The following is a 115343-nucleotide window of genomic DNA, read 5'->3' on the forward strand; positions in this document are numbered from 1 at the left end:
GGGGGCCGTGCCGGGCATTTGCGACAAGGTGGCCACCAAGCAGGTCGTTCCCATCCGGAGCAACATTTCCCGCAACGACAGATCCAACCGCTCCATTTGCGGCCTGCGGAAGGAAGCGCCCGATGATTTCGTGCGCAGCGGCGTGGGCAGCAGCTTCAGCCGGGGAATCGAGGTGAAGCAGGGGGACCTGTTCTACCTGGTGGTCGATTACCAGGACCGTCCGCTGGCGGGCTATACCATCCGCTTCCACTACGACCCGCCCCCGCCGTCCCCCGAGCCAGAGCCGGAAGAGGCGAAGAAGCAGAAGCAGCAACTCGTGATCGAGGTCACGGATGCCAGGAGCGGCAAACCCGTGGATGCCACCCTGACCATCGATGGCATGCGCTTCAACGAGGTGGTGGAGGCGAAGGGCAGGAGCGGCTACCAGTTCGAGATGGACATGTACCGGAACATCCGGATCGGCTGCGTGCGGCAGGGCTACATGTTCCAGACCGTGCGGGTGAAGGGCAACACGGAGCCGGTCGTCAGGGTGGAGGTGAAGATGACGCCAATCGGCGCCGGGGAGCGCGTGGTGCTCGATGACATCCGCTTCGTGGGGAACGAGGACAAGGTGATGCGCCAGAGCGAGGCCAGCCTGCTGCTGCTCCTGCGCTTCATGCAGATGAACCCCAAGGTGCGCATCGAGATCGAGGGCCATGTGAACGGCCCCACCTTCAAGAACAAGAAGGAATTCATCGACCTGAGCACTGCGCGGGCGAAGGCGGTGTACGACTTCCTGCTGGTGAACGAGGTGGAGCCCGAGCGCATGAGCTACGTCGGCATCGGCAACGCCCAGATGCTCTATCCCAGCCCGAAGAACAAGGAGGAGAGCGAGGCCAACCGCCGGGTGGAGATCAAGGTGCTGGGAACCTGACCGGGCACGCCGCCCGCTCACGGATACCACCGCTCATCAAATCCGTTCCGCCCTCACCGGCCATCCCGGTACTTTTGGTCCGCGTCCGCATTCATCGCGGATCAGGACCATGCGCACATCCGCCCTTGCCTTCGGACTGATCGCCGGCGGCACCCTCTTCGCCCAGCAGCCGTGGACGCTTGAGCAATGCGTGAGGCGCGCTGAGGAGCGGAGCCTTGCGGTGATGAACGCCAGCCTCGATGCCGACCTCGCCGACAAGACCAGGGACCAGGGCTACTGGGCATTGGCGCCCGACCTCAATGGAGGCGCCACCCACGGGTACAACTATGGCCGGGTGATCGACCGCTTCACCAACCAGTTCGCCACCGATCGCGTCCGTACGAACAACTTCTACCTCAGCAGCACGCTCAGCCTCTTCGAGGGCTTCCGCAAGCAGTCGGTGATCAGGCGCAATGAGATCGATGCCAAGGCCGCGCGGCTGGGCATCGATGCGGCCCGCAACCAGGCGCGGCTCGAAACGGTGCAGGCCTTCCTCGATGTGCTGGCGCTCCGCGAGCGCAAGGCGGCTGCAGAGTCCCAGGCGGCGAGCACCCGCGAACAGGTGTCGCGCACGCGAGCAATGGTGGAGGCGGGACGGGTGGCGCGCGCCGACCTCCTCGCCATCGAGTCGCAGCTGGCGCAGGAGGAGTTCACCATCGTTGATTTGGGCAACTAGGCCGATCAGCGGATGCTCGCCTTGGGCCGGGCGCTGCAATTGGAGCCGGAGGAGATGCTCAGCTTCAGCATCCAGGCGCCCGCCATCGGTGCGCTGCGGGTCACGGAGCCCACGGCTGACCCAAGCGATGTGCTCGCCAATGTGCTCCGCAGCAACCCCAGCTTCGCGCAAGCCGAGGAGCAGGTGGCGAGCGCGGAGAAGGGAATCGGCATCGCACGCGCCGGGGCCATGCCCACGCTCGGTGTGAGCGGTTCCCTCGGCACGGGCTACAGCGGCCGCAACCTCCAGCAGGTGGGCGACCCCATCCTTGGCGACCCCGTGGTCATCGGAAGCACCCTCGGCGGCGACCTGGTATACGCCCCCACCTACCGGTTCAACACCGAGCTCACGCCTTTCGGCAAGCAGCTCGACCAGAACTTCAACCAGAGCCTGCTCTTCCAGCTCAACGTGCCGCTCTTCAACCAGATGCAGAACCGGCTGGCCATCGACCGCGCGCGGGTGCAGCACGAGCGCGCGCGCAACAGCCTCACCGCCGTGCGCAACGACCTCCAGCGCAACGTGCTTGATGCCATCGTGGCGCAGCGTTCGGCGTACAAGCAGTTCATGGCGGCGGAGAGGGCCGTTGAGGCGGCTGCGCTCAACGAGGCAATGGCCCAGGAGCGCTATGCGCAGGGCGCCAGCACCGCGTTCGAGGTGGCCACGGTGAAGGCCGCGCTCAACCGCACACAAGCCGACCTCATCGCGGCCAAGTACCAGTACCTGATGGCGCAGAAGTACCTCGATATCCTGCAGGGCCAGCCCGTTTCTTTGTAGGCGTGGGGGCGATCCTGTGCATCGAGACGGCTACGCCGCTCTGCTCCGTGGCCGTGGGCCGAGGCCCCCTGCTGCTGGCGGAGCGGGAATCCACAGGGGAGCGGCTGGCGCATGCCGAGCTCCTCAACATGTTCGTCGATGCGGTGATGCGCGAGGCCGGGCTGCGGATGCGTGACCTGGAAGCGGTTGCCGTCGGCATCGGGCCGGGTAGCTACACCGGGCTTCGCATCGGCGTAAGCGCGGCCAAGGGGTTCTGCCATGCGCTGGGCATCCCCATCATCGGCTTGGGTACGCTGGAGACGCTGGTGGCTGCCGCAGGGCGCTCAGGAAAGTCCATGTGGCCCATGGTGGATGCGCGACGGATGGAGGTCTTCACGCAGGAGCACGATGGCAACGCGCGACCGGTCGGAGCCATGGCACCGCTGATCCTCGATGCGCCCTGGGCCAAGGGCGCCGGCAAGTGCTTCGTGCTCGGCGATGGCGCGGACAAGGCCGCAGCGCTGTGGGCGGACCACCCCGAGGTAGAGCACGTGCCGGGCGTGAAGCCGCATGCCCGGGCCATGCTGGCGCTGGCCGCGGATCGCCTGCGATCGGGGCGCGTGGACGACCTCGCCTACCTGGCGCCGCTGTACGGCAAGGAGGCGAACGTGACGCAGCCCCGGAAGCGGTCGGCCTCGGCTTGATGGCCGGCGGATGAAGGGCCGCCTGCGGAGCGGAAGGCCTTCAGCGCGGGCAAGGCCTGCCGCTAGCGGTTCACGATGAACTTCGTGACATGGATGGTGCCGGTGGCGAGGTCCTTCCGCAGCCGGGCCTTCAGCAGCATGGTGCCTTCCTCATAGAGGTATTCCTCGCGCCACACCTGCTGTTCCTGTTTCCAGAGCTCGCTTTCCAGGACATTGCCCACGGCATCGTACCGCCAGGCATGCCGCGTGAGCCCGGCCTGCGCCAGGTCAGGCTGCTCGGTGCGCGTGGCGAGCCAGCCATGGTCGTCGTAGGTGAAGGTGATGCGGCCGCGTCGCTGGCTCACCAGGTAGTGGTCCTCGATGCTGAGGACGTAGCCGCGGCTGTCGGAGATGTAGGTCTGCTCCCGGTAGGGGAGGCCAAGGTTGTTGAGGAAGACCTTGCGCAGCGCCGTATCGCTCAGCTGCACGTATCGGTACTGCTCATCGCTGATCTCGGTGGCGGTGCCGGGGACGAGGTGGTAGCGGTCCGGCCCCAGGTTCTCGATGCGCTGATAGGTCTCTCGGATCACCCGGCCTTGGGCATCGTGCACCAGCACATGGGCGAAGTGGCCGCTGAGGTCGTTACGGAGCCTCCGGGTCACCCATCCGCTGGAGTCGCGCTCGAAGGTGACGGAGGCCGTGTCACGTCCCGATCCCGGCTGTCCGAAGGAGTTGTTGCTGTAGACGAGGCGGCCAGCGGGGTCGAAACGGAAAAGCAGCCGCTCGCGCTCGGGGCGCATGGGCTCACGGTCGCGCTTCACCAAGCGCTCGCCCACGATGGACCGGATGCCGTTTCGCGCGATGAAGCGCTCGTTGAACCGCAATTGATCCGGTTCCTCCGCGGTGGGCAGGATGAGCAGCGCCTGTCCGCTGACCGTCCGGGCGAGCAGGAGCAGTGCCGCGAGGAGGAGCGGGATCCTCATCGGAGCTGGGCGAGTGCTTCGTTCACCGTATGCACCGGTAGCCGGCAGGTCTTCTGCACGCACGCAAAGATCATGGTTCCGGGGAGGGACTTGTCCTGCAGCAACGGCAGTTGCGAACGGCCTGTTGTGCCCAGGAAGATCCCGTTGGGGATGTGATGCGGGCCGAATTGCAGCCTGAGCCGGAGGGCATCGGGCCCGGTGATGGCGATCTCGTGCAGCGGCCAGGCCATCGCCTGCGCCAGCTGCCCCCAGTTGCTGTGGGCCATGGGTGCGGCGGCCAGCCGGGTGAGCATCCCTTCGAGCATGCGGCGTGCCCTGCCCAGGAGCCGCTCATCGTCGTGCAGCGTGCCGAGCACGAAGAGCCCCCGGGCCATGGCGGAGTTCGAGGCGGGCATCACATTGTCCTCCACCTCCAAGGGGCGGGCGATCAACGGAGCGTCCAGGTCGCTCGTGAAGTGGAAGTAGCCGGAGGCCTCGTCGCCGAAGTGGCGGATGGCATGCTCGGCCAGCGCCAGGGCTTCGTCGAGCCAGCGCTCCTCGAAGGTGACGCCGTAGAGTGCGAGCAGGGATTCTATCGTGAACGCATGGTCCTCGAGGAAGCCGTTGATGGAGGCGCGGCCGTCCTTCCAGCTGTGCCAAAGGCCGCCATCGGCCCTATGGCACCGGGTGAGGAGATGCTCCATGCAGCGCCGTGCGCCCGCCAGCCATTCCTCGCGGCCGAAGACCTCGTAGGCGGAGCAGAGGCCAGTGACCATGAGGGCGTTCCAGCTGGTGAGGCATTTGTCATCGACTCCGGGCCTTGGCCGCCTCCCCCGCGATTCCAGGAGCCTTGCGCGTATGCTCGTGATGCGGGCCCGCAGGTCGGGCTCGCTGATGCCGAACGCCGCCGCGAATTCGGCATCGTGCATGCCGCGCCGGAGGATATTGCGTCCGTGCTCCCAGAGCGCCTGTCCCCCGATGTCGTAGTAAGCCTTCGCCAGGTCGTATTCCGCGCCGAGCGCCTCCTGCAGCTCGGCATCCGTCCACACATAGTAGCGCCCTTCCTCGCCTTCGCTGTCGGCGTCGATCGCGCTGAAGAAGGCGCCGTCGCCGGCGCTCAGCTCCCGTGCAACGAATCCGATCGTCTGTTCCACCACATCCCGGTAGAGCGGCTTCTTCAATGCCTGGTAGGCCTGGCTGTACAGCGAGACGAGCTGTGCATTGTCGTACAGCATCTTCTCGAAGTGCGGCACTTTCCACAGCGCATCGGTGCTGTAGCGGGCGAATCCGCCGCCGGCTTGATCGAATATCCCGCCGAGGGCCATGCGGTCCAGGGTGAGTTCCACGTGTTGCAGCGCGGATCGGTCGCCGGTGAGCGCCGCATGCCGCAGGAGGAACTGGTAGTTGTTGGGCATGGGGAACTTGGGCACCTTGTCCGGGCCGCCATGCACATGGTCGAAGCGCTTCGACCACTGCTCCGCCATGCCCAGCACCGCGCGCTTCGCCTCCGCCAGCGGCGTCTGCTCCTCCGGTGCCAGCATGGTGCTCGCTACGCCGCGCTGAAGCTGCGTGGCCTGCCGCATCACCCGCTCGCGGTCCTCGATCCAGGTCCGATGCAGGTCGGTGAGCACGCGGCTCCATTGCGCGGGCGGGAAGTAGGTTCCGCCGTACACCGGCCGCCCATCGGGCAGAGCGAAGCAGTTCAGCGGCCAGCCGCCTCGGCCGGTCATCAACTGCACGGCGGTCATGTACACGTGGTCCACGTCAGGCCTTTCCTCGCGGTCAACCTTGATGCACACGTACCGGTCGTTCATCAGCTTCGCGATTCCTGCATCCATGAAGCTCTCGCGCTCCATCACGTGGCACCAATGGCAGCTGCTGTAGCCGATGCTCACGAGCAGCAGCTTCTGCTCCGCGCGCGCTTTGGCGAAGGCTTCATCGCCCCACGGATGCCAATCCACCGGGTTATGCGCGTGCTGCAGCAGGTAGGGGCTGCTCTCCAGCGCGAGACGGTTGGTACGTTTATCTTGCTCGTGCGCCATGGAGGATCAAATGAAGCGAAGCGGGCGGCCCGTCACCGATGAGCGGGTCCGCCGGCTTCAACAAGCGTCCGTGAAGTCCTCACCGGCCAGGCACGCCGACCCCCGGGTGCGCGACCGCTACTGGCCTGGGACGCTCATGGGCATCGGCGTATTCGTCGCGCTCATCAGCGCGCTCACGGTGCTGCCCTGGACCCTGATGGACACCGGGCTGCTGGTGCGCTTCTTCGTCGGTCTGTGCTTCGCGGGCAACCTGGTGCCCTACGCGCACAGCGGCCTCCGGTTGGGCATGGAGCGGCTGGAATGGTTCCTGTTCAACCTGCTGGCAATCGGGCCGCTGGTGACCAGCGCGCTGCTGTGGGTCAACTTCCTCTTCCATGGACCGGTAACCGCCTCCGACCACCTGGTGAAGGAGGTCCAGGTGGAAGGCACGGTGATCACCTATGTGTTCCGGGATGGCTTCCTAGCGGACCATTGGATGGCGCGGAGCGCATGGCGCGACTGGTACCCGATCGTCGGCAATGCGGTGGAGGTTGATGTCGCGCGCGGCGCGCTGGGCGTCGAAGTGGTGGTCAGCAAGCAGCCTCATGTGGTGGGGCGGCCTTGAGCCGGACCGACGCCCTTACTCACGGAGCCGCACCACCTGCTGCCACTCGAAGGGGAAGCGCTTGCGGAGGGCGCCGGACCGGCCGGCCACGGTGCCCTTGGCCCCCAGCCTCATCTCTCCCTGCAAGGCACCGGTGAGGAGCACTGCGAAGAGCGATCCTTCCTGAAGGTCCGCATGCAGGTAGACGGGGTAGACCGCGGTGCGCCGACGGTCGAGCACCAACGCGGAGTCGAGAACAGCCTTGCCCACGAAGCGGTCGTTAAGGTAGAGATCCACTTCCGGCTCCTCCACGTGGATGCGGAAGCCGTTGGGATTCTCCACCCGCGCGTCGAGCCGCAGGGCAAGATGCTGGTTGCTCAGGCCGAGCACCTCCACCCGGGTCACCTCATGCAGCTCGACTTCCTGGTACGGGGAACAGGAAGCCAGCACGGCGCCCACGAGGAACAGCGCGGAAGCCCTGGATGCTGGCGTGGTCATCATCGTGCTCCGATCACCCCCGGGCCTTGGCAGGGAGTGTGCCGTGTTCGCTGATGATCGGCATGGCCACCCCTACGCATGGCCATTCATCAGCGTCGCGTAGTGGTGGAAGAACCGCGGAATCGTGCGGATGCCCTGGAAGTAGTTGAATACGCCATACTTCTCATTGGGGCTGTGGATGTTATCGCTGTCCAGGCCGAATCCGAAGAGCACGGTCTTGAGACCGAGTTCCTGCTCGAAGAGCGCCACAATGGGGATGCTGCCCCCGCCCCGTGTGGGGATGGGCTTCTTGCCGAAGGTCTCCTCCATGGCCTTGCTGGCGGCCAGGTAGGCCGGGCTGTCGATCGGGGTCACCGCCGCCTCCCCGCCGTGGTGGGGCTTCACAACCACCTGGATGCCCGGGGGCGCGATGGATTCGAAGTGGTCCTTGAAGAGCTTGGTGATGGCATCGCTTTTCTGGTTGGGCACCAGCCGCATGCTGATCTTGGCGTAGGCCTTCGAGGGAAGCACCGTTTTGGCCCCCTCGCCGATGTAGCCGCCCCAGATGCCATTGACATCGAGGGTGGGGCGGATGCTGCTGCGCTCCTCGCTGGTGTAGCCCTTCTCGCCGCGCAAGCCGCTCACGCCCAGGTCCTTCTTGTACTCTTCCTCGTCGAAAGGGGCTTCGGCCAAGGCATCGCGCTCGGCCTTGCTCAGCTCCTTCACGGCATCGTAGAAGCCCGGGATGGTGATTCGCCGGTCGGCGTCGTGCAGGCTGGCAATCATCTCGCACAGCGCATTGATGGGGTTGGCCACGGCGCCACCGTAAACACCGCTGTGCAGGTCGCGGTTGGGGCCGGTCACTTCCACCTCCACGTAGCTGAGGCCGCGGAGACCGGTGTTGATGCTCGGGACGTCATTGGCGATCATGGCCGTGTCGCTGATCAGCACCACATCGGCTTTCAAGCGGTCCTTGTTGGCCTTCACGAACACGCCGAGGTTGTCAGAGCCCACCTCTTCCTCTCCCTCGATCATCACCTTCACGTTACAGGGCAGGCCGCCGCTCTTCATCATGGCTTCAATGGCCTTAACGTGCATGTAGAACTGGCCTTTGTCATCGGCGCTGCCGCGAGCGTATATCATCCCTTCCTTGATGACCGGGTCGAAGGGGCCGCTATGCCAAAGGTCCAGGGGGTCAGGGGGTTGAACATCGTAGTGGCCGTATACGAGCACGGTCGGCCTGGCAGGGTCGACGATCTTCTCGCCGTACACGATGGGGTGGCCCGCCGTGGGGCAGACCTCCACCTTTTCTAGGCCGGCATCCACCATGCGCTGCCTCACCGCCTCGGCGCATCGGGCTACATCGGCTTTGTACTTGGGGTCGGCGCTCACGCTGGGAATCCGGAGCAGGTCGAGCAGCTCGTTCAGGAAGCGGTCCTTCTGGGACTCGATGTACGCGTCGATGGGATGCACGTGGACTGGCTTTATGGGCGTCGAAAGTAAGAACCTGAGGCGCGGGGCAACCTTTATGGGGTTGGGGGGGTCTAGGATTCAGCCCAAAGACCTATTTTTCAACGCTCATCCCCACTCGATCCCTGTCATGAAGGCCCGAATCCTGCTCCTGACCTCCGCCCTGCTGGGCCTGGAGGCTTCGGCCCAGTTGGTGGTGAACACCGCGCAGACCCCTGCCCAGCTCGTGCAGGATGTGCTTCTCGGGAACGGGGTGCAGGCGTTCAATATTCGCTACAACGGGGTGCTCAGCCCCGGCACGAACCAAGTGGGCAGCGGCTCGTTCACGGCCACCGGCACCAACCTGGGCATCGCCTCGGGCCTGATCCTGTCCAGCGGAGAGGTCTCGAACGCGGCAGGCCCGGCTTCCGATTTCTCGGGCGACTTCAATGGGACCGGCAGCGATCCTGACCTCGTGTCGATCTCCGGAGGCGTTATCAATGACCGCGCCGTCCTCGAGTTCGATTTCATCCCCACGGGTGACTCCTTGAAGTTCCGGTACGTGTTCGCCTCCGAGGAGTATCCGGAGTTCGTCTGCTCCTACAACGATGCCTTCGGCTTCTTCCTCAGTGGCCCCGGCATCAGTGGTCCGTACAGCGGAGGGGCCATCAACATCGCCTTGGTACCCGGCACCACCGTTCCCGTGACCATCGACAACGTGAACAATGGCTACAACAACGACCCCGCGGACCCGGCCTGCCCTGCATCCAACCCCGCCTACTATGTGAACAACAGCGCGGGCACCACCATCGCCTATGATGGGATGACCGTGGTGCTGCAGGCCTTCGCCTTGGTGCAGTGCGGTCAGCAGTACCACATCAAGCTGGCCTTGGGCGATGCGCTGGACAGCAGCTATGATAGCGCTGTGTTCCTGGAGGCGGGCTCCTTCACCAGCACCGGTCAGGTGGTGCCCACGCTGTCGAGCGGAGTGGGCATCATCGGCAATACGATGCTGGAGGGATGCAATCCCATCGAGCTCGTCTTCACCCGGTTGGGCGACACCACCGTGGTGGATACGGTTGACCTGACCATCTCGGGGACTGCGACCCCCGGCGTGGATTACACCCCCGCCTTCCCTGCCCAGCTCATCTTCCCCATCGGATCGGAGACGGTCAGCCTGGTACTCGACGTCCCCATCGATGCCGACGGTCCGGAGACCATCGTCATCACCATCGACCAGCTCGTCGAATGCTCGGGAACCCAGTTGCAGACGCAGTTCGTGTTCAACATCGATAGCCCGCCGCCCCTGACGGTCACCGGTGCCGACATCAACAGCGTATGCGGGCAGAACAACACCTTGGCGCCGGTGGTGACCGGCGGCATGGGCCAGTACGGCTTTTCCTGGAGCACCGGGGAGACCACGGCCACCATCGATGCATCACCCGTGGTGACGACCACCTATACGGTCACGGTCTCCGATGTCTGCGGAATCGCGCCCGTCTCGGCCGATTTCACGGTGACACTGCCCATCTACCCGCCGCTGGCCATCACCGTTTCGCCCGATACCCTTATTGATTGCCTCGGTACCGGTCCGATCAGCGTAACGGGTGCAACCGGCGGGAACAACGCCTTCTCGTACAGCTGGAGCCTTGCGGGCGTACCCATCGGCAATACCGCCACCATTACCGTGCCGGCTGGTCCGCCGCTCTACTACGTGGTAACGGTCACCGAGGGCTGCGGCACGTCGGTTCAGGACAGCGTCCTCGTGGGCACCGTGCCCCTGCCCCCCATCGCCATCGAAACCGCCGGCGACCAGACCCCCATTTGCGCAGGCGACACGGTGACCTTGACGATCCTGGGCATCACCGGGGGCAACAGCGTCTACACGTGGAGCTGGACCGATGCTGACGGACAGGTGCTTGGGAACTCCTGGACCATCGATGTGCCGGTGCTCGGGAACCAGGCCTACACCATCAGTGTGGACGACCAATGCGGCTACACTGGCGCCGCCACCGTCTCCGCGCTGCTGCCCATCTATGACCCCTTCGTGCTGGAGCTCCCTGAAGACAAGGTGCTGTGCGCCGGTGATAGCGCCACCATCCATGCCATGGTCACGGGCGGCTCCGGCTACTACCACATCCTCTGGGCCGGCCCTGATAGCCTCACGGACCCGCTTTACTGGGTGAAGCCGGAGGAGGAGACCACGTACGGCGTGACCGTCCGCGACCAGTGCGGCGAGGAGCGCTCAGATGCGATGACCATCGAGGTGGAGCACGTCTCCACCGATATCGTGGTCACCAACCAGGGCCAGGACGATTGGTACCTGCAGGCGGCCACCCTGCCCTATGCACGCACATGGGTGTGGGACATGGGCGATGGCACACGGTACCGGAATGATGAGGTCTACCATAGCTACTTGGACCTGGAGGACCATTGGGTCAGCTTGAAGATCGTGACGCCGAACGGTTGCCTCGGTGAGGACTCCGTGCTTCTGCGCGCGCCGGCCCACATCCATTTCCCCAACGCGTTCACGCCCGATGGGGATGGCCGGAATGAGCTGTTCGGGCCCATCGGACACTACATCGAGGAGTTCGAGATGATGATCTTCGACCGCTGGGGCGAGCTGATCTTCACCACCCAGGACGTGAACGTCATGTGGGACGGCACCGTGAATGGCCGTGGTGAGGCGACCACCGGTGTCTACGTCTACAAATACCGCGCGGCGGGCCATTACTTCGAGCCCGTAGAGGGCATGGGTCATGTGACCCTGATCCGCGGAAGCCAGAACTGATAAAACCGGAATACCGTGGCAGTGAAGCACCTAACATTCGGACTCGCCTTGCTGGCGGGAGGCACCCTGCAGGCGCAGCTTACCGTGACCAATACGCTCACACCCCAGCAGCTTGTGCAGGATGTGCTGCTGGGCACAGGAGTCACCGTGAGCAACGTGTCCTACAACGGCGTGCTCAACCCGGCCGCGGCCCAGGTGGGCAGCGGCTCCTTCACCGAAACGGGCACCAACCTCGGGCTTCCGGCAGGCGTGATCCTCTCCAGCGGCTTGGTGGATGATGCCGCCGGTCCGGCCTCTGACTTCGCCAGCGCGGCCAATGGGACCGGTGCGGACCCCGACCTGGCCCTGCTCGCCAACCAGACCATCAATGACCGGGCGGTGCTCGAGTTCGACTTCGTGCCCGTGGGCGATACCGTGAAGTTCCGGTACGTCTTCGCTTCGGAGGAGTATCCCGAGTACGTATGCACCACCTTCAATGATGCGTTCGGCTTCTTCCTCAGCGGCCCGGGCATCAACGGCCCCTACCAGAATAATGCGATCAATATCGCGCTCGTTCCCGGAACGTCCATCCCCATCGCCATCAACACGGTGAACCCCGGAGTGCCCGGCACCTCCGGTGGCCAGGCGGCCACCTGTGCTGCGGCAGACCCCAACTGGCAGAGCAACAGCATCTACTATGTGAACAACGGTGCCGGCGCTACCATCGCCTACGATGGCTTCACGGTGGTCCTCACGGCTCGCTGGCCAGTCCAGTGCGGCGAGACCTACCACATCAAGATGGCCATCGGCGACGGTTCTGACAGCTCCTTCGACAGCGCCGTGTTCCTCGAGGCCGGAAGCTTCACCAGTACGCCGTTCGTTCCCTCACTGACGCCGGGTCCCGGCATCGTGGGCAACAACACCATTCTTGAGAGCTGCTATCCCGTGACGATCAACTTCGCGCAGACCGGTGCTGCCGACGATACCAGCGTGGTGTACATCCAAGTTGGCGGCACCGCCACCCCAGGCGTGGATTATGTGCCGCCCTTCCCGGATTCCCTGGTCTTCCTGCCGGGCGATACCGCCCAGTCCTTCACGTTCAACTGCCCGATCGATGCGGACGGTACGGAGACCATCGTGCTGACACTCATCTCCGAGAGCCCTTGCGCAGGGGTCACCATCACGAATGAGTTCACCTTCTTCATCGAGTCATCGGCACCGCTGACGATCGTTGGCGGGGTGGCGAACATACCCTGCCAAGGCAGCGCAGCGCTGACGCCGGCGGTCGCTGGGGGCTACCCGCCGTATGCGATCAGCTGGTCGAACGGCCAGACGGGAAGCAGCATCACCGTGTCGCCGACCGACAATGCGGTCTACACCGCCACGGCCACGGACGATTGCGGGTCCACGGCCATCGCCCAGTTCTTCGTGGAGCTGGACCCGCTGCCCCCGCTCAACATGAGCATCGTCGGCTCGGGAACCGTCATGGAGGCCTGCGAGAGCACCGGAATCAACTTCATCCGTCCGGTGGGCGTTCCCGGCGATGTGCCGATCGTGGTCACATTCAGCGGCGCCGCGGCCAACGGTACCGATTTCGTCTTCCAGGACCTGGTCACCATCGCGGACGGGGTGCTCAATACAATCGTGCCCTTCCAGCCCTTGGAGGATGAGACGGCCGATGACGGCGAAACGGTCACCATCACCGGTACCTACACCGATGCCTGCGGCCGTACCACATCGGCGAGCGTCACCATCACGATCATCGATGCTCCGCCCATCTCGGTCACGGCAGAGGATTACACCGTGGAATGCCGGCCGGACAGCCTGCTGCTCACGGCTGTGGGCTTCGGGGGCGTCGGGTCGCTCTCCTATTCCTGGTCCACCGGCGATGAAGGGCCCTCAACCTATGTGAGCATGCTGGAGTTCGGCTCCTATACGGTCACGGTCACCGATCAGTGCAACCGCACCGCCCAGGATGTCGCCACCGTATCGCTCATCTGTGATGTGATCATCCCCAACGTGTTCACGCCGAATAACGATGGCCACAATGACAAGTTCGTCATCGATGGCATCACCTACGTGAGCAATACGGTGCGCATCTTCAACCGCTGGGGCCAGCTGGTTTACGAGGCGAACAACTACCAGAACCAGTGGGCGGGCGATGACCTGCCTGACGGGACCTACTTCTATGAGGTGATCGTGGCGCGCAAGGAGGAGCCCTATACCGGGCACGTGACCATTCTCCGCAACGGCTGGCGCTGAGCCTTAGCGAACGAGCAGGGAGGAGCCCGTCATCTCGGCGGGCTTCTCCATTTCCAGAAGGTCGATAAGGGTTGGAGCCACATCGGCGAGCACGCCATCCCGCACTGCCTTGCAGCCATCCGCGAGGATGATGATGGGCACCGGGTTCGTGGTGTGCGCCGTGTTCGGTGAACCGTCCGCATTGCGTGCCTTGTCAGCGTTGCCGTGGTCGGCGATGATCACCACGGAATAGCCGTTGGCACGGGCTGCATCGGCCACCGCCTGGGTGCACCGATCGGTGGTCTCCACGGCCTTCACGATGGCTTCGAAGACACCCGTGTGGCCGACCATGTCCGGATTGGCGAAGTTGAGCACAACGAGATCCGTCGCGCCCGACCTCAGTTCGGGAACGATGGCCTCCACGATGCCGTGGGCGCTCATCTCCGGCTGCAGGTCGTAGGTGGCCACCTTGGGCGAGGGGAGCAGGATGCGCCGTTCGCCCGTGAAGGGCTGTTCCCTCCCGCCGCTGAAGAAGAACGTGACGTGCGGATATTTCTCGGTCTCAGCGATGCGGATCTGGGTGCGACCCGCTCGGGAGACCGCCTCGCCCAAGGTCATGGGCAGATCGTCCTTGCGGAAGAGCACGTGCACATCCCTGTAGGTGGGGTCGTACTCCGTCATGGTGACATAGTGCAGCTTCAGCGGCTGCATGCCGAACTCGGGGAAGGAGGACTGGGTGAGCGCCTGGGTGATCTCCCGGCAGCGGTCGGTTCGGAAGTTGAAGCAGACCACTACGTCACCATCGGCGATGGTGGCTATCGGCGCACCGGTTTCATCCGCCACCGAATGGGGCCTGATGAATTCATCCGTAATGCCTTCCGAATAGCTTCGGTCGAAGGCCTGCAGCGCGTCTCCAACCGTGGTGCCGCGCCCATGGACCAGCAGGTCATAGGCCAGCTTCACGCGCTCCCACCGCTTGTCCCGGTCCATGGCATAGTACCGGCCGACCACGCTGGCTACCCGGGCCGGCTGCCCCTTCATCGCTGCGAGGAGGCGCTCCATGTAGCCCCGGCCGCTGCGTGGGTCGGTGTCCCTCCCATCGGTGAAGGCGTGCACGAAGACCTCCGTCAAGCCGCTCCGGGCCGCCATGCCGCAGAGGGCCTCCAAGTGGGTGCGCATGGAATGGACGCCCCCATCGGAAACCAGGCCGATCAAGTGGAGCCGCCGGCCACGCGCGCGGAGGAGGGCTTCCTGCAGGACAGGCGAACGCTCCAGGCTGCCGTCCGCAATGGCCTTGTCGATGCGCACCAGGTCCTGGTACACCACGCGGCCGGCCCCGATGTTGAGGTGCCCTACCTCGCTGTTGCCCATCTGCCCCGCCGGCAGCCCGACATGCTCTCCGTCGGTAAGCAGGGTGGCGTGCGGGGCTTCAGCCATCAAGCGGTCGATGAACGGGGTATGGGCGGAGGCAATGGCATCGCTGGCATCGCGCGCACCCAGCCCCCAGCCATCCATGATGATGAGGACTGCCTTCTTCTTGGCCATCAATCAGCGATTGGGAATGACGCGGTGAAGATAGCCCCATGGGGCTGAGCGTCCCGGATCTCGATGCGCCCGCCCAGCCTCCGAACGAGGCGGTGAACGATGAAGAGTCCCAAGCCGGTTCCCGGGTGCTGCCGGGTCTCCTCATTGCCGCTGCGGTAGAACCGCTCGAAGACCCGGCCGCGCTCCGCAGGAGGGATGCCCGGCCCCTGATCCTCCACCTCGATGCGCCACTGCCGCGCTTCCTGCATGGCGCGCACGGTGATCGCCGTGCCAGATGGAGCGTACTTCGCTGCGTTCTCCAGCAGGTTGTCTACGATACTGCGCATCACATCGCGGTCGAGGGATACGGGCAGCCGGTCGGGAGCATCCAACTCGAATCTATGCGCCTCCTGGTCGCGCAGCTGCGCGCGCATGATTGCTTCCTGAAGGACGTCGATCAGGTCCAGGCGCATGCGGTTCACGGGTATCTCCCTTGTTCCGTCCGAAGCGGCCAGGAGCACCTTGTCCGTGAGGGTCGCCAAGCGCTCGGCCTCCAGGATGGTAGCCTCACGAAGGCCCTGGGCCGCTCCTTCCGGCAGATCGCGGCGGTTCAGCGTCTGCAATTGCAGTTTGATGGCTGCCACCGGTGTCCTGAGTTCGTGCGTCACGGCCAGAAGGAAGTTCCGTTGCAGTGCCGCAAGGCGGAGGTCACGGCGGATGGCGTGGAGCGCCATCCCCAGGACCACGGCGAGCAGCAGCAGGAAGACGCCTGCCTCGCCGAGCACCATGAGCGCATGGCCGGTCGGTGCGGAATCGGCTGTCGCTCCCGACAGGCGGCTCACTTCCGCGCTGAGCCGTGCGATCTCCTCATCGCGCCTGAGCAGGAGCAGCGCCCACCATACGCTCTGCGCCACGATGTAGAGCATGGCGGCCACCAGCAGCCACAGCGCCCTCCGGCCGTATGCTTCCATTGATGCAGCGAAGGTAGCGGGCAGGGTGGCGGCGAGCGTGCTATCTTGGCTGCCATCCCATGGATGCGAACGGCGCTCGTGCGTACATCCTGCACCGCCTCCGGCATGAGCTGCCGGCAGGTCGCACGTACCACTCCCTTGAGCATACGCTGGATGTATATGCCAGTGTCATCAGTATCGCTGAGCAGGAGGGGATCACCGGTGAGGGCCTAGTGCTGCTGAAGATCGCCGCGCTCTATCACGACGCTGGATTCACGGTACAGGACACGGACCATGAGGAGGCCGGTTGCGCCATCGTGCGGAGCGTGCTGCCGGGTTACGGCTTCGCGGAGGCTCAGGTAGAGGCCATCTGCGCCATGATCATGGCCACGCGCATCCCCCAGCAGCCCTCCAATGAACTGGCCAAGGTGCTTTGCGATGCGGACCTGGATTATCTCGGACGCCCGGATTTCGACCGGATAGGGTCGACGCTCTTCGAGGAGATGCGGACCTACGGCGCGCTGACCACCGAGCGGGAGTGGAACGAGCTGCAGGTCCGTTTCCTGGAGCGCCACGCCTATTTCACGCCCACCAACAAGCGTCTGCGAGAACCTTTGAAGCAGAAGCACTTGGCCTCGGTGCGGGCATGGCTGGAGAGCCATCCCTGACCCCGGAATGACAAGGACCCCGCAGCGCGGGGTCCTCATCGCAGTGGTGCCTCCCAGAATCGAACTGGGGACACACGGATTTTCAATCCGTTGCTCTACCAGCTGAGCTAAGGCACCATTTCCTTTGCGTCGACAGGTCGTTGCCGTCCTGAACCGACGAAGGCGCGCAAAGATAGACAAGCGTCGCAACCAACCACCAGGCATGGAACTGATCCTCGATGCAGGCAATACGCGCGTGAAGGCCGGCCTCTTCCGCGAAGGCAGGCTGGTGCGGGTCATCGCGCTGGCCCCGGATGATCTCGAAGGGCTCCGGGGCTTCGTCGGCGATGCGGATGTGCTGGAGGTCGTGATCGGCTCGGTGGCCTCCTCCGAAGGGGCTGTACTGGCCGGCGCCGCGGAATTCGCCCCAGTGCACTCCATCACCGGTGCATCCGCATCGCCTGTGCGCTCATCGTACCGCACCCCGTCCACGCTCGGGGTGGATCGCTTGGCGAATGCCGTGGCGGCAGCCGCATTCTTCCCCGGCCGCGCCGCGCTGGCCATCGACCTGGGGACCTGCATCACCTACGACTTGGTGGACCCCCAGGGCAACTACCTCGGCGGCGCCATCTCGCCCGGCATGCGGATGCGGGCGAAGGCCATGCATGCCTATAGCGCCCGCCTGCCGCTGGTGGAGCCGGCAATGGAGTCCATTCCGTTCGGCGATAGCACCGAATCCGCACTCCAATCGGGCCTGTATCACGGTATTGCAGGTGAGGTCGAGCGCTTCATGCACCTGGCCCGTTCGAGTTTCACCGATGCCTGTGTTGTCCTTACCGGTGGTGACGCCCTGGGGTTCGCCCGCGGCCTGAAAAGCGGCATCTTTGCCCACCCGTTCCTGACCCTTGAAGGTTTACGCCTCATACACCGGCACTTACATGCTGGCACTGGCCCTCCCGGTGCTGGCCTCGGCACAGGGGCAGCAGGGTAGTGGGTCTCCCTATTCCTCCCATGGCCTTGGTGACCTGACCGGGACTTCGCAGGTGGTGCAGGCAGGCATGGGGGGCTTGGGCGTGGTGGTGGCCGACCCCTATGGCGTGGCCCGCGCCAACCCGGCCACCTACCCCTATCTCTCGCATGCCGTGTACGAAATGGGGCTCGCCGTGCGCTCCATGGACATGACCATTGCCGAGAGCACGAGCCGCGGCCGAAGCGCCCGTATCCTGGGTTTGTCCTTGGGCGTGCCGTTCGCCCGTGGCAAGTGGGGCATGGCCTTGGGCTTGCAGCCGTATTCCACCGTGGCCTACCAGATTGAGGAGACAGGCACCGTCGATGGCGGGACCGTCCGCTACCAGTATTCCGGCTCGGGGGGCATCAATCGGGCCTATCTCGGATTCGGCCGTGTGCTATGGCAGCGCTCGGATAGCGGCCGCACCTTCGGGCGCTTGAGCGTCGGAGCCAATCTGGAATACCTCTTCGGAAGCGTCGAGGCGGCCCGCAAGGCCTATTATCCGCTGGGTACCGGGCATTACAACAGCAGCATCACCTCCACCTTGGCGCTTAAAGCGCCTACGGCGACGGTAGGCCTGCTCTACTCCGGCGACATCCGGTCCCAGCGCCGGGCCGAGGAGCGGATGGGGCGCCGCAAGGAGGCCCTGCGGGCCGCTGACCGGCGCGAGGAGATGGAATGGCTCAATGCCGGCCGTGACCCCAAGGACAGGAAGCCCCTGAAGCTGCCCAAGGGCGAAGGGGAGGCCTTGCGGTTCCGCGTCGGCATCGGAATCGATGCACCCGTGGCGCTCAACGCGCGTCATACCAGCCTCGCCACATCCTTCCTTCTCAGCAGCGCTGGGGTCGAGTTCCCGCGCGATACGGCCGCCCAGGTCAATGGCGCCCGTGGCAGCTTGGACCTGCCTGTCGGGGTCAGCGCAGGGCTCTCGATCTATAATGCACGGTGGACCTTTGCCGCAGAGGTGCAACAGCGTGATTGGTCGGCGCTCCGGGCCGATGTGGAAGGGTATGAGCTGCGCACCGATCTGCGCACGGCCACCACCTATGCCGCAGGCGCCAGCTACCGGCCGGCCGGCGAGATGGGCGGAAGCTTCCTGCGGCGCGCCATCTACCGCACCGGATTCCGATACACGGAGGAGCCCATTGCGCTGCGCGGGACCTCCATCCGGCAGCTTGGCATGTCATTTGGCCTATCCCTCCCGCTCATGGGGTCGAACACCCGCAGCCGCCTCAACCTCGCCACGGAAATCGGCGAGCGGGGCACCACTGCGAACGGTCTGCTCCGCGAGCGCTTCGCCAACATCTACATCGGCGTGTCCATCACGCCAGACCTCAGGGAACAATGGTTCAAGAAACGACGGATCGACTGATGAAGACCTTCCTCCATAGCCTCTTTCTCCTGATTGCCTTGGGCTCGGCCTTGGGTACCGCTGCCCAGAGCAAGTACGGCGCTACGCCTGCGGACAGCGTGGAATGCGTGAAGAACCTCTCGCTCTACCAGGAGTACATGAAGCAGAACGCCACGGCCGATGCCTATGCACCGTACCGCGAGCTGCTCCGCATCTGCCCGGCCTGTAGCAAGGGCGTCTACCAGAATGGGGTGAAGATGTTCAATGCCTTCATCGCCAAGGAGAAGGATGCCGCGCGCAAGGAGCGGTTGATCGACTCCCTGATGCTGAATTACGACTTGCGCATCACGCATTTCGGGGAGAAGGCCTTCGTCCTCGGCCGCAAGGGGGTGGATCTGCAGTACCACCGCCCCGCGAAGTGCCAGGAAGCCTACGACGTGCTGAAGGAGAGCGTGGACCTCGGCGGGTCGCGGAGCGAGCCCGGCACGCTGAGCGCCTACTATCAATCCCTGAACTGCCTTTATGCCGCGGGAGCAGCCACCAAGGAGCAGATGCTCTCCGAGTACGTGAAGGTGATCGGCACCATCGAACAAGCGCTGGCCGATCCTGCCACCAAGGAAGTGGACATGGAGTACTGGGTGAAGGCGCGCGACAATGTCAACAGTGTCTTCTTCAGGGTGGCGGAGTGCAAGGAAATCGGCGATATCGCGGCCAAGCTGGTGCAAGAGCGCCCGGACGACTTGGAGCTCAAGGGCCGCCTCTTGAAGGTGCTGAACGGCAAGGATTGCACCGAGGAGAAGGTGTACCTGGTGCTGGCCGAGGATGTGCACCGCGCCAACCCCACCAGCGAGAGCGCCTACAGCCTGGGCCAGTCCCTGGTGAAGAAGGGCGATATGAGCGGAGCGCTCAAGTACATGAAGGAGGCCGTTGATCTCTGCACCGGCTGCAGCGACCGCGTGAAGTACCTGCTCAAGGCCGGCCAGGTTTCCAGTGCCGCCGGCAACCATGCCCAGGCCCGCAGCTTCGCCAACCAGGTGCTCCAGCTCGAACCGAAGAACGGCGAGGCGCTCATCCTCATCGGGAATGCCGTGGTATCCTCGGCCGGCAACTGCGAAGTGCCGGAGAAATGGGGCGTGTACTGGCTTGCCTACGACTACTACCAGAAGGCCCGCTCCCTGGATCCCTCCGTGGCGGAAAAGGCATCTGAGCGCATGGGTTCATGCAATGCGCGCTTCCCCACCAAGGAGGAGCTCTTCTTCCACCAGCTCGCCGACGGCGCCTCCTACCAGGCAGCCTGCGGCGGGCTCAGCGAGACGACCACGGTGCGTGCCCGCAAATAGTCCGTGCTGAGCGCATTGCGCATCCCTTCTGCCGGCAGCCTGCCCGCCCTTCTGATGGCGGGCATGCTGGTTTCATGCAAGAACGACCTGGAGCGCGTGGCGGCGGTTGAGTTGCCCGAGGCGGTTCCGGAGAGGGTGACCGAGCAGGCCGAATACCTCTACACCGATTCGGGCATCGTGCGCAACCGGCTGCGCGCGGGGCGCATCAGCGAGTGGGGCGGAGAAGCCAAGCGCACCGAGCTCTCCGATGGACTGGAGCTGGTGTTCTTCGATCCGCTCGGTCGCCAGACCAGCACCCTCACGGCCCGACGGGGCGCCATTTGGCCTGCGCAGAAGCGCATGGAGGTGCATGAGCAGGTGGTCTTCGTGAATGCCAAGGGTGAGCGGCTGGAGACGGAATCGCTCACCTGGCACCAGGATAGCGCCCGTGTCCGCACCGACAAGGCCGTGCGCATCCAGCGCGGGCGCGATGTGATCCATGGCCTCGGCCTGGACGCGGCGGAGGACTTCAGCAGCTATGTCATCAGGCGGGTAACGGGCACCCTGCACCTCGATGGCGATACCTTGGCCCCCGAACACCCCTAGAAGATGGGCACCATCCGCAAGCTCGGCCGATTCATGGAGCACTTCTGGCTGGCCGTGGCCATCGGCACCTTGGTGGCCTCCATCTGGGTTATAGCGGCGGATGGCTTCGCACAGGGGCGGCAATGGCTGCTCTTCCCGGCAATCGCCATGGCCATGTTCTTCTTCCGGCGCTTCACGCGCAGGAAGCTGGAGGCGATGGAGGACCGCCGGTCTGCACGCTGAAGGCAACGCCAAGCGCCCGCTATCTTCGCCCGACGCCGTTCCGGAGCACTTTGGAGCCGACCGATCTTTTCCTCATCGCCGCCTCGGTGGTCATTTCGGCGCTTTGCTCGGGCTTGGAGATCGCCTTCGTGTCGAGCAACAAGCTCTACATCGAGCTCGAGCGCAAGCGCGGTGCCGTATGGGCCCGACTGGTGGGCGTCTTGCAGCGCAACCCGGGGCGGGTCATCGGGGCGTTGCTGGTGGGCAACAACATCGCGCTGGTCGTGTACGGTGTGCTCATGGCCAAGGTCATCGAGCCGTGGCTGGCCGGATTCGGATGGGGGCCGGTCCTGGTCCTCATCGGGCAGACCGTGCTCAGCACCCTGCTCATCCTGGTGGTTGCGGAGTTCCTGCCCAAGGCGCTCTTCCGGCTCGACGCGAACCGTTCGCTGGCCCTGTTCACTGTGCCGCTCCTGTTGCTGTATGTGCTCTTGTGGGTGCCCATGATGCTCATCACCGGTCTCAGTGAACTGGTCCTCAGGGTGTTCCGCATCCAAACCAAGCCCGGTCAGATTGCATTCGGCCGCATCGACCTGGATGAATTCCTGCGGGAGATGGCCTCCGGCAGCGAGCAGCAGCAGCACCTGGATGCCGAGGTGGAGTATTTCCGCAACACGCTGGAACTGAGCAGTATCAAGGCGCGGGAGATCATGGTGCCGCGGGCGCGTATCGAGGCCGTGGATGCCGAGGAGGGCTTGGACCTGCTGCATCGCCGCTTCGTGGATACCGGCATGAGCAAGCTGCTGGTCTACAAGGACAGCATCGACAACGTCATCGGGTACGTCCACGGGTACGAGCTTTTCCGACACCCGCGCTCGGTGCGGTCCATCCTCCGGCCGGTGAACTTCATCCCGGGCACCATGCCTGCGGATGAGGTGCTGCAGCTCTTCATCAAGCAGCGCACGCACGTGGCGGTGGTGGTGGATGAGTTCGGCGGAACAGCGGGTATGCTCACCATGGAGGATGTGGTGGAGACCATCGTGGGGGACATCGAGGACGAGCACGATACGCCGGAGGATGTCATGGAGCGCGTGGGGGAGCATGAATTCCTGCTCAGCGGCCGCCTTGAGGTGGATACACTGCGACGTGAGCTCGGGCTCGCCATTCCTGAGGGCGAGGAATACGACACCCTGGCCGGATTCATCCTCCATCGCACGGGCGACCTGCCCGAGCAGGGCCAGGAGATCGACCTGCACCCCTTCAGGATGGTGGTGGCCCAGGTGGCCCATGGCCGCATCGACCTGGTACGTCTGCTTGTGACCGACCCGGGCCCCGGCTATCTGACCTGAGGCGCAAGGGCCTTGCGCTCAAAGCGTTGCGGTGCTTCCCGCCGATCGGGGCCGTCCCCTATATTCGCAGCCCCAAATTCAGCAGGCAATGGCAGTTATCGGCAAGATCCGCGAGCGCAGCGGCCTCCTCGTAGTGCTCGTGGGCGGTGCGTTGGCCCTATTCATCCTTGATGCGCTGCTTTCCAACCGTACGGGCCTGGGCCGCAACGATCAGGCCGTCGGCGAGGTGGCTGGGGAGGAGATCGGACTCGCCGAATTCGACCGGCGCGTGAGCGACGAGGTGGAGAGTTATCGCAACGAGTTCGGCCAGGCGGCCAATGCCCAAGTGACCGAGCAGGTGCGCAACACCGTGTGGAATGAGCTGGTGAAGGGCAAGGTGCTGCTCGGCCAGGTGAAGGCCGCCGGATTCACCATCACCAAGCCGGAGTATGACGATGTCCGCTTCGGCGACAATGTGATGCCCGAGTTCCAGGGCCAGTTCAATGGCGCGGATGGCAAGCCCGATAAAGCCCGCCTGCGGGAGTACTTCAGCTCCATTCAGCTGAATGCACCCGTCTACCATGAGATCCAATCGCGCCGGATCCAGGAGAACCGCCTCTACGCCAAGTACAATGCGCTGGTGAAGAAGAGCGTCTTCGTGAACAGCGCCCAGGCCCGCGACGAATTCAACGCCAAGAATACACGGGCCACCTTCAATTTCGTGGCCAAGCGCTACGATAGCGAGCCCGACAGCCTCTACGCGGTGAGCGACCGTGACCTGCGCCGCTACTACGACAAGCACAAGAATGACCCGAAGCACAAGCAGAAAGCCTCACGGTCCTTCGATTACGTGCTCTTCCCGGTGCTGCCAAGCGATGCTGACCGTGCGGCGATCCAGGATGACCTGGCGCGGCTGAAGGGCGAATTCGAAGCGGCCACGGACGATTCCGCCTTCGTGCTCGGCAACGCGGCCTCCCGTGCGTACACCAAGGTCCCGTACGTGGCCGGAACGGCGGACAAGCTGAATGATTCCCTGATCGTGAACGGCGCAGTGGGCGCCGTGATCGGTCCCTTCCAGGAGGGTGAGACGGTGAAGCTGGTGAAGGTGAAGGAGCTGGCCGATGTGCCGGAGGCGCGCGTGCGCCACATCCTGCTGAGCACCCAGAAGGGTGTGGGCGAGGATGACCAGAAGAAGCGGGCCGACAGCCTTCTCACGGTGGTGAAGAAGGACCGGAGCAAGTTCGCCGACCTCGTGACCAAGTTCAGCGACGACCCCGGCAGCGTGAGCAACGGAGGCGTGTACGAGTGGTTCGACAAGCAGCAGATGGTACCGGAGTTCACAGCAGCCAGCTTCGATCAGAAGGTGGGCGCCATCACTATCTGCAAGACGAGCTACGGTTTCCATATCGTCGAGGTGCTCGGCCAGCGCACCCGCCAGGAGCGTCGCATCATCACCGTCGACCGTCCGGTGAAGCCGTCGGGCGCCACCTTCAAGGAGGTGTACAAACGCGCCAATGAGTTCAGCCTGCGCAATAAGTCGGCGGAGGCGATCAAGGCAGCCGCTGAGGAGCAGGGCCTGCAGGTGACCAATGTGGCCGACCTGCGGAGCGACCAGCGGTTCGTTCAGGGCCTTCAGCAGCCTGCGTCGGTCATCGGCTGGGTGAACCGGGCCAAAGTGGGAGAGGTGAGCGATCCAAAGGAGGCCGGTGACAACTATGTGGTTGCGGTGCTGCTGGGCGCCAAGGAAGAGGGCGTGCCTGCGCTGGAGGATGTGCGCGAGGCCTTCATGAAGGAGGCCGCCAAGGAGAAGAAGGCAGAGACCTACCTGGAGAGGATGAAGGGCAAGACCGATGTCAGTGCGTTGGCCACCGAGATGGGCGTGAGCGTGCAGACCGCCACGGACATGCTGTTCAATGCATTCAGCATCCCCGGAGGCTACAGCGAGTTCGAGGTGGTGGGCCAGATATTCGCGCTACAGGCGGGCCAGACCAGCGTGCCGCTGAAGGGCGACAATGCGGTGTACGTGGTGAGCATGACCTCGCGCGCCGACGCCCCCGCCGACGGCGACACGGCCGGGGACAAGGGCAGCCTGCTCGGCCGCCTGCAGAGCCGCGCGGAGAGCGCGCTGTTCAACGCCCTTCGCGAATCGGCCGGGGTGAAGGACAATCGCCACCTGTTCTACTGAGGGCTTCGGTCCTACGGAAGAACGCCGGCCCTTTGGCCGGCGTTCTTCTTTATGGTCCGGCCGATAAGCGGGCGGCGGCCGCCTCCGTGGCCGTCGTGGCTCACCGCAGCAGGCTCAGCCGTTCCGCATCCAGCCGCACCAAGGTTCCGAGCAGCAGGGTGAAGCCGATCATGCTGCTGCCCCCGTAGCTGAAGAAGGGAAGGGGGATGCCGATCACAGGGGCCAGGCCGATGGTCATGCCCACGTTGATCATCAAGTGCAGGAAGAAGATGCTCGCCACGCAGTAGGCATAGATCCGGGTGAATTTCGACCGCTGCCGATCGCTGATCTGGATGATGCGCAGGATGAGCACGGTGAATAGGATGACGACGAAGCTGGTGCCCAGGAATCCCCATTCCTCGCCCACGGTGCAGAAGATGAAGTCGGTGCTCTGCATGGGCACGTACTTGAACTTCGTGAGGGTGCCCTCCAGATAGCCCTTGCCGCTGAAACCGCCGCTACCGATGGCGGTCTGGCTCTGCTTCACGTTGTAGCCCAGCCCCTGGGGGTCCTCCATCTGCCCCAGCATCACCAGGATGCGATCGCGCTGGTGCTGGGCGAGCACCTTCTCGAATGCGTAATCCAAGCTGCCGATGAAGGCTGCGGAAGCCAGCACGCCGATGACGATGTAGGCGTAGAGCCGCCGCCGCGCCCGCTTCACCACCATGTTGCGCACCACCAGCCAAGCGAGCGCCCCGATGATGATGATGACGAGCAGCAGGAACATCGGTCCGCTGAGCGCGCGGTCCGTGAATGGAAGGTCGAAGGAGCTCTCCTTGAGGATGAGGGAGAGGATGGAGAGGAAGGCCGCCAGGATGGCCAGCAGCAGCACGTTGCCGGAGAGGCCCTCGCGGTAGAGCACGAGGATGAAGGCGCCGGAGACCAAGGCCGTCCCTGTATCGGGCTGGAGCATGATGAGGCCCACCGGGGCGAGGATGAGCAGCGCGCTGACCGCCCTGGACCGGAGGTCGATGAGCGCCTTGAGGCCGCTGAGGTAGCGGGCAAGCGCGAGCGAGGTGGCGTACTTGGCGAACTCCGCTGGCTGTATGCCGAAGCTGCCCACGCCGAACCAGGCCTTGGCGCCGTTCACCTCCTTGCCCACCACCAGCACCAGCGCGAGCAGCAGCATCACGAATGCGTAGATCAGGAAGGCGGAGTCGCGGATGAACTGGCCGCGCACCAGCAGGATGCCCGCACCCAGCGTAAGGCTGATGCCCATCCACACGGCTTGCTTGCCGTATTCCTTGTCGAGGTCGAAGATGCTCGCCTGGTCGGGGTCATAGGCGGCCGAGTAGATGTTGGCCCACCCCATGAACATCAGGGCCAGGTAGATCAGCAGCAGCGGCCGGTCGAAATTGGCGGCGACATTCTCCCTGGCGCTCATCGGCGGCGTGGCTTCTTGGGCTTCTTCACGAAATCCTTCTCGGCAGCGATGAGGTCGGCGTCCAGCATGCGCTGCATCAGTTCGGGGCGCTTGATGGTATCGGTGAGGTATTGCTCCATGAGCAGGCTGGCGATCGGGGCGGCCCAGGTGCCGCCGAAGCCCGAGTTCTCCACATAGACGGCCATGGCCACCTTGGGGTCCTCCATCGGGGCGAAGCAGATGAAGACGGCATGGTCCTGTCCGTGCGGGTTCTCGGCCGTTCCCGTCTTCCCGCAGACGGTGATGCCTTCGATCCGGGCGCTGCGGGCCGTGCCACCGGGCTCATGGACCACGCGCCGCATCCCTTCCTGGATGTGGTCGAACCAATGGGGGGCCGCCTCCACCACATGCCTCTCGCGGTAGCGGGCCTGCACGCTGTCGGGGTCGCCGATGGCGCGCACCACGTGCGGGTCGTAGTACCAGCCCTTGTTGGCAAAGATCGCAGCGAGGTTCGCCATCTGGATGGGGACGGTGAGCACCTCGCCCTGACCGATGCTCACGCTGTAGATGGTGCTGAAGGCCCAGCGCTCCTTGCCGTATTTCCGGTCGTAGTAGGCCGGGCCGGGGATGTTGCCGCCCTTCAGCGAGGGAAGGTCCATGCGCGGCTTTTCGCCCAGACCGAAGCTGTGCATGCGCCGCTCCCATTCGGCGAGGCCCAGCGCCGCGTCGCGGAACCGGCTCTTCTTGTCGAGCTTCCGTTCCACCACCCGGTCGAAGACCTGGTAGTAGTACGGGTTGCAGGAATACTGGATGGCCTGCTCGATGGTGCCCGCGTAGGGGTGGTTGTGGCAGCCCACCAGGCTCTTATTGCAGGGGAAGCCGGTGGTGGGCGTGATGACGCCCTCGTCGAGCGCGATGAGCGACTGCACGATCTTGAAGATGGAACCGGGCGGATACTGGGCCTGGAGCGCCCGGTCGAAGAGCGGCTTGATGGGGTCGCGCTGCAGGATGCCATAATTGGTGTTGCGCACACGGCCCACCAGCAGCTCGGGGTCATAGGAGGGGCTGCTCACGAGGCAGAGCACCTCGCCGGTGCGGGGGTCAAGGGCCACGATGCTGCCTTTCTTGTTGCGCAAGAGCCGTTCTCCCAGCAGCTGCATATCAAGGTCGATGCCGGTGAAGAGGTCCTTCCCCTCCACGGCTAGTGTGTCGTAAATGCCGTCCTTGTATGGGCCCTTGATGTTGTTGTGCACATCGACGAGCACATAGCGCACGCCGCGGCGCCCGCGGAGCGCCTCCTCGTACTGCTGCTCCAGGCCGCCTACGCCGATCACGTCGCCCGGTTTGTAGTAGGGGTCCTGTTCCACCTTGCGCGCATCCACCTCGCTGAGGTATCCGAGCAGGTGGGCCGCGGTGCGCGGGGGGTAGGTGCGCAGCGTGCGGCTCTGACCGTAGAAACCCGGGTATTTGTGCAGGTGCACGCTGATGGCCGAGAACTGGCCTGCGGGGATCTGCTTCTCGATGACGCTCGGCTTGTAGAGCGAATAGCGCCGGGCATCGCCCATGCGCTGCCGGAGCTCCTCCAGGGGCACGCTGATGAGGTCGGCGAAGGCGGCCGTGTCGAATGCCTTCACCTCCTTCGGCACCATCATGAGGTCGTACACCGGCGTGTTGGCCACCATCAGGCGGCCCTTGCGATCATAGATGAAGCCCCGAGCCGGATAGTCGGTGATCTTGCGCTCGGCCATGTTCGCTGCGCTGGCCTTCCACTTGTCGTCCACCACCTGGATCCAGAGGAGCCGGAGGATGAAGATGACCGCGATGGCGCCCACGGCGGCGATGAGCACGTATTTCCGCGATTCGAAGTTCATGCGCGGCTGCGCTCCTGCGCGGCGGAGGTGAGGAATTGCGCGAGCAGGCAGAGCGCGAGCGTGAAGGCGGCGCTCATCAAGGCGCGCAGCAGGGTGGCGCCGAGTGCGTCGAAGCGGTGGATCTCCACGATGAAGAGCCAGAGGTGGTGGAGCACGATGAGAACGCCGGCGTAGGTGGCGAACCAGGGGAGCCCCATGCGGGGCACGGTGGGCCTCATGCCGAACTCATAGCCCTCGCGCGGCGCCATGAGGCGCAGCAGGTGCTTCCGAGCGAAGGCCATGGCCACGCAGGCGCTCATGTGCATGCCCGGCGTGCTGCTGAAGAGGTCCATGGCCATGCCGATGGTCGCACCGAGCAGGAGCACGCCCCAGGCGGGCACCTCGAAGGGCAGCATGAGGAGGAAGAGCACGTACAGGTAGGGCACCATCCAGCCGTTGGCCACGTCGAGGTGGTCGAGCACCAGCACCTGGAGCAGCAGGAGCAGGATGAATCGGCCGATGTTCGCTGCGAGCGTGCCGATCATGGTGCGGAATGGGCTTGCTGGAGCGTGTCCCGCTCTGGCCGCTGCAGGTCGGTCACCACATACACGAAGCCGCTGCGCGTCATGTCCTCGAAGAGCCGTACAAGGATGGCCTGGTCGGGCCGGCCTGGCGGGCTCTCCACGGAGATCACAAGGCCCACAGGGACGTCGGCGGGGAATATGCCGTCGCCGCCCATGGTGACCACCGTGTCGCCCGCCTGCACGCGCGCATGCTTGGGGATGTCCACCACGGAGGCGGCGATGGGATTGTTCGTGTCCCAATAGAGCAGCCCGAAGTGCCCAGTGCGCCTGACCCTGACGCTGGTGCGGATGTCCGGGTTCAGAACGCTGATGACGGAGGCGAAGTGGGGGCTGGCGTCGCGCACCACGCCCACGATTCCATCGGGCCCGATCACGCCCATGTCAGGACGGACACCGGCGGTGAGCCCCTTATCGAGCGTGAGGTAGTTGCGGGGCTTGTGCCAGGTGGCGTTCACCACCTTGGCGGGTGTGTAGCGGAAGAGCTGCCGGTGGATGGTGTCATTGATGCGGACGAAGGGGTCCTCCACCGGCGTATAGGCGCTGCTGTGGCGATTGCGCCAGTCGATGTTCTCTGCCACGAGCCGTTCGTTCACCTCGCGGAGGCTGGCGTAGTCGGTGATCTCCCTGCGCCAGCTGTAGAGCGTTCCGGCCACCGCGCTGCTGCTGTTGATGGCCAATGCCCGGTGGTGCGCATTGCCGTTGTAGAGCAGCAGGAAGGACAGGAGCAGGAGTGCGATGAACAGGAGGGTGTCCCGGATGCGGAAGAGGAAGCGGAAGAGGTCGCGCATGGATCGTTGTGCCGTTCACCTGCCCACGCCTTGGATGCCGGGCCACGGCATGGCCTGTCACACTGCCGCGGTCATTCGCGCATCAGGAACTGGAAGCGGTCGATGTTCTTGAGCGCGATGCCCGTGCCACGCGCCACGGCGCGCAGGGGGTCGTCGGCCACGTGCACCGGCAGCTTGGTCTTGATGCTGATGCGCTTGTCCAACCCGCGCAGCAGTGCACCGCCACCGGCCAGGTAGATGCCCGTCTTGTAGATGTCGGCGCTCAGTTCGGGCGGGGTGGCCTCCAGGGCGCTGAGGATGGCCTCCTCGATCTTGCTGATGCTCTTGTCCAGAGCCTGGGCGATCTCGCTGTAGGTGACGGTGATTTCCTTGGGGATGCCCGTCATCAGGTCCCGGCCGCGCACGGCGTAATCCGGCGGAGGGCTGTCGAGCTCGGTGAGCGCCGCGCCCACCTCGATCTTGATGGTCTCGGCCGTACGCTCCCCCACCAGGATGTTGTGCTGGCGCCGCATGTACTCCTCGATGTCCTGCGTGAATTCATCACCGGCAACGCGGATGTTCTTGTCGCACACGATCCCGCCCAGGGCGATCACGGCGATTTCGCTGGTGCCGCCGCCGATGTCGATGATCATGTTGCCCATGGGCTCCTCCACATCGATGCCGATGCCGATCGCCGCCGCCATGGGCTCATGGATCAGGTAAACCTCCTTGGCCCCGGCGTGCTCGCTGCTGTCCTTCACGGCCCGCTTCTCCACTTCGGTGATGCCGCTGGGGATGCAGATCACCATGCGCAGGTTGGGGGTGAAGAGTCGCCGGCCGGGGTTGATCATGCGGATCATGCCCTTGATCATGTCCTCGGCGGCCTTGAAGTCGGCGATCACCCCGTCCTTCAGCGGGCGGATGGTCTTGATGTTCTCGTGGGTCTTGCCGTGCATCTGCTGCGCCTGCCGCCCCACCGCGATCACCTTGCCGGTGGTGCGGTCCACCGCCACGATGCTGGGCTCGTCCACCACCACCTTGTCGTTGTGGATGATGAGCGTGTTGGCGGTGCCGAGGTCGATCGCGATCTCCTGGGTGAAGAAGTTGAACCAGCTCATCGGTCCGTGCGGGTCAGTGTTTGAAGTGGCGGATGCCGGTGATGCACATGGCCATGCCGTGTGCGTTGCAGTAGTCGATGCTGTCCTGGTCGCGGATGCTTCCCCCGGGGTGCACCACCGCCGTGATGCCCGCCTTGTGCGCGATCTCCACGCAGTCAGGGAAAGGGAAGAAAGCATCGCTGGCCATCACGGCGCCGTGCAGGTCGAAGTTGAATTTGGCAGCCTTTGCGATGGCCTGCTCCAAGGCATCCACGCGGCTGGTCTGGCCGGTTCCGCTGGCCAGCAGCTGGTTATCCCTGGCCAGCACGATGGCGTTGCTCTTGGTGTGCTTCACCAGGATCGCGGCGAAGGCCATGTCGGACGCCTCCAACGCACTCGGGGCCTTGGTGGTGGCGGGCTTCATGGCGGCGGCGTCCGCCACCACGGTGTCCGCATCCTCGGTGAGCACGCCGTTCAGCGCGGTGCGCACCTTCACGGAGGCGCGGGTCGCCGGCTTCCGCCTCAGGATCATCCGGTTCTTCTTACGCATCAGCACCTCCAGCGCATCGGCATCATAGTCGGGCGCGGCGATGATCTCGAAGAAGATCGTGTCGATGGCCTCCGCCGTGGCCTTGTCGATGCGGGCGGTGGTGATCAGCACCCCGCCGAAGGCGCTCACGGGGTCGCCGGCCAGTGCGGCATCCCAAGCCTCCTTCACGGTGGGTCGAACGGCCGCGCCGCAGGCATTGTTGTGCTTCAGGATGGCGAACGCCTCCCCTGGACCCGACGTGACGCCCTTCAGCGTGGCCAGGTCGTCGATCAACTCCACGGCCGCGTCCAGGTCCAGCAGGTTGTTGTAGCTGAGCTCCTTGCCGTTGAGCTGCTCGAACATACCCCCCAGGTCGCCGTGGAAGGCCCCCTTCTGGTGGGGGTTCTCACCATAGCGCAGCACCGTGGTGGGGCCGGCGCTCAGCCGCAGGTCGCCCTGGCCGCTGCTGAACCAGTTGTAGATGGCGCTGTCGTAGCGGCTGCTCACGGCGAAGGCGGCCGCCGCGAAGACCTTGCGCTGCACCAGCGTGGTTTGGCCGTCCTGCTCCTTCAACAGGCGCAGCAGCTCGCCGTATTGGGCCATGCCGGGCACGATTGCCACGTCGGCGTGGTTCTTGGCTCCGGCACGGATGAGGCTGATACCGCCGATGTCGATCTTCTCGATGATCTCCGCCTCTGTTCCCCCCCTGGCCACAGTGGCCTCGAAGGGGTAGAGGTCCACGATCACCAGGTCGATCGGCGGAATGGCGAATTCCTCTAGCTGAGCGACATCGCTCTCCAGGTCGCGGCGCCCGAGGATTCCGCCGAAGACCTTCGGGTGCAGGGTCTTCACCCTGCCGCCGAGGATGCTGGGGTAGCTGGTGAGGTCCTCTACCGGCGTCACGGCCGCGCCCAAAGACTCGATGAACTCCTGGGTGCCCCCGGTGCTGTAGATGCGCACGCCGAGCCGGACCAGTTCACGGATAATGGGCTCCAGCCCATCCTTGTGGAACACGGAGATGAGCGCGCTCTGGATGCGTTTGTACCCGTCCAATGTGGTCGTTCAAGGGGGGCTGGGCCCCGCTTCGGGCGCAAGTTTACGCCACGGTTCCAGCCGGTTGCGAGCGCGGGCCGCAGCCGTTATCCGAAGGTTACCAACAGGCGCATGATCGCCTGAGGTCAGAACCTGAAGCCCGCGCCGAAGGTGAGGTTCACCATGCGGCTTCCGCTGGAAAGCGTCCCATAGGTGACCTCCCCGGCCGGGGTGATCTCGATGGACCGCGGGTCGACATAGGTGACGCGTCCGCCGGAGAGCCGCTCGAACCGGGCCTCGAGCACGAAATGCCGCGTGACCTCGTAGTACGCGCCGATCGCGAAGCCCGCGCTGCCCACGAAGGCGCTCTCGTTGCGCTCCTCGAGGATCGGCTGATCCAGCCCTTTCACGTTCACCTCGGTGGTGGTGAGGAAGTGACGCAACCCCAGCATCCCGTCCAGGTAGGGGCTCACTTTGCCCCTGTAGGGTTGGAAGCGCAGCATGCCATGGTAGCCATAGAGGTTGCTGCGCACCTTCATTTCGCCCTCGCGGCTGGTCACGATGGGGTCGTCCACCGTCACCTTGCGAGTCCCCCCTCCCATCCGCTGCCAAGCGAAGTCGAACCCATAGCTGAAGGGCAGCCGACGCATCGGCAGGGTCATGTTCGCGCTGATTCCGGCCATCTGCCTGCCCCAAGAGGCATCGAATTCTCCGGTGGGTATGCCGATCTCCAGCCCGCCGGTGATGGTGGCCGTGCGCTGCTGGGTGCGCTCCTGCTGGGCTGCTGCCGGGGCAGCCAAGGCCAGGGTCATGGCGGTCGCGAAGGCGGTTCTCATGGCTTCAGGGATTGCTGCATTCACCTGCCAAAGGTTATGCCGAACGGAGCCCGGTACCTTGCGCCCGCATGGAACTCGGCCCCGAATGGACGGCCCTCGGCCCATGGGGCTTGTTCCTGGCCTGCTTTCTGGCGGCCACGGTGCTGCCCTTCAGCTCGGAGGCGGTGCTGGCCGCCATGGCGGTTGGGCCATGGTCGGGGGCGCTGCTATGGTCGGTGGCCACCGCTGGCAATTGGCTCGGCGGCATGTCCACCTATGGATTGGGCCGCTTGGGCGACCCTAGGGCCGTTACCCGCTGGCTGAGGGTCGACCAGCGCCGCGCGGAGGCTTGGCGTCACCGCATCCGCCACTGGGGCCCTTGGGCCGCGCTGGCCTGCTGGGTGCCGGTGATCGGGGACCCCATCGCCCTGGCCCTGGGGCTGGGCCGTGCACGGTTCTGGCCCACAGCGCTGCTGATGCTGCTGGGGAAGGCCGCCCGGTACGCGGTGATCCTCGCGTTGATGCGCTGACGGGCGGCAAGAGCGAAGGCCCCGCCGGAGCGGGGCCTTCTGACCGAGCGGGTGTTTGCGATGTACCGTGCTCAGTAGGGGGTGTTCTGGGGGTCGAAATTGGCCCAGCCGGCGGTCCAATCCGTGGAACCGAACGCACCGCGGTGGCTGACCGGGGTGAAGAAGCCATCGGCCAGGGGGCTCCAGGAGAAATCGGCGCCGCTCAGGAGGGGGCTGCCTGCATTGGGCAGGAAGTCGGGTGCGGTGAGGGCGAAGGGGTTGGCCACCTGCAGCTCGCTGTTGTTGACGAGGATGGTGTTGTTCCAGCCGGCCGTGTTGAACCAGCCGGTGAGGGCGGCCTGGTCCCAGTTCTGGCCGCTGGGCACGTTGAAGGCGGTGCCCATGCCGGCGAGCACGTTGTTGCGGAACATCAGGTCGTTGTTCGTGGCGTTGGCCTGGGTGCTGTTGCCGTCGATGTAGAGCCCCGTGGGGTATCCGGCGAAGACGCTGTTGAACACGCGCGTCTGGGTGTTGCGGCGCAGGTGAAGGGCGCGGGCGTACTGGGCGTTGATGCTCGTGCTGGCATCGGCCTTGGGACCGAAGATGCTCACGTTGCTCCAGGTGCCTTGACTGTAGGGAGCCACCGCATTGCCGGCGGCATCGTTGTCGCATTCGAAGCCGTTGCTGCTGCTCTGGTCGGCCACATTGGGGTCGCGCAGGCTCACGGCGAACTGCACCTTGCCCTGCCAGCCGAAGTCCTGGTCGAAGTCGTCGTCCCAGCCGCGCAGCGCGATCAGGTATTTGGCGTTCACCGTGCCGCCGAACCACTCGTAGCTGTCATCGCCGCAGTAGCTCACCTGGATGTGCTCCAGGGTGGTGCCCCTGCCTACGCCGCCCATGGTGAGGCCGTTGATCTCCTGGTTGGGCTGGAAGGGGATGCCACTGAACTCGATGCGGACGTAGCGGAGGATGCCGCTGTTGTCATTGGGGTCCGTGCCACCGTATTGGGCGTCCACGCCGCCCTCGATGATGGGGTCACTGGGCTGGTTGTGGGGGGCGCGGCCGCAGAGGATGATGCCGCCCCAGTCGCCGTAATCGCGGCTGCCGGCGGGCTGGTTGCTGGTGAAGATGATCGGCTGGCTGGCCGTGCCGTCGGCAATCAGGCGACCGCCGCGCTTCACGATCAGCGTTCCCTTGGTGGGCTTGTCACCCTTGATGATGGTTCCGGGCTGGATGGTGAGCGTGGCGCCGTCCTCCACGTAGATGAAGCCTTTCAGCAGGTACTTGTTGTTGCTCGTCCAGGTGGTGTTCGTGGTGATGTTGGCCGTCACCTCCACGGTGCCGCCGGTGCTGGCCTGCGGATATTCGCAACAGCAGTCCTTGTCGGCATCCGCATCGTAGTTCAGGGCGAGCGGGTCGGTGCAGCCTTCCTTCTTCTTGCAGGCCGGCAGGGCCACGGCGATGGCGCCGAGGGCGAGCAGCCCGATCGCATGATTCTTCCAGTGGTTCATGGGTTGTTTACCGTTTCGTTGGCGCTGCAAAGCGACAGCATGCGCGTTAGGCCGCTGTCATCCGGATCTTACGGTATCGCTAAGCGACCTTAAGCTTTCGTTAAGCCCGGACCGGGCTCAGAACCGCACGCCCAGGCCCAAGGAGAGGTAGGCCCCGCGGCGGAAGCTCATGATCTCCTCGTCGCGTGCGTCGATGCCCCCGCTTTCGTTGCTGTCCTGGATGAGCAGCACGCGCTGGTTCAGGATGTCCTGTGCGCTCAGCTTGAGCTCGAAGCGCTTGCCCAGGCCCTTGGTCAGGGTCATGTCCACCACGTTGCGCGGCATCTCATAGATATCCGGCGTGCCGAAGGTGCCCACGGCGAAGAGCCGGGGTCCGATGACGTTGTAGAGGATGTTGTACTGGAGCCGGCGCTCGGTGTCCTGGTAGTAGAGGCCGGCATTCACGATATAGGGGCTCTGGCCCATGAGCGGGCGGCGCTGCGCCTGGCCCCGTGCGCCCTCGCCCAGCTCGACCTCGGTGACGATGTAGGCAGCGTTCAGCATGACGCCCACCTTGCTCAGGTAGCCCTCGGGGAAGAGGCCGCTGAGCTGGCGCCGCACTTCCAATTCGGCGCCCACGCTGGTGGCGCGCTGTGCGTTGCCGAATGTGAAGTTGCGCGTGCCGCCGCTGCCGGCGCCCGGGAGGAAGAACATCTCGATGGGGTCGGTGAAGCGCTTGTAGAACACGCCGATGCTCACCACCTCGGCGGGGCTGGGGTAAAGCTCGTAGCGCAGGTCGGCGTTCTGCACCTTGGCGATCCGCAGGCTGTCGTTGCCCACGAGCACGTTGTTGAAGCTGAAGTCGTAGAAGGCGAAGGGCGCCAGCTCGCGGAATTCGGGGCGGTTCACCGTGGCGGACCACGCGGCACGAAGCTGTGAGCGCTCGCCCAGCGCGTGCGAGGCGTTCACGGAGGGTAGGATGCTGAGGATGGGGTTGTCCACGCGGACGCGCCGCCCGCCGAAGGTGGCGCTGTTCAGCCGTTGCGTGTTATGCTCAGCGCGCACGCCGGCAGTGACGGTGGTGGTGGTGGCCAGGTTCAGCGTGGCGCCTGCATAGCCTGCCAGCAGGGCATTGGAAGCCGTATAGCGGTCGCTGGGGTTGGTGCCCTCCTCGAGCTTGAAACCTGTGGTGCCGTTGATGTTCGCTGCGGCGAATACCTGGTCCAGCGGCAGGTAGAGGAGGGACTGGTCCAGCTGGCTGCTGCTCGCGGCGCGAAAGCTCATCCAGCGGGCGCTGAAGGTGCGGTCCTTCTGCTCGATGAAGATGCCGGTGCGGAGCTTCAGGGTGCGCGACTCCCCGGCGATGCGGTGCTCGTAGTCGGCCTTGCCGGTCATCACGGTCTCGTCAAGGTCGGCGAAGAACCGGCCGGCGTCGAGCGTGGTGGCGCCCGGCGGGATGATGGTCTGGAAGGGGGCGTTGGCATCGGTGCCGTTGATGTCGCGCACGGTGCGGATGCGGCGGAAGTCGGGTTCCCTGCTCAGGGCAAGGCCGTAGCCGGCGGTCCAGGTGAGGGTGCCGGCGTCAGCGCCGAAGGAGTGCTCGCCATGCAACTGGCCGCTGTAGATGGTGCGCTGCTGGTAGCGGAAGGCGTAGTTGCGCACCTCGAACTGCTCCTCGAAGTTGAGGCCTGTGCGCAAGGTGGTCTGGTCGGTGCCCTGCTGGGTGAAGAGGTTGCGGAACTCGAGCTTGTGCCGGGAGCCCAGCAGCAGGCTGAAGTTGCTGAGGGCGCTCAGGCGCACCTGGTGGATGTTCTCGTTATCGCTGTAGTTGTAGATGCTGTCGCTCCGTTGGCTCACGGGGTCGAATACGTTGTAGTTGTAGTTCTTCGCCGTGTAGGCCAGCCGGGTGTTGCTGTAGCTGATGCTGGTGATGTTGCCCCCGGTCACGCGGCCCTCTCCACCGAACCGGCGCGCAAGGGTGATGCCGAGGCGCTGGTCGGGCAGGGCGGTGGAGCGATCGGCCGTCCAATTATTGGCGAGGCTCCGGCCGGCGGCCTGCAGCCGCTCAGGCGTCGTGCTGTAGAGGTTGCCCGGGAAGCTCACGGGCAGCTGCCGGAGCCCATCGTCGAACCCGAGGGCATCCGTGCTGCTCTGCTGGCTCTGGCTGAAGCCCTCGAATGTGGTGCCGAGGCGGTATGAGGCGCCGTAGTCCACGCGTACCTGGTTCTCGGCGGGCACGTTCACCGTGTAGAGCTTGATGACGCCGCCGGCGAATTCGCCTGGAAGCTCCGGCGCCCCGGTCTTGTACACCATCACGCGGTCGAGCGCCCCGCTGGGCAGCACATCGAAGCTGAAGGCGCGCCGGTCGCTCTCCAGGCTGGGGGCGATCACATCGTTCAGGACCACGGTGTTGTACCGGTCCGCAAGGCCACGGATCATCACGAAGCGGTCGCCCACCATGGTGACGCCCGGAATCCGCCGCACCACATCGCCCGCGGTGCGGTCCTGGCCTTTGCTGATCTGCTCGCGGCCCACGCCGTTCACCACCTGCTCGCTCCGGCGGGTCTCCATCACCACGGCCGCCTCGGTCTCCGTGCGCTTGGTGGTCACCACTTCAACGGTCTCGATGGCGATGGACTGCGCCTTCATCTCCAAATCGGCACGCGTGGTGCTCCCCGCGGTCACGTTGATGATGCGCTCCACGGGCTCGTAGCCGACGAAGCTGACCTGCAGGGTGTAAGTCCCGGGCTCCGCCTGAAGGCTGAATCGGCCATCGAGGTCCGTGGTGGCGCCGGTGGTGGTGCCTTTCAGCAGCACATTCACGAAGGGCATGGGCTGGGCCTTGCCGCCCTCAAGTGCGGTGATGGTGCCGCTGACCGTGCCCTTCTGGGCAGCGGCTGTCAGGGCAAGGATGAGCGCAAGGAATGAAAGCAGGTTACGGTACATCGCATAAGCGAACGATGTGGTCATCATTCGCGCCGCAAAGGTCCCGTCCCACTGTTAGGCCGCCCTTCCGTCGGGGTTAACGATCCGTTAGGCGTTCGCCCCCTCGCTTAACGCGCCGTTAACACGGCCTTCGAGGAACCACCACTTCGGCGTGTCCTTGCGCTTGCGGGCCTTGCGCCACATGTCCACGAGGCTGTCCTGCAGCAGCACCGTGGCCTCCTCCACGCTGTCGGCCACGAACACGAATTCGAGCTCCTTGCGGCCCAAGGTGCCTTCGGCCACCATCCGGTCGATCTGGTCCAGCATGGGCTTCCAATAATCGCGGCCATAGAGCAGGATGGGAAAGTCCCTCACCTTGCCGGTCTGGATCAGGGTGACGGTCTCGAAGAGCTCGTCCACCGTTCCGGCGCCTCCGGGCATCACCACGAAGGCCACGCTGTACTTCACCAGCAGCACCTTGCGTACGAAGAAGCGCTCGAAGGTGAGGCTGACGTCGAGGTAGGGATTGGGCTTCTGCTCGTGCGGCAGCACGATGTTGCAGCCGATGCTGCGGGCGCCCACGTCACGCGCCCCCCGGTTGGCGGCTTCCATGATGCCGGGTCCGCCGCCGGTCATGATGGTGAAGCCCACGCGGCCCACGCGCCGCGCCAGGTCGCGCGCAGCCCCGTAGTAGGGATGGTCCTCGCCGAAGCGGGCGCTGCCGAAGAAGGTGACGCATGGGCCCACGAAGTGGAGCTTGCGGAAGCCGTAGATGAACTCCCGCGCGATGGCGACGACCGACTTGAATTCGGACCAGCGCGAGCGCGGACCCTCCAGGAAGCGGAGATCGATGCCGCCGCGCTTGGAGGCCTCCGGGGTGTCGTTGAGGGTGTCTGGCATGGTGCGCGAAGCTAGAGGAGGGAACAGGGAGCCCTTTCGGATTGTTCCTTCGGGGCATGGTTCACCGCTCCTTGAAGCTCGTTGCGGCGCTGGCCCTCCCGGTCGCCGCGGCGGCGCAGCCGCAGCCCGATAACCCTTCGTTCGAGGCATGGGATAATGCGGGCCAGGCCACCCAGGAGCCGCAGCAATGGAGCTCCATCAAGACCAGCGACGGCGGCGCGTTCATCAACGGCCTGGTGCCGCAGCTCTGCTGGCGGAGTACCGATGCCCGCACCGGTCAGTACAGCGTGAACCTGCGCATCGTGAATTCGATCATCGGCGCGGCCAACGGGCTGCTCACCAACGGTCGCGTGCATGCCGAGCTGGAAGTCGCCAACAGCTACATGTACACGGTGCAGGATCAGGAGCAGTGGCGCACGGCGCTCATCAGCCGTCCGGACAGCCTCGTGGGCTGGTTCAAGGCCACGCCACAGTCAGGCGACCGGGCCAATGTGGGCGCCTTGCTGCATGTGGATGATGGCCGCCTGCCCGCCTTCGGCACCGAAGGCAACTATGTGGCCGGCGCCTCGTGGAAGGCGCCCTATGGCAATGTGGGCCAATGGACGCGCTTCTCCGCGCCCTTCCAGTACCACAATGATTGGCATCCGGAGTGGCTCCTCTTCATCCTTACTGCCGGCGACAGCGCCGGCAGCCAGGTGGGCACGCAGGTATGGTACGATGACCTCGCGCTCATCTACAATGTGCAGTGCGCGACCAGCGGGCAGAGCGTCTTGCCAGGCCAGTCATTCATCGTGGACTACAGCACGTCCGGTGCCCCTACAGGCACGGTCACCTTCAGCGTGGAGCTATCCGATGAGAATGGCGCTTTCACCGCGCCTGTCGTCATCGGCGCGGTTGCGTCCACCAGCGCGTCGGGCATGATCACATGCATCTTGCCGGAGCAGACCGAAGCGGGCACTGGTTATCGCATCCGCGTGGTGGGCAGCTCGCCCTTCTATGCGCCAGTCGGCTGTGACCTGTTCGTTGAGATGGGCACCGGCATTGACGTGGAGCGCAGGGCTGCGCCACTGATCACAACACGGAGTGGCGTGCTGGTGATCACGGCAGAGGGAGGTGGCGCGTACGAGTGCTTCAGCGCGGATGGTCGCTTGCTGAAGAGCGGTGGTCTGCGCGAGGGCATGAACCTCATCGCCATGGACGGCATCCATGGCGTGGTCGTGGTTCGCCTCCGAGATGGGCAGGGCACGTTCAATCAGCGGGTCTGGCTGGAGTGACGGAAGGCCGGGTTCAGGCCACCGTCACCACCACGTTCCCCACTTTCCGGCCGCTCTCCGCCCGTGCATGGGCCTCCTGGATGCGTGCCAGCGGGAAAGTGCTGTCGATGACCGGGCGGATCTGTTGCTGTTCCCAGAGCGCTGCGAAGTGGCGCATGTCCTCCGCGGATTCACCTGCTGTGCCCGAGATCACGGTGACTTTCCGGCCGTCCTTGCCGCTGAATGCGCGTTTCAGCATGTCGGCAGGTAGGTCGGAGCCCAGCACCAGCTTGCCGCCGGACCGTACCAGCTCCAGACATTGCTTGAACGGCAGCTTGCCCACCGTTTCGAAGACCACATCGTAGTGGTCGCGGTGGGCGAGGAGGTCATCCTTGGTGTAGTCCAGTACTTCCGTGGCACCGAGCGAGCGCACCAGTTCCACATTGCGCGTGCTGCACACGCCGGTCACTTCCGCGCCGAGCTGCTTCACCAACTGGACGGCAGCGCTGCCCACCGCGCCGGAAGCACCGTATATGAGCACCCGTTGGCCCTTGCTCACGTTCGCCTTGGTCAAGAAGTGCCGTGCGGTGCCGAAGCCGAAGGGGATGGCGGCGGCATCGGAAAAGGACATGGCATCCGGCATGCGGGCGAAGGCGCCGTTCTCCTTCAGCGCGATGTATTCCGCGTGGCCGCCCAGCCCCATGATGCTCGTCCAGCCGAAGAGCCGGTCGCCCTTCTTGTAGGTGGTCACGTCCGCGCCGGTCTCCACCACTTCCCCGGCGAACACCACGCCCAGGATCGGCTTGCGCGGCTTGGTCAGCCCGAAGACCAACCGCACGAACCAGGGGTTCGCCCTGCGCAGCCGCCAGTCCGCGGCGTTCACCGCCGAGGCGTGGATTCGGATGAGCACTTCGTTCTGCTTCGGCGAAGGCGTGGGCACTTCGGCGATGCGGATCACATCGGGGCTTCCATAGGCGGTGGCGAAGGCGGCTTTCATAGTATTAGGCGCCGAAGCATAGGCGAGGGCGGATGGCAAAGGTCCAGCAGCCCAGCCTTGGTCCATCCCCGCTCATGGATCGGTGAGCTCGTCCATCCCAGGCGGAAAGCTCAAGCAGGCACCTGGGTGCCCACTACGATCTCCATCGCCTCCTTCGCGGCGTGCACGTTCTTTACATCCTGCACGCTGATCCGCAAGGTCCCCGCCTTCTCGTAAACCTTGAAGCGACGGGGCTGGGCCTGCACCGCCCGCAGCACCGCGTTGAAGCCATCGCCCTCGAAGAAGGGGTGTTTCTGGTCGGCGATGAAGGTGCCAATGAGCGTGCCCTTCTTCAGCACCATCTTCTCCAGGCCCATGCGTTGGCCCAGCCAGCGCAAACGGATGCCTTCGAGCAACTCGTTCACCAGCGGCGGGATGGGGCCGAAGCGGTCGGTGATCTCGGCGGTGAACATCTGCAGCTCGGCTTCGTCCTTGATGTCGTCGAGGCGGCGGTAGAGCGCGAGGCGTTCTGCGGTCTCGCTCACGTAGCTGTTGGGGATCAGCATGGTGAGGTCGGTCTCGATGATGCAGTCGTCGCTCTGGTCGCGGCGTGATCCGCGGGCGAGGGCATGGCTGCCCTCCTGCGCATCGGCGAAGAGTTCCTTGAAGTGCTCGTCCTTCAGTTCGCGCACGGCTTCTTCGAGGATCTTGTGGTAGGTCTCGAAGCCGATGTCGTTTATGAAACCGCTCTGCTCCGCGCCGAGCAGGTCGCCTGCGCCGCGGATGTCGAGGTCCTTCATGGCGATGTGGATGCCGCTGCCCAGGTCGCTGAACTGCTCGATGGCCTGCAGGCGCTTGCGGCTCAGGTCGGGCAGCAGGTGCGGGCTCGGCGCGAGCAGGTAGCAGTAGGCCTTCTTGTTGCTGCGGCCCACGCGACCGCGCAGCTGGTGCAGGTCGCTGAGGCCGAAGTTCTGCGCTTCGTTGACGATGATCGTGTTCGCGTTCGGGATGTCGAGGCCGTTCTCCACGATGGTGGTGCACACGAGCACGTCGGTGTTGCCCTCGATGAAGTCGAGCATCACCTCCTCCAGTTTGTGGCCTTCGAGCTGACCGTGGCCCACGCCCACGCGGCAGCCCGGCACCAGCTTGCGGATCATGTCGGCGATGTGCTCGATGTTCTTCACCTTGTCGTGCAGGAAGTACACCTGGCCGCCGCGACTGAGCTCGTACTCGATCGCACCACGGATGGTCACCTCGTCGTACGGTTGCAGCATGGTGCTCACCGGGTAGCGGTTGGGCGGCGGCGTGCTGATGATGCTGAGGTCGCGCGCGCCCATGAGGCTGAACTGCAGCGTGCGCGGGATGGGCGTGGCGGTGAGGGTGAGCGTATCCACGTTGGCGCGGATGGTCTTCAGCTTGTCCTTCACGTTCACACCGAACTTCTGCTCCTCGTCGATGATCATCAGGCCGAGGTCCTTCCACACCACGTCCTTGCTCACCAGCCGGTGCGTGCCGATGAGGATGTCGATCTTCCCTTCCTTGAGGTCCTTGAGGATCTGTGTCTGTTGCGCGCTGGTGCGGAAGCGGTTGATGTAGTCCACACGCACGGGCAGGCCCTTCATGCGATTGGAGAAGCTTTTCCAGTGCTGCAGCGCGAGGATCGTCGTGGGCACGAGCACGGCCACCTGCTTGCCGTCGCACGCCGCCTTGAACGCCGCGCGGATGGCCACCTCCGTCTTGCCGAAGCCCACGTCGCCGCAGACCAGCCGGTCCATCGGCGTGGCCTTCTCCATGTCGCGTTTCACGTCCTGCGTGGCCTTCAGCTGGTCGGGCGTGTCCTCGTAGATGAAGCTCGCCTCCAGTTCGTGCTGCAGGTAGTTGTCCGGCTGGTACGCGAAGCCCGGTTTGCTCTTGCGCTGCGCGTAGAGCTTGATCAGATCGAAGGCGAGGGCCTTCACCTTGGCCTTGGTCTTCTCCTTCAGGTTCTTCCACGCGGGCGTGCCGAGCTTGCTGATGTTCGGCGCCTTGCCGCCCTCCTCGCCGCTGTACTTGCTCACGCGGTGCAGGCTGTGGATGCCCACGTAGAGGATGTCGTTGTCGCGGTACTTCAGGCGGATGGCCTCCTGCTTGCTGCCGCCCGCGTCGATGGTCTCCAGGCCGCTGAACACGCCGATGCCGTGGTCGATGTGCACCACCAGGTCGCCGGGTTTCAGTTGCGTGAGCTCCTTGAGCGTGAGGGCTTGCGCGTTCTTGCGGAAGCCTTCCTTCAGCCGGAAGCGGTGGTAGCGCTCGAAGATCTGGTGGTCGGTGTAGAGCGCCAGCTTCAGCTCGGGGTCGATGAAGCCCTCGTGCAGGTCGAGCACCAGTGGCGTGAAGGCCACCTCGTGCTCCATGTCGTTGAAGATGGCGTAGAGGCGTTCGCTCTGCTTGGCGCTGTTGCAGGCGATGAGGTTGGTGTAGCCCGCGTTCTGCTTGTTGTGCAGGTCACCGGAGAGGACTTTGAACTCCTTGGCGAAGGTGGGTTGGGGGCGTTGTTGGAAGTCGATGAGCTCGGCCCCGGGCTGCGAGTTCATGGCCACGGGCTGTGGGCCACGGGCCTCGGGCTCGACCGTGCTTGAGCCCGAGGCCCGCAGCCCATGGCCCGCAGCCCAGAAAACCTTCCTGAACCCCAGCGTCCCCTTGATCAGCTCCGTGTCGGTGGCGAGCAGTTCGTTGGGGGTGGGGTGCTTGTCCTTGTCAGGCAGGCGCTCGTAGGCCTCGGAGAGGAGCTTCAGCTGCTTCTTGGCCGCATCGCCGATGGCCTGGAGGTCGCGTAGCCAGAGCACGGTGTCCTCGGGCAATTGGGCGAAGAAGGTCTGCTGGCGCGCGGCATCCTCGTCCTGCAGGTCGGGTACGATCACGGCCTCGGCCAGGCGCTCCACGGTAAGCTGGTCCTGCGGGTCGAAGCGGCGCACGCTCTCCACGGTGTCGCCATAGAGCTCGATGCGGTAGGGCTTGTCGCTGCCGTAGCTGAACACGTCCACGATGCCGCCGCGGATGCTGTACTGCCCCGGCTCGTACACGAACTCCACGCGGGCGAAGCCGGTCTCCTCTAGCCATTCCTGGAGCGTGTCGATGGGCAACTCCTCATTGCGCTTGACGGTGAGCGTGTTCTTCGCCATCTCCTCCTTGCCGATCACGAGGGGGATGAGGGCATCGGGGTAGGTGACGATGATGAGTTTGTTGGTGAATGGTGAATGGGAGTTGGTGAATGGGGAATGCGCATCCGCGCCATTCGCCATTCGCCATTCACTATTCACCTTCATCAATGCCTCGAGCACCTCCGTGCGAGTCACCCGCTCGCCGTCATGGTGTCCTTCGGGATCGTAGGCCGAGCGTGAGGGTGCGGGGTAGAAGAACAGGTCCTCCTCCTTCTTCGCATGGCGCCCGTCCTTGTCCTTCCCGCGCAGCGCTTCGAGGTCATTGAGGAAGTACGCAGCCTCCTCGCGGTCGGTGAGCACGAACACATGCACGCCGCCGCGCTGTTCGATCACGGCGTTGGCGATGAAGGCTTGCGACGAACCGATGGTGCCGGCGATCTGCACGCGGGCGGCCTTCTCGCGCAGGGCATCGGCCACGCGAGCGACGCGGGCGTCTGAGCGGTAGAGGGAGAGGAGGTCGGGGAGGGAGGTGATGGACATGAACGGTGAAAAGCCCGAAACCCGGTGCCGCATGGTGCGGGCATCGGGTCCGGGAAGGTCGCAAAGTTAGGGCTGGTCCTGGGGGATGGCCGCCTTGGCGCCTTCTCCGGTCCATGCACCATTCCTTCCAGTTCATGTCATTTCACCATGGATAATGAAGGCGACCGGTGTCCCTTTGGCCCAGGAACCAACGGCCATGAACACTTCCCTCCATCACGCACGCTGCACCTCGCTGCAAATGCGGCAAGGCCAAGTCGCCCCCGCCCCGCATCTCCGGGTCACCCACAGCGATGTGAGGACCGGGATCGCCGAGCCGGCCAGGCCCGCCTGCATGGGCGTGGTCGCGGCCACCCGCATGGAGGGGCATGGAACAAGCGCCCCCGTCGTCATGGACATCCAAGCCTACAACCGCGCCGTGGACGATCATTCGGATGCCCTGTACCGCTACGTGGTGAAGCACCTGCGCGACCGGGACGAGGCCAAGGACATCGTCCAGGAGTGCTTCCTGCGGCTGTGGATGCGGTTGGACCGTGTTGCTGTCGCGGGAGCGCGGAGCTATCTCTACGCCACGGCGCACAACCTGCTCGTCGACCGATCGCGCAGGCGGAAGTACCTGACCCGTTACGAGAATTGGCATGATGACGTGCGGACCGCTCATCAGCCCGCTGCTGGGCTCAAGGACCGCATCGATGGCGCATTGGCCAAGCTGAGCCCTTTGCAGCGCTCTCTGGTGCTCCTTCGTGACCTGGAAGGCCGCTCCTACGGCGATATCGTGGAGATGACGGGACTGGACATGACGAAAGTGAAGGTCTATCTGTACCGGGCCCGGAAGGCGATGCAGGGCCATTTGGGTGAGCTGGTCGAGTTGATCTGATCCACTGCCGTTGCCGGCCTCACCTGCCCGGCTCAAGGGTGTGCCTCGCACGGGTCGGCCACCTGAGCAGGCTTTTCATCGCGGCCTCCTCAGGACTGACGTTTCCATGCCCGTGATGGACAGTAGTATCCCTGCATGCGTGCTCAATCAGAGTGTATGCTCCTGGAGCATCCGCTTGAAACGCAGCGCAAGAAGAAACCCCTCCTTCCGGTAGCTCGCCAGCTTTCCAGCATCCGGCCTGAAGGACAGTTTCCGCATCCAGATGCCGAAGAGCAGGAGCGGGCAATAGCCTGTGTAACTCACTCTGCCTTCCCTTGCGGATACCTCGAAAACGATGAGCGAACCACCTGAGGCTTCCTTGTAGTAGGTGGCATGGCCTTGCCGCTGATGAAGCTTGAACACCAACGTGTGACCCCTGTTGAACGTGGTGATGCGTTCGGTCGGGCCCTTGAAGTCCACCTGCGTGAAGCCTTGATCATGGAACCAGTCATCCACCAAGGTCAGCAGGGTCTTGGGGTCGGTCATGGCGTTCTTGCTTGCCGGGTACCGGAGCACGAATTGACCGTCACTGATCCGAGCACAAGCGCCAGGTGAAGGGCAGCGGCTGATCGATCGGTCTAACTCTTCATCGCCGCCTCCACCATGTTCCTGCTGCCGATGTACAGCGGGCAGCGCTGGTGCAGCTCGGTCGGCTGCAGGTCCAGGATGCGGGTGGTGCCATCGGTGGCCATGCCGCCGGCTTGTTCCACCAAGAAGGCGAGCGGGTTCGCCTCGTACAGCAGGCGGAGCTTGCCTTTCGGGGCTTTCTGCGTGCCTGGGTAGAGGTAGATGCCGCCCTTGAGCAGGTTGCGGTGGAAGTCGGCCACCAGGCTGCCGATGTAGCGGGCGCTCATCTTCTTCTGCTTGCAGGCATCGATGTAGTTGCGCACGCCATCGCTGAACTCGTACCAGTTGCCCTCGTTGATGGAGTAGATCTTCCCATCGGCGGGCGTCTTCATGTCCGGGTAGCTTAGGCAGAAGGTGCCGATGCTGGGGTCGAGGGTGAAGCCGTTGACGCCGTGGCCGGTGCTGTACACGAGCATGGTGCTGCTGCCGTACACGATATAGCCTGCCGCCACCTGCGCGTTGCCGGGCTGCAGGAAATCCTCCAGCGTGGCCTTGGGGCCGGTGCTGATGCGCTTGTAGATGCTGAAGATGGTGCCGATGCTCACGTTCACGTCGATGTTGCTGCTGCCATCGAGCGGGTCCATGGTCACCACGTACTTGCCGCCGTTGTCGAAGTGCACGATGTCGTCGTTCTCCTCGCTGGCCACCGCGCACACCGCACCCTGGGTCTTCATCATGCGGATGAAGAGGTTGTTGGCGTAGACGTCGAGCTTCTGCTGGGCCTCGCCCTGCACGTTCTCGGTGCCTTCCGCGCCGAGGATATCGGCCATCAGTCCGGCCTTGTTCACCTCGCGGTTCACGATCTTGGCGGCGAGGCGGAAGGCGGTGAGCAGGCTGCTCAGGTCGCCCGATGCGCCGGGGAAATCGGCCTGGCGTTCAACGATGAACTCGGAGAGGGTCTTGATTTCGGACATGTTGCAAAGATGCGGCGCTGCTTTCTTTGTGTGCATGAACGTTGTCATCCGAAGGGCTGAGCCGCGTGACGTGCCGCGGATGCTGGAGCTGGTGCGGGAGCTGGCCACCTTCGAGAAGGAGCCGGAGGCGGTGACGGTTAAGGAGGATGCGATGCGCGATGCCGGTTTCGGCGAGCAACCGGTGTGGTGGGGGTGGGTGGCGGAGAAGCGATCCGACGATCGGATGATCGGTACGCCGGATGACCAGAATGCGCGCTTGCTCGGTATGGCGGTGTGCTATGAGCGTTATTCCACCTGGCGCGGACGGGTGGGTTACCTGGAGGACATCGTGGTGACGGAAGCCGCGCGCGGGCAGCGGGTCGGGGAGAAGCTGTTCCGTGCCTGTGTGGAGGACGCGCTCGAGCGTGGCTATCATCATCTCACTTGGCAGGTGCTGGATTGGAACGAGGATGCCATGCGGTTCTACGCCCGACTGGGTGCGGAATTCGACCCCCATTGGGTGAATGGCCGGATGACGCGTGATACCATGAAGAAGTTGATCGAGGCATGAAAGTCTTCAAGTTCGGCGGGGCCAGCGTGAAGGACGCGGCCGGTGTGCGCAACGTGGCGCGGGTGCTGACGCATTTCCCCGGGGAGGACATCCTGGTGGTGTTGAGCGCCATGGGCAAGACCACCAATGCGCTGGAACGCGTGGTATGGGACTGGCGGGACGGCAAGTCGGTGCGTGACCAGGTGGAAGTGCTCCGCCAACAGCACGTGTCCGTGCTGCATGAGGTGGTGCCCGGGTTCGACGAGGCCGAGGCCTGGCTGCTGGAGTCTTTCGATGAATTGGAGGAGCTGCTCAGTGGCACACCCACCGACCGCCCCGACCAGGATTACGACCAGATCGTGAGCTACGGTGAATTGTGGAGCACGCAGATCGTGAGCGCCTACCTGAGCGAGGAGCTGGAGGTCTGCTCCTGGATGGATGCCCGTGACCTGGTGCGGACGGATGCCCTGCACCGATCGGCACGCGTGGACTGGGAGACCAGCGCTCAACTCGTGAAGGAGCAGTTCTCCAGCGGCGATGGCCAGGAGCCGGTGCAGTTCCCTGTGATCACGCAAGGATTCATCGGTGCCACCGATGGGGGCCTCACCACAACGCTGGGCCGGGAGGGCTCTGACTTCTCCGCCGCCATCTTCGCCTACCTGCTGGATGCGGAGAGCGTTACCATCTGGAAGGACGTGCCCGGCATGTTCAACGCCGACCCCAAGCGCTTCCCGGACACCAAGCTGCTCAGCCACATCAGCTACCGCGAGGCCATCGAGCTGAGCTACTTCGGTGCCAGCGTGATTCACCCGCGCACCCTTCAGCCGTTGCAGCAGAAGCACATCCCCCTCTATGTGCGCTCCTTCATGGACCTGGCCGCGCCGGGCAGCATCATCAACGATGTGAGCGAGAGCGATTCGCTGATCCCCTCGTTCATCGTGAAGCCGAAGCAGCTGCTGGTCAGCATCACCCCGCGCGACCTCAGCTTCGTGGTGGAGGAGAACCTGCACCACATCTTCGGACTGTTCGCGCGGGCCAACGTGCGCATCGACCTCATGCAGAACAGCGCGCTGGCCTTCAGCGTGGTGGTCGACGACACGCCGCGCAGCCGCTCCTTGATCGAGGAGCTGCGCCGCGACTATGAGGTGCGCTACAACGAGGAGTGCGAGCTGGTCACGGTGCGGCACTACGATGATGCCACGCTGGAACGACTTTGCGAGGGCCGTGAGGTGCTCATCGAACAGCGCAGCCGGACCACGGCGCGCTTCGTGCTCAAGTAGGCCTCAGAAGGCGCAGAAGTACCTCATGGCATCCGAGGCACGCATGTTGCCGAGCGCGGCGCTTCGGCGGAGGTCGTCGCACCCTTGCTCGGGCCGGTAGGTCATGTGCTTCGCCAAGCCGCGGTTGTAAAGGCTCGCCGCATGGTCGCCTTGGATGAGCAGCGCCCGGTCGAAGCAATCGATGGCCTCTGGATACTCGGCGAAGAGCATGTGCAGGCTGCCCTTCAGCACCCAGGCATCGGGATCACCCGGCGATCGCTGCAGGGTGGCCTCGGCGTCGGCCATGGCACCGGCCCGATCGCCGAGCTGATTGCGCACGAAGGCGCGGTTGTACTGGGCCTCCAGGTAATCCGGCGCGAGCTCCAGGGCCCGGTCGTAATCATCGCGGGCGCCGGCCAGATCGCCGTCCCGTTTGCGGATCAGGGCGCGCTGGAAGAAGAAATGCGGCCGGTCCTGGGCCAGCTCCAGTGCGCGGTTCATGTCGGCCCGGGCCAGGTCGTCGCGCCCCATGCGCAGCTGGACCAGTCCGCGGTTGTACCAGGCAAGGTCGAAGTTGCGATCGAGCAGGATCGCACTATCCAATGCGGCTAGGGCATCGAGCCAGCGCTGCATGCGCATGTAGGCCACGCCGCGCAGGTCGTGCACGATGGCCAGCCGGGGCGAGACGCGGCGCGCCTCCTCGGCCGAACGAAGGGCATCCTCCGGGCGGTCGGCCTGCAGCAGGGCAGAGGTCCGCTTCAGGAGCAGGAGCACATCGTGCGGCTTCTCGAGCAGGAGCGTGTCGAGCTCCTCCAGGGCGCGACCCGTCTCGCCCGCTGAGAGCCAGGCATCCACGCGGCCCTCGCGCAGCAGGTCGTCGTAGGGCTGCAGAGCAACGGCACGGCTCCAGTCCTCCTCGGCGCCCTTCACGTCGTTCATCAGCAGCTTCACCTTGGCCCGTCGGTCATAGATGTACTCGCTGTAGGGGTTCAGCTCCAGCGCCCGGTCCAGGTCGGCCATGGCCAGCTGGTAATGGCCGAGCCGGTTGTAGAGCGCGGCCCGCTTCATATAGGCATCGGCAAAGCCCATGTCGCGCTGGATGGCGCTGGTGTAGCTCAGGAGCGCCTGCTCGCTGCTGCCCAGGCGCAGTTGCATGTCGCCTTGCTGGATGAGCTGGATGGCATCGAGCCGGTTGTTGAACTGCGCCGAAGCGCCGCAGGCGATGGCCAGCAGCAGGATGAGGGGTTGCAGGCGTCTCATGGATTCAGGCTTTGGCCACCTGGTCCAGGAGCGTCCGCTGGGCAAGGGGATCCATGTGCGTGATGGGGGTGGCGTGGATGCGCACCAGGTCATCGCCCAGCGCGTGCACGCAAGCGTCCTCCACCCGCCGGTAGAGCAGGGCCTTGGTCATGCCCTGCAGCAGCAGTTGCCGGGTGCGCACCAGCTGGCCGTCCACGACGAGGAGCTCCTCATGGTCGGTGTCCAGTGTGGGGAAGAGCAGCAGCTGGCGGTCCATGAGGATGAGCGCTAGCCGTTCAGCGGCCTCCACGGTGCGGGTCTGGATGGTGACGTGTATCATGGCGTTCCTCTTCTCAGCGTACCCAAGCGCTCCAGAGCGTGCCGGCCTCATGGTCGAGCGCGAACCAGGCCTTGCGCAACCTGGCCTCGAGGTCCACTTGGCGGAGCTGCGCGTCGATGAGCGGGACCTCGCGCGCGTTCACCAGGAAGAGGGAGCTCTCGCCGACGCTGAAGCGCTGGTTCTCGCCATCGAGCAGGCGCTGGTTGTTGATGACCATGGCGGCGCCGAGGTCCACTTGCTGGCGGAAGATGCTGATGTCGTTCAGGCGCTCGCGTACACGGTTGCGGATGAGCAGCCGGTCGCGCTCCACGCCCAGCTGGGCGTCGGTGAGGCGGAGCTTGGCCAGGGCGAGCTCGCCGCGCTCACGCCGCAGCAGCAGCGGCATGCTGAATCCGACGCCCAGGGACTGCCCGTCGCCGATGAGCCTGGAGCCCGGTTCGCTGCGAAGGTTTTGGCCGTTGCCGAGCCACTCGTACTTCACATCAAGGTCCGGCTTGAGGTATTCCGCGCGCAGCCGGCGGTCGATCTCGAGCTGATCGAGGCGGGCGTACGCCTGTATGAGAAGGGGATGGTTCTCGAGCGCAACCTCCAGGGCGGTGTCGGAAGCGGCGGTTTCGATGGGGGAGAGAAGGTCTGCGGGCTCTGGCCTGACGGACTCCTGCAGCTCCAGCGGGCGCTGGCTGCTGTCCCAGAGGTGGTTGCTGAGGCGCAAGGCCGCGTTGCGCACAGCGAGTGCGGCCTGTTGCTGGCGCATCATGCGGTCCTGCAGCTGCAGGTAGGCCTCCAGCGTGTCGATGGCCGGCCGGTCGCCGCCGCGCCAGCTGCCGCGCACGGCATCCAGGCGCAACTCGGCCAGCCGCACGGCTGCATCGCTCACCTCCAGCGCGCGGTGCGCGGCAACCCAATCGGTATGGTCGCCAAGGGCCTGCAGCAGCAGGCTGTTGAGGAGCTGACGGCGCTCGCCCTCCGTGGCGCGCTGATAGGCCTGCGCGCGGCGAAGGGCAGCCCTCCGCTGGTCGATGAACAGCCCTTGCCCGATGGACGCCTTCACCCCCGCTCTAACCAGGCCTTCATCGGGGGTGCGCTGCTCGGGATTCAGGAAGGTGCCGTCGCCATCCTCGAAGCCGGCCAGCAGGTCGATGCCGTACCAGGTGGGCACTTTCAGCCCCGCTTCGAGCAGCGTGTAGTACTCCTTGTCCTCGAACTCCTTGCTGCGGTAAGCCGCGGTGGCCACCGGGTCGAATCCTCCCCGGGCGCTCCTCACGGCCGCATCGCCCATCCCGGTGCGCAGGGCGGCTTGCCGGGCCATGGGGTGGTTCTCGGTCACCAGCCGCACGAAGGCCTCGCGGGTGAGGGTGGCGGGCGTCTGCGCACTGCCGGTTCGGATCGCCCCGGCCATGCCGAGTGCGAGCAGCGCGCGCAAGGCGAATCCGAGGGTGTAGGGCGCTGCCATGGTCATTTGCCTTTCATGCTCACTGGCTCGGGCACCGCGTAGAGGTCCGGCGGGAATCCGTTGATCTGCCGCCACAGCTCATACCAGATGGGCACATTGCTCATGAGCGCGAAGCCCACGCTTCCGCCGCCCACGCGCAGGGCCTTGGGCCAGGGCTCATCATCGGGGTCGGGCGCCACCAGCAGGCGGTACTTGCCGTTTGGGCTGATGAAGTTGTCCACGGCGGCCACACGGCCCCCGAAGGTGCCGTAGCTCGCATTGGGCCAGCCGCTGAAGACGATGCTCGGCCATCCGTCGAACATGAAGCGCACCTTCTGCCCCTTGTTGATCAACGGCATGTCCATGGGGCGCACGTATAGCTCAACCGCCAGGTCGAAGTCCGCGGGCATCACGCTCACCAGTTCGTCGCCCTCCTTCACCGTCTCGCCCACGCCGGTCACCACCGCCTTGGTGATGTAGCCGCGCTGCGGTGCCGTAACGTAATAGTTGCCGGCCCGCACCGTGTAGTTGGCCAGGTCCACCTGCATCTTGCTCACTTCGGCTTCGGTGGTGTAGCGCTGGCTGAGGCTGGCGAACTTCTCGCTCTCGGCCTTGCTCAGCTTGTCGCGGTAGTCGTTGCGTATGCCGTCGAGGTCGAGCTGCGCATTGAGCAGCTCGTTGCGCGCATCCAGCAGTTTGTTGCGGGCATCGATGACGGTGGCCGTGGCGCGCTGCTGAGCCACCTGGCGGCGCTCGAGCTCCACCTTGCTCAGCAGCCCCTCCGTGAACTGCTGCTCCCCGCGCTCGAGCTGCTCCTCCGCCACGCGGATCTCGGTCTCCGCGGCGATTACGCGGATGCTGTCGCTCTGCACCTTGAGCCGGGCCTGCAGGATCTTGTTGCGGGCCTGCTCGAGCTTCACGCGCAGGGCGGCGTTGAGGGCATCGATCTGCGCATCGAGTGAGCGCACCTTCTCATCGTAGCTGCGCGCGGTGAGCTCCTTGGCGGTGATCTGCTCCTGCGTGCGGTCGAGCAGGAGTGGGTCGAAGTATTCGGCCTTCACCTCGCTGAGGCGGAGGATGGTGTCGCCTTTCTGCACCAGCTGGCCTTCCTGCACGAACCACTCCTCGACGCGGCCGGGGATGATGGCGTGGATGGTCTGCGGCCGCTGGTCGGGGCTGAGGCTGGTGACGGTTCCGCGCGCGCGTATGTTCTGCGTCCAGGGCAGGAAGAGGCCGATGAGGACCACGGCGCAGGCGGCGACGAGCCAACGGGAGAACAGCCGGTTGGCGCTGGCGATGCCGATGACGCGGAAGCAGCCGAATGTGCTGCGGTCCAGCGTGGGCACGGGATTGTGCGGGCTCAGGTCAAGCATGGCGTCAGGGCTTCGGTTCGATGCGGCCCTCGCGCAGGTGCAGCACGCGCCGGCACCGGCCCTGCAGCCAGGGGTCATTGCTCACGGCCAGGAGGGTCCATGGGCGCTCGGGCGCGCTGATCCAGCCCAGGAGCTGTTCGCGCTCGCGCGGCTCCCAGTCCTGCAGGCTGTCCTCCAGCAGGATCATGCGCGGCCGGCCGGCGATCGCGCGGGCCTGCACGATGCGCTTCACCAGGCTGCGGGGCAGCCGTGCGCCCTCGGGGTCGAGCTGCGTGAGGAGGCCGTTGGGCAGCAGCGCCAGTTGGTCCATCAGGCCGGTGGCCCGGCAGGCCTCCACCACATCGGGTTCGGTGATCCATTCACGGCCCACGGTGATGTTCTCCATCACGGTCCCGGTGAACACATCGTCATCGCTCAGGCAGTCCCCGATGATCGAGCGCACATCCTCCAGGTCGAGGCTGCTGATGGGGTGTCCATCGAGCATCACGCTGCCCTCCGAGGGCGCCAGGCCTCCGCCCAGGATGCGGAGCAAGGTGGTCTTGCCCGAGCCATTGGCGCCGCTGAGGCAGACCTTCTCGCCGGGCGCCAGGCTGAGATTGATGCCTTCCAGGACGTTGCGGCCGCTCCAGCCGCTGCGGAAGCCAAGCTCCCTGGTCTCCACGGCGAGGCCGGCCGCCGGGTCCTTGTCCAGCACCGTGAGCCCCCCGGAGCGCTCCAGGGCCACATCGGTGACCGCGCCGATCTTCTCCAGCGCAGTCACCAGGTCGTACACGCGGTCAAGGCTGATGATGATCTTCTCCACCGCATTGAGCAGCATCAGGATCACGATCTCGGCTGCCACGAACTGGCCTAGGTTCATCTGCTCGTTCATCACCAGCAGGCCGCCGAGCGCGAGAAGCGCAAGGGTGATGATCACCTTGAAGACCACCAACGCGGAATACTGCCCCACCAGGACGCGGAAGTGGGCCTTGCGCGCGCGCGCATAGCCGGCCACCAGCTCGTCGGCACGGTCGATGGGGAGGCGCGTGCGGCCCACCATCTTGAAGGTGTCCTGGCTGCGGCCGAGCTCCTCCAGCCAGTAGGCGGTCCTGTATTTGTAGGCGCTTTCCTCCATGCTGGTGGCCAGGCCGCGCTGGCCGGTGAAGCGGAAGATGAGCACGAGCAGCACCAGCAGCAGCAGGCCGAAGGCGATGAAGAAGGGGTGGTAGAGCGCGAGGAGCACCAGGGAGAGCATGATCTGCAGCAGCGCCAGCGGGATGTCGAGCAGCAGCTTCGCCAGGCTCTTCTGCACGGTCATGGTGTCGAAGAAGCGGTTCACCAGCTCGGGCAGGTAACGGCCCTGGGCGGCATCGTACCGGATGCGAGGGAGGCGGTAGGCGAACTCCAGCGCGCTGCGCGCGAAGAGCCGCTGCTGGATGTTCTCGGCCAGCGCCATCTGCATGATCTGCAGCACGCCGGTGAAGCCCACGCCGATGGTCACGAAGGCGATGAGCACGCCCCAGCTGGTGGCCACCTGGCCGCCGCTGATGAGGTTGATGATGGCCTGCACGCCGAGCGGTAGGCTGAGGCCGATGGCGCCCCCCACCGCCGCATACAGGTAGATGTGCGTGATCTCGCGCTTGTCCACCTTCAGGAGGCGGGTGAGCCGCTGCCACGGCGTGATGTGGGCGTTCATCGGCGTTTCTGATCGATGGAGGCGAACACCAGGTGCACGAAGAGCTCGGGCACCCGGTCCGGAGAGTGTTCCTTGCGGGCGGGGCGTGCACCGAACAGCGCGGGCAGCTGTTCGTGGAAGAAGCGCAGGCTGCCGGTGCCCTCCAGCACGAGCGCTGCAAGGTCATGCGCCTGCGGATGGCCGGGCTTGGCCGAGGTGATTAGGTCGCGCAGCCGGTGGCTCAGCCGGACGAAGCTGCCGAAGTGGCCGTCCTTGTCGCCGGGCTTCACCTCCTTGGTGAACCAGGCCTTGGCGCTCTCGTTCACGGCGATGCGGTAGAGGGCCTGCAGGTCGACGTAGTCGTGCCGGCCTCGCTCGGTGACGGCGCCCGCTACGCTGCGGATGCCGCGCTCCAGGCGCTCCCGGGGGTCGGCGATGTTCGCCGTGTCGAATGCCAGCTTGATCTCGCGCCACGCCCAGTACCAGTCCACGAGGTAGACGAGGAGCAGGTGCTTGTTGGCGAAGTAGCGGTAGACGCTCGTCTCAGCGGTGCCCAGCGCCTGGGCCAGCTTGCCGATGGTGAAGCGCTCGAAGCCCAGCTCATCGATCAGCCGGATGCTGGTGCCGATGATGCGGTGCCCCAGCTCGGTGGAGGAGGGGTCCTTGGTGAAGACGCGCTCCCGTACCTGCACGTCCATATGAAGGAGTCGATCCATGGCTCGGATTGCGTGCAAATGTTCCGCATCCGACAGCTGATATAACAGATGCGGTTGTTAAAATGTTTGATATGATAGTATTACTATCACACTGGCGCGCTCAATCCCCCTCCTCCAGGATGGCCAGCACGCGGTCCGGATAGTCGCTGATGATGCCTTGGACGCCGAGGGCGGCCATGCGGCGGATGTCATCGGGCTCATTCACGGTCCATACCACCAGCTGGATGCCGCGCTCCCGCAGCTTACGGGTGAGGGCCTCGTCCGCCTGGCTGAAATGCGGGCTGTAGATGGCAGGGTCGAAGGGCAGCCGTTGCAGGTTGGCCTCCAGGCCATCCGTGTTCTCCACGAGGAGGGCGAGCGTGATGTCGGGCTCCGCGGCATGCACGGCTTGGAGCACGGAAGGGTCGAACGATTGGATGATGCAGCGGTCGGTGATGCCGAGGGAATCCACCGCGGCGAGGACCAACCGGGCCAATTCCGGCGGCGGGGGCTGATAGGTGCCGTAGAGGGCGGGGTCGCTCTTGATCTCGATGTTGAATCCGGGGCTGCCGCTGCCCAGGAGGGCAGCCTCCTCCACCGCCTCCACCACCTCGCGCAGCGTGGGCTTGTGGGCGCGCCGCTGCTCCTGCTCCGGGAATCCGGGATGCTCGAGGCCGCCGCAGTCGTAGGTGCGGATCTCCGCCGCCGTCATGCGGTAGAGGTTGTGCTGCCGCTCCTCGGCTTCCGTGATGGCCTCGCCGCGGGGGCCGGTGCAGATCAGGTGGCTCATCCAGGGCTCGTGCGAGACCACCACCTGGCTGTCTGCACTCACCACCACATCGAGTTCCAGCCAGTCGACTCCCAGCTCGGCGGCCTTGAGGAAGCCGGGCACCGTGTTCTCGGGCAGCAGGCCCCGGCAGCCACGGTGTCCGTGGACCTCAGGGCGGGCGGGGGTGGCGGGCATGCAGGAGTGGAGGAGGGCGGCGATGAGCAGGGCCGCCGGGGTTTCAGCCTTGGCCATTCGGGAATGCGTGGATGATCTTGTCGGCGAGCACCTCGGCCATCTTCAGCTTGCCTTCGTGCGTCACTCCGGCGATGTGCGGCGTCAGCAGCACGCGGTCATGGCCGAGGAGCCGGCGCTGGGTGGCAGGGTCGATGGCGGGGTCGAGTCCGGAGAGGTCGGGCCGCTCGAATTCGAGCACGTCGAGGCCTGCGGCGATCACGCGGCCATGATCGATGGCATCGAGCAGCGCAGCGGTGTGCACCACGGCCCCGCGCGACGTGTTGAGGAACCAGATGGGCCTGCCCAGGCGGAGGAAGAAGCCGCGGTCGGCGAAGTGGTGCGTCTCCGGGGTCAGCGGCAGGTGCAGGCTGATGACGTCGCTCTCGCGCAGCACGCGCTCCAGCCCGCACTCGTGCACCCCGGCGCGCTCGAAACCGCTGCGGTACTTGTCGTGCGCCAGCACGCGCACCCCGAATCCGCGCAGCTTGTCGGCGAAGGCGCTGCCCATGTGGCCGTAGCCGATGATGCCCACGGTCTTGCCGCGCAGGTCGGTGCCGCGGTTCTCCTCGCGCAGCCAAAGGCCGGCATGCACCTGGTTGTTGGCGCGCACCAGCGCCTTCATCAGCGCCAGCAGCAGCATCACGCAGGCTTCGCCCACGCCATCGCGGTTGCCCTCCGGCGAGTTCATCACCTGGATGCCGTTCCTGCGGCACCAGGCGGTATCGATGTTCTCCAGCCCGCTGCCCACGCGCGCCACGAAGCGGAGCCCGTCGATGCGGGCGAGCAGGCTGCCTTCCAGGCGGCGGCTGCGGACCACGATGCCCCGCATGCCCTGGAGCGCTTCCGCCAGCCGCGCATCATCCACCTGGTGGAGCATCACCGCCTCGTGCCCCGCCCGGGTGAGCAGCTCGGCCAGGCGGGGGTGCGCATTGTCGATGAATCCGATGCGCATGGGTTCAGAGCATGAGGCCGGCCAGCAGCACGGAGGCGATGCCGAAGTAGATGAGCAGGCCCGTCACGTCCACCACGGTGGCCACGAAGGGCGCCGAGGAGACAGCGGGGTCGCGTCCCAGGCGCTTCAGCACGAGCGGGAAGAGGGAGCCGATGAGGTTGCCCCAGAGCACCACGCCCAGCAGGGAGATGCCCACCGCAAGGCCCACCTGCAGCCAGTGCTCGCCGTACACGGTCACGAACTGGCTCCACAGGGCCACGCGCAGGAAGCCGATGATGCCGAGCACCGTGCCCAAGGTGAGCCCCACGGTGAATTCGCGCTTCACCACGCTCCACCATTCGCGGATGGAGACGTCGCCCAGGGCCAGTGCCCGGATGATGAGCGTGCTGGCCTGCGAGCCGGTGTTGCCGCCGCTGCTGATGATCAGCGGCACGAAGAGCGCCAGCACCACCGCCTTGGCGATCTGGTCCTCGAAGAAGCTCATGGCCGTGGCCGTGAAGCTCTCGCCCACGAAGAGGATGATGAGCCAGCCCACTCGCTTCTTCACGATGTCGAGCCAGGTGCTGCTCATGTAGCTGTCCTCCAGCGCCTCCATGCCCGCCATCTTCTGGGCGTCCTCCGTCTCCTCCTCGCGGATCACGTCCACCACGTCGTCGATGGTGATGCGGCCCACGAGGCGGCCGCGCCCGTCCAGCACGGGCAGCGCCACCAGGTCGTATTTCTCCATGAGCCGGGCGGCCACCTCGGCGTCCTCGTCGGCACGCACGCTGATGAAGTCCGGCTCGTACACGTCCTTCACCGGCTGGAAGAGCGAGGTGGTGAGCAGCTTCTTCAGGGGGATGATGCCCACCAGCCGCTCATGCTGGTCCACCACGTAGATCGCATAGGGGTTGTCGATCTCCTCCCCGTGGGCCCGCAGCTCCTTCACGCAATCGCGCATGCGCCCCTCCACGCTCACCCGGATGAGCTCCTTGGCCATGAGCCCCCCGGCGCTGTGCTCGTCGTAGGCCAGCAGCTCGGCGATCTCTTCGCGCTGTTCGGCGTCCTCGATGTTGGCCATCACCTCCTCCTGCACGTCCTCCGGCAGGTCGGCGATCACGTCGGCGGCATCGTCGCTGTCCAGCTGGTCGATCACCTCCTCGGCGATCTCCTTGCCGGTGTAGGTGCCCAGGATGGCCTCGCGCTTGTCCTCCGGAAGCTCCAGCAGCACCTCGGCCGCCAGCTCCTCGCCCAGGGCATCATACAGCGTGTTGGCCTCCTCGGGGCGCAGCTGGTCCAGCACCTCCGCGATATCCGCCGGATGCATCTCCGACAGGTCGGCCACGATGGCCTGCGCACGGCCGTTCTCCAGGCCCTCGCGGATCCGTTCGAGCAGGGGCTTGGTGACATCGAAGGCCATGGCGGGTGCCCCGGCCTGATGGCGGTTGCGGAGCCGCGCGAAATTAGGCCTTCGGAGCCTGCTCAATGGCCCGCGTCAGCGCGATGAAGTCCGCCACGCTCAGCTGCTCGGCGCGCCTGCCCGCAAATTCAGCCGGCGGGGCGCCGGTCAGCTCCGGCAGCGGCTTCAGCGCATTGCGCAGGGTCTTGCGCCGCTGGTTGAAGGCGGTCTTCACCACCCGGAAGAAGAGCGCTATCGCATGGCAACCGCTGCGCGCCAGTGGTGGAGGGGTCTTATTGGCCATGGGTAGCCGCCTCCTCATCTCGTTCATACCCGCCCTTCAGCGCAGTCCGCAGGTTGGAGGCTGCGATCGTGCTCGCCATGATCAGCCCAGGGTGGCGCCGCATCGGGGTCCACGGCTTACCGCACCAGGATCTTGGCGGAACGGCGGTCCCGCTCACGGGTAGCATGCACGAAGTACACGGCGGGACCCGCGCGGGGCAGAGAGAACGTGGTGCGCAACCGCACAGCGGGCAGCGTGAGCACGGTTTGCCCGAGCGCATTCAGGATGTCGAGCCGCCATGGATGCGCGTCGGGAAGGTCGGCGACCCATGTGGTGCCCCCATCGATGGTGCTGCAGGACAATGCGGAACCTCCCTGCGGCGAAGCGCCGATGCCCGTGCCTCCCCCCGGCAGCGCGCCCAGGTATTGGGCCACCTGGTTGATCGGCTGGCCGTCGATCTGGTCGAATCCGCCGCAGATGTACAGGCTGTCACGCCAGAAGGCCATGTCGCGGATGCGGGCCAGGTCGGGCACCAAGGGGTGCGGGGTGTGGAATGTGCCCGGCAACCCGCTCCATTGGCTGCCGTCCCAGATGGCCAGCCCGCCATTGAGGGCCTGGCCGCCGGCGTGGTCGAAGACTCCGCCCACGTAGAGGTGGCCATGGTGCCATTTCATGCGCATGGCCGTTGCTCCGCCGGCCTCTGCCAGATAGGCCAACCCTCCGCCCATGTCGCTCCAGCTCTGGCCATCGAATGCAGCTACCAAGTTGCCGGGCGCGCCGGTGCTCTGCTTGAAGGTGCCGCACACGTAGAGCACGTCATCGTGGATGAGCACATCACGGATGTGGTAGGCGTTGCCCCAGCCGGGCACGTATTCCCATTCAGATCCATTGAACCGCATGAAGTACCTGATGCCAGGCCCTATCGGATTCTGGAATCCACCGGTCATGTAGGTCATGCCTTGGAATTCGAACACATAACCCACATAGTCGCCATTGTCCGGTGCCGGAGGGATCTGCCCCCAGGGCTCCCACTCGTGGAAGGCGCTGCCATCGTAGCGGTACACGCAGGCCTCGGGGTAGCCGCAGAGGCTCTCGGAGTAGCCGGTGGCGTACATGCTGGTGGCGCCCGGGGTCTTCTGCACCAGCGTATTCAGGCCGCTCATGGCCGGGTTGATGCACTCGAGTGCCTCCCAGCGCTGGGTGGCCTCGTTCAGGCGGGCGAATGAGGTATTCCACGTCCCTTGATCGGTCATGAATGTGTAGCCTCCGCAGGAGTAGAGTTCATCTTGGAACCGGAGGAACCAGAAGGTCTGTTGGGCGCTCCCGCCACCAATGGGTTGTATGCGGTGTGCCAAACTATCCCAGCGCATGCCGTCCCAGGCGGCCTGACCCACGCAGAGCACCGTGTCGCTCTGATTCAGGATGTACATGAACGTGCCACCAGCGAGCAACCGGTTGCTCACAGAATCCCCGAATAGGGTCTGCACCTCCAGGTGATTCAAGGTGCCGCGTCCACAGGCCTTCCAGTTGGGCTGGGCAAGCGCTGCAATGGTGCCCAGCCAACCTAATCCCAGGAGAACCAGACCGCGTCTCATCGCCTAGCAAGCTTAGCGTGAAGGGAGCTGCCCGATGCGCTAACTGCGCGTACCACATATAGACCGGCCGCGTGCGGTGAAAGGTCGAGCACATGTTGCTGCCGGGCTTCCTCCGCCAAGGTGACTTCGCGTCCCGCTGCATCGAACACCTGGATTACCCAGGTCTCATCGTCAGGCAGGCTCGCCATCCAAGCGCTCTGTGCAAACGGTGTCAGTAGCAGGGTGCCTTGCATCTGCGCAGGCATGGCCGCCTCAGGCAGGCCCACGGACAGTTGCGCACCGAAGCTGGAGATGAAGCCATCGTGCGGGGTGCTCAACAATTCCGGATACGCGATCGTGGTGAACTCATGATCCATGGCAGCCGAGAACTGATAGAAGGGCACCATCGATATGCTGGTGTTGCCGCCCAGGTTCCAATCCTGGTAAAGGTCCAGGTCGTTGTTGGGGTCGAAATCCCAGAGCGGGAACGCATCGGTCTGCTGGGAGGCGGTGGCGCCCACCAGGTACACCTCCGTGGCTGATGCGGCAATACCCCAACCACGGTCGCTCTGCACGCCGCCGAATGCGCTGCGCCATAGCATGGCTGGTGCCGGTTGGTCCGCCAGCGAGAGGATGATGGCATCGCGCCGGTTCCAGTAATCGTTCTGATCCTGATAGTAGTAGCTGCTGTTGATGTCGGTACTGAAGCCCTCGGCGCTGCGCGTCTCGCCGGTGATGAACACGCGGCTATCGTCGTGGCTGTTCACGTCCAGCAGCACATCGTCGCGCAGCCCCCCGATGAGCGTGCCGTAGTTGAGGTCGAAGGGCGCCAAATGGAAGCGCAGGATGAAGCCATCCGCTCCCTGGCCGTAGGTGGTGCCCGCATGGCTCTGGCTGTGATGCACGCCTGACCCGTCCGGATGGGGACAATGATCCTTGGTGAGCTCCGTATCGGTGGTATAGCCCACCACCCAGAGCGATTTGCTCGTGAGTTCAAGGCCGTATGCCTCCGCCAGCCAATCGCCCCAGCGTGTGCAGTATTCTACTTGGTACTGGTTGTTGATGTCGATGCGGGCGATCATGGCCGAAGGCCCATTCGAGCTGGATTGGAAGAAGGCGCCGGGCAATGATTGCGTATCCAGCGCGCTGCCCGTTCCTGTGGAACTGGTGCCTGTCAACCAGATGACCTTCTTGCCCGAACCCGGCACAGGCGCGATGCGCAGGTCGGTCACCTTGGTGTAGGCATCTTCCGGATCGTATTCACCGAAGGTGGTGGCCCATTCGATGTCGTAGTCCGCATCGAACACGATGAAGAAGCCGCCGCCAACGGCGCGGCTGAATGCGCCCGTGGGGGTGACAAGGGGGAAATCGGGCGTAGAGGCCCCCATGATGCTGAAGGTCTCGATCTGCCCGCCCACCACCACCTGGCCCGTGGGGTCCACATCGATGGCCAGGCCATGCTCGCTCCAGCTCACCTCACCGGATTGCCCGTGGGTGGTGGCCCAATCGCGTATGCCGTTCTCTTTCCTGAATGCACCGACCCACATGCGCATGGTGCCGCCATCATAAGCCTCCGCAAATGCATCTGTGAAAACAGAGGAAGGGTCTGTATAGGGCAAGAAATCCGTGCAATTGGTGCTCCCCGTCACGAACACATGATCTACGCTGCTCTCTTCAGTGGCATCCACCGCCAGTTTGTGCGCCTTGGTGCGCGCGCTCCACTTGCCCCCGTCGTAGCCACCGTAATAGGTGGCCCATTGGGTCACTTTATCGGAAGCACGCACCTTCATGATCACCGCGCTCCACCAGCCTGCGGGTTCGCTGATGAAGGGGGTATGTTCCGTGTAGCCTACTGCAATGGGGAAATAGGTGCCAGTCACATAACCGCAGGCGTAGGGGTTGCCCTGCTCATCCACTTCCACGCACTCCAGTTCATCGCCGCCCTGGCCGCCCGCGTAGGTGCTCCAGTTGAGGTTGCGCTGCTCGGGGCCGCCGCCCATCATGGCAGGCGGGTATCCGATCTGCAGGATCAAGGGCCAGGCGGGGTTGTAGCTCTCATACTCGAAGCCCACGGTGAAATTGCCCGGCTCTACCACGTAGTCCGCCGTCCAGTTCACGGGAACGACCTGGCCGTTGCCGTTGACTTGAAAGGCGAGTGCTTGATCCAGCTTGACCCACTTGTCCGCGAGATGGACCTTCAGCGCTCCTAGCCAATCGACTTTGATGCTGTCCTGCCCGGTGAAGCTCAGCTTCACATCGGCCGGGGTTCCGCCGGGCCGGATGACGATGGCCATGCGGGGCCCCGTGCTTCCATAGTAGTAATGGATATCCGTTTTCTCCCAGGCTTCTTCGTACACGACGCGTTGGTGTCCTTCCACCCCTTCCGCTGAGAATGATCCGAGATAATAATTGGTGACGCCTTCCAAGGCCGGGCCCACCGGAACCGGGTCCACCTCCTTGTCGCCCATGAGCATGTCGATCCGGTAGAGGGTATCCGTGGTGGTGCTGTCGTGGTGCAAGGCGGCCAGGGTGTAACTCACCAGGCTCTTGTTCCGCAGGAAGATCCCGATGGGGGTCCGCTCATAGTAGTAGGCGCAATCCGCCAAGGGTGTACCGTCGGTGCGCAGCACCTGCCCGGCATGCTGCCGCAGTGGCGTGAAGCCGTGACCGGCATCCCCATACGGATCGGGCGGCACATATACTTGGGCGCTAACCCCGGACACTCCTGCCAACAGTAAGCATTGGAGAGCTTGTGTCAGACGCCACCTGCCCTTGCCCCTGTCCTGCGTTCTGCGTTCTGCGTTCTGCGTTCTGCGTTCTGCATGGTTACAGGAATTGGATAGGTGAAGCTAATGCGCTTGCGCAACGCATCCAAAGGCTGTTGAAAAGTCGAGGCGATGGCGGGTCAAGCCTGCTCAATGGCCCGCGTCAGCGCGATGAAGTCCGCCACGCTCAATTGCTCGGCGCGCCTGCCCGCATATTCAGCCGGCGGGGCGCCGGTCAGCTCCGGCAGCGGCTTCAGCGCATTGCGCAGGGTCTTGCGCCGCTGGTTGAAGGCGGTCTTCACCACCCGGAAGAAGAGCGCTTCATCGCAAGGCAGCCGCTCCACCCTGTTGCGCTTCATGCGGATCACGCTGCTGCGCACCTTGGGCGGCGGTATGAAGCTGCCGGGCTCCACATGGAAGAGCAGCTCCACATCATAATAGGCCTGGGCCAGCACGCTGGTGATGCCGTAGGTCTTGCTGCCGTGGGGCGCGCGGATGCGGTCGGCCACCTCTTTCTGGAACATGCCCACAAGCTCGGTGCACCGGTCGCGGTGCTCCAGCACCTTGAAGACGATCTGCGTGCTGATGTTGTAGGGGAAATTGCCCGCCACAGCGAATCGGCCTTCGGTCACGCCGTCCGGATCCATGCGGAGGAAGTCCTCCTCGCGCACGTCGATGCCGGGGTATTGCGCGCGCAGGTAGTGCACCGATTCACGGTCGACCTCGAAGCAGGTGGTGGTGAAGGCCTTGCGCGCGAGCAAGTGCTTGGTGAGCGCACCGGTGCCGGGCCCCACCTCGATCACGGTGGTGTAGCCGCCGTGACCGGTTAGGCCATCGGCAATGCGCTGCGCGATGCCGTCCTCCTTGAGGAAATGCTGGCCGAGATGCTTCTTCGGGGTTACCGCGTGCATCACCGGTCCACGGACTCAAGCAGGGTGCGGAAGGCGTGGAATCGACCGCCGAACGCCGCGTGTGCCTCGCCCTGCAGGCGCGGGGCATGCTCATCGCGGTACCGCTCGTAGGCGGCCATGTCGGCGGCGGTGTACTGGACGGCATAGGTGACCCCTCCCTCGTCGTCGGCGAGCACCTTGAACATGCGGCCGTCGAGGAAGAGGCCGGTGGCCATCACGCGGGGGATGTGCTCCTCGCGCATCCACGCCAGCCAGGCATCATGCGCGTCGTGGTCGATGCTCACGGTGACGTTGTAGACGATCATGGCTGCGGGGGCGGTTTCTGCTCGGGCAGGCTGTCGGGTGCATCGCCGCGGAGCTTGCGGTACCGGGCGCGCGCCTCCGGCACGAAGATGCTGCCGGTATGCTCGAAGAGCAGCTTCTCGTAGCGCGCCTTGGCTTTCTCCGGGTCCTGCAGGCGCTCCTCGTAGAGGCGGCCCAGGTCGAGGAGGGCGTTGTCCACGAGGATATCGATGGGGTAGAGCTCGATCACCTTCTCCAGGTGCTGCGCCGCCTCGGCATAGCGGTGGCGCGCCATGGCTATCCGGTAGCGCTCGTAGAGGGCATCGTCGCCCAGGCTGTGCTGGGGGAACTCCCGGTCCAGCGAATCGAGCGTGAGCAGCGCACGGTCATAGAGGTGCTGCACGCGAAGCAGTTCGGCACGGGCGAAGAAGGAGAGGGGCACGGCATTGCTGTCCACGCCCAGGTTGTCGGTGATGCGCAGGCTCAGCTCCATGGCATCGTTGGCGATGAGCTTGCTGGTGCTGGCCTTGAGCACCCCCAGTTGGGCCTGCGCCCACAGGAAGTCGCCCGTGTAGAAGGAGACCTTGGCGTTGCGCAGGCGCGCCTCGTGCCCGAGCAGGTCGTGCTTGAAGTCGAGGTCCACCTGGCTGTAGAGGAGCGAGGCCTCCCAGATGTCGCCGCTGATGAGGTGGATGTCGCCGAGCTCGAGCTTCACCTCGCCCTTGGTCTTGGCGTCGAGGCCCGGCAGCGCCAGCGCCTCCTCCAGCAGGGCCATGCCCTCCTGCGGGCGCTCCATGTAGTAGGCCTTCAGGTGCGCACGCTCGCGCAGGAGCGGCAGGGTGCCTTTGTTCAGCCCCATCTCCTCGATGGTGGAGGCCATGCGGCGGTCCAGGTCCTCGAGGGCCTCCGCAGCGGGCTCGGGCTGTTCGGTGAGCTGGGCATAGCGTGCGCTCACGGCGCCGGTGCGGGCCGTGAAATAGTTGGCATCGTTGCGCCCCAGGGCGATCACGTAGTCGTAGCAGCGGAAGGCTATGCCGTGCTCCTTGTTCGCCAGCGCGATGCGCGCAAGGTCCATGAGCCGCGCGCCGCCCTCGTCCAAGCGCTTGTCCAGCGCCTTGCTCTGCACGAATGCCGCTTCCAGGTCCTTCTGCTGGACGAGCATCCAGATGAGCAGCTCCTGGAAGATGGTGCGCGAGGGGTCGCGCTGGATGCGGCGCAGCAGCTCGGTGCGCAGCACCTCCGTGCGGGCATCGGCCTGGTCGAAGTCCAGGTGGCGCGAGAGGGCGTTCTGCACCGCCTGCACATAGGCCTCGTTGGCGGTGAGCAGGTCCATGTAGGCCGATACCATCCGCGGGGTGTCGCCCTTCATGCCGTGCAGGTTGGCGATCTCGAAATGGTAGCTCATGCCGTCCTGCGCGAGCCGCTGGCCGCGCTCGTAGGCCTGGAGCGCCAGGTCGAGCTTGTTGTAGCCGATGAAGGCATTGGCCACCGAGCGCACGCCGGCCTGGTCGCCGCGCAGCATCTTCAGGGCGCGGTCATACTCCTTCTGCGCACGCTCGGCATCGCCGCCCAGCTCCAGCACGCGGCCCAGGTCGATGGGATAGCGCGGATCATCGCCGTTGCGGCGCATGCGCTCCTTCACCAGCTTCTGCGCGCTATCCGTGTCGTTGGCGCCGAGGTGGCTCTTCAGCAGCTGCTCGTAGTAGTAATCCGTGGGCTGCTGGCGGTAGAGCCGTTCGTAGTAGAGCACGGCCTTTGCGAAGTCGCCCTGCTGGAAGTACTGCGCAGCCAGCTGCTCATCGGTTCCGGGCTGGGCCACGGAGCCCAGGGCCCAAAGAATCAAGGGCAGGAGGAGCGCGAGCCTTCTCATGGCAGCGGTGCGTTGGCCAGCAGTGCCTCCACCGTGTCGCGGCGGTCCCACGCGTGCTGCAGCAGCCGGTAATTGTCCATCACCGCATGCACGGCGGCGATGGTCTCCGCATGGCGGCGCTGCTCGGCGGCGATGAGCGCTCGCCCCTCCTCGGGGCCGATGGCGCCAGCGGCCAGGTCGGTGCGGAGCAGCCGCAGCCGCTCAGCGGCGGCCGAGAGCTCGGCGAGGATGCGTTCGTGGCCCTTGCCCATGTCGGCTGCGCGGCGCAGGGCGATCCACTGGCTGCCCAGGGCCTGTGCCGCATCGGGCGCCAGCGTGTCTGCGAGCCTTGCGCGGAAGCGCTCCTCGCTGAGCGCGAAGAGCGAATCGGCGCGGAGGTAGCGGTTGCGGTCCAGCTCGTTCAGGGTGAGCAGGGCGCCGTCGGTGGCGGTGATGAGCTGATCCACGGCGGTGAGCTGCGCGGGGTCTGGATCGGGAGAGCAGGCCATGAGCAGGGCGCTCGTGGCGAACGCAGCACTGCAGGCCGAGCGTATCCCTTGGGTCATTTCGTGATGAGCGCGAAGCCGGTGTAGGGCTGCAGCGCCTTGGGGATGCGGATGCCCTCGGGCGTCTGGTTGTTCTCCAGCAGGGCCGCCACGATCCGTGCCAGGGCGAGCGCGCTGCCGTTCAGCGTGTGGGCCAGGCGGGGCTTCTTGTCCTCGCCGCGGTAGCGGAGCTTCAGGCGGTTGCTCTGGAAGGTCTCGAAGTTGCTGATGCTGCTCACTTCCAGCCAGCGCTGCTGGGCGGCGCTGTACACCTCCATGTCGTAGGTCATGGCGCTGGCGAAGCCCATGTCGCCGCCGCAGAGCAGCAGCTGGCGGTACGGCAGCTCCAGGGCGCGCAGCAGGCCCTTCACATGCTCCACCATCTCCTCCAGGGCGGCGTAGCTGTCCTCGGGCTTCTCCACGCGCACGATCTCCACCTTGTCGAACTGGTGCACGCGGTTGAGGCCGCGCACATGGGCGCCGTAGCTGCCGGCCTCGCGGCGGAAGCAGGGGGTGTAGCCCACCAGCTTCACAGGCAGCTTGTCCGCGTCCACGATCTCGTCGCGGTAGAGGTTGGTGATGGGCACCTCGGCCGTGGGGATCAGGTACAGGTCATCCACGGTGGCATGGTACATCTGCCCCTCTTTGTCGGGCAGCTGGCCGGTGGCGAAGGCGCTTTCGGCGTTCACCAGGTGCGGGGGGATGATCTCGCGGTAGCCGGCCTTGGTGGCTTCGTCCAGGAAGAAGGCGATGAGCGCGCGCTGCAGGCGTGCGCCCTGGCCGCTGTACACAGGGAAGCCGGCGCCGGTGAGCTTAACGCCCAGGTCCATGTGCAGGAAGCCGTATTCCTCGCCCAGTTCCCAATGGGGCTTGGCATCGGGGCCCAGCGTGGGGATGGCGCCCTCCTGCATCACCACCGCATTGTCCTCCGGCGTCCGACCGGCCGGCACCTTCGGGTGCGGTGCATTGGGCAGGGTGACCAGGTGCTCCTGCAAGGCTTTCTCCGCGGCCTCGAGGCGGTCCTTCAGCGCTTGGATGCCGCTCTTCAGGTCGGTGCTCCGGGCCTTGGCGGCCTCGGCCTCATCCTTGCGGCCGCTCTTCATCAGTTCCCCGACGCTTCGGCTGATGGCATTCAGCTCCGCCTGCCTCCCATCCAGCTCGGTTTGGGTGGCACGCCGCTCATCGTCCAGGCTTCGCGCCTTGCCCACCATGCCCTGTGCATCGATGTTGCGCTTGCTCAGGCGGGCAATGGCCTCTTCATGGCGGTCCCTCAGGAAGTTCAGCTCCAGCATGTCGTGTCTTCGTTCGCGGTAAAGGTATCGGTCGTGCGGCGCAGCCGTTCAGCACGAAGCCCCTCCACCGGTGGGCGGAAGGGCTTCGCAATCGGTAGGGTCCGGTTACTCGGCCTTTTCGGCGGGCACCACGCTCACCACGCTGCGCTCGCCGCGCTTCTTCTCGAACTTCACCGTGCCATCGGCCATGGCGAAGAGCGTGTGGTCCACGCCGATCCCCACGTTGCGGCCGGGGTGGTGCTTGGTGCCGCGCTGGCGCACGATGATATTGCCGGCGATGGCCTTGCTGCCGCCGAAGATCTTGATGCCGAGCCGTTTCGAGTGCGACTCGCGTCCGTTCTGGGTACTGCCTTCACCTTTCTTGTGTGCCATGGCTGAGGGGGTCTGACGTGCCGGGCCGGGCCCAGCGGCTCGTTATGGTCTTGCTTACTTCGAATCGTCCTTCTTGGCGGCCTTCTTCGGGGCGGCTTTCTTGGCAGCGGCCTTCTTGGCCGGAGCGGCTTTCTTGGCGGCGGCCTTCTTGGCAGGGGCAGCCTCCTTGGCGGCGCTCTTCTTGGCCTTGGGCTCGGCGGCCTTCACCGCCTTGGGAGCGGGAGCGCTGCTCTTGCTGGCGTCGAACTTCTCGCCCTTGCCCAGGATGGCCTCGATCCACAGTTCCGTGAGGTACTGGCGGTGGCCGTTCATCTTCTGGTAGCCCTTGCGGCGCTTCTTCTTGAATACCAGAACCTTGTCGCCCTTGCCATGGCTCAGCACCTTGGCGGCGATGCGGACGCCCTCCACCGTGGGGGTGCCCACGCTCACGGTCTTGCCGTCGCTCACGAGCAGCACCTTATCCAGCTCCACGTGCTTGCCTTCCTCGGCTTCGAGGCGGTGCACCTTCAGCTTCTGGGCCTGCTCAACCTTGTATTGCTGGCCGGCGATATCGACAATGGCGTACATGGTCTTCCGAAAATGGGGTGCGAAAGTAGCGCTATTTCCGATCCTCACCAACAGGTGGATGTGCGCAAGGCGTCATTTGATTGATTCCCAAGCCCCAAACGGGCCTACAGCGGCTGGGGCACTCAGAGCTTGAAGGCCTTCTTCACAGCATCCACGGCGTTGAGCTCCTCCCAAGGGAAGAGCTTCACCTTCACCGTAGCTTCCTGGCCGGCGTTCCTGAAGGTCTTGGTCACCTCCTTGCACTCGCGGCCCATGTGGCCGTAGGCGGCCGTCTCGCTGTAGATGGGCGTGCGGAGCTTGAAGCGCTGCTCGATGAAGTAGGGGCGCATGTCGAACTCCTTCATGCCGCCGATCACGTCGGCGATCTGCCCGTCGGTCTTCTTCACCTTGCTGGTGCCGTAGGTGTTCACGTAGAAGCCCACGGGCTTGGCCACGCCGATGGCATAGGCCACCTGCACCAGGCATTCGTCGCACACGCCGGCCGCCACCAGGTGCTTGGCCACATGGCGCGCCGCGTAGGCCGCGCTGCGGTCCACCTTGCTGGGGTCCTTGCCGCTGAAGGCACCGCCGCCGTGCGCACCCTTGCCGCCGTAGGTGTCCACGATGATCTTGCGGCCGGTGAGGCCGGTGTCGCCATGCGGCCCCCCGATCACGAACTTCCCGGTGGGGTTGATGTGGTACTTGATGTCCTTGCCGAAGAGGGCCTGCACCCGCTTGGGCAGCTTCCTCATCACGCGGGGGATCAGGATCTCGATCACGTCCTTCTTGATGCGCGCCAGCATCTTCGCCTCCTTGTCGAAGTCGTCGTGCTGCGTGCTCACCACGATGGCGTCGATGCGCTTGGGCGTGTGGTCGTCGTTGTACTCGATGGTCACCTGGCTCTTGGCATCGGGGCGCAGGTAGGGCATCTTGCTGTTCTTCTCGCGGCGGATGGCGGCGAGCTCGCGCAGCAGGAGGTGGCTCAGCTCCAGCGGCAGCGGCATGAAGGTGTCGGTATCGCGGCAGGCGTAGCCGAACATCATGCCCTGGTCACCGGCGCCCTGCTCCTCGGGCTTCTTCCGCTCCACGCCCTGGTTGATGTCGGGGCTCTGCTCGTGGATGGCGCTGAGCACGCCGCAGCTGTGCGCCTCGAACATGTACTCGCTCTTGGTGTAGCCGATCTTCTCGATCACATCACGGGCGATCTGCTGCACGTCGAGGTAGGCCTTGCTCTTCACTTCGCCCGCCAGCACCACCTGGCCGGTGGTCACCAGCGTTTCGCAGGCCACCTTGCTGCTGGGGTCGAAGGCGAGGAAGTGGTCGATGAGGGCATCGCTGATCTGGTCGGCGACCTTGTCGGGGTGGCCTTCGCTGACGCTTTCCGAGGTGAAGAGGTAAGGCATGTGCGCGGTTGAATTTCAGGGCGGCAAAGGAAGGGGTTTGACCGATTCGCCGGCCACGGCTGCCCCTGCCGGTCACTGCCTGCGGCGGTGCACCTGCACGTAGGCGTTGCGGTGATCGGGCTCGAAGTGGTCCGCGAGCACCTGCCGCAGGGCACGCATGTCGCAGGCCGCGGTGTCAATGCCATGACCGAAGAGCGCGATGCGATCGATGACCGGCGGAGCGCCGGAGCGGATGTGCGCGTCGAGCCAATCGAGGCAGTTGACATGGCCTTCCATGAGCCCGCGCAGCTCCCTCGGCAGCTCCGGGCACCAGATCAAGGGGAAGTACCCCGTGGCGCACTCGTAGTTGTCCAGGAGCGTCACGGGCCGCTCCACGGTGAGCAGCGGCGCTGCATGGGCCATGAGCCAATTGCCGTCGCGGTTGATCGGCAGCACGGTGCTTCCCTCCGGCAGGTGCGCGGCCGCCTCGGCGAGCAGGTCGCGCTCCCAGGCCAACGGAGCGGCGGTGGCGCGGTAGTGCCCCAGCCGCGCCTGGTGCAGCAGCAGCAGCATGATCACGGGCAGGGCCGCCGCCACGGGCCGCACGGGCTGGAGTGCCATCCAGGCGATCAGCGGCAGCAGTGCCATCAGCTGGAGCCGCAGGGTGATGTAGCTGGCGAAGCCGGCCGAATCGGGCAGGAAGAAATAGAGGCCGAGGAGGAGGAGGGATGCCCCGAGCAGCGCATCGCCGGCCGCGATCCGCCAAGGGCGTTCCGCGGAGGCACGCCCGATCGCGGCAGCGGCCAGCGCCCCGACCAGGATGAGCTTGAGCGCATAGGAGAATTTCACCTCTTCGCCGCCGAAGAGCACAAGCACCCGCAGGTTGAACAGCTGGCGCAGGTTGTCCAGGGGGTCGACCGCCGACCAGGCGATGGCCTGGCCGGTACCGAAGCGCTGCATGAGCCAGAGGGCCGGCACCGCCATGGCCACGAATGCAGCCAGCGCGAGCCACGGCCGCGCGAAACGGACATCCTCCCTGGCGCGGAGGCCGAGCGCCACCGTCAGCTCATGGGCGCCGCAGAGCAGCAGGAAAAGCGGCAGGGCCATGGTGTGCGTGTACAGGATGACCAGTGAAGCAGGGAGGAGCAGTGCAGTGTGCCACCAGGTCACGCGTGCGCGGGAGATCCACGCGGCGGCCAGGAGCAATGCCAGCGACAGGCCCAGCAGGAAGTTGTGGAAGCCCATCAGCAGCAGGAAGTTCACCGTGAAGGGCAGCGCCATCAGGATGAGCGGGCTGGGCCGTCCGAAGGCTGCCGCCAAGGCCCAGGTCCCCAGGCCCAGGCCGAGGATGAGCGCGGCGAGGAATACCCGCTCGGCCACCAGCGGCGGAAGCACCTGGGCCAGTGCGCCGAGGGCCATGTGCCCGCCCGCATTCGGCACCAGGCCCGGGTTGCGGCAGAAGACGCCCTCCGGGATGCCCTCGAACAGCATGCGCGCCGTGTAGAGGTGCGTCCAGCCATCGAGCGAAGGGAAGAAGGGGATCACCACCACCCACGCCGCGCTCCCCAGGAAGGCAAGGGCGATAAGGAGGTTCACCCAGCGCGTGCGCAATGCCATCGGCCTCCTAGCGGTTGCCCGTGAGTTCCTTGAAGACCTCCTCCAGCCCGCGCTCGCTGCGCTGCATGCCCAGCACCTTCAGCCCCTGCTGCACGGCGAACTCGAAGATGGCGGGCCGGATGTCGCGGTCGGCAGGGTGCGCCAGCAGCCAAGTGCCGCCCTCCTTGCGCCGCGCGTTGAGCACACCCGCCACCTGGAGGAGCTCGTTGGCCTGCGGCGAGCGGTCGAACTCCACCTCGAGCACCGCCCCTTGGGCTTGGCGCCCGCGCAGGGTGCTGGCCTTGTCATCGGCCACGATGCGTCCCTTGTCGATGATGATCACGCGGTCGCAGATGGCCTCCACCTCCTGCATGATGTGCGTGCTGAGCATCACCGTCTTCTCGCGCCCCAGGCTCTTGATCAGCGCGCGGATGTCCACCAGCTGGTTGGGGTCGAGGCCGCTGGTGGGCTCGTCGAGGATCAGCACCTGCGGATCGTGGATGAGCGCTTGCGCCAGTCCCACGCGCTGGCGGTAGCCCTTGCTGAGCTGGCCGATGCGCTTGTGCTGTTCGGGCCCCAGGCCAACGCGCTGCACGAGCGCATCCACGCGCTTCGAGCGGTCGCGCAGCCCATGCACGCCCGCCACGAAGTCGAGGTGCTCGCGCACATACAGGTCGAGGTAGAGCGGGTTGTGCTCGGGGAGGTAGCCCACGCGGCGCCTCACCTCCATGCTGTGCGTCCGCGTGTCGAAGCCGCCCACGACGGCATCACCGCTGCTGGGCGGGATGAAGCAGGTGAGGATCTTCATCATCGTGCTCTTCCCGGCGCCGTTGGGCCCCAGGAAGCCCACCACCTCGCCGGCTCCGATCTCGAAGGAGGCGTCATCGAGCGCTTTCTGGGCACCGTAGAACTTGGTGATCCGGCGGACGGAAATGGACATGGGGCGAAGGTAGTCGGCTCCCAGCGGTCAGTCAGGCAGCTGCAGGATGGCGGCCCAAGCGGTCGCAAGGCGCTGTTCAAGCGTGCCCTCGATGATCCGGAAGGGCCTTGCGAGCCGCTGCAGCCGAGATGCGTAAGCCACGAAGAGCCGTTCCCGGTCGTGCGGATTCTCCCGGAGCGGATCGGGCTCCCAGGGGATGTCCGGCCGGCATAGCAGCCACAGGTCATAGCGGCGGCGCTCGCACTCCGCCACGATCCATGGGTCGCAGCGGCCGAACTTCTCCTCGGACCAGATGCGGATGGTGAGCAGGTCGGTGTCACAGAGGAGCAGGCCGCTGCCGGACCGCCCGCTGGCGTCGGCTTCCAGTTCCTCACGCTCGACCTGCAGCTTTGCGATCGTGAGCAGGTCCGCTTCCGCATAGGGCCGGCCGAGCCCGGTCAGGAATGCGCGCGCGGCCTCGGGCACCGCCGCAGCGCCCAGACGCTCGGAGAGTTCCAGGGCCAGCGTGGTCTTGCCGCTGCTCTCGGGGCCTACGATCGCGATCCGCCGCATCCGACGACAAAGTAACTTTCCATCACGGGCCGGGCAGCAGCGGTCGGCCCGGCCCTGTCATGGAAGGGAACCCAAACCCTCCACGCATGCGATCGCTCCCAACATTCCTCTGCCTCTTTTGCATGGTCTTCGGCGCCAGCGCCGCATTGCCGCCCGTTGCGCATGCCCCTTTGGGCAGGCACATGCAGGAGGTGAACGCCCAATGGCCGCAGATGGATCCGATTGGCGCCGCCGATGGCACCACCGCGCGGTTCGGCACGGAAGCGGATCGGATCCGCATGCACCTGCAGCTCGTGCGCGAGCGATTGGCCATGCGCTCCGGGCCTGCCTTGGATCCTTCGCAGCGCGCCAAGCGCGCCATGCTGCTGGGCAGGCTGGGCGACTACGCCGATGCGCGCACCTTCCCGCGCAATGAATCGGTCGCGCACCGCAACCCGGTCTTCATCGATGCCTACGGGAATGCCTGCGCGGTGGGCTGGCTGATGATCGAGAGCGGCCATGGCGAGCTGGCGCACCGCATCAGCGAAACGATGAACCTCGCCTATGTGCTTGAGATGCCCCGTTCGCCGCTATGGCCGCAGGTCGCCGCATGGGCGGATGCGCATGGATTCGATGCCGCCGAGCTCGCTTGGATACAGCCGGCCTATCCGCCCAATCTGCCCTGGCAGCCCTTGGGGGATGGAACGAACGGCACGGTGCGCGTGGCGCTGCCCCTATCGGATGGCCGTCTGCTCATCGCCGGTGATTTCACGGAGGCCGGAGGGATGGCCGCGAGCGGCGTGGCCATCTGGGATGGCTCGGCCCACCAGGCGCTGGGTGGCGGCGTGATGGGAACGGTGGCTTGCGCCGTGGAGCATGAAGGCGCGTTGTACGTAGGCGGAAGCGGCCTCAGCGGCGCAGCGGACCTCGGCAAGTGGAACGGGACCGCCTGGGAGTTCAGCACCGTGTTCGAGGGCAAGGCGCCACGGGTGACTGCGCTGCATGTCCACAACGGTGCATTGCATGCTGCGGGCACCATCGTGGGCTTCGCCGGCGAGAGCGATGGCGTGATGCGGTGGGAGGGCGGCCAATGGCAGCCGGTGGGCAGCCTGCTCAACGGTGCCGTGACCGCCCTGGCCTCGCATGCCGGTCGGCTGGTGGCCGCGGGTGAATTCACCGGCTTCGAGCTGGATCCGGTGCCGATGCTGCGGCATGTAGCGGAGCTGGAGGGCAATGAATGGAGCGAGCTGGTCGGCGGCCTTGATGCGCCGGTGCATGACCTGATGAGCGTCGAAGGCGTGCTCTATGCCGCCGGGGCCCTCTATGCCAACATCGCACCTGTCTTCGGCATGGCACGCCTGGCACCCGGTGGGGCGGCATGGGAGCTCCTGCTGCCGAACCTCAGCGGGTACATCCAGCCGTCCATCGGCCCTGCCCGCATCAACAGCATGGTGGAGCACGAAGGCGCCATCTACATCGCCGGGTCGTTCGTCAGCTACACCTTCGTCACCGTCGGCACCGGCATCGCCCGATGGTCCGGCATCGACCAGGTTGAGCCGCTGGGCATCCCTGAGCAGCCGGTGCTTGCCGTGGCGACCTACGCCGGTGAATTGGTGGCCGGCGGGGAGTTCTCGCAATGGCAGCCCTACATCACGAGCGTGGGCCTGGCGACGGGCATTGCCGATGAGCCCATGCAAGGGATGGTGACGGTGACGCCCAATCCGGCAGCGGACCGCGTTCGGATCGGTGGGGTGAAGGGCGCTGCAACCGCCGCGGTCCTCATCATGGATGCCTCCGGCCGTGCGGTGCAAGCGCCGCTCGAGCGGTTCTCGGATGCGGTGGTGGTGGATGCTTCCCGGTTGGCGGGCGGGGCCTATCTGGTCCGCATCGGGCACCCTGGGGCGTCCGTGCTCGCGCGGTTCGTGCGCGAGTGAGCGGATTCAGTCCACGGCTCAGGGAGCCCCTGCCAGCCGTCCTGTACGGGGTTGCGGCCGTGCCAGCTGCCTTCCGTGGACACCACGCTGAACCGGGCATACAGCTCCTCGCTGAAGCCCGCCGCTTGTCGCGTGCGCCGAACCGCCTGCGCATGGGGGGTGGAAGGCGCGTGGGCGAAGGCCATCATGTCCGCACGGGACCTCCATACGCTGAAGGTGGCCTGCTCCACCCAAGGCAGCTCTCCCACGCCCTTGGTGAACAGGAGCCCTTCGCGGCCCTGCAGGGAGCGCGCCACGCGCGCCACCTGCTGCCAGAACCCGATCACGTAGCCCGGCTTGATGGTGGCGCGGGTGAGGACCGCCAGAGGCGCATCGTCCGGTGCATCCGCTTGGGGTGCGAAGGGGTTCACACCTGACCACTGGCCGCGGCTCGAAGCGGGTCGCAGGTGCAGGGTGTACACCTCGGCGGAATGCGCCCGCCAGGCCGCATGCGCGGCATGCCCTGCATGGAAGCGGTCGGCGTCCTCATGCGAGGCCCAGCTGCCCAGCAGCGCATAGGTGCCGAAGTCGGGCCAGAAGCCGTAGCCGGAGCCGCCGCCCGTGCCCAGCAGCTTGAAGAAGCGGAGCCCCGAGACGGCCGCGAGGGGCTTCCGCATCTCCGCCATCTGCCGCATGCCCCACAGCCGGGCGTTGAAGCCGCTGTAGCGAAAGAAGGAGAGGGTGACGTGGGCACCGGCCGCAGGCATGAATGAGTGAACGATCCGGGCCTCGCAACTGTTCTCCCCACCGTGCGCAAGAAGGCCATCATCATCGGCTCCGGCATCGCTGGCATGGCGACCGCCATCCGCTTGGCGGCCAAGGGCCATGAAGTGGAGGTCTTCGAGGCCGCCGATGCCCCCGGTGGCAAGCTGGCCGAGTTCACCGAAGGCGGCTTCCGGTTCGACATGGGCCCTTCGCTATTCACGCGGCCCGATCTGGTGGAGGAGCTTTTCCGGGAGGCCGGCGTGGACATGGAGGGCCGGTTCCGCTTCGTCCGGCTGGAGGAGGCTAATCGGTACTTCTGGGAGGATGGCACGCGGGTCACCGGCTTCTGCGATGCCGATCGGTTCGCTGCCGAGCTGCAGGACCGATTGGGCGTACCTGTCGAACGCACCAAGGCCCATATCGCACGTGCGGTGGAGCTGCTGGGCACCACCGGACGCACATTCCTGGAGCATTCGCTGCACCGCATGGACACCGTGTTGCGCGGCGGCTTCCTCAAGGCCCTGGCTAGCGCCCGCCCGACAGAGCTCATGGGCACCCTGGACAGCGTGAACCGGACCGCCCTCGGCGACCACCCGAAGGCCGTGCAGCTCTTCAACCGCTTCGCCACTTACAATGGCAGCAATCCGTTCACCACGCCGGGGCTGATGCGCATGATTCCCGGTCTGGAGCACGGGCAGGGCGCCTTCTACCCGGTGGGCGGCATGTACGCCATCGCCCGGGCGCTGCACCTGCTGGCCGTTGACCTCGGCGTCCGGTTCAGGTTCGGCACGCCGGTGGAGCGCATCCTCCTCGATGAAGAGGACCGTCGCGCAAGGGGGGTGCGTGCCGCCGGCCGTGACCATGCGGCGGAGCTGGTGGTGAGCAACATGGACATCGTTCCCACCTACCGGAAACTGCTTCCCGGACTGAAGGCCCCCGAGCGCACGCTGGCCCAGGAGCGCAGCAGCAGCGCCTTGGTATTCTATTGGGGCGTGCGCGGCAGCTTCCCGGAGCTCGGCCTGCACAACATCCTCTTCAGCAACGATTATACTGCCGAGTTCGATCACCTTTTCGGGAAGCTGGCGGTCTATGATGACCCCACGGTGTACATCAACATCACCAGCAAGTTCACGCCCGGCGATGCGCCTGCGGGGTGCGAGAACTGGTTCACCATGATCAATGCCCCGCGCGATGCCGGCCAGGACCGCGCCACGCTGGTGCACCAGGCGCGCCGGGCCATCACCGCCAAGGTGAAGCGTACGCTGGGCGTCGATGTGGAGCCCTTGATCGCCGTGGAGCGGGTGCTCGACCCGCGGATGATCGCCGAGCGCACCTCCAGCTGGCAGGGCTCGCTGTATGGCACCAGCAGCAATTCGCGCTGGTCCGCCTTCCTGCGCCATCCCAATTTCCACAGCAGCATACAGGGCCTCTTCTTCTGCGGGGGGAGCGTCCACCCGGGTGGCGGCATCCCCCTGGCGCTGCTCAGTGCCCGCATCGTTGCCTCCCTCATCCCGGCGGCTTCGCCGCAACGAACCCCCGCAAGCGCATGAGAGCCCTCGTACAGCGCCTCGACCGGCGCCATGCCACCGGACTGGTGCTGATCCTCCACCTGGTGGGCCTCGTGGCCCTGGCCACGCCCCTGGCCCCGCATGTGCTCCCGCTCACGCCGATCAACCTATTGCTCACGGCGGCGGCCATGGTGCTCTTCGCCAACCTTGATCGACGCACGGTGGCCCTGGCCTTGTTGGTGGGCGCCCTGGGTTATTCCGTGGAAGTGCTGGGCGTGTGGACGGGCCGTGTCTTCGGTTCCTACACCTACGGCGATGTGCTCGGCGTCAAGCTGCTCAACGTCCCCTTGCTCATCGGCCTCAACTGGAGCATGCTTGTCTTCGCCATCGGCGCCGTCCTGGAGCGCCTGCGCCTTCCGGTGTGGCTGAAGGTGGCGGCGGGCAGCGCAGCCATGGTGGCGCTCGACCTGCTCATTGAGCCCGTGGCCGTGCACCTCGGCTTCTGGACCTGGGCGCAGGGCGACATCCCGCTGCAGAACTACCTCGCGTGGGGAGGGGTGAGCGCGGTCTTCTTCACGCTCTTCTTCGCCGCTCCGGTGCGGCGCGAGAATCCGCTGGGCCCTGCCGTGCTGCTGGCGCAGGTGGTTTTCTTTGCCGGGCTCAACCTGGTGCTGGGCGCCGTGTGATGGAGCACTACTACTACCTCGGCCTCGACCTCTTCACCCTGTCGTTCCCGCTGCTGCGGAGCTTCGAGCCCAAGCTGCAGTACTGGCGCAAGTGGCCAGGCCTCTTCACCGGCATCGCGGTGATGGCCACCGTCTTCCTCATCTGGGACGCCATCTTCACCGCCCATGGGGTGTGGGGATTCAACCCGCGCTACCTCACCGGCCCGAAGTTCTTCCACCTGCCCATCGAGGAGTGGCTCTTCTTCCTGGTGGTGCCCTACAGCTGCGTGTTCATCTATGAGGCCCTGCGCCATTATGTGCGGCGCGACATCCTGGGGAGGGTGGCACGGCCGCTGAGCATCGCCCTCATCGCGGTGCTGCTCGTGGTCGGTGGGCTCCACATCGACCGCATCTACACCGCCATCACCTTCCTCAGCACGGCCGCCATGCTGGCCTTGCATGTGTTCGTGTTGAAGAGCCCTTACCTCGGGCGGTTCTATCTGGGCTATGCCGTGAGCCTAATCCCCTTCTTCCTGGTGAACGGCATCCTCACCGGCTGGCTGCTCGAGGAGCCCATCGTGTGGTACAACGATGCGGAGAACCTCGGCATCCGCCTCAACACGATTCCTATCGAGGACAGTCAGTACCTGCTCTTCTTCCTGCTGCTCACCATCACTTTCTACGAGCGGCCGCTGAAGCGGGGGCATGGCGACCTGCCGCCGGTGGATCAGCCCTGAGCCGCCTTCCACGTCCGGTGCCATCGGACCAGCGCGGAGATGGAGAGCCCCACGTAGATGATGTAGAGCGCCGCGTACCACCACATGCCGAGCAGCGCATAGAGCGCGATGGCCACGGCATCCGCCGCGATCCAGTAGGCCCAGTTCTCGAGGATCTTGCGGGCCAGCATCCATGTGGCGAGCAGGCTGAAGGCGGTGGCAAAGCCGTCCAGCCCGGTGAGCCGGGCATCGGGAAGCAGGCGGAGGGCCAGGGCAAGGCAGAGCGTGAGCAGTGCGCCAAGGGCCACGATGCCTAGATGGAAGCGCGGCTTGCGGCGGGTGATGGGCAAGGCATCTGAGCTGCTCCGGCCCCAGGTCCTCCAGCCGTAGACGCCCATGCCGACATAGAAGGCGTTGAGCGCCACTTGGGCATACACCTGTTGGTGGAGGAACAGGGCGACACCCAGCGCCGAGGCGACGATGCCGAACAGCCAGCCCACGCGCCGCTCATAGAGCATCAGCACGGTGTAAGTCAGGTTGCCCGCGGCGGCGGCGGCTTCGATAGCGGTCCAGGCCAAGGTGGTCGGGGTGGGTGAGAGCGGGTCGAGGGGGCGCGACAACCGGGTGTTCACCCCCGGCTGCAGCGTGGCAGGGGCGCTACATGCCGCAGTCGCACGGTGCGCTGAAGTGGATCTTGGTCTTCGGCAGCAGTTCCTGGATGCGGTCCATCTCCTCCTGGCTGTACTGGATGTTCCGCAGGTCCAGGAAGCGCAGGGCGTCCATGTCGCCCAGCTCCCTCGGGAAGTCGGCCACGTCGGTATCCCAGAGGTCGAGCGAAACGAGCTGCTTGAGCCCGCCGGCGCACTTGGGCACAGCGGCGATGTCGTTGCGGCTCAGGTCCAGGCGCTTCAGGTGCCGCCACTTGCATACGGCTTCTGGGAACTGCGACAGGCGGTTGCGTGAGGCGCGGAACTCCTGCATGGCGGTGAGCTCGCCGAGCCATGCGGGGAGTTCCTTCAGCCTGTTGCCGCTGAGGTCGAGCGCGTTCAGGCGGTTCAGCTGGCGGATGCCCTCGGGCACCGCCTTCAGTTTCTGGCCCGAGAGGTCGAGCCGGTAGACCCGGTCCGGCTCGGCCAGGGCCCGCTCCAGGCTGCGGTAGGTGCGGGTGGAATCGAGCGCCGCTTGCGAGAGCAATTGCGCCCGGGCCGCAGCGGCCGTCAGCAGCAGAAGGGCGGTGAGCAGCGCGTGGCGCATCAGTGCAGGGGTTCGTTGATCCGTTGCATGGCGATGCGCCGGTCCGCATGCAGCTGCTGCGTGAGGGCCTCCAGGCTCTCGAAGCGCTGGTCGCCACGGATCCGGTCGATGAAACGCACGGTAATGGCTTCGCCGTACAGATCGCGGTCCAGATCGAAGATGTTGACCTCCACGTTGCGGTGGGCAGCACCCGCCAGGGTGGGCCGTTCGCCGATGTAGAGCATGCCGCCGTGCAGGCCGTCCTTCAGCGCCACCTCCACGGCATAGACCCCGTCGGCCGGAATGAGCTTCTGCGGATCGATGGCCCCGATGTTGGCGGTGGGATAGCCCATGGTGCGGCCCAGCTGGTCGCCCTTCACCACCACGCCGGTCAAGGGGTAGCGGTAGCCGAGCAGCTCATTGGCGGCGCGGGCCTCGCCGATCAGCAGTGCCTGGCGGATCTTGGTGCTGCTCACCTTCACCCGGTCGACTTCCTGAGCGGGGATCTCCTCCACCGCGATGTCGTAGGCCTCCCCCAGCTGGCGCAGCAGCACGAGGTCGCCCTCGCGGTTGCGGCCGAACCGGTGGTCGTATCCGATGACGACGGCGCGCACGCCGATGGCGCCCACGAGCACGTCGCGGACGTAATCGATGGCGTGCATGCGCGAGAATTGGCGGCTGAAGGGGACTACCAGCAGGTGGTCGAGGCCGGCGGCCTCCAACAGGACGCGCTTCTCTTCCTGGGTGCTCAGCAGCTTCAGCTCATCATCGCCGGGGAAAAGCACCATGCGGGGATGCGGATGGAAGGTGAAGAGCACGCTCTCGCCCTCCTCTTTCCGGGCCCGTGCGATGAGCCGGTCGATGATCGCGCGGTGGCCGCGATGCACGCCGTCGAAGGTGCCCGTGGTGAGCACGGGCCGCTTCACGCCCTTGAAATCGGCGATGTCGGTGTGTACCTGCATGGTTGGGGCGAAGGTCGGGCCTGCCGGCCACAAGGCCCCCTCCCGGGGCGGGCCACCCGTCATGAACACCTGTTGAGAACCGCCGTTGGTCCTTCTCCGGGGAACCCCTACCTTCGCGGCCGCAAAACGGAGGTACGCCCTCACGAACAGTCCAACTTCCTCATGTCCAAGCACATCGGAAAGGTCGTCCAGGTCATCGGACCGGTGGTCGACGTACGCTTCGAGGCCGGCAATGACCTGCCCAACATCTACGACGCGCTCCACATCACTCGCCCTGACGGGTCGGTGCTGGTGCTGGAGACCCAGCAGCTGATCGGCGAGGACACCGTTCGGGCCATCTCCATGGAGAGCACGGACGGCCTGCAGCGCGGGGCCGAGGTGGTGGGCCAGGGCAGGCCCATCAGCATGCCCATCGGTGATGCCATCAAGGGCCGCCTATTCAACGTGACCGGCCAGGCCATCGACGGCATGAAGCCCGTGGGCTCGGGCAAGAGCTATCCCATCCACCGCGAGGCCCCCAAGTTCGAGGAACTGAGCACCAGCACCGAGGTGCTCTTCACCGGAATCAAGGTGATCGACCTCATCGAGCCCTACGCCAAGGGCGGCAAGATCGGTCTGTTCGGCGGCGCTGGCGTGGGCAAGACGGTGCTCATCCAGGAGCTGATCAACAACATCGCCAAGGGCTACAGCGGCTACAGCGTGTTCGCTGGCGTGGGCGAGCGCACCCGTGAGGGCAACGACCTGCTGCGCGAGATGATCGAGGCCGGCATCATCAAGTACGGCGAAGAGTTCAAGCACAGCATGGAGCACGGCGGCTGGGACCTGAGCAAGGTGAACTACGACGACCTCGCCTCCAGCCAAGCCACCTTCATCTTCGGACAGATGAACGAGCCGCCCGGCGCCCGCGCCCGCGTGGCCCTGAGCGGCCTCACCCTCGCCGAGTACTTCCGCGATGGCGATGAGCAGAGCGGCGGCCGCGACATCCTCTTCTTCGTGGACAACATCTTCCGCTTCACCCAGGCCGGTTCCGAGGTGAGCGCGCTGCTGGGCCGCATGCCCAGCGCCGTGGGCTACCAGCCCACTCTGGCCACCGAGATGGGCGCCATGCAGGAGCGCATCACCTCCACCAAGCGCGGCTCCATCACCTCGGTGCAGGCCGTGTACGTGCCCGCGGACGACCTGACCGACCCCGCCCCCGCCACCACCTTCGCGCACCTCGACGCCACCACGGTGCTGAGCCGCAAGATCGCCGAGCTCGGCATTTATCCCTCGGTGGACCCCTTGGACAGCACCAGCCGGATCCTCACCCCGGCCATCGTGGGCGCCGAGCACTACAACTGCGCCCAGCGCGTGAAGGCCATCCTGCAGCGCTACAAGGAGCTGCAGGACATTATCGCCATCCTCGGCATGGACGAGCTGAGCGAGGAGGATAAAATGGCCGTGAACCGCGCCCGCAAGGTGCAGCGCTTCCTCAGCCAGCCCTTCTTCGTGGCCGAGCAGTTCACCGGCCTCAAGGGCGTGATGGTGCCCATCGAGGAGACCATCAAGGGCTTCAACATGATCCTCGACGGCGAGATGGACGAGTACCCCGAGACGGCCTTCAACCTGAAGGGCAGCATCGAGGACGTGATCGCCGCCGGTAAGAAGATGCTCGCAGAAGCCGCGAAGGCCTAAGCCCGTTGCACCGCCCGTAGAAAGACACCGAAACGCTCTGCATACTTTAGGCACCTAGCATTCGTCCGAGGTCCTTTGCCTGAGCCCGGGCGGGCGATCGGGGTCAGGCATAGGACATCAGGCAACCGTCAGCAAGCACCGATGCGCGTTGAAATAATCACCCCCGACAAGGAGCTCTTCAAGGGCGAGGCCACCGGTGTCACCGTACCCGGCGTGGATGGCAGCCTGGGCTTCCTGAACAACCATGCCCCGCTGATCACGGTGCTCAAGGCCGGTGAGGTGAAAGTGAAGACCGAGAAGGGCGAGGAGTCCTTCGCCGTGAAGGGCGGCGTGGTGGAGGTGATGAACAACACCGTGCTCGTGCTGGCGGAGTAGAGGCACGAATGAGCAAGACCACTGTGGAAGGGCGCCCGGAAGAGCGCCCTTCTATTTGGCCGTTGCTGGCACCACTGGCCGTATTGAGCGTTTGTGCTGATGCAGCCATCAGCCAGCACCCTGCTGGGTGGGGCTCGTTCAGCGGCTGCCGGCGGGTTCAGGACCCATGGATCTAGCTTTGCCCTGTGCCGAGCCAGCGCACCCCGTCAAGCAGCAGCGGAATCATCTTCTTCGACGGCGTTTGCGGCCTGTGCAACCGATTCGTTGACCGGTTGCTCCGGATTGACAGGTCCGCGCGCTTCCGTTTCGCGCCGCTGCAAGGGCCCACCGCGCAGGAGCAGCTTCCAGTCGGCCTGGCTCAAGGGCTTGAAAGCGTGGTCTACCTGCGCCGAGGCGTGGTGCTGCAGCGCTCGGCGGCGGCCATACGCATCCTCATGGACTTGGGCGGTTGGCGGCGCGGCTACGGTCTGCTGCTGCTGGTGCCAAGCTTCATCCGGGATGGAATCTATACTTGGGTGGCGCGCAACCGGTATGCCTGGTTCGGCAAGCGCGATGCGTGCCGCGTGCCGACGGAGGCGGAGCGCGGACGCTTCCTGCCCTAGGGCCGCGACCGGCCGTCGCGCTTCAGGTCCCTTTCCTTCTCCTTGAAGTACTTGCGGAAGAACCAGTTGCGCTGGAGGGCATTGAGGTTCTCATTGAGGGTGGCGGTCCCCTTCTCCAGGTTGGCAATGGAGCGCCGCACTTCGCCGGCCACGGCGGTGTCCCGGGTGAGGGTATGCGCAAGTCCCTGCGGGTCGTTGAGGCCCGTGCTGAAACGGTCGACCTGTCCGGCTGCACGGGCCAGCGAGTCGGAGAGGACCTGGAGCTGGTGGAGCAGGCCCTTCACCTGCTCCTCCGCCACGGGGTCGCCGATCAGGGTGCCTAGGGCGCCCTTGCCGCCGCGTACATCGGCCACGAGCTCGTTCACCTGTCGGGTGGCGGCGTGGGCGGCGGCGGCGGTGGCATTGAGCTCGCCTAGAGAGCCGCGGAGCTGGTCGGCCAGGACGGTGTCCGCGAACAGATCGATTACGCTGCCCGGCCTGTTGAGCCGTTCGGCCAGCTGCCGCAGGTCGGAGGTGATGGCGGCGAGGTTGTCGTTCGTGAGGTCGAGGGTGCGCAGCATGGCATCGGTGTCGAGCGGCACCGAGGTGGGCAGGACGGCCCCCTCCGCGAGCGGTTCGCCCGGGCCATCGCCCGGCTCCAGGTTCACCAGCTTGTTGCCCATGAGGCCGTCGGAGCCGATGGTGGCCACGGCGTTGCTGCGCAGGTGCTCGACCTGATCGGCGCGGATGGCCATGTCCACGCGCACGGTGCTGTCATTGACGATGGAGAGGCGCTCCACCGTGCCCACATTGATGCCGGCGTAGCGCACGTTGTTGCCCGGGCGCAGGCCGCCCACCTGCCTGAACTCGGCGCTCACGGTCATGGTGCTGCTGAAGAGCCCGCGCTTGCTGCCGAGCAGGTACAGGCCGACCACGAGCACCGCCGTGCCGATGAGCACGAAGAGCCCGAGGCGCGCGTTCACGTTCCCTTCCTTGGCCATCACATGAAAATGAAGAATGAGCGCACCACGGGGTCGTTCGAGGCGCGAAGATCGTCGTAGCTGCCCTCCACGTGGTTGCGTCCTTCGTGCAGGACGATGATGCGGTTGGCGGCGAGCTTCGCCACGTTGAGGTCGTGCGAGATGATGATGGAGGAGGTGTTGTAGCTGCGCTGCAGTTGCAGGATCAGCTCAACGATCTCCTTGCCGGTGATCGGGTCGAGGCCGGTGGTCGGCTCGTCGTAGAGCACGATCTCCGGCTTCAGGATCAGCGTGCGCGCCAGCCCGATGCGCCGCTTCATGCCGCCGCTGAGCTCGCTGGGGTAAAGGTCGCGCGTGTGCGGGAGGCCCACGGCGTTGAGCACTTCCTCAACGAGGTCGTTGGTACTGCGGGCATCGCGGGCCAGCCAATGCCTGCGGAGGGGGAACTCCAGGTTCTCCTGCACGGTCATGCTGTCGTAAAGCGCGCTGCTCTGGAACAGGAAGCCGATGCGGACGCGCAGCCTGTCGAGCTCCTCCTGCCCCAGGGCCAGCACATCCTGGCCCAGCACGCGGATGCTGCCGGCATCGGGCTGGAGCAGCCGGACGATGCATTTGATGCAGACGCTCTTGCCGCTCCCGCTCTTGCCCAGCACCATCAGGTTCTCGCCGCGCCGCAGGTCGAGGTCGAAGCCATTGAGCACCCTATTGGCGCCGAAGGCCTTCACCAGGCCGCGTACCTCCACCACGCGCTCGTCGGTGATGGCGGCTTGCGGGGCCTGGGGCACGGTCAGGGTTTCCATCTCAATTGAGGCCGAGGATGTCCGTGATCTGCACGGCGATGAGGTCGAGGATGAAGATGAGCAGCGAGGCGGTGACCACGGCGGTGTGCGCGGCTTGCCCGACCCCCTCCGTGCCCTTCTCGGTGGCATAGCCGCGGTAGCAGCCCACGATGCCGATGGCGAAGCCGAAGAAGTAGCTCTTGATGAAGGCCGGCACGAAGTCGGAGAACTCCAGCGAATCGAAGACCTGCCGGTAGAACAGGTCCCAGCTCACGTCATCCTTGATGTTCACGCCGATCCAGGTGGCCCAGATGGCGATGGCATCGCTCAGCACCACGAGCACCGGAAGCATCAGGGTCGTGCTCCAGACCCGGGTCACGACCAGGTAGCGGAAGGGATTGGTGCCGCTCACCTCCATGGCGTCGATCTGCTCGGTCACCTTCATGCTGCCGAGCTCTGCGCCCATGCTGCTGCCGATCTTGCCCGCTCCGATGAGCGCGGTGATCACAGGGGCGATCTCGCGCACCACGCTGATGGCCACCATGGCCGGGAGCATGCTGGCTGCCCCGAACCGCTCGAGGGTGGGCCTGCTCTGCACGGTGAGCACCAGGCCCATGATGAAGGCCGTGATGCCCACCAGGGGAAGCGAGCGGTAGCCGTTCAGGAAGCATTGGCGGAAGAGCTCGCTCCATTCAAAGCGGGCGTGGAACGCATTCGCGAAGAAGCGGCCCGCGAAGGCGGTGATGTCGCCGACCTCCTCCAGCATGGCGCGGAGTCCCTTTACTGTGGCCATGGCCCGGTGTTCAGCGGGGGAAGATACCCCGTGAGACGGCTTCCGGTCATGATGATGGGCACGATGGGACCCGGTGTGGGGCATTCACCCGGCCGGGTGCATTTTCGCGGCCCCATGCCGTGGTCCTGCGCGCGCCGAGTGCTCCTGTCCGGGTGCATCGCCTTCGCCGGAGGGCTGCATGGCCAGGGCACGGACGCGCAGCGTCTGGACACCGTGCAGGTCACGGCTACGCGCATCACCAGCCCGCTCCCCCGCACCGCACGCCATCTGCAGGTGCTGGATTCGCTGCGCATTGCAACCGCTCCGCGGCCGGAGGTGAGCGAACTGCTCCGCACGGCCACCTTGGTCGACGTCCGCCAGCGTGGACCGTTCGATGCACAGACCGACATCGGAATCCGTGGAGGCACCTTCGACCAGGCCCTGGTGCTCGTGGACGGCATACCCATGACCGACCCGCAGACCGGGCACCACCTGATGAACCTGCCGCTGCTGGGCGATGCCATTGAACGGATCGAGGTGCTCTACGGCGGTGCGGCCCGCACCTTCGGCGCCAATGCCATGACGGGCGCGATCAACGTGCTGACCCGCGCTCCGGAGGGCCGCAAGGGAAGCCTGCAGGTGGAGGGCGGGGAGTTCGGCGCCCGCCTGGTGCGGGCAGCGCAGGACATCGGAGGGGCCAAAGGCGGGGTGCGCCTCTCCGCATTCCACGGAAGGCACGCCGGCTATGTGCCCAACAGCGACATGGACCGCACCGGCGGACACCTTTCCGCGCTGTACCGGATCCGGCGCGTGGTGGTGAAGGGCCAGCTCGCCGGGCTGCACCGGCGTTTCGGCGCCCAGAACCACTACTCGTCCACGTTCCCCGATCAGCAGGAGATCATCGGCAGCTACCTCGCGGCCGCAGAGGTGCGCAATGAGGAGGCCCCCTGGCCGTGGAGCATCAAGGCCTATGGGCGGCGCCACGACGACCGTTTCCAGCTGTTCCGGGAGAGCGAGGGGTACTACCGCTATGCCGGTGGCTTCTTCATCCGCGGCGAGGCCGATACCGCAAGATTCGCGCCCACCCTCTTCTACACCTTCCACAACCGGCACCGCACCCAGGTTTCGGGCGCCGATGCCAGTGTGAAGCGGCGGTGGCGGGCAGGCACCACCGCCATCGGGGCGCATGCCCGGCTGGAGCGCATCCTGAGCAATGTGCTGGGCGAGCCGATGGCGCAGCCCATCGCGGCCAGGGGAGCGCGCGAGGCGTTCACGCGCCGGGCCGAGCGCCGCAACCTTGCGCTTCATCTCGACCACCGCTCGGAGCTGGGCCGCTGGGGCGTGGACGCGGGTGTGCTGCTCAACGTCAATTCGGATTTCGCGCCCGAGTGGGCGCCGGGGATCGACCTGCATCATCGGTGGTCCCAGGGGCAGGTGTCCTACGTGAACGCAGGCCGCGCCTTCCGGTTCCCGACCTGGACGGACCTCTACTACACGCGGGGCGGTGCCCAAGGGAGCAAGGACCTCCGCGCAGAGCACGCCGACCAGGTGGAGGTGGGCCATCGCATGCACGGTGCAGCGTGGAGCCTGGTGGTTTGCGCATGGCGCCGCAAGGGCATGGACCTGATCGACTGGCGGCGCCTGCCCGGCGATCCGGTGACGCGGGCCGCCAATCTCACCGTGGTGGACCTGAACGGCATCGAGATCCAGTTCGATCTCCGGCCTGGCCGCAGGAACGGCGGAGGGGGGCTGCTCTATGGCTACCAGTGGTCGGATCAGCGGTCCTTCCCCTTCGCCTCGCTCTACGTGCTCGACCACCTCGAGCATCACGCCGTGCTGTGGTGGGCTCAGCGCCTTGCTCGGCGTTGGATGTTCCGCGCGGACCTGTCGTGGCGCACGCGTAACGGCACCTATGCCAGCTTTCCGGACGGACGGGAGCTGGCCTATCCCTCACCGCTGCGGCTCGATGTGCGCATGGATAGGAGGCTGGGACCGCTCACCGTGCATGTGGGCGTCACCAACCTCCTGGATGCGGCGCAGGTGGATCGCGGCAACGTGGCGCTGCCGGGCCGCTGGCTCACGGCAGGGGTAAGGGTGGATTGGGGCCGCTGAGGCCACCCGCTGTGACCACCGGTCCGGCCGATCCATGCGCGGCCCGGAAGCCGATGGCGCCCCGTCTATCTTCGCCGCCACGCATGCTTGAGCTGCACGGGATCACCAAGCGCTTCGGCGCCTTCACCGCCCTCGACGGCATCACCATGGAGGTGCCTTCCGGGCAGGTCTTCGGCCTCCTCGGCCCCAACGGGGCGGGCAAGACCACGCTCATCCGCATCATCACCCGCATCACCGGCCCTGATGAGGGGCGCGTGCTGCTCGACGGGCACGAGATGGGGCCTGATGACGTCGCGCGCATGGGCTATCTCCCCGAGGAGCGCGGGCTGTACAAGAAGATGAAGGTGGGTGAGCAGGCCCTCTACCTGGCGCAGCTCAAGGGCCTGAAGAGGGGCGATGCCGCCAGGCGCCTGAAGGCATGGTTCGAGCGATGGGAGATGACGGGCTGGTGGAACAAGAAGGTGGAGGAGCTCAGCAAGGGCATGGCGCAGAAGGTGCAGTTCATCACCACCGTGCTCCACGAGCCCCGGCTGCTCATCCTCGATGAGCCCTTCAGCGGCTTCGACCCCATCAACGCCGAGCTGATCCGCAGCGAGATCCTCCGCCTGCGCGATGCAGGCGTCACCGTGATGCTGAGCACCCACAGCATGCCGAGCGTGGAGGAGCTGTGCGACCACATCGGCCTCATCGACAGGGCGCGCCTGATGCTGCATGGGGATGTGCGCGAGATCCGCAGGCGCTACTCCGATAGCACCTACCGGATCGAGTACAAGGGCAGCAGGGTGGCGCTGGCCAACGCCCTGGCCTTCACCGGCGAGCTGCTCGAGGCCGAGGAGAGCGGCGAGCACAGCCGCGCGCGCATCCGGCTGGGGAAGGGCGCAAAGCTCAACGATGTGCTGCGCCAGCTCCTGCCCACGGTGGAGATCCATGGCGTGCAGGAGGAGGTGCCCCGCATGCACGACATCTTCATCCGGGTGGTGAGCGAGCGCGATCCGGGAGCCGTTGCAAAAGGGATGACGGAATGAGCCATCGCCCCTGCGGACCGCACGCCGGCCGCCCTGGCCGCGCACACGCTCGCATGATAACCTGCGCACATGAATAAGATCCGCCTCATCATCTGGCGCGAGTTCATCACCCGCGTGCGGAAGCCCAGCTTCCTGATCATGACGATCCTGGGGCCCGTGCTCATCACCGGGGCGATCCTGGCCATGGCGTGGATCGGCGCTCAGGAGGCCACGGATCACCAGGTGCTGGTGGTGGACCCCGAGGGGGTGATCGGCCGCAGGCTCGAGGACGGCCGCAACGTCCGGTTCTTCCTCGATGGCCACCAGTGGACGGATTCGGCCTTCAAGGCCAGCCCCTTCACCGTGCGGATCAACCTCCTGCCCGGCGTGCTCAACGACCCGCGGGCCGATCTCTACTACAAGTCGCTGCCCAGCGAGTTCGTGATGAACCACATCCGCGGGCAGCTCGACAAGAGCATTGAGCTCGCCCGGCTCCAGCAGGCCAGCATCGATCCCGAGGCCTTCGAGCGCGTGCGACGGCCGCTCGACATCCGCAGCTTCGACATCGAGGACGTGGACAATGAGTCCTTCGCCCAGGAGCGTGCGATGATCGGGTTCTTCTTCGGCTACTTCATGTTCATCTTCATCTTCATGTACGGTGTGCAGGTGATGCGCGGCGTGATGGAGGAGAAGCAGAACCGGATCGTCGAGGTGCTCATCAGCAGCGTGCGCCCCTTCCAGCTCATGATGGGCAAGATCGTGGGCGTGGCCATGGTCGGATTCACGCAGTTCATGCTCTGGATCGGCATCACCGTCATCATGGTGGTGGTGGGCCTGGCCCTGTTCGCCAGCTCGGGGTTCGACCCCGCCACGCTCGCGGAGAACGGCATGACCGCCCAGGTGGAGCAGCAGCTGCTGGAGCAGCAGGGCGCAGCACCCAAGGCCGTGGACAGCGACAAGGTGATGGACCTGATCGCGCAGGTGAACATCCCCCTGGTGCTGGCCGTGTTCGCCTTCTTCTTCATCGGGGGCTACCTGCTCTACAGCTCGCTGCTCGCGGCCATCGGCAGCGCCGTGGACAGCGAGACGGACACGCAGCAGTTCATGTTCCCGGTGACGCTGCCCATGATCGTGGCCATCTTCATCGCGCAGCTGGGCGTGCTCAATCCCGAGAGCCCGGCCGTGCTCTGGGGAAGCCTTGTGCCCTTCACCGCCCCGATCGTGATGATGGTGCGGGTGGTGATGGGGACGGTGCCGGCCTGGCAGCTCTTGCTGAGCATGGCCCTGCTGGTGGCCACCTTCATCGGCAGCGTGTGGCTGGCCGGCCGCATCTACCGCACCGGCATCCTCATGTACGGCAAGAAGGTGAGCTGGAAGGAATTGGGGAGGTGGTTGATGTACAATGGCTGAGGGCTGCAGGCCGGCCGACTGCAGCGTCGATCCACGGGATCGACGTTGACGCATGAACGCAATCATCGACCTCGGCACGAACACCTTCAACCTGCTGGTCTTTGAGCAGGGAGAGAGGGGGCTGCGCATCATCCACAGCGAGGAGCTGCCGGTGTTCCTCGGAAGGGGAGGCATCGAACAGGGGCTTATCGCGTCGGACGCCTTCGAGCGCGGCATGGAGGCGCTGCGGCTGCACAAGGCCACGGCCTTGGGGCATGGCGTCGGGCGCATCCGCGGCTTCGGCACCTCGATGCTGCGCAACGCGCGCAATGCGGAGGAGTTCGTGCGGGCGGCGGAGCGTGAGCTCGGCATCACGATCGGCATCATACCCGGAGACCGGGAGGCGGAGCTGATCCTGGCGGGCGTGCGTCAGGCCGTGCGCTTCGGAGCGCAGCCCTCGCTGGTGATGGACATCGGCGGCGGCAGCACTGAGTTCATCCTGGCCACCGACAAGGCGCTGATGTGGAAGCGCAGCTTCGAGCTGGGCGTGACGCGCCTGCGCGAGCGGATCCCCATCAGCGACCCCATCACACTGGAGCAGGAGGCCCGCATCGCCGCGCACCTTGACGATCGGCTGGCGGCGCTCTATGCCGTGGTGGAGCGCCAGGAGCCGCATGTGCTCGTGGGGAGTGCGGGCAGCTTCGATTCATTGGCGCGCATCATCAGCGCCGGGCGCGGCGAGGCGCTCGCTCCCGATGCCGTCACGCTCAGCTTCCCGGCCCTGGAGTTCGATGCCCTCAAGGACCGGCTGCTGCGCATGAGCCGCGCGGAGCGCCTGCAGGTGCCCGGCCTGCCCGCGCACCGCGTGGACACCATGCCCTACGCGCTCATCCAGGTCGACCGCGTGCTCCTGGCCGGTGGCATCCGCGAGCTCGCATGGAGCAGGTACGCCCTGAAGGAGGGGGCGGCAGTGGCCTAGGTCGGGAGCGAACCGCCTATTTTGGGCGGCATGTCCCGCAAGCATCGCCACCGGCTGCTCAAGCGCATGCCTGTCCCGAGGCGGGCCACGGAGGAAGGGAGCCGCTATCGCCGCGCACGCCGGCTGCATGCGATGCGCGTCACCTTCCGGCGCAGGCTGAAGGATGTGGTCTTCATCACGTTGGGCGTCTTCAGCGCAGCGTTCGGGCTCGAGGGATTCCTGATACCGAACGCCTTCATCGACGGTGGCGCCACCGGCATCGCCCTGCTCTGCACGCACCTCACGGGCCTCCCTCTGCCCGTGCTTCTGGTGCTGGTGAACGCGCCCTTCATGGTGGCGGCCTACCGCATCATCGGCAGGGAGTTCGCCTTCAAGACCTCCGTGGCCATCGCTGCGCTGGCCCTGGTCACGGCAACGGTGCATTTCCCTGATGTCACGCACGACAAGCTCCTGGTGGCGGTCTTCGGCGGCTTCTTCCTCGGTGCGGGCATCGGCCTTGCGGTGCGCGGGGGCAGCGTCATCGACGGCACCGAGGTGGTGGCGCTCTACCTGAGCCGGAAGCTGGGCACCACCATCGGCGACATCATCATGGTGATCAACGTGGTCATCTTCGGCGCCGCGGCCTGGCTGCTGGGCGTGGAGACCGCGCTCTACGCCATGGTCACCTACCTGGCCGCCAGCAAGACGGTCGATTTCGTGATCGAAGGCATCGAGGAGTACACCGGCCTCACCATCATCAGCCCGCACCACGCCGAGCTGCGGCACATGATCAGCCATGTGATGGGCCGGGGCATGACCGTGTATGCGGGGAGGCGCGGCTACGGCAAGGACGGACTCAGCCACGAGACGGAGATCATCTATTGCGTCATCACCCGGCTCGAGCTCAGCCGCGTGCTCACCGAGATCGAGAAGATCGACCCCCATGCTTTCGTGGTGATGAGCCCCGTGAAGGACACGCGCGGCGGGATGATCAAGAAGCGGCCGCTGCAGCATTGAGCGGACAGCCGCCAGGGAGCGCCCAGCCGAACGGATGCCATATTTGCCAACCGCGGAGAAGACCGCTGCTACCCATGGCCCACATCCTCATCATCGACGACGAGAAGGCGATCCGCGCCGCACTGCGCGACATCCTCGAGCACGAGAAGCACAAGGTGGACGAGGCGGAGGACGGCGCCGCAGGACTGGAGAAGGCCACCAAGGGCCGATTCGACCTGGTCCTCTGCGACATCAAGATGCCCAAGGTGGACGGCATCGAGGTGCTGGAGAGGTTGCAGGCCCATGATCCCGACCTGCCCGTGGTGATGATCAGCGGCCATGGCACCATCGATACCGCGGTGGATGCGCTCAAGAAGGGCGCCTTCGACTTCATCCAGAAGCCCCCCGACATCAACCGCATCCTGGTCAGCGTCCGCAATGCGCTGGACCGTGGCAGCCTGGTGCAGGAGACCAAGGTGCTCCGCAGCAAGGTGGGCAGGGCCAAGGCCGGAGGCGTGCAGATGATCGGCGAGAGCAAGGCGCTGCAGCAGATCCGGGAGATGATCGAGAAGGTGGCCCCCAGCGATGCGCGCGTGCTCATCACCGGCGGGAACGGCGCAGGCAAGGAGGGGGTGGCCCGGCTCATCCACCAGAGGAGCGCCCGCGTCAACGGCCCCTATATCGAGGTGAACTGCGCCGCCATACCAGGCGAGCTGATCGAGAGCGAGCTCTTCGGCCACATGAAGGGTAGCTTCACCAGCGCCATCAAGGACCGCAAGGGCAAGTTCGAGCTGGCCCACGGCGGCACCCTGTTCCTCGACGAGATCGGCGACATGGCACTCGCGGCGCAGGCCAAGGTGCTGCGCGCGCTCCAGGAGGGCCGCATCACCCCCGTGGGGGGCGACAAGGACATCCAGGTGGATGTGCGCGTGATCGCCGCCACCAACAAGGACCTGAAGAAGGAGATCGCCGAGGGCCGCTTCCGGGAGGACCTGTTCCACCGCCTCAACGTCATTCCCATCCATGTGCCCAGCCTGAGCGAGCGGCTGGAGGACATCCCCCTGCTGGCAGACCACTTCATCGAGCAGGTCTGCACCGAGCAGGGCATCGCCCCCAAGAGGATCGCCGACAAGGCCATCAAGGAGCTTCAGCGGCTGCCGTGGACCGGCAACGTGCGCGAGCTGCGCAATGTGGTGGAGCGCCTGGTGATCCTCAGCGGCAAGGAGATCACCGAGGCCGATGTGAAGGCCTATGCGGTGCCGCGCTCCTGAGGCCGGCTTGGGCCGAACCGTTGGTGGATCGGGCGCAGCCGTTGGCTGAACTCACATACGGTTGGGGATAGAAGGAGCCGTTGACAGGCAACCGGGGCCCTCTGGAGCCGTCTCTTTGGTGGAACCCGCCTGGAATCGGTGCATCCCGTAAAACCAAGCCTGCACGCCATGGACTACCTGATCGCCTTCCACGACTACTTCTACAAGACCCTCGGCATGGGCAACGCCTTCTACTATGCCCTGGGCTTCATCGCGGCCATCGCCATCCTGGCGCAATGGCGCCTCTACGAGAAGTGCCGTCAGCCCGGGATCGCGGCCTTCATCCCGGTCTGGAACGTCATCGTCTTCATGCGCATCGTGGGCCGTCCGGCGAGCGATGCCTGGAAGGTGCTCATCCCCCTCTATGGCCAGCTCTACTTCATCCCCAAGGTGTGGATCGAGGTGGTGCAGTGCTTCGGCAAGCGCAGCATGCTCGATTACGTGCTCGTGATCGCGCTCAACGGCCTCTACGTGATGAACTTGGCCTTCAATGAGAGCGACCAATACCTCGGCCCCCTGCGCAATGCCACCTACCTGCCGCCGCCCACGAAGCTGAACAAAGGCGGTGCCCGCCCTCAGTTGGCGTGAAGTAGCCCGTAGCACCTCACGCCGCAACAAGGCCCTTCCGACCGGAAGGGCTTTGTTGTTTCGGGTCAGCTCAACAACTCCGCCGCCTTCTTCAACGCTTCTGCCATGCCACCGGGCTCCTTGCCGCCGGCCGTGGCGAAGTCGGGTTGGCCACCGCCACCGCCCTTGATCAGCGGACCGATCTGCTTGATGATGTCGACCGCCTTGAGACCTGTGGCCTCCATAGCCTGCTTTCCGAGCGATACTTCCAGCAATTACAGATCGGGGAGCAAGGGTGTAACGCTGCCGGCTTATTCCGCTATCGTTGCATTCCAGTTACATTGAACTACCTCTTGGAGTCGGCTCGTTGTTGGATTAGCTTCGCTTACCTCAGTTCTGAAGCAACCATAAGAACTTCAACACTTCCAACGCCATGAAGCACCTGATACTCGCCATTACGCTGTCCGTGAGCTTCACCCCCCCCCCATTTGCAAGCGCAGCTTGAGCTGCCGGATTACTACGGCGAAGCCTGCAAGGAGATCATCGGTTTCTGGGAGAACGAAGGCCAACTCAAATACCCGGACGGATCGCCAGTGGACCCGGTCCTCTATTACTCGCAAGGCACCATGCCACGGGCCTATTTCCGTAAGAACAGCACCATGAGCATCGTAGTTCACGAGCCAACTTCCTTGCTGCCGAATGCGCCGCTGCTCGCGCACCGCCTGGATGTGCGGCCCTATTTGGCAGCCAATGTGGATCCCATGGCGAACGTAGTGAAGGACCACTACAAGAAGTTCTACCTGCCATGGTGCGGACCGAACGGTGTACATGCACAGGGCTACGACTGGCTGAAGTACCCGGATGTGTATGACAACATCGACATGGTCTTCTACAGCGGCAGCGGGGGACAGAAGATGGCCTTTTACTGCTGGCCCGGCAGCGACCCCACCAAGCTGGCACTGCAATTCTGGGGACAGGATAGCCTGAAGGTGGACGTGGCGGGCTTCCTGAAGATCTGGAAGAACGGCACCTGGGTGAAACTGGATGAGGCCGTGGCCTATCAGGTAGGTAACAACAACGAGGTGATCCCTCTGGCCTGGAACGCCAGCTATGTGAACCCCAACAACGACGACGTGATCGAGATCGCCTTCGACAGCTACGACACTTCTCTTCCATTGGTGCTGCAGATCGGCCCCACGCCTGTCTCGGCCTCCTCCGATGCGCAAGGCTTCTGCTGGAACACCTTCTATGGCGGCAACGAGCGTGAAGAAGTGTTCGGAACAACCACCGATGCCGATGGGAACTTCTACGCCACCGGCTACACGTATAGTGCCCTCACCTTTCCGAACGTGACCGGATCTTCCATCATCAACAGCACGAATGCTGTGGTGCTGGCGAAGTTCGACCCGTTGCACGATGAGCAATGGACCCTCTTCTACGGCGGCAGCGATGAGCAGAGCGGCGAGGCCGTGGTGGCTCGTTCACCCAACGAGATCTACATCACCGGGTGGACGGTGGCCACGGATCTGTTCACATGGAATCAATCCGGGGCGTATTACGATGCAACCGACAACCAATTCACCGCAAAAGGCTTCATCGCAAAGTTCGATGCCTTTGGCACCATCCAGTGGGGCACCTACTTCGGCGATGGCAATGAGTGGTTGCGTGGCATGGCGCTGGATAGCCAAGGACGCCTGATGGTGGTGGGAACCTGCACCAGCACCTTCCCGGCGCAATCGGCCAGCGGCGCCACCAGTTGGAGCCAGGCAGGTGGGCGCGACATCCTGCTGGCACGCTTCGCCCCGAACGATGCGCTACAATGGTGTACGGCCTACGGCGGCAGCGGCGATGACGATGCGCACGATGTCGCCTTTATCCAGGACCGCGCAGTGGTGCTGGGGCAGTCGACGAGCAGCAATTTGCCCATGGTGAACGGAGGCAGTGGCTCCTTCAACCAGACCAGCTCGGGTGGGCAGACCGATATGAACCTGCTCGCCTTCAACGGCAGCGGCACCTGTACTTGGGCCACCTACCTAGGCGGTAGCGGCATCGATGAGCCAGGCTTCAATGGGTTGTGCATCACGGAGAATGGCGATATCGCGGTCGGGGGCGTCAGCTACAGCACCAACATGCCTACACAGAATGCCAGTGGGTTCTATCAAGCCGCAGGCAGCACGAACGGCGCGGGCTACCTGGCCCGCTTCAACGGCGGCACACGCGCGCTCAACTGGGCCACGCACATCGGCGGGGCGCAGCTCACGCGCCTCGAGGGTGTGGAGCAACTGGGCAACAAGCTCTTCGCCTTCGGTTTCAGCAACGATGGAGGGTTGAGCAACGTGCAGACGAATGGACTGTATACCCAAGGCTTCAACCCCGGCCAAGCCGCTGCTCAGAACGGTAAGGACGCGATCTTGATGGCCTTCGATGCCAACACCGCTCTGGCTTACAGCACCTACGTGGGCGGCACCGAAGGCGGCATCGGCGAAGCCATCCGGCACATGGCCTACCACGATGGCACCGCCTACTTCGCTGGGGTCACCAGCCCCAGCTTCCCCTTTGTGGACGATTTCCCCTTGCACGACCCCGGCCCGCCCGCCTACTTCAAAGGCAGCTGGCTGGCCGGTGATTTCTGGATGGATTGGTTCCTCGGCGCGCTTTGCACGGGCAGCTTCACCGGGGCGGTGGGGATCGCTGAATGGACCGGCGGCGATGGCCTTGCGGTGGTGCCGATCGGCGGTGGCCAATATCAAGTCGTTATGCCTTTGGGCACGGTATACCGCTTACGCGTGGTGGATGCGGTTGGGCGTGAGGTGCGATCGTTTTCGCCGGTGGTGACTTCCGGCAACACCATCCTTGACTTCCAGCCCTATGCGGATGGACTCTACGTAGTGCAGGTGCTGGAGCCGACAGGATCCCGAAGCGTACAACTTGTACATACGCGCTGAGCCATGCGTAGGCTTGCATGGCTAGGCCTATGCGCCTGTGCGCCGTTGTGCGCCCAGCATTGGGTGGATACTGGGATGCCTGGCTACAATCCGACCAGCCTCATCAAGGTATTGGTTGACCAAACCGAGGATCGCTTGTTGGTGGTTGGGTACACGACTGTCACGGGCGAGAACAGCGAACAATCGATAGTACGCTACAAGGATGGTGCATGGGATACGCTTGGCACCTTCTACGGTGGCCTATCTGATGCGGAGCGGTTTGGAGACACCTTGGTCGTTGCAGGTACAAGCAACCTGGACTTCGTAAACGAAATCCCAATAGAAGGAGCAGCTGCCCACTATGATGGCGCTTGGCACCCCTACGGCAGCTTTGATCTCGGCATCCGCAACCTCAAGATCATCAACGGTGAACTCTACGCCATCGGCGGTTTCGAGTACGTAGATGGCCAGCTCTGCAACGGCATCGCCAAGCGTGTGGGTGGGGTCTGGCAGTGTTTCGATCCGCCTCCGCAAACGCAAACCGGTGGCGGCCCAGACTTCTACGATGCCGAGTGGTACCAAGGTGAGCTCTATGCCTGCGGAAACTTCAGCTTCAATGCGAATGGCGAGAACGACATCATCGCCTTCGATGGCTCGGGCTGGTATGCACCTGGTGGAGGTTTGAGCGATGGCTTTGCCAATGGCCGTTGCCTCACGGTCTATCAAGATGAGCTCTACTTCGGCGGCGGCTTCACGGTGGCCGATGGCAACGCGGGCAATTGCATCATGAAATGGAACGGCACAGAGTGGAGCGGCCTCAATGGCGATCTGCAGGGCGTATTCAACGACAACCTCACCCGCGCCACCGCCCTGAGCTTCCTGCACCACGACGGCAAATTGCTGGTGGGTGGCGAGTTCAGCTACGTGGCGGGCAACCAGGCCAACCGCTTCGCCGTGTGGGACGGCACCAAGTGGTGCGGCTACAGCGACACCTTCGGGCCCACCAGCTTCTGCCAGTCCCTGGCCTTATATCACGATACGGTCTTTGCCGCTTGCGGCTTCGAGCTCAACGGCCAGCCCATCAATCAGGTGATCAAGTGGGTGGGCGATGCAGGCTTCGAAGGGGAATGGTGCAACTCACCGATCGGCGTTGAAGAAAGGTCTTCCGCGCAAGGCCTCTCGGTAGCTGCCTTGGGTGACGGCGCTTATCAACTGATGGTTCCAGCGGGAACCGCCATCGCACAGGTACGCCTCTTCGATCCGGCCGGTAGGATGGTGAAAGACCTGGGTTCCGCGATGCCCGGCGTTGGACGATTGCTGTTCGACCTCTCGACGCAAGCCGAGGGTCTTTACGTGTTGCAGGTGAACGTTGAAGGCATGCCACATGTCGTGCGCTTCAACCATAGCCACTGACCAATGTGGGGCTAGAAAACACCTTTATGGTCGAGCTCAATGAGCCTCAGCACCGTTAGCGCAGGCGCGCGTTAGCCGCCGAAGCGTTTGGAGCGAGTCGTGGCAAAGTAGACCCTCTCTTACCCTGCGACCTGAACTACGGCACTGTGCACCAGCGCGGCCAGTACAGGATGCGGCGTGCTCATGGCTCAGCTCAGCAACTCCGCCGCCTTCTTCAACGCATCGGCCATGCCGCCGGGCTCCTTGCCGCCGGCCGTGGCGAAGTCCGGTTGGCCACCGCCGCCGCCCTTGATCAGCGGACCGATCTGCTTGATGATGTCGACGGCCTTGAGGCCCGTGGCTTCCAGCGCTTGCTTGCCCAGGGATACCGCGAGCAGCGGCTTGCCGTCGATCACGGAGCCGGCCACGAAGGCGAGGTCGGCGTGCTGTTCGCGCAGTGTGAAGCCGAGGTCCTTCAGGCCCTGGGCATCGAGGTCGAGCTGTTCCACCAGCACCTTCACGCCCTTGCTGTTGGCCGTGGCCTTGGCGGGGATGGCGGTGGCATAACGCTTCACCTTCTCGCGGGCCGCCTTCTCCAGCTCCTTGGTGAGCGCGGTGTTCTGCTCCGCGAGCTTCTGCACGGCGGCCACCACATCGGCGGGGTTCTTCAGCAGGGCCTCGATGGCCTCCAGCTTCGCGAGCTTCTCGTTGATCATGCGCTCGGCCTCCAGGCTGGTGATGGCCTCGATGCGGCGGATGCCTGCGGCCAGTGCGCTCTCGCTCACGATCCGGAAGGGACCGATCACGCCGGTGCGCGGCACGTGCGTACCACCGCAGAGCTCGATGCTGGGGCCGAACTTCACCACCCGCACGTTGTCACCGTACTTCTCGCCGAAGAGCGCCATGGCGCCCATGGCCTTCGCCTCGGCGATGGGCACGTTGCGCTTGTCCTCGAACACGATGTCATCCGTGATCATCGCGTTCACCTCGCGCTCGATGGTGGACAGCTCCTCGGGCGTCACCTTGGCGAAGTGGCTGATGTCGAAGCGCAGGCGGTCGGGCGCCACCAAAGAACCCTTCTGCTCTACGTGCGTGCCCAGGTGCTTGCGCAGGGCGTGGTGCAACAGGTGCGTGGCGGTGTGGTTGCGCGCGGTGAGGCCGCGGCGCTGCGTGTTCACCTGCGCGGTGAGCGGCTGGGTCACATCCTTCGGCAGCTCCTTGGTGAAGTGCACGATCAGCTGGTTCTCGCGCTTGGTGTCGATCACTTCGACCTGATCGGCACCTTGCACCAACCAGCCCTGGTCGCCCACCTGGCCGCCGCCTTCCGCATAGAAGGGCGTGCGGTCGAGCACGAGCTGGAACTGGTCGCCGCCCTTGCCGGAGACCTTGCGGTAGCGCAGGATGCGGGCCTCGGTGCCGAGTTCGTCATAGCCGATGAAGGCGGTCTCGCCTTTGCCGAGCTCCACCCAATCTCCGGTGGTGACGGCCGTGGCGGCGCGGGAGCGTTCCTTCTGCTTCTGCAGCTCCGCCTCGAAGCCTTTCATGTCCACGCTCATCCCCTGCTCGCGCGCCATGAGCTGCGTGAGGTCGATGGGGAAGCCGTAGGTGTCGAAGAGCTCGAAGGCACGGTCGCCAGCGAGCGTCTCCTTCGACTCCGCAAGCGCTTGTTCGAGACGCTTCGTTCCTTGCTCCAGGGTGCGGAGGAAGGCCTTCTCCTCTTCCTGCATCACGCTCTCCACCAGCTGCTGCTGCTTGCGCAGTTCGGGGAACTGGTCGCCCATCTGCCCGGCCAAGGTCCTCACCAGCTCGTGCATGAAGGGCTCATTGAAGCCGAGGAAGCTGTAGCCGTAGCGCACGGCCCTCCGCAGAATGCGGCGGATCACATAACCCGCGCCGGTGTTGCTGGGCAGCTGCCCGTCGGCGATGGCGAAGCTGATGGCACGCAGGTGGTCGGCGCACACACGCATGGCGATGTCGGCCTTCTCCTCTGCACCGTAGGTCTTGCCGCTCCGTTTCGCGATGGCCTGGATCAGCGGCTGGAACACATCCGTGTCATAGTTGCTGCGCTTGCCTTGCAGCACCATGCACAGGCGCTCGAAGCCCATGCCGGTGTCCACGTGCTGGGCGGGCAATGTCACGAGCGAACCATCGGCCTTGCGCTCGAACTGCATGAACACGTTGTTCCAGATCTCGATCACCTGCGGGTGATCGTTGTTCACCAGCTCGCGGCCGGGCTTCTGCGCCTTTTCCTCGGCGGTGCGCACATCCACGTGGATCTCGGTGCACGGCCCGCAGGGACCGGTGTCGCCCATCTCCCAGAAGTTGTCCTTGCGGCTGAAGGGCAGGATGCGCTCGGCGGGCAGGTACTGCTTCCACAGGTCGCGCGTCTCCTCATCGGCGGGCAGGCCGTCCTTCTCATCGCCGCCGAAGTAGGTCACGTAGATGTCGGCCGTGTTGATCCTGTACTCGTCCACCAGCAGTTCCCAGGCCCACTGGATCGCCTCCTTCTTGAAGTAGTCCCCGAAGCTCCAGTTGCCGAGCATCTCGAACATCGTGTGGTGGTACGTGTCGATGCCCACCTCCTCCAGGTCGTTATGCTTGCCCGAGACGCGCAGGCACTTCTGCGTGTCGGCGATGCGTTTGTGCTTGGCCTCGCGGTTGCCCAGGAAGAGGTCCTTGAACTGGTTCATGCCCGCGTTGGTGAACATCAACGTGGGGTCGTCCTTCACCACCATGGGCGCGCTGGGCACGATGGTGTGGCCGTGCTTGGCGAAATGGTCGAGGAACTTCTGGCGGATCTGCTGGCTGGTGAGCATGGTCTGGGCGAAAACGCCCGCGAAGGTACCGAGGCGCGCCAACCGGTGGAGGTTGGGGGCCACGGCTCGGATCAACAGGCTTTAACAGCCGGGTGGGGCGGCTGCGGCGGGCTGGTGGAGGTGGGGGGCTATCTTCGGCAGCCGCCTGTTGCCATGGCCGAGCACAAGTATCGCTTCAATCCCAAGACGCTCAATTTCGAGCGCATTCGCCTGAGCACCTGGCAAAAGGTGCGGCGAACTGCGCTGCTTCTGCTCCCGGGCGTGGCCGTGGGGCTGCTGGGCATCTTCCTGGTCTACCAGTTCGTGGACAGTCCCAAGGAGGCGGAGCTCCGTCGCGAGAACAAGCAGCTGCTGGTGCAGTATGAATTGCTGAACAAGCAGCTCGCCGAGCTGGAGGGAGTGATGGCCGATGTGCGCCGCAGGGACGATAATATCTACCGGGTGATCTTCGAGGCCGATCCGGTGCCCGAGAGCATGCGCCAGGCAGGGGTGGGGGGCATCAACCGCTACCGCGAGCTGGCTGGCTATGCCAGCAGCGACCTGGTGATGGATACGCGCAAGCGCCTGGACCTGCTGGCCCGTCAGTTGGTGGTGCAATCGGTGTCGCTGGATGAAGTGGCCGAGCTGGTGCTCCGCAAGCAGGAGATGCTCGCCAGCATCCCGGCCATCCAGCCCATCCCCAATGAGGACCTCACCCAGACGGCCGGCGGCTTCGGCTGGCGCATCCACCCGATCCACAAGATCCAGAAGTTCCACGCGGGAATGGACTTCACCGCCAAGCTGGGCACCCCCATCCATACCACCGGCGATGGCAAGGTGGTATATGCGGATTACGGCACCAACGGCTACGGCATGCACGTGGTCATCGACCACGGCTTCGACTACCAGACGCTCTACGCCCACCTGAGCCGGATCGAGGTGCGCGTGGGCCAGCGCGTGAAGCGTGGAGATGTCATCGGGCTGGTGGGGAACACGGGTCTGAGCGTGGGGCCGCACCTCCACTACGAGGTGCACAAGGGCGGGCAGCCTGTCGATCCGGCCAACTACTACTTCAACGACCTGAGCCCGGAGGAATACGCGCGGCTGGTGGAGCTGTCGCGCAGCGCTGGGCAGGCGCTCGACTGATCGATACCTTCGCGCCGATGCCGCTCAAGCCCAAGACCATCGGAAAGCTCTACTGGACCATCGGCGAAGTAGCCGAGGAGCTGGGCGTGAACACTTCCTCCATCCGTTTCTGGGAGAAGGAGTTCGGCACGATCATACCCAAGCGCACCAACCGTGGTGACCGGCTCTACACCACCAAGGAGATCGACCAGCTGCGCACCATCCAACGGTTGGTGAAGGAGGAGGGCTTCACGCTCAATGGAGCGAAGAGCCAGATGAAGCAGGGCGCGGTGGCGAAGGATCCGGTGCCGGCCGCGGACCATGAGGCCATCCGCGAGCGGCTCCTTGCCATCCGGCGGTCCTTGGTGGAGCTGCGGAACGCGCTGGGAGGGGAGCCCGCATCGCCTCAGCAGTAGGCGCCCTTCGCGAGGTAGTTCGTCACGTAGTCGTTTACGCCCTCTTCAAGTGAGGCGAAGGGCTTGTCGTACCCGATGGCCTTCAGCTTGGCCATGTCGGCCTCCGTGAAGTATTGGTACTTGTCGCGGATATCGGCCGGGGTGTCGATGAAGGAGATGCGCTCCTCCCGGCCCATCGCCTTGAAGGTGGCCCGCGCAAGGTCGAGGAAGGTGCGGGCCTTGCCGCTGCCGAGGTTGTAGAGCCCGCTGTGCTTCCGGTGCTCCATCAGGTAGAGGCACACGCTGCAGACGTCCTTCACGTAAACGAAATCGCGGAGCTGCTCACCGTCCTTGTAGTCCGGCCGGTGGCTGCGGAAGAGCTTCATGCCCCCGGTATCACGGATCTGGTTGAAGGCGTGGAGCACCACGCTTGCCATGCGGCCCTTGTGGTACTCATTGGGCCCGTAGACGTTGAAGAACTTGAGGCCCGCCCAGAAGAAAGGCTTGTGATCCTGGGCCAGCGCCCACTTGTCGAAGTCGTTCTTGCTCTCCCCATAGGGGTTCAGCGGATGCAGGCGTTGGGGCAGGCTGTCGTCGTGATCGCTGTAGCCGAGCTCACCACTGCCATAGGTGGCCGCGCTGGAGGCATAGACCAGGGGGAGGCCGTACTTGACGCAGGCCTCCCACATGCGCTGGCTGTAGTGCAGGTTCAGCTCGTCGAAGATCGCCGCATTGAACTCGGTGGTATCGGTGCGTGCGCCGAGGTGGAAGATGAACTGCACGAGCTTCTCGTTCCGGTCCAGCCAGCGGAAGAAATCCGTGCGGTCGACCATGGCGGAGAGTTCCTTGCCCGACAGGTTGGGGGCCTTGTCCGTGCGGCTGAAATCGTCCACTGCCACGATGTCCTGCCAGCCCTGGCGCAGCAGCTCGCCCACCAAGGCGCTGCCGATGAAGCCTGCGGCTCCGGTCACTACGATCATGCAGCGAAGGTAGGGGGGCGGCCATCGGGTCGGGCCATGCGCGGCCCCGCTTGCTCAAGCCCGCATCCCAACGCCCTGCCCGCTACCTTTGACGGCAATGCCCATCGTGCACATCACCCGCCGGGAGCGCTTCAGCGCCTCCCACCGCCTCGCCCGCGCCGATTGGGACGATGCGAAGAACCTGGCCGTGTTCGGCAAGTGCTCCAATCCGAACGGCCACGGCCACAATTACGTGCTGTGGGTGACCGTGAGCGGTGAGCAGGATCCCGAGACGAGCTTCGTCACCGACCTCAGCCGGTTGAGCCGGATCATCAAGGAGCATGTGATCGATCACCTGGACCACAGGAACATCGATGCGGATGTGGCGTTCATGAAGGGGAGGCGCAGCAGCACAGAGAACCTGTGCGTGGCCATCTGGGAGCAGCTGGAGGTGCCGGTGAAGGCCTTGGGAGCCACGTTGCGTACGGTGAAGGTGGAGGAGACCGAGAACAATTATGCCGAGTACCATGGCGAGCGGTGAACACGAGACCAGCGGCGAGGGCTATGAACGGATAGACCAGTACGATCCCAAGCGGCTGGCCGAGATCAGCGGTCATTTCGCGCCCATCCTGAAGGCCATCGGCGAGGACCCCGGGCGCGAGGGCCTGAAGAAGACCCCGGAGCGCGTGGCCAAGGCCCTGCAGTACCTGACCCACGGCTATGACCTCGACCCGGCCGCCATCCTGCGCAGCGCCATGTTCACCGAGGACTATAGCCAGATGGTGCTGGTGAAGGACATCGAGGTGTATTCCATGTGCGAGCACCACATGCTGCCCTTCTTCGGCAAGGCGCACGTTGCCTACATCCCCAACGGGCGTATCGTGGGCCTGAGCAAGGTGCCGCGTGTGGTGGACGCCTTCGCCCGCCGCCTGCAGGTGCAGGAGCGCCTCACCGACCAGATCCGCGACTGCCTGCACGACACCCTTCAGCCCTTGGGCGTGGCGGTGGTGCTGGAGTGCTCCCACCTGTGCATGCAGATGCGGGGCATCCAGAAGCAGAACTCCGTGACCACCACCAGCGCCTTCACGGGCATCTTCCTGACCGATAACCGCACCCGGGAGGAGTTCATCCAGCTCTTGAGCGCGAGGCTCCATTGAGCAGGCACTGCCTGCCGACCGCTTCCGGTGGCTACCTTGGCCGTGGCCGCGGCCGTGATGACCGCAGGCCTCACCACGAATCAAAGAGCACGCATGGAGCAGCATCCCGCACCCGCCACCGGCCAGGTCATCTACGGCCCCGACGCCAGTGTGCGCACCTTCCTCAGCCACGTCTTCGCCTACATGGCCGCCGCGCTCATCATCAGCGGCGCCATGTCCTGGCTCTTCGCCAGCACGCCCGGGCTGCTCGCCTACCTCTATAGCGTCGATGGCGCAGGGCAGGTCACCGGCCGCAGCCTGCTGGGGTGGGGGGTGATGCTGGCGCCGCTCGGGCTGGTCTTCCTCATGGGCGGCATGGTCAATCGGCTCAGCGGCACGGCGATGCTGCTCACCTTCCTGGCCTTCGCCACGCTCATGGGCATCAGCCTGTGCTACATCTTCATCCTCTACGCGGCGTCGGCCATCATCAAGGTCTTCTTCATGAGTGCAGCCATTTTCGGCATCATGGCCGTGGCCGGCTACACCACACGGACGGACCTCACCCGGCTCGGCAGCCTCCTCTTCGTCGGCCTCATCGGCATCATCATCGCCACCGTGGTGAACATGTTCCTGGGCAGCAGCAGCATGGATTACATCATCAGCATCCTCGGGGTCATCGTCTTCACGGGACTCACCGCCTACGACATGCAGAAGCTCAAGCGCATGGGAGAGGAGGTGGCCACGGGAACGGAGACCTCACAGAAGATGGCCCTGATGGGCGCCTTGACCCTTTACCTCGACTTCATCAACCTCTTCCTGATGCTGCTGCGCCTTTTCGGACGGCGCGACTGACCAGGTACGAGGAGCGCGCCCGCAGGTCCATGCCAGATGCGCGCTCCATCCGCCCATGAGCCAGCCCGAGACCCAACATTGATCAACGACCGCATGACCGCCTACGTTTTCCCCGGACAGGGCAGCCAGTTCCCCGGCATGGGCAAGGACCTGTACGACGCCGACAGCAATGCCCGCATCTGGTTCGAGCATGCCAACGACATCCTGGGCTTCAACCTCACCGCGGTGATGTTCACCGGTAGCGATTCCGACCTGAAGCAGACCAATGTGACGCAACCCGCCATCTTCCTGCACAGCGTGGTGAAGGCCAAGGTGCTGGGCGATGCGTTCCAGCCCGCCATGGTGGCCGGGCACAGCTTGGGCGAGTTCAGCGCGCTGGTGGCCGCCGGGGCCATGGAGTTCGCCGATGGCCTGAAGCTGGTGGCTGCGCGGGCCAATGCCATGCAGAAGGCCTGCGAACTGCAGCCGAGCACCATGGCCGCCATCCTGGGCTTGGAGGACGAGAAGGTGGAGGAGGTGTGCAGGGCCATCCCCGGCGTGGTGGTGCCCGCCAACTACAACTGCCCCGGTCAGCTGGTGATCAGCGGCACCGTGGAGGCCGTGAACGCCGCCTGCGAGGCCCTGAAGGCTGCCGGTGCCAAGCGCGCGCTCGTCTTGCAGGTGGGCGGTGCCTTCCACAGCCCGCTGATGGAGCCTGCCCGCGTGGAGCTGGAAACAGCCATCGCCTTCACGCCCATCGTGAACCCGCGCTGCCCGGTGTACCAGAACGTGGACGCCCGTCCGCACACCGACCCCGCCCGCATCAAGGCCAACCTGATCGCCCAGCTCACCGCCCCTGTGCGTTGGACCCAGACGATGCAGCACATGCTCGCCGATGGGTGCAACAAGGTGGTGGAAGTAGGCCCCGGCAACGTGTTGCAGGGGCTGTTCAAGAAGGTGAGCAAGGAACTCGAGACGAGCGCCGCATAGGCGCCACCGCGCTCCCGGTACCTTTGCGCCGCCCATGCCCCCGAGCGGCCCCTCTTCCGTATTTGCCGCGCAGCGGACGGCCTATCCGGTCCTCCTCGCCATCGCATTCTCGCACCTGCTGAACGATACGGTGCAGGCGCTGGTCCCGGCCATCTATCCGCTGGTGAAGGCTTCCTTTCAGCTGAGCTACGCGCAGATCGGCCTCATCACGCTCACCTTCCAGCTCACCGCGTCCATCCTGCAGCCGCTGGTGGGCCACTGGACGGACAAGCACCCCCGGCCCTTTGCGCTGGTGGGCGGCATGGGCTCCACGCTGATCGGCCTGGCGCTGCTCTCCCAGGCGCACAGCTTTCCGATGATCCTGGGGTCGGTGGCCCTGGTGGGCGTGGGCTCTTCCATCTTCCACCCCGAGGCTTCGCGCATGGCCTACATGGCCTCAGGCGGCAAGCGCTCGCTCTCCCAATCGGTCTTCCAGCTCGGCGGGAACATGGGCTCCTCACTGGGCCCGCTGCTGGCGGCGGCGGTGGTGGTGCCCCTCGGTCAAGCCACGGTGGGCTGGTTCGCGGTGCTGCCGCTCGTGGCCATGGTCGTTCTGTGGCGTGTAGGGAGATGGTACATGCGCATCCTGGCCCTTCATCGCCGCGGGACCGCCCATGATGGGCCTGTGCGGCGCTCGGTGCTGCCCCGGAGCAAGGTGGCTCTCATCATCGCCACGCTGATGCTGCTGATCTTCTCCAAGCAGTTCTATGTGGCCAGCATGACGAGCTACTACACCTTCTACCTCATCGGCCGCTTCGGCCTCAGCGTGCAGGAGGCGCAGGTGCAGCTCTTCCTCTTCCTCTTCGCCGCCGCCATCGGCACCCTGCTCGGCGGCTTCCTCGGCGACCGCATCGGCTACAAGCGGATCGTATGGGCCAGCATTCTCGGCGCCGCGCCGTTCACCCTGGCCCTCCCTTACGCCGATCTCTTCTGGACCGGCGTGCTGGCCTTCCTGGCCGGTTTCATCCTAGCATCGGCCTTCTCCGCCATCCTGGTGTATGCCCAGCTGCTCATCCCCGGTCGTGTGGGGCTCGTGTCCGGACTGTTCTTCGGCTTCGCTTTCGGCATGGCCGGCCTGGGCAGTGCGTTGCTCGGACGCCTCGCCGATGCCACCGACATCGACACCGTTTTCCGGGTCTGCTCCTTCCTGCCCCTGCTGGGCCTGCTCTGCTGGTACCTGCCGGACCAGAAGCGCTTCACCTGAGGCTCATAGCCGGGCGTTCAGCAGCTTGCCGCTGGCAATCAGCTTGTGCAGATAGGGCCGCGCAAGGGTATTCCGGATCGCTTCCACGTGGTTCATGTTGTGGCAATCCGTGCCCAGCAGCTCATAGGAGCCCGCATCGATGAGGCGCTCCGCCACTTCCCTGGCCTTCGGGCCGTAGGCGCCGGAAAGGGCCACCAGGTTGAGCTGGAACAGCACGCCGCGCTCCTTCAGCCGCTCGTACTTGCTGAAGTCGCTGTGCCAGAATCCGTAGCGCTCGGGATGCGCCAGCACCGGACGGTAGCCTTGCGTCTGCATCAGGAAGACGATGTTGAGCAGCATGGCCGGCTCGCTGATGAAGGGCAGCTCGAAGAGCAGGAGCCGGTCGCCGAAGGTGAGCACCCGCCCTTCGGTCACCTTGCGCTCCAGCTCGTGGTCCAGGTAGTACTCGGCCGCCGCATCCACCTGGATGTCGATGCCCTGGCGCCGCACCTCGGCCCGCAGCTTCTCCAACCCGCCGAGGATGATCTCGGGTGTGTTGCGGTAGCCGTCGGCCATGCTGTGCGGCGTGGTGATCACCTTGCGGTAGCCGAGTTCGCGCATGGCGGCGAGCAGATCCATGCTCTGCTCCAGGCTCTGCGCCCCATCGTCGATGCCCGGGATGAAATGGCTGTGCACATCGCAGCCCAGGACGGACAGGTCTGCCGGGCCGAGCACCGGCTCCTTCTTCCCGAACAGGCTGCCGAAGAGGCCCATCGTCAGCGCTGGGCGTAGTGCGCCTGGTAGTACAGCTGGTAGGCGCCGCTCGTCACGTGGTCCAGCCATTCGGTGTTGGCGAGGTACCAGTCCACGGTGCGTTCCAGACCCTCCTCGAAAGTGATGCTCGGCCTCCATCCCAACTCCCGCTCGATCTTGGAGGCATCGATGGCGTAGCGCAGGTCATGGCCGGCGCGGTCGGTGACGTAGGTGATCAGCTTCGCGCTCTCCCCTTCGGCACGGCCGAGCTTGCGGTCCATGATGGAGCAGAGCAGGTGCACCAGGTCGATGTTCTTCCACTCGTTGTGGCCGCCGATGTTGTAGGTCTCACCGTTCCTGCCCTTATGGAAGATGGCGTCGATGGCGGCGGCATGGTCCTCCACCCACAGCCAGTCGCGCACGTTCTCGCCCTTTCCGTACACGGGCAGCGGCTTGCTGCTGCGGATGTTGTTGATCATGAGCGGGATCAGCTTCTCCGGGAAGTGGTGGCTGCCGTAGTTGTTGCTGCAGTTGCTCACCACGAAGGGCAGCTTGTAGGTGTTGCCGTAGGCCCGCACGAAGTGGTCGCTCGCTGCCTTGCTGGCGCTGTAGGGGCTCTGCGGGTCATAGGGCGTCTCCTCGGTGAAGAAGCCATCGTCATGGAGCGAGCCGTAGACCTCATCGGTGCTCACATGGTAGAAGCGCCTGCCCTCAAAGCTGCCCTTCCACGCTTCCTTCGCAGCGTTCAGCAGCGTGACCGTACCGAACACATTGGTGCGGACGAACGCCAGCGGATCGGTGATGCTGCGGTCCACATGGCTCTCGGCCGCGAGGTGGATGACACCATCGATGGCGTACTCCTTGAACACCCGGGCGACCGCTTCCGCATCACAGATGTCGGCCTTCACGAAGGTGTAGTTGGGGGCGTTCTCGACGTCGCGCAGGTTCTCCAGATTGCCCGCGTAGGTGAGGGCATCGAGGTTGATGATGCGGTGCTGCGGGTACTTCGTGACGAAGCGCCGCACCACATGGCTGCCGATGAAGCCGGCGCCGCCGGTGATGAGGAGGTTGCGTGTGTTGCTCATGTTCTAGCCTGGACGGCGCGACGAGTCGACTTCCGCTGTGCATGGAACGCGCTTGGCGTTCCCGTCGCGTCGTTGCGCCGTTGCGATGGGATGCATGTCAAAGGCTCCAGTACGTGATGTCCTTGATCTTCTTGCGGAAGACGCCCTTCAGGTCGACCAGCACGCCCTTGGGCCTCAGCATGCCCTTGAACCAGGCCTCGTCCTTGCTGGCGTACTCCGCGTGGTTCACCGCCACGATGATCGCATCGTAGGGCCCCTTCATCTCCTTTGCCAGCTCATAGCCGTACTCGTGCTTCACCTCATCGCTGTCGGCATGGGGGTCGGTCACGTCCACATGGCAGCTGAAGCTCTTCAGCTCGTTCACCACGTCGGCCACCTTGCTGTTGCGGATGTCGGTGACGTTCTCCTTGAAGGTGGCGCCCATCACCAGCACGCGCGCGTCGGCCGGGTTGGTGCCGGCGGCGATGATCTTCTTCACCGTCTGCTTGGCGGTGTAGCCGCCCATGCTGTCGTTCACGAAGCGGCCGGCATCGATGATCTGCGCGTGGTAGCCCAGTTCCTTCGCCTTGTACACGAGGTAGTAGGGGTCCACGCCGATGCAGTGGCCGCCCACCAGGCCCGGCTGGAACTTGAGGAAGTTCCACTTGGTGCCTGCGGCCTCCAGCACATCGTACGTATTGATACCCATCCGGTTGAAGATGATCGAGAGCTCGTTGATCAGGGCGATGTTCACGTCGCGCTGCGTGTTCTCGATGATCTTGGCGGCCTCGGCCACCTTGATGCTGGCCGCGCGGTGCACACCCGCCTTCACCACCAGCTCGTACACCCTGGCGACGGTCTCCGCGCTCTCGGCATCGCAGCCGCTGGTCACCTTCACGATGCGTTCCAGGGTGTGCTCCTTGTCGCCGGGATTGATCCGCTCCGGGCTGTATCCCACCTTGAAGTCCTCCACGAACCTCAGGTTGCTCAGGCGCTCCAGCAGGGGCACGCAGTCCTCCTCGGTGCAGCCGGGGTACACGGTGCTCTCGTACACCACGTAGTCGCCCTTCTTCAGCACCTGGCCCACGGTGCGCGTGGCCCCGAGCAGCGGGCCCAGGTCGGGGATGTTCTGGCTGTCGATGGGCGTGGGCACGGCCACGATGAAGAACTCCACCTCCTTCAGGTCGCTCAGTTCGGCGGTGAAGTGGATGTCGCATCCCTCGAAGTCCTCAGCGGGCAGCTCGTTGCTGGGGTCCTCGCCGCGGCGCATCATGTCCACGCGCTTCTGGTTGATGTCGAAGCCCACCACCTTGATCCTGCGCGCGAAGGCCAGGGCGATGGGAAGGCCCACGTAGCCCAGGCCGATCACGGCCAGCTTGGCCTCCTTCCTCAGCAGTCGGTCATACAGGTTGCTCATCCCTCTTCTCGTAGATGCGTTCGATGATCTCCACCACCTTGAGGCCCTCGAGGGCGTTGGTGGTCATGGTATTGCGTCCCTTCAGGGTGTCCACCACGTTGTCGATGATGTACCCGTGGTTGTTGGCGCTGCCCTTGTACGCGCCATAGTCGTTGGCGGGATTGGTGGGCGCCAGGTCGGGCATGGTGTAGCCCTGGATGTGGCAATGCTCCACCTTGTCCATGTACTGCCCGCCGATCTTCACGCTGCCCTTGCTGCCGATCACCGTGAGGCTGCTCTCCAGGTTCCTGTCCCACACGGCGGTGCTGTAGTTGAGGCAGCCCATGCCCCCGTTAAGGAAGCGGAAGGTGACCAGGCCGCTGTCCTCGAAGGCCGTGAGGTCATGGTGGCTGAAGTCGGCGAAGCGCCCGCGGATGTCGGTGATGTCGCCGAAGAGCCAGTACAGGATGTCGATGAAGTGGCTGAACTGGGTGAAGAGCGTGCCTCCGTCCAAGTCGGCCGTGCCCTTCCAGCTGCCGGGCTTGTAGTAGCGCTCGTCGCGGTTCCAGTAGCAGTTCACCTGCACCAGGTGGATGTCGCCGAGCAGCCCCTGGTCCACCACGCCCTTGATCCACTGGCTGGGCGGGCTGTAGCGGTTCTGCATCACCCCGAACACGGTGCGGTGCACCTGCAGGGCCTTGTAGAGCACGGCCTCGCAGCTGGCCTTGGTGAGCGCCATGGGCTTCTCGCACACCACGTGCTTGCGGGCCTCCAGCGCCTTGATGCTCTGCGGCGCATGCAGCCCGTTGGGCGTGCAGATGTTCACGACCTCGATTCCGGGGACGGCGGTGAGCATCGCTTCCAGGTCCGGGAACCAGGGGGCATCGAAGCCCTCCAGCCCGAGCTCCTCCTTGGGCCGGGTATCGCACAGGGCCACCAGCTCGCACTCGGGATGGCGCCGGATCATGTCAGCGTGCCGCTTGCCGATATGGCCGCAGCCGACCACCGCGAATCGGATCCTCTGTTCCGTGGGCAGCGGCATGGCTCAGGCGATGCGCGTCACGCGCCCGTTCTCCAGCCGGTAGCGCTGACCGCTCTCCGGGCAGGCGGCCTCACCGGCCTCATTGAACCTCAGCTTATGGCCGAACTCGCTCATCCAGCCGGTCTGCCGGGCGGGATTGCCGACCACGAGCGCGTAGTCGGGTACCTCCCGGGTCACCACGGCGCCGGCCCCCACGAAGGCGTAGCGGCCGATATCGTGCCCGCAGACGATGGTGGCGTTGGCCCCGATGGAAGCGCCCTGTTTCACGAGCGTGCGAAGGTACTGGTCCCTGCGCGCCACGGCGCTGCGCGGGTTGATGACGTTGGTGAACACGCACGACGGGCCGAGGAACACGTCGTCCTCGCACTCCACGCCGGTGTAGATGCTCACGTTGTTCTGCACCTTCACGTTGCGGCCCAGCCTCACGCCAGGGCTCACCACCACGTTCTGCCCGATGTTGCAGCCATCCCCGATCACGCAGCCCGGCATGATGTGCGAGAAATGCCAGATGCGCGTGCCCTCGCCAATGGTGCAGCCCTCGTCGATGACGGCGGTGGGGTGGGCGGTGTAGGGCATGCGCTCAAGCCGTCATGCGCTCATCAGGCCAGCAGCGCATGACAGGGCCGCGAATGTACCTCTTCCGGTTGATGTGGGAGTGCGCTGGCTGCCAGTAGGTTACCTATTACTCCTGGGGTCCGCAGCACACGCGGGTCAAGTCCGCATCCTCCGGCACCAGGGCAAGGTCCTGAAGGGTGGCGATCAGCGGTTGCAGCACCCTGCCATCCGGCCTCGCGACCTGCCAGCGCACGTGCCGCAGCCATTCCCGCGCCAGTTCATTCCGGAAACCCGCGTTCTGCGTCACCAGGTCCACGGTGTGCGCGCTGTGGTCCAGGCCGCGCACGGCACGGTCCAGTACGGCGAGGGCTTCTTGCATGGTGCCCTGATGGGCAAGCGCGAACTCCTCCCGCGCCACGATCACGAAGCCGGGCCAGTCGCCACGCACCTCGTCCACGCGGCGCATCACACCGGCCTCCACGTAGTGTGAGGTGACGTAGGTCTCCCACAGGAAGATGACCGGGGGGCCTTCGGCCATGCGCCGGGCCGCACCCTCCATGTTGTGCACCACCACAAGGTCCTCTGGGCGCGGACGCCAGCCGAGCCGCTCGGCATAGAGCATGGCCATGATGTGGCTTCCGCTGCCCAGCCTGCTGATGGCGAAGGGAACACCCTTGAGGTCGCTGGGATGGTGCAGGGCGGACGAGGCGGGCACGTGCACGCCCCACGGCAGCGGGCTCTCCACGAAGGTGCTCACGATGCGGTGCGGGCCGCCGTTGAGGATGTCGCGCACGGCGCCCTCGGTCACCAGCACGGCCATGTCGAGTTCGCCATCGCGGAGCATCTGGCACATGCGTCCGGTGCCTTCATGCACGGTGTGCCACTGCAGGTCGATGCCCGCCTCCGCGAATCGGCCCTGCTCCATGGCCAGGTGCCAGGGCAGGTTGTAGGGCTCGGGAACACCCGCGATGCGGAGGGTCGTCATGCAAGGGTCAAGTCACAAGGAACAAGTGCCAAGGGACAAAGGTGCCTCGAGATGTCCTGTTCCTTGTCACTTGCTACTTGACACTTGTCACTTGTCACTTGCCTACTTCCGCACATACCCCTCGAAGCTGAAGTGCTCCTTCTCGTTCAGCTCTTCCGGGGTCAGGCTCTTGAAGTAGTCGTAGGTGATCTTCAGCCCTTCGGCGCGGCTCACCTTCGGCTCCCAGCCCAGCAGCTTGCGGGCCAGGGTGATGTCCGGCTGGCGCTGCATGGGATCATCCTTGGGCAGCGGCTTGTAGACCACCTTCTGCGTGGTGCCCGTGAGCTTGATGATCTCCTCGGCGAATTGCGCGATGGTGATCTCGCTGGGATTCCCCACGTTCACCGGACCGGCGTAATCGCTCAGGAGCAGGCGGTATATGCCCTCCACCAGATCATCCACGTAGCAGAAGCTGCGCGTCTGCGAGCCGTCGCCGAACACGGTGAGGTCCTCGCCGCGCAGGGCCTGGCCGATGAAGGCGGGCAGCACACGGCCGTCGTTGAGGCGCATGCGCGGGCCGTAGGTGTTGAAGATGCGCACGATGCGCGTCTCCAGCCCGTGGTAGGTATGGTAGGCCATGGTGATGGCCTCCTGGAAGCGCTTGGCCTCATCGTACACGCCGCGCGGACCGATGGGGTTCACGTGGCCCCAGTAGTCCTCGGTCTGCGGATGCACTTGCGGATCGCCATACACCTCGCTGGTGCTGGCCACCAGGATGCGCGCGCCCTTGGCCTTGGCCAGGCCGAGCA

General features: G+C 65.1%; 103 protein-coding genes and 1 tRNA gene (2 of these 104 only partly in view). 43 read left to right on the forward strand and 61 right to left on the reverse strand.

The annotated features are described in order from the left end of the window. From QY325_14550 to tsaB, 4 genes are all read left to right on the forward strand, one after another. A protein-coding gene (locus QY325_14550; protein WKZ65977.1) for an OmpA family protein crosses the window boundary here: on the forward strand, window positions 1-913 show its 3' portion. 302 nt of this gene lie to the left of the window's left edge; only the last 913 of its 1215 coding nucleotides appear in the window; its start codon lies beyond the left edge, outside the window; the stop codon is at window positions 911-913. Between the two features lie 109 nt (window positions 914-1022). Then, window positions 1023-1628, forward strand: coding sequence for a TolC family protein (locus QY325_14555; GenBank protein ID WKZ65978.1), 606 nt, complete (start codon window positions 1023-1025; stop codon window positions 1626-1628). A gap of 12 nt (window positions 1629-1640) precedes the next feature. After that, entirely contained in the window at window positions 1641-2441 is an 801-nt protein-coding gene (locus QY325_14560) for a TolC family protein (protein WKZ65979.1), read from the forward strand. Between the two features lie 2 nt (window positions 2442-2443). Next, window positions 2444-3124, forward strand: coding sequence for a tRNA (adenosine(37)-N6)-threonylcarbamoyltransferase complex dimerization subunit type 1 TsaB (gene tsaB / locus QY325_14565; GenBank protein ID WKZ65980.1), 681 nt, complete (start codon window positions 2444-2446; stop codon window positions 3122-3124). Between the two features lie 62 nt (window positions 3125-3186). On the opposite strand, the gene QY325_14570 is transcribed toward tsaB, so the two are convergent. Both QY325_14570 and QY325_14575 read right to left on the reverse strand, forming a co-directional pair. Continuing rightward, window positions 3187-4086 carry a hypothetical protein gene (locus QY325_14570; protein ID WKZ65981.1) on the reverse strand — a complete coding sequence of 300 codons (900 nt, stop codon included), beginning with the start codon at window positions 4084-4086 and terminating at the stop codon, window positions 3187-3189. Then, entirely contained in the window at window positions 4083-6107 is a 2025-nt protein-coding gene (locus tag QY325_14575; protein ID WKZ65982.1) for a thioredoxin domain-containing protein, read from the reverse strand. The genes QY325_14570 and QY325_14575 overlap by 4 nt, the downstream gene beginning before the upstream one ends. Window positions 6108-6177: 70 nt before the next feature. Between QY325_14575 and QY325_14580 the strand changes: the two genes are divergently transcribed. Further along, window positions 6178-6711 carry a hypothetical protein gene (locus QY325_14580; protein WKZ65983.1) on the forward strand — a complete coding sequence of 178 codons (534 nt, stop codon included), beginning with the start codon at window positions 6178-6180 and terminating at the stop codon, window positions 6709-6711. A 15-nt stretch (window positions 6712-6726) separates the two neighbouring features. Here the strand turns inward: QY325_14580 and QY325_14585 are convergent, their stop codons facing one another. Together QY325_14585 and QY325_14590 are read right to left on the reverse strand one after the other, a co-directional pair. Then, complete coding sequence (locus QY325_14585; protein ID WKZ65984.1) at window positions 6727-7191, reverse strand: LEA type 2 family protein; 465 nt, start codon at window positions 7189-7191, stop codon at window positions 6727-6729. 69 nt (window positions 7192-7260) lie between these two features. Then, complete coding sequence (locus tag QY325_14590; protein WKZ65985.1) at window positions 7261-8640, reverse strand: dipeptidase; 1380 nt, start codon at window positions 8638-8640, stop codon at window positions 7261-7263. A 127-nt stretch (window positions 8641-8767) separates the two neighbouring features. Here QY325_14590 and QY325_14595 point away from each other — a divergent pair, with 127 nt between their 5' ends. Both QY325_14595 and QY325_14600 read left to right on the forward strand, forming a co-directional pair. Continuing rightward, window positions 8768-11407, forward strand: a complete 2640-nt coding sequence (locus QY325_14595; protein ID WKZ65986.1) for a choice-of-anchor L domain-containing protein — start codon at window positions 8768-8770, stop codon at window positions 11405-11407. Between the two features lie 15 nt (window positions 11408-11422). Continuing rightward, window positions 11423-13648, forward strand: coding sequence for a choice-of-anchor L domain-containing protein (locus tag QY325_14600; protein WKZ65987.1), 2226 nt, complete (start codon window positions 11423-11425; stop codon window positions 13646-13648). A 3-nt stretch (window positions 13649-13651) separates the two neighbouring features. Here the strand turns inward: QY325_14600 and gpmI are convergent, their stop codons facing one another. Then, window positions 13652-15172 (reverse strand): 2,3-bisphosphoglycerate-independent phosphoglycerate mutase, encoded by a 1521-nt coding sequence (gpmI, locus tag QY325_14605; protein ID WKZ65988.1) that lies wholly within the window; start codon window positions 15170-15172, stop codon window positions 13652-13654. Then, window positions 15172-16122: a HAMP domain-containing sensor histidine kinase gene (locus tag QY325_14610; GenBank protein ID WKZ65989.1), complete on the reverse strand. Its 951-nt coding sequence runs from the start codon at window positions 16120-16122 to the stop codon at window positions 15172-15174. The genes gpmI and QY325_14610 overlap by 1 nt, the downstream gene beginning before the upstream one ends. Before the next feature lie 59 nt (window positions 16123-16181). On the opposite strand from QY325_14610, the gene QY325_14615 reads away from it, so the two are divergent. After that, window positions 16182-16769, forward strand: a complete 588-nt coding sequence (locus QY325_14615) for an HD domain-containing protein (protein ID WKZ65990.1) — start codon at window positions 16182-16184, stop codon at window positions 16767-16769. A 44-nt stretch (window positions 16770-16813) separates the two neighbouring features. Here the strand turns inward: QY325_14615 and QY325_14620 are convergent. After that, a tRNA-Phe gene (locus QY325_14620) sits at window positions 16814-16886 on the reverse strand. A 7-nt stretch (window positions 16887-16893) separates the two neighbouring features. Here QY325_14620 and QY325_14625 point away from each other — a divergent pair. The 7 genes from QY325_14625 (at window position 16894) to QY325_14655 (ending at window position 24747) form a co-directional block, all read left to right on the forward strand. Beyond that, window positions 16894-17739: a type III pantothenate kinase gene (locus QY325_14625; GenBank protein ID WKZ65991.1), complete on the forward strand. Its 846-nt coding sequence runs from the start codon at window positions 16894-16896 to the stop codon at window positions 17737-17739. After that, the gene (locus tag QY325_14630; GenBank protein ID WKZ65992.1) at window positions 17687-19129 is read left to right on the forward strand and encodes a hypothetical protein; all 1443 of its coding nucleotides are present in this window, start codon (window positions 17687-17689) and stop codon (window positions 19127-19129) included. The genes QY325_14625 and QY325_14630 overlap by 53 nt, the downstream gene beginning before the upstream one ends. Further along, window positions 19129-20448 carry a hypothetical protein gene (locus QY325_14635; protein ID WKZ65993.1) on the forward strand — a complete coding sequence of 440 codons (1320 nt, stop codon included), beginning with the start codon at window positions 19129-19131 and terminating at the stop codon, window positions 20446-20448. Before QY325_14630 ends, QY325_14635 begins: the two co-directional genes overlap by 1 nt. A 54-nt stretch (window positions 20449-20502) precedes the next feature. Next, entirely contained in the window at window positions 20503-21033 is a 531-nt protein-coding gene (lptC, locus tag QY325_14640; GenBank protein ID WKZ67991.1) for an LPS export ABC transporter periplasmic protein LptC, read from the forward strand. A gap of 3 nt (window positions 21034-21036) precedes the next feature. After that, the gene (locus QY325_14645) at window positions 21037-21255 is read left to right on the forward strand and encodes a hypothetical protein (GenBank protein ID WKZ65994.1); all 219 of its coding nucleotides are present in this window, start codon (window positions 21037-21039) and stop codon (window positions 21253-21255) included. A 50-nt stretch (window positions 21256-21305) separates the two neighbouring features. Continuing rightward, window positions 21306-22583, forward strand: coding sequence for a hemolysin family protein (locus tag QY325_14650; protein ID WKZ65995.1), 1278 nt, complete (start codon window positions 21306-21308; stop codon window positions 22581-22583). 88 nt (window positions 22584-22671) lie between these two features. Next, window positions 22672-24747 (forward strand): peptidylprolyl isomerase, encoded by a 2076-nt coding sequence (locus QY325_14655; GenBank protein WKZ65996.1) that lies wholly within the window; start codon window positions 22672-22674, stop codon window positions 24745-24747. Between the two features lie 100 nt (window positions 24748-24847). On the opposite strand, the gene rodA is transcribed toward QY325_14655, so the two are convergent. From rodA to QY325_14690, 7 genes are all read right to left on the reverse strand, one after another. Next, window positions 24848-26170, reverse strand: a complete 1323-nt coding sequence (rodA, locus tag QY325_14660; GenBank protein WKZ65997.1) for a rod shape-determining protein RodA — start codon at window positions 26168-26170, stop codon at window positions 24848-24850. Further along, a complete protein-coding gene (gene mrdA / locus QY325_14665) occupies window positions 26167-28020 on the reverse strand; it encodes a penicillin-binding protein 2 (GenBank protein ID WKZ65998.1) in 1854 nt (617 codons plus the stop codon). The genes rodA and mrdA overlap by 4 nt, the downstream gene beginning before the upstream one ends. Further along, entirely contained in the window at window positions 28017-28544 is a 528-nt protein-coding gene (mreD, locus tag QY325_14670; protein ID WKZ65999.1) for a rod shape-determining protein MreD, read from the reverse strand. The genes mrdA and mreD overlap by 4 nt, the downstream gene beginning before the upstream one ends. After that, window positions 28541-29371 carry a rod shape-determining protein MreC gene (gene mreC / locus QY325_14675; GenBank protein WKZ66000.1) on the reverse strand — a complete coding sequence of 277 codons (831 nt, stop codon included), beginning with the start codon at window positions 29369-29371 and terminating at the stop codon, window positions 28541-28543. Before mreC ends, mreD begins: the two co-directional genes overlap by 4 nt. 71 nt (window positions 29372-29442) lie before the next feature. Next, window positions 29443-30468: a rod shape-determining protein gene (locus QY325_14680; protein ID WKZ66001.1), complete on the reverse strand. Its 1026-nt coding sequence runs from the start codon at window positions 30466-30468 to the stop codon at window positions 29443-29445. A gap of 13 nt (window positions 30469-30481) precedes the next feature. Beyond that, complete coding sequence (purH, locus tag QY325_14685; protein WKZ66002.1) at window positions 30482-32029, reverse strand: bifunctional phosphoribosylaminoimidazolecarboxamide formyltransferase/IMP cyclohydrolase; 1548 nt, start codon at window positions 32027-32029, stop codon at window positions 30482-30484. A gap of 125 nt (window positions 32030-32154) precedes the next feature. Further along, complete coding sequence (locus tag QY325_14690; protein ID WKZ66003.1) at window positions 32155-32844, reverse strand: outer membrane beta-barrel protein; 690 nt, start codon at window positions 32842-32844, stop codon at window positions 32155-32157. A 68-nt stretch (window positions 32845-32912) separates the two neighbouring features. Between QY325_14690 and QY325_14695 the strand changes: the two genes are divergently transcribed. After that, window positions 32913-33353 carry a YqaA family protein gene (locus QY325_14695; protein ID WKZ66004.1) on the forward strand — a complete coding sequence of 147 codons (441 nt, stop codon included), beginning with the start codon at window positions 32913-32915 and terminating at the stop codon, window positions 33351-33353. Window positions 33354-33424: 71 nt separating this feature from the next. On the opposite strand, the gene QY325_14700 is transcribed toward QY325_14695, so the two are convergent. From QY325_14700 to QY325_14710, 3 genes are all read right to left on the reverse strand, one after another. Continuing rightward, complete coding sequence (locus QY325_14700) at window positions 33425-34843, reverse strand: hypothetical protein (GenBank protein WKZ66005.1); 1419 nt, start codon at window positions 34841-34843, stop codon at window positions 33425-33427. A gap of 117 nt (window positions 34844-34960) precedes the next feature. Next, window positions 34961-37795, reverse strand: coding sequence for a carboxypeptidase-like regulatory domain-containing protein (locus QY325_14705; GenBank protein ID WKZ66006.1), 2835 nt, complete (start codon window positions 37793-37795; stop codon window positions 34961-34963). Between the two features lie 60 nt (window positions 37796-37855). Then, complete coding sequence (locus tag QY325_14710; protein WKZ66007.1) at window positions 37856-38647, reverse strand: TIGR00730 family Rossman fold protein; 792 nt, start codon at window positions 38645-38647, stop codon at window positions 37856-37858. Window positions 38648-38703: 56 nt separating this feature from the next. Here QY325_14710 and QY325_14715 point away from each other — a divergent pair, with 56 nt between their 5' ends. Beyond that, window positions 38704-39921, forward strand: coding sequence for a hypothetical protein (locus QY325_14715; GenBank protein ID WKZ66008.1), 1218 nt, complete (start codon window positions 38704-38706; stop codon window positions 39919-39921). Window positions 39922-39934: 13 nt separating this feature from the next. Here the strand turns inward: QY325_14715 and QY325_14720 are convergent, their stop codons facing one another. Together QY325_14720 and mfd are read right to left on the reverse strand one after the other, a co-directional pair. Continuing rightward, a complete protein-coding gene (locus tag QY325_14720) occupies window positions 39935-40897 on the reverse strand; it encodes an NAD(P)-dependent alcohol dehydrogenase (protein ID WKZ66009.1) in 963 nt (320 codons plus the stop codon). Window positions 40898-41007: 110 nt separating this feature from the next. Then, window positions 41008-44556, reverse strand: coding sequence for a transcription-repair coupling factor (gene mfd / locus QY325_14725; GenBank protein ID WKZ66010.1), 3549 nt, complete (start codon window positions 44554-44556; stop codon window positions 41008-41010). Window positions 44557-44752: 196 nt separating this feature from the next. Between mfd and QY325_14730 the strand changes: the two genes are divergently transcribed. Next, window positions 44753-45430 carry an RNA polymerase sigma factor gene (locus QY325_14730; GenBank protein ID WKZ66011.1) on the forward strand — a complete coding sequence of 226 codons (678 nt, stop codon included), beginning with the start codon at window positions 44753-44755 and terminating at the stop codon, window positions 45428-45430. 147 nt (window positions 45431-45577) lie between these two features. On the opposite strand, the gene QY325_14735 is transcribed toward QY325_14730, so the two are convergent. Both QY325_14735 and fbp read right to left on the reverse strand, forming a co-directional pair. Beyond that, on the reverse strand, window positions 45578-45955 hold the full coding sequence (locus QY325_14735; protein ID WKZ66012.1) for a hypothetical protein: 378 nt from the start codon (window positions 45953-45955) through the stop codon (window positions 45578-45580). Between the two features lie 92 nt (window positions 45956-46047). After that, the gene (fbp, locus tag QY325_14740; protein WKZ66013.1) at window positions 46048-47010 is read right to left on the reverse strand and encodes a class 1 fructose-bisphosphatase; all 963 of its coding nucleotides are present in this window, start codon (window positions 47008-47010) and stop codon (window positions 46048-46050) included. A 34-nt stretch (window positions 47011-47044) separates the two neighbouring features. Between fbp and QY325_14745 the strand changes: the two genes are divergently transcribed. Beyond that, window positions 47045-47560 carry a GNAT family N-acetyltransferase gene (locus QY325_14745; protein ID WKZ66014.1) on the forward strand — a complete coding sequence of 172 codons (516 nt, stop codon included), beginning with the start codon at window positions 47045-47047 and terminating at the stop codon, window positions 47558-47560. Continuing rightward, window positions 47557-48819 (forward strand): aspartate kinase, encoded by a 1263-nt coding sequence (locus QY325_14750; GenBank protein ID WKZ66015.1) that lies wholly within the window; start codon window positions 47557-47559, stop codon window positions 48817-48819. The genes QY325_14745 and QY325_14750 overlap by 4 nt, the downstream gene beginning before the upstream one ends. 3 nt (window positions 48820-48822) lie before the next feature. On the opposite strand, the gene QY325_14755 is transcribed toward QY325_14750, so the two are convergent. The 23 genes from QY325_14755 to QY325_14865 all read right to left on the reverse strand — a co-directional run bounded on the left by QY325_14755 (window position 48823) and on the right by QY325_14865 (window position 73753). After that, window positions 48823-50058 carry a tetratricopeptide repeat protein gene (locus QY325_14755; GenBank protein ID WKZ66016.1) on the reverse strand — a complete coding sequence of 412 codons (1236 nt, stop codon included), beginning with the start codon at window positions 50056-50058 and terminating at the stop codon, window positions 48823-48825. A gap of 4 nt (window positions 50059-50062) precedes the next feature. Further along, window positions 50063-50377, reverse strand: coding sequence for a hypothetical protein (locus tag QY325_14760; GenBank protein WKZ66017.1), 315 nt, complete (start codon window positions 50375-50377; stop codon window positions 50063-50065). Between the two features lie 13 nt (window positions 50378-50390). Next, a complete protein-coding gene (locus QY325_14765; protein ID WKZ66018.1) occupies window positions 50391-51830 on the reverse strand; it encodes a TolC family protein in 1440 nt (479 codons plus the stop codon). Window positions 51831-51832: 2 nt separating this feature from the next. Further along, entirely contained in the window at window positions 51833-53182 is a 1350-nt protein-coding gene (locus QY325_14770; GenBank protein ID WKZ66019.1) for an HlyD family efflux transporter periplasmic adaptor subunit, read from the reverse strand. 4 nt (window positions 53183-53186) lie between these two features. Next, window positions 53187-54857, reverse strand: a complete 1671-nt coding sequence (locus QY325_14775; protein WKZ66020.1) for an ATP-binding cassette domain-containing protein — start codon at window positions 54855-54857, stop codon at window positions 53187-53189. Continuing rightward, window positions 54854-55552, reverse strand: coding sequence for a TetR/AcrR family transcriptional regulator (locus QY325_14780; protein ID WKZ66021.1), 699 nt, complete (start codon window positions 55550-55552; stop codon window positions 54854-54856). Before QY325_14780 ends, QY325_14775 begins: the two co-directional genes overlap by 4 nt. A gap of 100 nt (window positions 55553-55652) precedes the next feature. After that, window positions 55653-56552, reverse strand: coding sequence for a glycerophosphodiester phosphodiesterase family protein (locus tag QY325_14785; GenBank protein ID WKZ66022.1), 900 nt, complete (start codon window positions 56550-56552; stop codon window positions 55653-55655). Continuing rightward, window positions 56539-57486, reverse strand: a complete 948-nt coding sequence (locus tag QY325_14790) for an NAD(P)-dependent oxidoreductase (GenBank protein ID WKZ66023.1) — start codon at window positions 57484-57486, stop codon at window positions 56539-56541. Before QY325_14790 ends, QY325_14785 begins: the two co-directional genes overlap by 14 nt. Before the next feature lie 4 nt (window positions 57487-57490). Further along, on the reverse strand, window positions 57491-58885 hold the full coding sequence (mgtE, locus tag QY325_14795; GenBank protein ID WKZ66024.1) for a magnesium transporter: 1395 nt from the start codon (window positions 58883-58885) through the stop codon (window positions 57491-57493). Window positions 58886-58928: 43 nt separating this feature from the next. Next, window positions 58929-59168 carry a hypothetical protein gene (locus QY325_14800; GenBank protein WKZ66025.1) on the reverse strand — a complete coding sequence of 80 codons (240 nt, stop codon included), beginning with the start codon at window positions 59166-59168 and terminating at the stop codon, window positions 58929-58931. 116 nt (window positions 59169-59284) lie between these two features. Then, complete coding sequence (locus QY325_14805; protein ID WKZ66026.1) at window positions 59285-60742, reverse strand: hypothetical protein; 1458 nt, start codon at window positions 60740-60742, stop codon at window positions 59285-59287. Then, window positions 60739-63444: a hypothetical protein gene (locus QY325_14810; GenBank protein WKZ66027.1), complete on the reverse strand. Its 2706-nt coding sequence runs from the start codon at window positions 63442-63444 to the stop codon at window positions 60739-60741. The genes QY325_14805 and QY325_14810 overlap by 4 nt, the downstream gene beginning before the upstream one ends. A gap of 182 nt (window positions 63445-63626) precedes the next feature. Further along, window positions 63627-64397, reverse strand: a complete 771-nt coding sequence (gene rsmA / locus QY325_14815) for a 16S rRNA (adenine(1518)-N(6)/adenine(1519)-N(6))-dimethyltransferase RsmA (GenBank protein WKZ66028.1) — start codon at window positions 64395-64397, stop codon at window positions 63627-63629. Further along, window positions 64397-64702, reverse strand: a complete 306-nt coding sequence (locus tag QY325_14820; protein ID WKZ66029.1) for a DUF4286 family protein — start codon at window positions 64700-64702, stop codon at window positions 64397-64399. Before QY325_14820 ends, rsmA begins: the two co-directional genes overlap by 1 nt. Then, a complete protein-coding gene (locus QY325_14825) occupies window positions 64699-66549 on the reverse strand; it encodes a tetratricopeptide repeat protein (protein WKZ66030.1) in 1851 nt (616 codons plus the stop codon). The genes QY325_14820 and QY325_14825 overlap by 4 nt, the downstream gene beginning before the upstream one ends. Beyond that, window positions 66546-67094 carry a hypothetical protein gene (locus QY325_14830; protein WKZ66031.1) on the reverse strand — a complete coding sequence of 183 codons (549 nt, stop codon included), beginning with the start codon at window positions 67092-67094 and terminating at the stop codon, window positions 66546-66548. The genes QY325_14825 and QY325_14830 overlap by 4 nt, the downstream gene beginning before the upstream one ends. Further along, entirely contained in the window at window positions 67091-68365 is a 1275-nt protein-coding gene (gene serS, locus QY325_14835; GenBank protein WKZ66032.1) for a serine--tRNA ligase, read from the reverse strand. Before serS ends, QY325_14830 begins: the two co-directional genes overlap by 4 nt. Window positions 68366-68470: 105 nt before the next feature. Beyond that, complete coding sequence (gene rpmA / locus QY325_14840; protein WKZ66033.1) at window positions 68471-68737, reverse strand: 50S ribosomal protein L27; 267 nt, start codon at window positions 68735-68737, stop codon at window positions 68471-68473. A gap of 54 nt (window positions 68738-68791) precedes the next feature. Next, window positions 68792-69304 carry a 50S ribosomal protein L21 gene (gene rplU / locus QY325_14845; protein WKZ66034.1) on the reverse strand — a complete coding sequence of 171 codons (513 nt, stop codon included), beginning with the start codon at window positions 69302-69304 and terminating at the stop codon, window positions 68792-68794. Window positions 69305-69426: 122 nt separating this feature from the next. Continuing rightward, entirely contained in the window at window positions 69427-70686 is a 1260-nt protein-coding gene (gene metK / locus QY325_14850) for a methionine adenosyltransferase (protein ID WKZ66035.1), read from the reverse strand. A 72-nt stretch (window positions 70687-70758) separates the two neighbouring features. Continuing rightward, window positions 70759-72282 carry a hypothetical protein gene (locus QY325_14855; protein WKZ66036.1) on the reverse strand — a complete coding sequence of 508 codons (1524 nt, stop codon included), beginning with the start codon at window positions 72280-72282 and terminating at the stop codon, window positions 70759-70761. Window positions 72283-72289: 7 nt separating this feature from the next. Then, on the reverse strand, window positions 72290-73201 hold the full coding sequence (gene gldA / locus QY325_14860; protein WKZ66037.1) for a gliding motility-associated ABC transporter ATP-binding subunit GldA: 912 nt from the start codon (window positions 73199-73201) through the stop codon (window positions 72290-72292). 27 nt (window positions 73202-73228) lie between these two features. Continuing rightward, window positions 73229-73753: an ATP-binding protein gene (locus QY325_14865; protein WKZ66038.1), complete on the reverse strand. Its 525-nt coding sequence runs from the start codon at window positions 73751-73753 to the stop codon at window positions 73229-73231. 86 nt (window positions 73754-73839) lie between these two features. Here QY325_14865 and QY325_14870 point away from each other — a divergent pair, with 86 nt between their 5' ends. Further along, window positions 73840-75666 (forward strand): T9SS type A sorting domain-containing protein, encoded by a 1827-nt coding sequence (locus QY325_14870; GenBank protein WKZ66039.1) that lies wholly within the window; start codon window positions 73840-73842, stop codon window positions 75664-75666. Here the strand turns inward: QY325_14870 and QY325_14875 are convergent. Then, window positions 75606-76412, reverse strand: coding sequence for a hypothetical protein (locus QY325_14875; protein WKZ66040.1), 807 nt, complete (start codon window positions 76410-76412; stop codon window positions 75606-75608). The two genes, QY325_14870 and QY325_14875, sit on opposite strands and share 61 nt — an antisense overlap. 42 nt (window positions 76413-76454) lie before the next feature. On the opposite strand from QY325_14875, the gene crtI reads away from it, so the two are divergent. Genes crtI through QY325_14890 form a run of 3 tightly spaced genes read left to right on the forward strand, consistent with a single transcriptional unit; the run spans window position 76455 to window position 79320 of the window. Continuing rightward, the gene (gene crtI, locus QY325_14880) at window positions 76455-77960 is read left to right on the forward strand and encodes a phytoene desaturase family protein (protein WKZ66041.1); all 1506 of its coding nucleotides are present in this window, start codon (window positions 76455-76457) and stop codon (window positions 77958-77960) included. Beyond that, window positions 77957-78604 carry a carotenoid biosynthesis protein gene (locus tag QY325_14885; GenBank protein WKZ66042.1) on the forward strand — a complete coding sequence of 216 codons (648 nt, stop codon included), beginning with the start codon at window positions 77957-77959 and terminating at the stop codon, window positions 78602-78604. Before crtI ends, QY325_14885 begins: the two co-directional genes overlap by 4 nt. Beyond that, window positions 78604-79320 (forward strand): lycopene cyclase domain-containing protein, encoded by a 717-nt coding sequence (locus tag QY325_14890; protein WKZ67992.1) that lies wholly within the window; start codon window positions 78604-78606, stop codon window positions 79318-79320. Before QY325_14885 ends, QY325_14890 begins: the two co-directional genes overlap by 1 nt. Here the strand turns inward: QY325_14890 and pnuC are convergent. From pnuC to QY325_14905, 3 genes are read right to left on the reverse strand one after another with little or no spacing between them, the layout of a single operon-like run. Further along, entirely contained in the window at window positions 79311-79931 is a 621-nt protein-coding gene (gene pnuC, locus QY325_14895) for a nicotinamide riboside transporter PnuC (protein ID WKZ66043.1), read from the reverse strand. The genes QY325_14890 and pnuC overlap by 10 nt on opposite strands. A 25-nt stretch (window positions 79932-79956) precedes the next feature. Beyond that, window positions 79957-80553, reverse strand: coding sequence for a leucine-rich repeat domain-containing protein (locus QY325_14900; GenBank protein ID WKZ66044.1), 597 nt, complete (start codon window positions 80551-80553; stop codon window positions 79957-79959). Then, window positions 80553-81494 carry a bifunctional riboflavin kinase/FAD synthetase gene (locus QY325_14905; protein ID WKZ66045.1) on the reverse strand — a complete coding sequence of 314 codons (942 nt, stop codon included), beginning with the start codon at window positions 81492-81494 and terminating at the stop codon, window positions 80553-80555. Before QY325_14905 ends, QY325_14900 begins: the two co-directional genes overlap by 1 nt. Window positions 81495-81656: 162 nt before the next feature. Between QY325_14905 and atpD the strand changes: the two genes are divergently transcribed. From atpD to QY325_14920, 3 genes are all read left to right on the forward strand, one after another. Next, window positions 81657-83168, forward strand: coding sequence for a F0F1 ATP synthase subunit beta (gene atpD, locus QY325_14910; GenBank protein WKZ66046.1), 1512 nt, complete (start codon window positions 81657-81659; stop codon window positions 83166-83168). Between the two features lie 141 nt (window positions 83169-83309). Then, window positions 83310-83543, forward strand: a complete 234-nt coding sequence (gene atpC / locus QY325_14915; GenBank protein WKZ66047.1) for an ATP synthase F1 subunit epsilon — start codon at window positions 83310-83312, stop codon at window positions 83541-83543. Between the two features lie 185 nt (window positions 83544-83728). After that, entirely contained in the window at window positions 83729-84145 is a 417-nt protein-coding gene (locus QY325_14920) for a DCC1-like thiol-disulfide oxidoreductase family protein (GenBank protein ID WKZ66048.1), read from the forward strand. Here QY325_14920 and QY325_14925 read toward each other — a convergent pair. From QY325_14925 to QY325_14935, 3 genes are read right to left on the reverse strand one after another with little or no spacing between them, the layout of a single operon-like run. Further along, on the reverse strand, window positions 84142-85125 hold the full coding sequence (locus tag QY325_14925) for an MlaD family protein (protein ID WKZ66049.1): 984 nt from the start codon (window positions 85123-85125) through the stop codon (window positions 84142-84144). The two genes, QY325_14920 and QY325_14925, sit on opposite strands and share 4 nt — an antisense overlap. After that, entirely contained in the window at window positions 85125-85904 is a 780-nt protein-coding gene (locus QY325_14930) for an ATP-binding cassette domain-containing protein (GenBank protein WKZ66050.1), read from the reverse strand. Before QY325_14930 ends, QY325_14925 begins: the two co-directional genes overlap by 1 nt. 1 nt (window position 85905) lies before the next feature. Then, entirely contained in the window at window positions 85906-86676 is a 771-nt protein-coding gene (locus QY325_14935; GenBank protein WKZ66051.1) for an ABC transporter permease, read from the reverse strand. A gap of 114 nt (window positions 86677-86790) precedes the next feature. On the opposite strand from QY325_14935, the gene QY325_14940 reads away from it, so the two are divergent. The 7 genes from QY325_14940 (at window position 86791) to QY325_14970 (ending at window position 95012) form a co-directional block, all read left to right on the forward strand. Beyond that, the gene (locus QY325_14940; GenBank protein ID WKZ66052.1) at window positions 86791-88767 is read left to right on the forward strand and encodes a TonB-dependent receptor; all 1977 of its coding nucleotides are present in this window, start codon (window positions 86791-86793) and stop codon (window positions 88765-88767) included. A gap of 83 nt (window positions 88768-88850) precedes the next feature. After that, window positions 88851-89792 carry an ATP-binding cassette domain-containing protein gene (locus QY325_14945; protein WKZ66053.1) on the forward strand — a complete coding sequence of 314 codons (942 nt, stop codon included), beginning with the start codon at window positions 88851-88853 and terminating at the stop codon, window positions 89790-89792. A gap of 69 nt (window positions 89793-89861) precedes the next feature. Next, window positions 89862-91181, forward strand: a complete 1320-nt coding sequence (locus QY325_14950; GenBank protein ID WKZ66054.1) for an ABC transporter permease — start codon at window positions 89862-89864, stop codon at window positions 91179-91181. Between the two features lie 52 nt (window positions 91182-91233). Continuing rightward, on the forward strand, window positions 91234-92139 hold the full coding sequence (locus tag QY325_14955; GenBank protein WKZ66055.1) for a hypothetical protein: 906 nt from the start codon (window positions 91234-91236) through the stop codon (window positions 92137-92139). 30 nt (window positions 92140-92169) lie between these two features. Further along, window positions 92170-93135 (forward strand): YitT family protein, encoded by a 966-nt coding sequence (locus tag QY325_14960; protein ID WKZ66056.1) that lies wholly within the window; start codon window positions 92170-92172, stop codon window positions 93133-93135. A gap of 74 nt (window positions 93136-93209) precedes the next feature. After that, window positions 93210-94385, forward strand: a complete 1176-nt coding sequence (locus QY325_14965; GenBank protein ID WKZ66057.1) for a sigma-54 dependent transcriptional regulator — start codon at window positions 93210-93212, stop codon at window positions 94383-94385. Window positions 94386-94553: 168 nt separating this feature from the next. Further along, the gene (locus tag QY325_14970) at window positions 94554-95012 is read left to right on the forward strand and encodes a DUF5684 domain-containing protein (GenBank protein ID WKZ66058.1); all 459 of its coding nucleotides are present in this window, start codon (window positions 94554-94556) and stop codon (window positions 95010-95012) included. A gap of 65 nt (window positions 95013-95077) precedes the next feature. On the opposite strand, the gene QY325_14975 is transcribed toward QY325_14970, so the two are convergent. Then, complete coding sequence (locus QY325_14975; protein ID WKZ66059.1) at window positions 95078-95236, reverse strand: DHHA1 domain-containing protein; 159 nt, start codon at window positions 95234-95236, stop codon at window positions 95078-95080. Window positions 95237-95479: 243 nt separating this feature from the next. Here QY325_14975 and QY325_14980 point away from each other — a divergent pair, with 243 nt between their 5' ends. Together QY325_14980 and QY325_14985 are read left to right on the forward strand one after the other, a co-directional pair. Beyond that, on the forward strand, window positions 95480-97936 hold the full coding sequence (locus tag QY325_14980) for a hypothetical protein (GenBank protein WKZ66060.1): 2457 nt from the start codon (window positions 95480-95482) through the stop codon (window positions 97934-97936). A 75-nt stretch (window positions 97937-98011) separates the two neighbouring features. Further along, window positions 98012-99328, forward strand: a complete 1317-nt coding sequence (locus QY325_14985) for a hypothetical protein (protein WKZ66061.1) — start codon at window positions 98012-98014, stop codon at window positions 99326-99328. Window positions 99329-99516: 188 nt separating this feature from the next. Here the strand turns inward: QY325_14985 and alaS are convergent, their stop codons facing one another. Then, window positions 99517-102123, reverse strand: a complete 2607-nt coding sequence (gene alaS / locus QY325_14990; GenBank protein WKZ67993.1) for an alanine--tRNA ligase — start codon at window positions 102121-102123, stop codon at window positions 99517-99519. Between the two features lie 153 nt (window positions 102124-102276). Between alaS and QY325_14995 the strand changes: the two genes are divergently transcribed. Continuing rightward, on the forward strand, window positions 102277-103248 hold the full coding sequence (locus tag QY325_14995; protein WKZ66062.1) for a M23 family metallopeptidase: 972 nt from the start codon (window positions 102277-102279) through the stop codon (window positions 103246-103248). Between the two features lie 17 nt (window positions 103249-103265). Continuing rightward, complete coding sequence (locus QY325_15000) at window positions 103266-103643, forward strand: MerR family transcriptional regulator (GenBank protein WKZ66063.1); 378 nt, start codon at window positions 103266-103268, stop codon at window positions 103641-103643. On the opposite strand, the gene rfaD is transcribed toward QY325_15000, so the two are convergent. Beyond that, on the reverse strand, window positions 103634-104602 hold the full coding sequence (rfaD, locus tag QY325_15005) for an ADP-glyceromanno-heptose 6-epimerase (GenBank protein WKZ66064.1): 969 nt from the start codon (window positions 104600-104602) through the stop codon (window positions 103634-103636). The two genes, QY325_15000 and rfaD, sit on opposite strands and share 10 nt — an antisense overlap. Before the next feature lie 97 nt (window positions 104603-104699). Here rfaD and QY325_15010 point away from each other — a divergent pair, with 97 nt between their 5' ends. The 5 genes from QY325_15010 to QY325_15030 all read left to right on the forward strand — a co-directional run bounded on the left by QY325_15010 (window position 104700) and on the right by QY325_15030 (window position 108781). Further along, entirely contained in the window at window positions 104700-105122 is a 423-nt protein-coding gene (locus tag QY325_15010) for a 6-carboxytetrahydropterin synthase (protein ID WKZ66065.1), read from the forward strand. After that, a complete protein-coding gene (gene folE, locus QY325_15015) occupies window positions 105109-105738 on the forward strand; it encodes a GTP cyclohydrolase I FolE (GenBank protein WKZ66066.1) in 630 nt (209 codons plus the stop codon). The genes QY325_15010 and folE overlap by 14 nt, the downstream gene beginning before the upstream one ends. Before the next feature lie 93 nt (window positions 105739-105831). Further along, entirely contained in the window at window positions 105832-106569 is a 738-nt protein-coding gene (locus tag QY325_15020) for a Bax inhibitor-1/YccA family protein (GenBank protein WKZ66067.1), read from the forward strand. A gap of 93 nt (window positions 106570-106662) precedes the next feature. Beyond that, window positions 106663-107538 carry an ACP S-malonyltransferase gene (fabD, locus tag QY325_15025; GenBank protein WKZ66068.1) on the forward strand — a complete coding sequence of 292 codons (876 nt, stop codon included), beginning with the start codon at window positions 106663-106665 and terminating at the stop codon, window positions 107536-107538. A 34-nt stretch (window positions 107539-107572) separates the two neighbouring features. Beyond that, the gene (locus QY325_15030; protein ID WKZ66069.1) at window positions 107573-108781 is read left to right on the forward strand and encodes an MFS transporter; all 1209 of its coding nucleotides are present in this window, start codon (window positions 107573-107575) and stop codon (window positions 108779-108781) included. Window positions 108782-108784: 3 nt separating this feature from the next. Here QY325_15030 and QY325_15035 read toward each other — a convergent pair whose 3' ends face one another. The 7 genes from QY325_15035 to QY325_15065 all read right to left on the reverse strand — a co-directional run. Further along, a complete protein-coding gene (locus QY325_15035; protein WKZ66070.1) occupies window positions 108785-109534 on the reverse strand; it encodes a histidinol phosphatase in 750 nt (249 codons plus the stop codon). Between the two features lie 2 nt (window positions 109535-109536). After that, window positions 109537-110598, reverse strand: coding sequence for a dTDP-glucose 4,6-dehydratase (gene rfbB, locus QY325_15040; protein ID WKZ66071.1), 1062 nt, complete (start codon window positions 110596-110598; stop codon window positions 109537-109539). Window positions 110599-110695: 97 nt separating this feature from the next. Then, window positions 110696-111994: a nucleotide sugar dehydrogenase gene (locus tag QY325_15045; protein ID WKZ66072.1), complete on the reverse strand. Its 1299-nt coding sequence runs from the start codon at window positions 111992-111994 to the stop codon at window positions 110696-110698. Then, entirely contained in the window at window positions 111978-113015 is a 1038-nt protein-coding gene (locus QY325_15050) for a Gfo/Idh/MocA family oxidoreductase (GenBank protein WKZ66073.1), read from the reverse strand. Before QY325_15050 ends, QY325_15045 begins: the two co-directional genes overlap by 17 nt. A 3-nt stretch (window positions 113016-113018) precedes the next feature. Then, complete coding sequence (locus tag QY325_15055; protein ID WKZ66074.1) at window positions 113019-113591, reverse strand: DapH/DapD/GlmU-related protein; 573 nt, start codon at window positions 113589-113591, stop codon at window positions 113019-113021. Window positions 113592-113697: 106 nt separating this feature from the next. Further along, window positions 113698-114555 (reverse strand): ABC transporter substrate-binding protein, encoded by an 858-nt coding sequence (locus QY325_15060; GenBank protein ID WKZ66075.1) that lies wholly within the window; start codon window positions 114553-114555, stop codon window positions 113698-113700. A gap of 102 nt (window positions 114556-114657) precedes the next feature. Further along, window positions 114658-115343: the 3' portion of an SDR family oxidoreductase gene (locus QY325_15065; protein ID WKZ66076.1), read on the reverse strand. It continues 313 nt past the right edge of the window; 686 of the gene's 999 nt are visible here — the last part of the coding sequence; its start codon lies off the right edge, out of view; the stop codon is at window positions 114658-114660.

The sequence above is a fragment of the Flavobacteriales bacterium genome (assembly GCA_030584065.1).
Classification (GTDB): domain Bacteria; phylum Bacteroidota; class Bacteroidia; order Flavobacteriales_F; family PHOS-HE28; genus PHOS-HE28.

Coding starts and splice junctions, on each gene's coding strand:
- QY325_14975 (WKZ66059.1), bottom strand. CDS start 95,236: ATGGAGGCCACAGGTCTCAAGGCGGTCGACATCATCAAGCAGATCGGT.
- metK (WKZ66035.1), bottom strand. CDS start 70,686: ATGCCTTACCTCTTCACCTCGGAAAGCGTCAGCGAAGGCCACCCCGAC.
- QY325_15045 (WKZ66072.1), bottom strand. CDS start 111,994: ATGAGCAACCTGTATGACCGACTGCTGAGGAAGGAGGCCAAGCTGGCC.
- QY325_15010 (WKZ66065.1), top strand. CDS start 104,700: ATGCCCATCGTGCACATCACCCGCCGGGAGCGCTTCAGCGCCTCCCAC.
- QY325_14575 (WKZ65982.1), bottom strand. CDS start 6,107: ATGGCGCACGAGCAAGATAAACGTACCAACCGTCTCGCGCTGGAGAGC.
- QY325_15060 (WKZ66075.1), bottom strand. CDS start 114,555: ATGACGACCCTCCGCATCGCGGGTGTTCCCGAGCCCTACAACCTGCCC.
- QY325_14755 (WKZ66016.1), bottom strand. CDS start 50,058: ATGAGACGCCTGCAACCCCTCATCCTGCTGCTGGCCATCGCCTGCGGC.
- mreC (WKZ66000.1), bottom strand. CDS start 29,371: ATGCGCGACCTCTTCCGCTTCCTCTTCCGCATCCGGGACACCCTCCTG.
- QY325_14680 (WKZ66001.1), bottom strand. CDS start 30,468: ATGAGCTGGTTCAACTTCTTCACCCAGGAGATCGCGATCGACCTCGGC.
- QY325_15020 (WKZ66067.1), top strand. CDS start 105,832: ATGGAGCAGCATCCCGCACCCGCCACCGGCCAGGTCATCTACGGCCCC.
- rodA (WKZ65997.1), bottom strand. CDS start 26,170: ATGAGCGCCAGGGAGAATGTCGCCGCCAATTTCGACCGGCCGCTGCTG.
- QY325_14615 (WKZ65990.1), top strand. CDS start 16,182: ATGGATGCGAACGGCGCTCGTGCGTACATCCTGCACCGCCTCCGGCAT.
- QY325_14890 (WKZ67992.1), top strand. CDS start 78,604: ATGGAGCACTACTACTACCTCGGCCTCGACCTCTTCACCCTGTCGTTC.
- QY325_14865 (WKZ66038.1), bottom strand. CDS start 73,753: ATGCGGCGGATCGCGATCGTAGGCCCCGAGAGCAGCGGCAAGACCACG.
- QY325_14820 (WKZ66029.1), bottom strand. CDS start 64,702: ATGATCGTCTACAACGTCACCGTGAGCATCGACCACGACGCGCATGAT.
- QY325_14555 (WKZ65978.1), top strand. CDS start 1,023: ATGCGCACATCCGCCCTTGCCTTCGGACTGATCGCCGGCGGCACCCTC.
- gpmI (WKZ65988.1), bottom strand. CDS start 15,172: ATGGCCAAGAAGAAGGCAGTCCTCATCATCATGGATGGCTGGGGGCTG.
- fabD (WKZ66068.1), top strand. CDS start 106,663: ATGACCGCCTACGTTTTCCCCGGACAGGGCAGCCAGTTCCCCGGCATG.
- QY325_14965 (WKZ66057.1), top strand. CDS start 93,210: ATGGCCCACATCCTCATCATCGACGACGAGAAGGCGATCCGCGCCGCA.
- QY325_14775 (WKZ66020.1), bottom strand. CDS start 54,857: ATGAACGCCCACATCACGCCGTGGCAGCGGCTCACCCGCCTCCTGAAG.
- QY325_14635 (WKZ65993.1), top strand. CDS start 19,129: ATGAAGACCTTCCTCCATAGCCTCTTTCTCCTGATTGCCTTGGGCTCG.
- QY325_14790 (WKZ66023.1), bottom strand. CDS start 57,486: ATGCGCATCGGATTCATCGACAATGCGCACCCCCGCCTGGCCGAGCTG.
- QY325_14735 (WKZ66012.1), bottom strand. CDS start 45,955: ATGACCGACCCCAAGACCCTGCTGACCTTGGTGGATGACTGGTTCCAT.
- QY325_14875 (WKZ66040.1), bottom strand. CDS start 76,412: ATGCCTGCGGCCGGTGCCCACGTCACCCTCTCCTTCTTTCGCTACAGC.
- QY325_14960 (WKZ66056.1), top strand. CDS start 92,170: ATGTCCCGCAAGCATCGCCACCGGCTGCTCAAGCGCATGCCTGTCCCG.
- QY325_14745 (WKZ66014.1), top strand. CDS start 47,045: ATGAACGTTGTCATCCGAAGGGCTGAGCCGCGTGACGTGCCGCGGATG.
- QY325_14715 (WKZ66008.1), top strand. CDS start 38,704: ATGGTTCACCGCTCCTTGAAGCTCGTTGCGGCGCTGGCCCTCCCGGTC.
- QY325_15035 (WKZ66070.1), bottom strand. CDS start 109,534: ATGGGCCTCTTCGGCAGCCTGTTCGGGAAGAAGGAGCCGGTGCTCGGC.
- QY325_14705 (WKZ66006.1), bottom strand. CDS start 37,795: ATGATGACCACATCGTTCGCTTATGCGATGTACCGTAACCTGCTTTCA.
- QY325_14970 (WKZ66058.1), top strand. CDS start 94,554: ATGGACTACCTGATCGCCTTCCACGACTACTTCTACAAGACCCTCGGC.
- QY325_14560 (WKZ65979.1), top strand. CDS start 1,641: ATGCTCGCCTTGGGCCGGGCGCTGCAATTGGAGCCGGAGGAGATGCTC.
- QY325_14730 (WKZ66011.1), top strand. CDS start 44,753: ATGAACACTTCCCTCCATCACGCACGCTGCACCTCGCTGCAAATGCGG.
- rfaD (WKZ66064.1), bottom strand. CDS start 104,602: ATGATCGTAGTGACCGGAGCCGCAGGCTTCATCGGCAGCGCCTTGGTG.
- QY325_14595 (WKZ65986.1), top strand. CDS start 8,768: ATGAAGGCCCGAATCCTGCTCCTGACCTCCGCCCTGCTGGGCCTGGAG.
- QY325_14570 (WKZ65981.1), bottom strand. CDS start 4,086: ATGAGGATCCCGCTCCTCCTCGCGGCACTGCTCCTGCTCGCCCGGACG.
- rsmA (WKZ66028.1), bottom strand. CDS start 64,397: ATGCACGCGGTAACCCCGAAGAAGCATCTCGGCCAGCATTTCCTCAAG.
- QY325_14930 (WKZ66050.1), bottom strand. CDS start 85,904: ATGGAAACCCTGACCGTGCCCCAGGCCCCGCAAGCCGCCATCACCGAC.
- QY325_14645 (WKZ65994.1), top strand. CDS start 21,037: ATGGGCACCATCCGCAAGCTCGGCCGATTCATGGAGCACTTCTGGCTG.
- QY325_14710 (WKZ66007.1), bottom strand. CDS start 38,647: ATGCCAGACACCCTCAACGACACCCCGGAGGCCTCCAAGCGCGGCGGC.
- mrdA (WKZ65998.1), bottom strand. CDS start 28,020: ATGAACTTCGAATCGCGGAAATACGTGCTCATCGCCGCCGTGGGCGCC.
- rpmA (WKZ66033.1), bottom strand. CDS start 68,737: ATGGCACACAAGAAAGGTGAAGGCAGTACCCAGAACGGACGCGAGTCG.
- QY325_14770 (WKZ66019.1), bottom strand. CDS start 53,182: ATGCTTGACCTGAGCCCGCACAATCCCGTGCCCACGCTGGACCGCAGC.
- QY325_14585 (WKZ65984.1), bottom strand. CDS start 7,191: ATGATGACCACGCCAGCATCCAGGGCTTCCGCGCTGTTCCTCGTGGGC.
- QY325_14985 (WKZ66061.1), top strand. CDS start 98,012: ATGCCTGGCTACAATCCGACCAGCCTCATCAAGGTATTGGTTGACCAA.
- QY325_14630 (WKZ65992.1), top strand. CDS start 17,687: ATGCTGGCACTGGCCCTCCCGGTGCTGGCCTCGGCACAGGGGCAGCAG.
- QY325_14720 (WKZ66009.1), bottom strand. CDS start 40,897: ATGAAAGCCGCCTTCGCCACCGCCTATGGAAGCCCCGATGTGATCCGC.
- atpC (WKZ66047.1), top strand. CDS start 83,310: ATGCGCGTTGAAATAATCACCCCCGACAAGGAGCTCTTCAAGGGCGAG.
- QY325_14885 (WKZ66042.1), top strand. CDS start 77,957: ATGAGAGCCCTCGTACAGCGCCTCGACCGGCGCCATGCCACCGGACTG.
- QY325_14925 (WKZ66049.1), bottom strand. CDS start 85,125: ATGGCCAAGGAAGGGAACGTGAACGCGCGCCTCGGGCTCTTCGTGCTC.
- mreD (WKZ65999.1), bottom strand. CDS start 28,544: ATGATCGGCACGCTCGCAGCGAACATCGGCCGATTCATCCTGCTCCTG.
- fbp (WKZ66013.1), bottom strand. CDS start 47,010: ATGTCCGAAATCAAGACCCTCTCCGAGTTCATCGTTGAACGCCAGGCC.
- rfbB (WKZ66071.1), bottom strand. CDS start 110,598: ATGAGCAACACACGCAACCTCCTCATCACCGGCGGCGCCGGCTTCATC.
- alaS (WKZ67993.1), bottom strand. CDS start 102,123: ATGCTCACCAGCCAGCAGATCCGCCAGAAGTTCCTCGACCATTTCGCC.
- QY325_14695 (WKZ66004.1), top strand. CDS start 32,913: ATGGAACTCGGCCCCGAATGGACGGCCCTCGGCCCATGGGGCTTGTTC.
- QY325_14750 (WKZ66015.1), top strand. CDS start 47,557: ATGAAAGTCTTCAAGTTCGGCGGGGCCAGCGTGAAGGACGCGGCCGGT.
- QY325_14900 (WKZ66044.1), bottom strand. CDS start 80,553: ATGCGCCACGCGCTGCTCACCGCCCTTCTGCTGCTGACGGCCGCTGCG.
- QY325_14945 (WKZ66053.1), top strand. CDS start 88,851: ATGCTTGAGCTGCACGGGATCACCAAGCGCTTCGGCGCCTTCACCGCC.
- QY325_14700 (WKZ66005.1), bottom strand. CDS start 34,843: ATGAACCACTGGAAGAATCATGCGATCGGGCTGCTCGCCCTCGGCGCC.
- QY325_14765 (WKZ66018.1), bottom strand. CDS start 51,830: ATGGCAGCGCCCTACACCCTCGGATTCGCCTTGCGCGCGCTGCTCGCA.
- QY325_14830 (WKZ66031.1), bottom strand. CDS start 67,094: ATGACCCAAGGGATACGCTCGGCCTGCAGTGCTGCGTTCGCCACGAGC.
- QY325_14800 (WKZ66025.1), bottom strand. CDS start 59,168: ATGGCCAATAAGACCCCTCCACCACTGGCGCGCAGCGGTTGCCATGCG.
- rplU (WKZ66034.1), bottom strand. CDS start 69,304: ATGTACGCCATTGTCGATATCGCCGGCCAGCAATACAAGGTTGAGCAG.
- QY325_14935 (WKZ66051.1), bottom strand. CDS start 86,676: ATGGCCACAGTAAAGGGACTCCGCGCCATGCTGGAGGAGGTCGGCGAC.
- QY325_14995 (WKZ66062.1), top strand. CDS start 102,277: ATGGCCGAGCACAAGTATCGCTTCAATCCCAAGACGCTCAATTTCGAG.
- QY325_14950 (WKZ66054.1), top strand. CDS start 89,862: ATGAATAAGATCCGCCTCATCATCTGGCGCGAGTTCATCACCCGCGTG.
- QY325_15055 (WKZ66074.1), bottom strand. CDS start 113,591: ATGCCCTACACCGCCCACCCCACCGCCGTCATCGACGAGGGCTGCACC.
- QY325_15050 (WKZ66073.1), bottom strand. CDS start 113,015: ATGCCGCTGCCCACGGAACAGAGGATCCGATTCGCGGTGGTCGGCTGC.
- atpD (WKZ66046.1), top strand. CDS start 81,657: ATGTCCAAGCACATCGGAAAGGTCGTCCAGGTCATCGGACCGGTGGTC.
- gldA (WKZ66037.1), bottom strand. CDS start 73,201: ATGTCCATTTCCGTCCGCCGGATCACCAAGTTCTACGGTGCCCAGAAA.
- QY325_14780 (WKZ66021.1), bottom strand. CDS start 55,552: ATGGATCGACTCCTTCATATGGACGTGCAGGTACGGGAGCGCGTCTTC.
- QY325_14955 (WKZ66055.1), top strand. CDS start 91,234: ATGAACGCAATCATCGACCTCGGCACGAACACCTTCAACCTGCTGGTC.
- QY325_14825 (WKZ66030.1), bottom strand. CDS start 66,549: ATGAGAAGGCTCGCGCTCCTCCTGCCCTTGATTCTTTGGGCCCTGGGC.
- QY325_14905 (WKZ66045.1), bottom strand. CDS start 81,494: ATGCAGGTACACACCGACATCGCCGATTTCAAGGGCGTGAAGCGGCCC.
- QY325_14610 (WKZ65989.1), bottom strand. CDS start 16,122: ATGGAAGCATACGGCCGGAGGGCGCTGTGGCTGCTGGTGGCCGCCATG.
- serS (WKZ66032.1), bottom strand. CDS start 68,365: ATGCTGGAGCTGAACTTCCTGAGGGACCGCCATGAAGAGGCCATTGCC.
- QY325_15030 (WKZ66069.1), top strand. CDS start 107,573: ATGCCCCCGAGCGGCCCCTCTTCCGTATTTGCCGCGCAGCGGACGGCC.
- QY325_14940 (WKZ66052.1), top strand. CDS start 86,791: ATGCCGTGGTCCTGCGCGCGCCGAGTGCTCCTGTCCGGGTGCATCGCC.
- lptC (WKZ67991.1), top strand. CDS start 20,503: ATGGCGGGCATGCTGGTTTCATGCAAGAACGACCTGGAGCGCGTGGCG.
- QY325_15000 (WKZ66063.1), top strand. CDS start 103,266: ATGCCGCTCAAGCCCAAGACCATCGGAAAGCTCTACTGGACCATCGGC.
- QY325_14760 (WKZ66017.1), bottom strand. CDS start 50,377: ATGATACACGTCACCATCCAGACCCGCACCGTGGAGGCCGCTGAACGG.
- QY325_14855 (WKZ66036.1), bottom strand. CDS start 72,282: ATGGCATTGCGCACGCGCTGGGTGAACCTCCTTATCGCCCTTGCCTTC.
- QY325_14655 (WKZ65996.1), top strand. CDS start 22,672: ATGGCAGTTATCGGCAAGATCCGCGAGCGCAGCGGCCTCCTCGTAGTG.
- QY325_14785 (WKZ66022.1), bottom strand. CDS start 56,552: ATGGCCAAGGCTGAAACCCCGGCGGCCCTGCTCATCGCCGCCCTCCTC.
- QY325_14690 (WKZ66003.1), bottom strand. CDS start 32,844: ATGAGAACCGCCTTCGCGACCGCCATGACCCTGGCCTTGGCTGCCCCG.
- QY325_14870 (WKZ66039.1), top strand. CDS start 73,840: ATGCGATCGCTCCCAACATTCCTCTGCCTCTTTTGCATGGTCTTCGGC.
- QY325_14805 (WKZ66026.1), bottom strand. CDS start 60,742: ATGAGACGCGGTCTGGTTCTCCTGGGATTAGGTTGGCTGGGCACCATT.
- mfd (WKZ66010.1), bottom strand. CDS start 44,556: ATGTCCATCACCTCCCTCCCCGACCTCCTCTCCCTCTACCGCTCAGAC.
- mgtE (WKZ66024.1), bottom strand. CDS start 58,885: ATGGCCTTCGATGTCACCAAGCCCCTGCTCGAACGGATCCGCGAGGGC.
- folE (WKZ66066.1), top strand. CDS start 105,109: ATGGCGAGCGGTGAACACGAGACCAGCGGCGAGGGCTATGAACGGATA.